This window comes from Aliivibrio wodanis, assembly GCF_052920805.1.
Window position 1 is genome coordinate 173014 of the sequence record NZ_JBREXA010000001.1, and the last position, 115343, is coordinate 288356.

Below are 115343 nucleotides of genomic sequence, written 5' to 3' on the forward strand. Positions count from 1 at the left end.
AATTTCTTTTCTTCAATAATAATCCAGGTACCGTTTCTTTTTATCACTCCACAGTCTGAACAAATCACAGTTTCTTCATTATCTGAAATGAGTAATTCATCTGAAAGGCAACACGGGCACTCTCTTAATTCATACATATTATTTCCTTTAGGCAGCGTTAAAATGGCTATAATATTTGTTTAAACCAATGGCAATGGTATTAGTTTTAGAGTAAGAATTTATATCTATATTTATACTACGATAAATATGGTGTGTTGTTTGTGTGAAAGTTAAGTTTTGTGAACTGACAGCAAAGATTTGCTGCCAGTTATAGTAAGTGACCAACTAAAAGGTATAAATTAGTTTCTAGTGAGGGTGCTTTAAACGGAGTGTTCGTTTTTTCCAACTTCTTACTACAGAATAACGCCAAAGCCCACGGATCCCAAAGTAGCCAATTAAAGCGGAAGTAATGGCACAGATAGCACAACCTAATAGAAAGGGAGGACCAATAGTAGACATTTGGGAGCCAATAAACTCCCACGATAGCTCAAAATGAAAATGTTGTGTGGGTGTAGATAATATCCAAGCTCCAATCTTATAAGCACCATAAAACAGTACCGGCATAGTTATGGGGTTACTAACCCAAACGAGGGCAATGGATAAAGGAAGGTTAACACTACATAAAATCGCCAAACCTGCAGCCATGATCATTTGGCTAGGAAGAGGGACAAATGCCATAAACAAGCCAACAGCAAAAGCGCCAGCTGCAGAGCGGCGATTTAAACACCATAAGTTAGGGTTATATAATACATTACCAAATACTTTTAATGCTTTCTGGCGTTTAATGGTTTCGTGGTTTGGTAAAAAACGTTTAATGAATTTTCTAGGCATGAGTTGATGCTTCTTTTTAATGACATACGTATAAAACTTGTAGTCGTAATTCTTATTCTTTTGTCGTCAGCCTATTGGCCAACAAACCTGCCGTCGCTTGTCGTTATATTATGCGCTTTAAGTTACATAATAGCTTTACAGTTTCCCAAGACAAAATTTATACAAGGTCTCTTTTTGGGATTAATAATTTCATCCTTACACATAACTGACTACCAAAATGCTAATCAAGCACTTTACAGCCAAGGTCATGATATTACCATCAAAGGTGAAATTCAAAGTCTAATTGCATTTAAAGAAAAAACTACCTCAATTTTAGTTCAAGTTCGTGACATTAATAGTGACTTAATGACTTTTGATGATTTAGCTTTATTAAGATTATCTATTCGTGATTATAACAAATCACTTAATGAGAATGCGTCAGAAGTAGTGTTTAAACAAGGTGAATTATGGCAGTTTGATGTGACACTTCGACCTCCTATTGGTCGACATAATGAAGTGGGCTATAAGCTTGAAGATTATGCACTAGCCAAAGGAATTCATGCTTATGGAAAAATAACAAAAGCGACATTAATTAATAAAAATGTCTCATTGCGCAACCAATGGTTCCTTAATGTCTACAGCAATACGTTAGACAAAAACTTTCAATCCCTCTTATTAGCATTAACTTTCGGTTACAAAGGTGAAATTGAATCAACAGAATGGCAGACTTTACGTTATTCAGGCCTAGCGCATTTAATGGCTATCTCCGGCTTACATATAGGTTTTGTATTTGGTATAGGTTGGTGGCTAGGCAAAATTCTAAGAATATTATATCCAAGCCGCAATGCTATTTGGTTACCTGTAATTTTCGGATGTTTGTGTGCGGTGTTTTATGCATGGCTTGCTGATTTTTCATTGCCTACTGTAAGGGCATTGATAGCTTGTTTTTTGACTTCTATTTTACTGATATTTCGATGGCATTGGCCTAGACATCTTTTACTTTTGTGGTGCTTATTTTTTTGTTTAATATTGAATCCATTTTCATCACTATCCATGAGCTTTTGGCTTTCATTTAGTGCTGTTAGTGTTGTGTTTATTTCTCTACATCTATATCAGATCCTTATTAAAGAAAAGTCATCTACTTTTATGACCCAATGGAGTCAGGTTATCTTTATTCAGTGTGGGCTTTTTATTTTCTTGGCACCTATTCAAGTTTATTTTTTCACCGGGGTAAGCTATTTATCTCCGTTCATAAATTTACTTTCGGTTCCATGGGTAAGTCTATTTACGGTCCCATTAAGCTTATTGGCAGTGCTCGCTGAACTTTTTAATTCTAAGCTCGCAGGCGTATTTTGGTCTGTTGGTGATTTATCGTTATTCCCTGTATGGTGGTTGGCTGAGAAAGCAGAGTCTTCATGGTGGCTATTACATAGCGAGATAAATCTCATCTTAGTTGTAATAATTGTACTGCTTCTATTACGTCTTATTGTCCCTTTGTCTTTATTGGTTCATCCTATTCTGTTTCTTATCATTGCGACCTTGTTGGTTAAACCGACTAATAAATGGCAAGTAGACTTTCTCGATGTAGGGCATGGTTTGTCTGTATTATTATCAGACCAAGAAAATATGGTCATTTATGATACAGGAATGAAATGGGATAGTGGCAGTATTGCCGAGAGTGTGATTGAACCTATTTTGAATCATCGAGGAGTTAAATCTATTAGTGGTTTAATTATTAGTCATTCTGACAATGATCATGCTGGTGGTCGTGAATATTTGATGAATAAATATTCAATTGATTGGCTTAGAGAAAGTGAAGAAGGAGCTGGTAGGCGGCCTTGTATAAAAGGACAGCACTGGCAGGAGGGTAATATGCTATTTACTGCTATTTGGCCTCCTAAAATGGTCAAGCGTTCTTATAATCCTCATTCTTGTGTGATCAAAGTTAAAATTGAACAATGGACTTTTTTATTAACTGGCGATATTGACGCAATTTCTGAAATGTTAATTTTAAATCAAAATGAGTTTGATGATATTGATGTATTTCTAGTCCCTCATCATGGTTCCAATACATCCTCAACAGATCGTTGGGTAAAAGAAATGAAAGGGAAAGTAGCGATAGTTTCTACAGGCCTTTTTACACCATGGAATTTACCAAGTAAGAGAATTCAAGAAAAATATAAAGAAAAACAGATAAAATGGTTAGATACTGCTCAGTTAGGGCAAATCACCATAACAAGTGATAACGAGAAATTACGATTTAAAGGTCATTCTCTGCTCAATCACAAGGTATGGTATAGAAAGCTATTTGGCGATAATCTAAATAGAGAGTAGAATAAAGGTAATTGTATATGAAGAATAAGTACTTATGACTATTGAAAAAGACGAATCTACATGGGCAACATTTAAGCGTTTATGGCCACTCATTTCACTGTATAAAGCAGGACTATGGGTTGCTGTCATCGCACTAGTGATTAATGCGTTAAGTGATACTTACATGCTTTCGTTATTAAAACCTCTATTAGATGAGGGGTTTGGTAATGCTGACTCTGATTTTTTAAAGAAAATGCCATTTATTATTTTAGCTATGATGTTTATTCGTGGTTTTAGTGGCTTTATTTCAGGTTATTGCATGAGTTGGGTGGCAAGTAACGTTGTCATGCGTATTCGTCGCCAAATTTTCAATCATTTTATGCACATGCCTGTAAGTTACTTTGATCAAGAATCAACGGGACGTTTACTTTCCCGGATAACTTATGATTCAGAGCAAGTTGCAGCGGCAACCAGTAAAGCTCTAGTAAATATTGTTCGTGAATCAGCAAGTATTCTTGGGTTACTTGGTTTAATGTTCTGGAACAGTTGGCAGCTATCGCTGGTTCTTGTTGTTGTTGCACCTATCGTTGCATTTGCGATCAGTTTTGTTTCTAAGCGCTTTAGAAAGATCAGTAAAAATATGCAAACAGCGATGGGTTCATTAACAGCAACGTCTGAGCAAATGCTGAAAGGCCATAAAGTAGTACTTAGTTACGGGGGGCAAAAAGTGGAGGCTGATCGTTTTGATGACATCAGTAATCACATGCGTCAACAAGGTATGAAAATGGTGGTGGCTCAAGGTTTAGCTAACCCTATTATTCAAATGATTGCATCTTTAGCTTTAGTTACGGTTTTATACCTAGCAAGCGTAGACTCTATTAAAGAAACCTTAACACCGGGTACGTTTACTGTTGTTTTCTCTGCAATGTTTGGTTTATTACGTCCACTAAAAGGCTTAACTAGCGTAACTTCTGATTTTCAACGTGGTATGGCAGCGTGTCAAACCTTGTTTGAATTGATGGATATGGATCAAGAAAAAGACAATGGTACGATTGAGAAAGATGTAGTAAAAGGTGATATTCAAGTTAATGATGTTACTTTTACTTACCCAACAGCTGAAGGTCCAGCATTACGAAATGTGAGTTTTGATTTGCCGGCAGGTAAAACAATAGCTTTAGTCGGTCGTTCTGGTTCAGGTAAGAGTACCATTGCTAATTTATTTACGCGTTTTTATGATGTAGATTCGGGTGGAATCGTTTTAGATGACGATAAAGTAGAAGATTACAAGCTTACAAATTTACGTAAACACTTTGCGCTAGTATCTCAAAATGTACACTTATTTAATGATACGGTCGCAAACAATATTGCTTATGCATCAGAAGGTAAGTTTAGTAGAGAGCAGATCGAAAAAGCAGCTGAGCTTGCTTATGCCTCTGATTTCATTAATAAGATGGAGTTGGGCTTTGATACCATGATTGGTGAAAACGGCGCAAGTTTATCCGGTGGGCAGCGTCAACGTATCGCTATTGCTCGTGCACTATTACAAAATGCGCCAGTACTAATTCTTGATGAAGCAACATCAGCGCTTGATACTGAATCAGAGAAAGCTATTCAATCGGCATTAGATGAGCTACAAAAAGATAAAACAGTACTTGTGATTGCACATCGATTATCAACCATTGAAGATGCAGATCAGATCTTAGTGATTGATGAAGGTGAAGTCGTAGAACGCGGTAACCATCATGAATTATTAGCGCATGATGGTGCTTATGCACAGTTACACCGTATTCAGTTTGGTGATTAATGATTGAGAAAATTTGGTTTGATAACCATTTTTTAGGAAAGCTATTGTGGCCGCTTCTTTGGCCACTTAGCTGCTTATTTAAATGGATAGCATCTAAACGTAAAGCGGATTATCAATCAGGTAAGAAGTCGAGTTATCGCTCATCAGTCCCTGTTGTCGTAGTAGGGAATATTACCGCTGGTGGTAATGGTAAAACACCTGTAGTTGTGTGGTTGGTAGAGCAATTGCAGCAAAAAGGCTACAAAGTCGGCGTCGCTTCTCGTGGCTATGGTGGTAAAGCACCACATTACCCTTATTTATTGACTGAAACGACAACGCCTGATATTTCAGGTGATGAGCCGGTATTGATTAAGCAGCGTACTAAAGCAGATGTTGCGATTGCCCCTGTTCGTAGTGAGGCTGTTAAAATGCTTGAGCAGCAAGGCGTGGATATCATTATTACCGATGATGGTTTACAACATTACGCCTTACAGCGTGATGTCGAATTTATTATTATTGATGGTAAGCGCCGTTTTGGAAACGAACAATACATTCCACTTGGTCCATTAAGGGAAGGTATCGAGCGACTATCAACGGTTGATTTCTTAATTTGTAATGGTGAGCAGCCTCAACAAAATGAAATATCGATGAAGCTGACTCCAAGCCATGCGATTAATTTAGTCACTGGGGAAAAATGTCCGGTTACTTCATTATCAAGCTTGGTGGCATTTGCCGGTATTGGGCATCCTCCTCGTTTCTTTGATACATTGAGTTTGCTTAACGCTGATGTCGTGCACACTCAAGGTTTTGGCGATCATAAAGCCTTCGAACCAACAGAAATTCAAAACTTAATGCAGTATGGTGAGCAATTAATAATGACGGAAAAAGATGCGGTTAAGTGTCAGTCTTTTGCTCAGTCGTCATGGTGGTATTTACCAGTTGATGCCAAATTCCCAGAAGAAAAAGCACAACAAATATTAAATAAAATTATAGAGGTAAAAGAACAATATGGATTATCGTCTTCTTGAAATCGTTGCTTGTCCTGTGTGTAATGGAAAACTTAACTACGATAAAGATAAGCAAGAATTGATCTGTAAAATTGATCGTCTTGCATACCCAATCAAAGAAGGTATTCCAGTAATGATTGAACCTGAAGCTCGTCGTATGACAATGGAAGAGGTAGAGTTATGTCGTTCACAGTTATAATTCCGGCTCGTTATCAATCAACACGTTTACCCGGTAAACCATTGGCAGATATTTGTGGCAAACCGATGATCCAATGGGTTTACGAACAAGCATCAAAAGCGGGAGCTGATCGCGTTATTATTGCAACCGATGACCCTCGTATTGAGGCCGTAGTTAAAAGTTTTGGTGGTGATGTATGCATGACATCACCCGATCACGAGTCAGGCACAGAGCGTCTAGCTGAAGTGATTGAAAAATGTAATATTACAGCTGATGAAATCGTTGTGAATGTTCAAGGCGATGAGCCTCTGATCCCACCAAGTATCATTCAGCAAGTAGCACAAAACTTAGCGGATTCTGTTGCGCCAATGGCAACGTTAGCAGTAGCGATTGATGAAGAAGATGATGTCTTTAACCCAAATGCCGTAAAAGTGGTTACTGATGCGGAAGGGTACGCACTGTACTTTAGTCGAGCTTCGATCCCATGGGATCGTGATGCGTTTGCACAAGGTGAGTCACTAACCGCGAATCCATTACTACGTCATATTGGAATTTATGCTTACCGTGCTGGTTTCATTAATACTTATATCAATTGGCAGCCAAGCGTACTTGAAAAAATTGAGTGTTTAGAACAATTACGAGTGCTTTGGTATGGTGAGAAAATCCATGTAGCAGTGGCAAAAGAATCGCCAGCCGCAGGAGTCGATACCCCTGAAGACCTAGATAAAGTAAGAGCAATATTAGCTTAATTGTCCCTTTTTCTTAAGTGATTTTAACGCATAATAAAAGCCCAAAACTATGTGAGCCATAGTTTTGGGCTTTTTCTTGTTAAATTATTTATCTTTTTTATTTGGTAGTGGGAGTGATTCTTTTATTTCATCTACCTTATCAATAACATCTTCAAATTCTAATTTAGGTGTGTCTTGAGCTTGTTGCTCTTGTGCCATGAGTAGATCCTTTAATTGCATGAACCAACGTCCCATTTGTTCATACCAGTATCGTTCAGACTGTTCTAAATATTTTGCTTTAGGTGCGTATTTTTCCCACGGCTGCTTAATTTCAGAGTGAGCTAAATAATTGGTTGGTGCAGGTGTTGGTTTTAAGCCTAATTGATGGAACTCTTCCATTGCTCTTGGCATATGGCTTGCGGAAGTAACGAGAACTAAGTTGCTTTTATTTACAGCATTAAGCGTTTGAATAGCCTCTTCATGAGTATCTCGAGCATTTTCGAGTAAAAGTATATCTGATTTATTTACCCCTAACGAAAGAGCCACGCGAGCCATCATTCGAGCATGGCTGACCGTTGTACCAACGCTATAACCAGATAAAATTAATTTAGCGCCAGGGTACATTCGATAGATCCTAATGCCTTCAGTTAATCTCATCACCGCAGCTCGTGATAGCTCAGAAATTGGAGAGATATTATCATCAACAACATGGCCATTCCCTAAAACCAATACGTATTCGACTGGCACATCAGGAGCTATGAATGAGGGATATATACGTTCTGTTGATTTTAAAAGTGGGGTAGTGACTGGCTGAAAAGAGAGCACGAAGAGCCCAATAAGAGACAGAGTCAGTAAAAAAGAGGCAAATCCTTTCCTTTTTGAAAACCATAAAATAAATAGGCCGATGAACCCAATAAGGAGTAATCCTGGTAAGGGCATGAGCATTGATGATACAAACTTCTTTAACTCAAACATATTTTTGACTATTACCGATGATATAGAATGAAAAATCACCACTTGAGAGCAAAAAACAGCGTCATGCTGTTACTTCCTTGAGCTCTTATGCGACAATGCTTGTTTCCAATAGATAATATCATAACTTAACCACAGTGAATAAAGACCGTAATTTCGACGACATCGCCCACAAATTTGCAAAGAACATTTATGGTTCAGACAAAGGCGAGATCCGTCAAACTATTGTATGGCAAGATATGGAAACCATCTTAGTTAATAATCAAGCAAATTCTGCGCCACTTACTGTGTTAGACGCAGGAGGAGGGATAGGGCAAGTATCTCAACAAATTGCTAAACTAGGGCATCTCGTTACTTTATGTGATATCTCTTCAGAAATGTTAAAGTTAGCAAAAGAATCAGTGAAAGATAATGGTCTACTATCTCAGTATCAATTTATTCATTCAGCTGTACAAAAAATTGAACAGCATAAAGTTGGTAAGGTTGATATTCTACTCTTCCATGCAGTAATGGAATGGTTAGATGATCCAAAAACAGCCCTAGATATTCTATTGAAGCAAGTAAAGCCTGGTGGTTATGCTTCGATTATGTTTTATAATCACCACGGTTTAGTATTAAAAAATGTGATTTGTGGCAATATTCCTCATGTTTTAGATGGAATGCCACATAGAAAACGGTTTAAGTTACAACCACAAAAAGGCTTAATGCCAAATGAGGTTTACCAGTGGATTGAAGACGCTGGTTATGAAATTCAAGGAAAGTCGGGTATTCGCTCATTTCATGATTACATTGGTAATATGGAATACATGGGGGACTACCAAATCGAAGACGTGCTAAAACTAGAAGAGCAGTTATGCCGTCAAGAACCTTATCTCTCTCTTGGTCGTTATATTCACGTATGGGCGAAGAGAAAATAATAATGATGTACACAAAGGATACACAATGAGTGAGTTTTCTAATGCTGTTACAGACCAAACGGTTGATGAACTGGTTGGCTGGGTAAAGCAGCACGATTTCTCATTGAACTTGCCGACTGAACGTCTGGCATTTTTGTTGGCCATTGCTGTTCTCAGTAATGAAAGATTTGATGATGAGCTGGGTGAAGGTGAACTTCACGATGCGTTTGGTATCATCAGTGGTTTATTTGGTCAATCCAATGACACCATTGCTTTTCGTGCGAACAATGCAATCAATGAATTAGTAAAACAACGTTTAATTAGTCGTTTTAGTGGTGAAAGTACCGATGGAATGAACATCTATCGTCTAACACCATTAGCGATTGGTATTACCGATTATTACGTACGCCACCGTCAATTCTCTAAATTGAAGCTTTCTATTCAGTTGGCGATGGTTGCTGAAGAAATCCAAAAGGCATCGAAAGCGGCTGAAAAAGGTGGCGAAGCGAAGCACTGGCGTAAAAATGTATTCGGTGTTCTGAAATATTCTGTTGGAGAGATCTTTGATCGTATCGATCTAAACCAGCGTGTAATGGATGAACAACAACAATCAGTTAAAGAAGAAATTGCAGAGCTGCTAAACCAAAACTGGCGTGATGCGATTTCTAGCTGTGAAAAGCTGCTTGATGAAACCTCTGGTAACCTACGTGAATTGCAAGATTCATTGCAAGCGGCGGGAGATCAACTCCAAACAGAATTGCTGAATATTCAAGAAATTGTTTATGGCAAAGAAGAATTGGATTTTATTGATGCCTTACTGTATTCATTGCAAATGAAGCTTGACCGCATTGTCAGTTGGGGACAGCAAGCGATTGATCTATGGATTGGCTACGACAGACACGTACATAAATTTATTCGTACTGCGATTGATATGGATAAAAACCGTGCGTTCAGTCAACGTCTACGTGATTCAGTGAAAGGCTACTTTGATGCGCCTTGGCTATTAACGTATGCCGATACCGAACGATTACGAGATATGCGTGATGAAGCCTTAATTCTACGTGACGATGAAGTTACCGGTATTGTTCCAGATGAAATGGAATATGAAGAGTTAAGTGTAATCACAGATATTTTAGCAGAACAAGTGAGTGAAATGCTTCAGTGTCATAAAGAAACGGGTGAAGCAATTGATTTAAGCCGTATACTTAAGAGCTATTTAACGACTTATCCTCATTATCAGCACTTTGATCTTGCCCGATTAGTGGTAGATCAAGCGGTGCGTCTCGGTTATTCAGAAGCCGATTTCCAAGCCGTTCAACCTGATTGGCAATCTATTAACGAATTCGGTGCTAAGGTACAAGCAAATGTCATTGACAAATATTGAAGAATTTATGCCAGAGAAGTTAGCAAAAGCAATTGCTAACCCATTATTTCCAGCATTAGACAGTTTATTACGTTCTGGCCGTCATATTGCTAGCGAAGATTTAGATAACCATGCGTTATTATGTGAATTTGAACATGAACTCGGTATGTTCTATCAGCGCTATCATGCAGAATTAGTAAAAGCACCTGAAGGTTTCTTTTATTTACGTCCACGCTCAAGCTCTTTAATTGCACGTAGTGTGCTGGCTGAGATGGATATGTTGGTTGGTAAAGTCTTGTGTTTCTTATACCTAAGTCCAGAGCGTTTGGCGCACGAAGGTATTTTTACTAACCAAGAGTTGTTTGATGAGCTATTAGTGTTAGCGGATGAACAGAAGCTAATGAAGTTAGTGACTAACCGTGCATCAGGTTCTGACTTAGATAAAGAAAAACTGTTTGATAAAGTTCGTACTTCACTACGTCGTTTAAAGCGTCTAGGTATGATCATTCAAGTTGGTGAGCAAGGTAAATTCCGTATCAGTGAAGCGGTATTCCGTTTTGGTGCTGATGTTCGCTCTAATGATGATATGAAAGAAGCACAATTACGCTTAATCCGTGATGGTGAAGCGGTTGTGGTTCATCAAGAAGAATCGAGCCAATCAAGCTTTGATCTTGATGAAAATACGAAGTTAGATGATACGCCGGCTGAAGAGCAGCATGAATTAGAATTGGAAGGTGATGCATGAGCATGATTGAACGTGGTAAATATCAATCACTCACCATGGTTAACTGGAACGGCTTTTTTGCACGTACCTTTGATATTGATAATCTAGTAACGACACTTTCTGGTGGTAACGGTGCTGGTAAATCGACCACGATGGCCGCGTTTATCACAACACTAATTCCAGACCAATCGCTACTGCATTTCCGCAACACAACTGAAGCGGGTAGCTCACAAGCATCTCGTGATAAAGGTCTACACGGTAAATTAAAGCCGGGTGCATGTTATGCTGCATTAGACGTTGTGAACTCACGCAATCAACGCGTTCTTTTTGCGGTTAAATTACAGCAAGTTGCTGGCCGTGATAAGAAAGTAGACATCAAACCTTTCATCGTTGTTGGTCTTCCAAGTCATGTGAAACCAACGGATTTAATGATTGAATCTGTTTCTGATAACCAAGCTCGTGTTCGTCAAATTAACGAAGTAAAAGACATTGTTGCAGAATACGAAGGTGTTCAGTTCAAAGCGTTTAACTCAGTTACTGATTATCATGCGCAAATGTTTGATTACGGTGTTTTGCCTAAGAAACTTCGTAATACTAGCGATCGTTCTAAATTCTATCGTTTAATTGAGGCCTCTTTATACGGTGGTATCTCAAGTGCAATCACGCGTTCTTTACGTGATTATTTGCTGCCTCAAAATGGTGGTGTGAAAAAAGCCTTCCAAGATATGGAAGCGGCATTGCGTGAAAACCGCATGACGTTAGAAGCCATTAAAACAACACAGACTGATCGTGACTTATTTAAGCACTTAATTACAGAATCAACCAACTATGTTGCGTCTGATTACATGCGCCATGCAAATGATCGTCGTAAAAAACTGGAGCAAACATTAACGCACCGTGTTGAGTTAATGAATGCACAAAGTAGCTTAGTGGGCTTATCTTCTGTATTAAATAATATGCAGAGTGAGCTAGAACTGCTGACTGATTCTGAATCAGGTCTTGAACAAGATTATCAAGCCGCGTCAGATCATCTTCAATTAGTGCAAACAGCCGTTCGCCAACAAGAGAAGATTGAACGTTACTCTGAAGATCTAGAAGAGCTAACAGAGCGTCTAGAAGAGCAAGTGATGGTGGTGGAAGAAGCCGCTGAACAACTTGCGATGTCAGAAGAGCAAGCACAACTAACTGAAGACGAAGTTGATAGCCTTAAAACACAACTTGCAGACTACCAACAAGCGTTGGATATGCAGCAAACTCGTGCGCTTCAATATCAACAAGCCGTTAAAGCGCTTGAAAAAGCACAGCAGCTAACAGCGAATGATGATTTAACACAAAACAATGCAGTAGATCTTCAATCAGAGTTAAAAGCAAAAGAAGAGCGTCAAACCACTGCGCTTCTTGCGATTAAACATAAGCTGGATCTTTCTTCTGCAGCTGTTCAACAATTTGAACGTGGCTTAGCATTAGTGACCTCAATTGCCGGTTATGTTGAGCGTAATGAAGCGTCAGATAAAGCGAAGGCCTTAATTGAACAAGCTCGACAGTTCAGCAATATTGCTGAGCGTGCAGAACAGCTTAAAGCGCAATATAAAGATTTAGAGCGTGCAGTGCGTTTACAGCGTCAAGCTCAAGAATTAGCGACTGAATATACAAAACGTTTTAATATCACGGTTGATTCTGAAATCGTACTTGAAGAAGAACAAGCTCGTCATGAAGAGATGCTTGAAACCGTTCAAGAACAACAAGAAAATATCATTGATAAGCGTTCAGAGCTAAAGCGTCAAGAACAGCAACTTCGTTCTGAAACTCAGCGTTTAGAATCGATCGCACCAAAATGGATTGCAAGTAATGACGCGCTGCATAAACTGAATGATCAATGTGGTATTGAATTAAAAGATAGCCACATGGTTATCAGCCAGATGCAAGAAACGTTAGAAAACGAGCGTGTCCTTTCTACTAACAAAGATCGTCTTGCTGCTCGTAAAGATGAGCTTGATGGTGAGATTGAACGTTTAGCTGCCCCAGGTGGTAGTGGTGATGCTCGTCTTAAAGGCCTTGCTGATACATTAGGTGGCGTACTACTTTCTGAAATTTATGATGATATTACGCTAAGTGATGCTCCGTATTTCAGCTCGCTTTACGGCCCAGCTCGTCATGCTATTGTTGTTTCTGACTTATCTGGTATTAAAGAGAAATTGGTTGATCTTGATGATTGCCCAGATGATCTTTATATCATTGAAGGCGACATTGACGCGTTTGATGACAGTGTATTTGATGCTGACGAAATGGAGAATGCCGTTTGTGTTCATCTAAATGATCGCCAAATGCGTTACTCTCGTTTCCCTGAGTTACCATTGTTTGGTCGTGCCGCTCGTGAACAACGTTTAGATACATTACGTGAAGAGCGTGAAATCGCCGTTGAAGAGCACGCAAAAGCAGCGTTTGATTCACAAAAACTTCAACGTTTATACCAAAGCTTTAATGGTTTCGTATCAACACACCTTGCTGTGGCGTTTGATGCCGATCCAGAAGTTGAATTGAAAAAAGTACGTGAGCAATTATCACAAGCAAGCCGTCAATTAAATGAATTGATAGCGACTGAGCAGCAACATAAATCTCAAATTTTAGCGTCAAAAGAGGCACTGTCTCAATTAGCGAAAATTGCACCACACATTAATGTGCTTGAAGATGAAACCATCACTGAGCGCTTTGAAGAGATCAGTGTTCAAGTTGAGCAAGTATCAGAAGCCCAAAGTTTCCTACGTCAAAATGGCAAAGCGATTGTAGAGTTAGAAAGTCTGCAACGTGCTCTAGAAGTGGATCCTGAGCAATTTGATGCATTAAAAGCTGAACATGAGCAAATTGATGCTCAATTACAAAGTATTAAAACTCAGTTGTTTGCTATTTCTGATTTAGTAGAGCGTCGTCATCACTTCGGTTATGAAGATGCGGTGGCATTGCTTGATAAGAGCAGTGAGCTAAACGAGCAACTTAAAGCAAAATTAGTACAAGCAGAACAAGCGCGTACTAAAGCGAAAGAGCAACAAAAGCAATCACAAGCTCAAGCAAACCAATACAACCAAGTAATGGCGTCGCTGAAGAGTTCACATCAAGCGAAACAAGAAACCGTTCAAGAGTTCAAGCGTGAACTGCAAGAATTTGGTGTTCATGCAGATCAAAGCGCACTAGAACGTGCTGAAGTTCGTAAAGGTGAATTGAACGAGCGTCTACACAGTTCTCGTGGTCGTAAGAGTGAGCTTGAAAAAGGCATCACATCAAACGAACTTGAGATTAAAGGTCTAGCTAAACGCTCTCGTAAAGTTGAAAAACTGTACAAAGAGTTGCGTACTTTTGTAGTTAATGCAAAAGCAGGTTGGTGTTCAGTTCTACGTTTAGCTCGTGAAAATGATGTTGAGCGTCGTCTACACAAACGTGAATTAGCGTATTTAAGTGCGGAAGAGTTACGTTCAATGTCAGATAAATCATTGGGTGCGCTTCGTCTAGCTGTCGCGGATAATGAAGACCTACGTGATTCGTTACGTGCGTCTGAAGATACAAGTAAGCCAGAGCGTAAGGTTCTATTCTACATTGCGGTATACCAACACCTTCGTGAGCGTATTCGTCAGGATATCATCCATACGGATGATCCAGTTGAAGCAATTGAAGAGATGGAAAACCGAGCTTGGTCGTTTGACTGAAGAGCTAACATCTCGTGAGAATCGCTTAGCATTAAGTTCTGAAAGTGTTGCGAACATTATTCGTAAGACAATTCAGCGTGAGCAAAACCGTATTCGTATGTTAAACCAAGGTCTATCTCAAATTGGTTTTGGTCAAGTAACAGGTGTTCGCTTAAATGTGGGTATTCGTGAAACGCATGCGACGTTATTAGCTGGTCTGTCTGAGCATCAAGCACAGCACCAAGATTTGTTTGGTAACCCTCGCTTTACGTTCTCTGAAGCGATTGCGAAACTATTCCAACGTATTAATCCACATATCGATGTTGGTCAACGTTCACCACAAACATTAGGTGAAGAGTTACTTGATTACCGTAACTACCTAGAGCTGAACATTGAAGTAAACCGTGGTGCTGATGGTTGGTTACAAGCAGAGTCGGGTGCATTATCAACAGGTGAAGCTATTGGTACAGGTCAAGCGATCCTACTAATGGTTATCCAAAGTTGGGAAGATGAGTCCCGTCGTCTTCGTAGCAAAGATATTATGCCTTGTCGTCTATTGTTCTTGGATGAAGCGGCACGTCTAGATGGTAAATCTATCGCAACGTTATTTGAATTGTGTGACCGTTTGGATATGCAATTACTTATCGCGGCACCAGAGAATATCAGCCCAGAGAAAGGTACGACTTATAAGCTGGTTCGTAAGATCTTTAAAGATCGTGAGCACGTTCATGTGGTTGGCTTGAAAGGTTTTGGGCAAGATACAGCGGCAAGCCGAACTCAGCAAACGCTAGAAGAAGCAGAGATTTCTGAATAACGGTGAGTTAAGTTTGTTAATTAGATAAATAAAATGGCAGTCAGAAATGGCTGCCATTTTTTATGGATTGATGCTTTAAAGTAAACGAATATTCATCAGGTAAATAGTTGTTTAGTTGTTATCTTCTTGGTATAGAGTGAAAGAGTTATGTTCACTATTTTTAGACATATACATCGCTTTATCTGCAGAGGTAAGTAAATTATCGACGGTAGTGTGCTGTTTTACTTGAATGACGCCACCAAAACTAGCGCTTACAGTTAGGGAGTTGTTCTTGTATTTTAATGGCTTAGTAAATGCGGTCTGAATGCTATTTACCAAGGTAACCATTTCAGAATCACTAGAGATCGTAGAGATAAGTAAAACAAACTCATCCCCTCCAATACGCGCTAATGTGGCTTTATCTTTGATAACTTTTTCAATCAAACTGCTGACATGGCAAAGCATTGCATCACCAGCGGCATGACCATATTGATCATTAATAGGTTTGAATTTATCCAAATCAATAAAGATGAGTCCGACGCGTTCTGTTTCAGAACCCGTCTTTAACGATTCTTCGATTAATGTGATTAGGTAGTTTAAGTTAGCGACTTTAGTTAAACAGTCATGATTTGCCTGATATTTAAGTTTAATGGCTAGTTTTTCGGTTTGGTTTAGTGATTCTTTTAGGTTTTTAACTAGAGGTAGGATCAATAAAACACCACTTAATGCGGCAAATAGTGCCAAAATAAACCCAATAAATAAGATTTGTTCAGATAACTGATCTTTCTTTGGGACAGGTAAAATGATTTCTCGTATGCCTCGGAACTCATTTTCTTCCCATTGTCGGCCTAAATTATATTTATCTGAATTATGACAAGTTAGGCAATTTTTCTTCATATAGATAGGTTTAGCTAATCGAACTAAATCATTTTCTTCTAAGTAGCCTTGCTCATAAGTCAATATGTAAGGTTCTTCCCCTTTTGATAAGGTCTCTAGCGCGTGTTGAGCAAAAGGAGTTAACTGACGTAGCTTTTTATTTTCAAATGGATAGTTACTGTAAATATCAACATAGAGACCAGGAATGTCTTGGCTTAAATGGTTACCGAATGAGTTGCTGAACGTGATCGGGTAGGGAAGTTTATCCAGAGTATCTAGGTAATCGGTTGAGACTTCAACCCCCGCATGTTTGGCATTTGGAAGAATATTTTTAGAGTAAAATTCATGTAATGATGAGAGTGTATCGGAATACACCATTGCAATGTCTTGAGTGATTCTTTTATAAATCATTTCTTTATAAGCGTTACTGCCTAATAGAAATAAAACAGAAATAGCAGTAATGTATAGAAAGACTATACTAATGGTATGCTGGACGATGAAATTTTTAACTCTAATCATGGTATACCTTAACATTGGATAGATTTTAGTATACATTTATCGGTACGCCGTTTCAATTGTGTGTATTTAACATTTCTTACCATTGATAATTTTAAAAATGACGTTACGATAAAACATACGTTGTTAATGGAGATAAAAGATGCTTGGGAATCAAAGTATTGAAGAGATAAGAACTGAATTTGAAAATCCATTAGTCTGGCCGTTGTTTGAGGTATTACAGCAGCAAGGTAACGGATGGAAGGTACATACCTTATCGACTTATTTAATTGAGAAAGGCATTCTTAGCCAGTTAGATGAGATTCCTGAAAAGGATTTATTCAAGCGTAATTTTTTAATCATGAATGCACTATATCAACTTCAAGAAGAGCTCTATCCTGAGCAGTGGCTGCAAGTTGAAGCAATGAATATTGAATTGTTTTCTAAATATGAATCCAATTGCCATAATCATGCGATTGATACTGAGCACCCTTTGCGAGAATATTATTTGGATTGGACAAATTACCAGGTTGAAGAAGGGGAAGTTAAGCGTTTATTGAATGAGTTTTGGAGTAGTTATCGCCGCTACCTTGGTGGCTGTAACTCTGTAAGAATGGATCGTATTCAAGCATTAAAGTTATTTGGTTTATCAGAAAGTGCCACTGCAAAAGATATTCGAAAGCAATGGCGAAAATTGGCCATGAAGCATCACCCAGACCGCGAAACAGGGAATGTTGAAAAATTTAGAGTGATGTGCGAAGCGTGGAACCTATTACGTTAGTTATCAGGTGATTAGTTATTTAATGTTTCATCAAACAATAGACGAGCACGCAAACCTGGGTAATTATTACTTAAACTGATCTGACCGTTATGTATTTTCATAACGGTTTTTACCAAAGCAAGACCTAAGCCAAAGCCGTGTTCAGTGCGGCTAGGATCTAAACGTACTAATTGATCTAATGCTCGCTCTCTATCTTCTGGTTTTATTCCTATTCCATTATCAGCCACAACGACACCAAAACAATCGACAATTACTTCAATTACACCACCATTATGAGTATATTTAATCGCATTATCGATGATATTAAATACGGCACGAAAAAGTAGGCTTGGGTTGGCGTATAAGGGGCAGGGCATCTCTATGGTCAAATATAACTTTTGTTGTTTGTCTAATGCGGTAGGCTCTGCAAATTCGATGGCATCTTGGACTATTTTACTGAGTTCACACTGTTGTTTATTAACAGGGGTTCCGCCATTTTCTAAGTGATATAATTCCATCATGCCATTGAAGGTATCAAGCAAAAGGGAGAAATCAGATTGTATGTTTTCTAATTTATCCTGATGAAAATCACTTACAGTATTATCATATAAAAGATCTTCAATACGTAGTTTAATGCGCCCCATTGGGGTTCTTAAATCATGAGCAATATCTACGGTTAATGATTTAAGTTTAGATTCACTCTGTTCCATTTGCTCTAGCATATTATTCAAATGCAAAGCCAGTAAATCAAATTCATTCATATCTGGCCCAACTTTTAAGCGAACATTACGCTCACCTAACATCACTCTGTTCATGGTTTGATTGACAAGATTTAAGCGTTTAAGAATGTATACGGCAATTAGAATTGCGATTAAGCATAAAGCAATAAAGGGGAAAAAAGTGCCCCAGATAACAGAAGAATCTAATTGTTTTTTAAAACTTAAATATCGCTCTTGATCAATCCCTACCGTTAGTAGAGATCCATCAGGAAGTTCTATTCTTGTTGCTCGCATATTAGGTAAATCATTATTGGCTTGATATTGTTTGATCTGTGCAATAACAGGATAAGAGGTTGCAGAAGTATCGGTTGGCACTGGAAATGCGTGATTTACAATTTGATAAATATAGCGGTTATTATCTTTACTATTATCAATGCTTTGCTGAACCCCTTCAATACCTTCGCTATTTGCTATTGATTGAAGCTGTGAGGTTTCTGCTTGTAACCAATCATCAAGGTTTTGGTTGTATAAGTGTAGAGAGGTGGAATACAGCTGATAAAGCAGCAGAGCCATCATTAAGAATAAGCCAACAGCAAACCAGATTAATAGTTTTAATATAGATGAGCGATACAGTTCATCCCGCTTGTCTAATAACATAACCTGCTCCACGTACCGTTTCGATAAGGTTTATTGCGCCACCGTGTTCTAATTTCTTGCGTAATTTAGCGATGTGCACATCAATAACGTTAGTTTTTGGGTCAAAATGATAATCCCACGCCGCTTCAAATAATCGCATACGCGAGACAACTTCATCAACATGCTCGACAAGAAAGCGAAGTAAAATGAATTCTTTATTTTGTAATGCGATAGGGGCATTATTTATCGTGACTTTTTGAGAGCGAAGATTAATAGTTAGATTGTTTATTTGTATTTCATTCAACGTATTCTCAACTGGACGATTACGACGAAGAATAATATTAATACGTGCTAGCAATTCTGCCAAAGCAAAAGGTTTAGTTAGATAATCATCACTGCCCGCGGTTAAACCTTCAACGCGTTGGTCTACGCTATCTAGTGCGCTCAGAATAAGAACGGGTGTATTGTTATCCGTCGCTCTAATCGCAGACAAAATCTTTAAGCCATCAAGGTTAGGCAACATGCGATCTAACACAATTAACTGATAATCACAGCTAATTGCCATCATTAAGCCTTCTTTACCATCGCCAGAACTATCGACAATAAAGCCTTCTTGTTCTAATGCTTTCGCAATAAAATCACGGGTGGTTTGATCGTCTTCTATAACCAATATTTTCATAAGTATTCTCTATATTTAGTTTAGATATTGTAGCAAGAAAAAGAGAGGGATTAGAGTGTTAGTATTGAAAATACTTGAAATAGGAATACATCATAAAGAGTCTTAAAGGGGGAAGAATTAAGACTCTTGAGTTGTACTCCATAACATCTGGTACGATTATTATAGAGCTTATATCAATTTAGCGAAGTATGGTTCGTACCCAATTAGATTGTTATTAGGCTTTTAAAATTACTTTCATTTCGGCAGCAACTTTATCTACTTTTCCTAGGCCAATGATAACTTGTAAGCCACCTTTACCCATTGGAACTACACCTGCAGCGCCAATTGATTTCAGTTTCTCTTTGTCAGCAAGACTAGAATCTTTAACCGTTAAGCGTAAACGAGTAATACAGTTATCTACTTCTAGAATATTGTCTGCACCACCAATGGCTTCAATGTAGGCATTCGTTACATCAGTAATGTTCTCTTCTACAGAGTCATCTTTATTCATATCTTCACCACGACCTGGAGTTAGGAAGTTAAACTTTTTAATCGCGAATCTAAAGATTGTGTAGTAAAGAACAAAGAATACAAGACCTTGTGGGATCAACATGTACCATTTAACCGCTAATGGATTTTGGCTTGAAAGAACAAAATCGACTAAACCTGCAGAGAAACCAAAACCAGCCATCCATTCCATGCTTGCAGCGATGAATAGAGATAGACCCGTTAAGATTGCATGAATTAGGTATAACCAAGGAGCAAGGAACATGAAGCTGAATTCTAGCGGTTCAGTAATACCCGTAAAGAATGACGCCATTGCTGCTGCAAGCATGATAGAGAATACAGCGGCTTTATTGCGTTTCTCAGCACAGTGGTACATAGCAAGTGCAGCACCAGGAAGACCAAACATCATAATAGGGAAGAAGCCTGCTTGATACATACCTGTTTGACCAGGAATACCAGTACCATTAGCAATAGATTGCGCGCCACCAAGGAAGTTTGGAATGTCATTAATACCAACAACATCAAACCAGAACACAGGGTAAAGCGCATGGTGCATACCAACACTTAACATTAAACGGTTAAAGAAACCGAATAGACCTGCACCAACAGCACCCATTGATTGCAGTTGAGTACCAAAAGAGATTAGCGCATCAAAAATAGCAGGCCATACGTAAAGAAGTACGAATGATAAAGCCATACCTGCGATTGATGTCAAGATCGGTACAAGACGCTTACCACTAAAGAAAGCTAATGCTTTTGGTAGCTCAACCGTAGAGTATTTGTTGTAAATTTCAGCAGAAATAATACCAACAATAATACCGATGAACTGGTTGTTGATTTTAGCGAACGCCGCAGGAACTTGATCTAAAGGGATGTTTTCAAGCTGAGCAACAACCGCAGGAGAAAGAAGGGTAGTCACAACGGTAAAAGAGATGAAACCTGCTAGTGCCGCCGAACCGTTTTTGTCTTTACTCAAACCAAATGCCACACCAATAGCAAATAGCATCGGCATCACATCAATGATTGCTCCACCTGATTTAATTAAAAATGCAGCAAATACACTGTTTGCGCCCCAACCGGTTGGATCCATCCAGTAACCAACGCCCATTAATATTGCAGCAGCAGGAAGCGTAGCGACGGGAACCATTAGCGCCTTACCTACTTTTTGCATGTAACCAAGTACATTCATATTGTATTCCTCAAAGTAAAATTAGAATTTTTAAAACTCGTTATTTTTTAAACTAAGAGAAGGATACAGAGAGAAGGATTAAGGCAAGATGGTGTCAACATTAACTATTGTTAATGTTGACATTAAGTTCTTTAATGTGTGAGTTAGATCTAGTTTATTCGAGCTAAAAATTAACCAGGGTGACCATCAACACGTTTTTTACATAGCATAGGGGCAAAATGCCAAACAAATAGACCAAATGCAAATGCCCATAATACAGCGGCAATATTGATCATATTCATCATGTATTCAGGGAACATGATAACACCGACAGAGCGAACTACTGCAGCAAGAATAATAGCCGAGAAAGCAGGCCACATAACAGGTCCTTTATAGATTTCTCTACCAGTATGGCCCATAGTGACACGAGCAATCATCGCTAAAATTACCCCGCCTAATGCACCAATAGCGAAGAGATGAATTGCCGTATGCGAAATAAAACCGTTATTAGCAAAACCACGAATTAATAGGCTTAAAGGAATACATAAATAACCCGCATGAAGTGACCATACTAATGGCTCACTTAATGTTTTATGACCTTTCCAACGAGCCATACGAATTAATTGTGCTGATCCTGCTATCACCATTAAATACGGACTAATTTCGGCAGAGGTAATAGGAAAAAAGCTAAGAATAAATAGCATTGCTAGCGGAATATTACATAAGGCTTCCAACCACATTATCGGTTGTGCTTTTTCAAACTGAAAACGACGAGCAGTAAAGAATGGGATTACTCGTGCACCCATTACTGAAATTAATAGCGTAAACCACCAAAGCATGGATTCCCAAACCGCAGCAGAAGTGAATGGCGGCATGCCTTTAATCGTAGCGTAACTAGCGAAGTTCGCAGCAATTGCGACTAAAAATAGTGGAATGAAGAAGAAGTTACGAACGCCTTTAGTTTTGATTACACGGAATCCAACTTCATACGCGATAGCGAGCATGAATAATGCTTCGATACTTGAAATTAACCAAAGTGGTGCTGAAGTCCAGAATAACACTCTTGGTAACAGCCATAATAAGACAATGAAACCGAGTCGTTTATCGGAAGTCCCTTTTACGCCAGTCCAGTTTTGAACGGCGCTTAACACAAAACCCGCGACAATCGCCATTGAAAAACCAAATAGCATTTCATGTACGTGCCACCAAAGGGCAGGTACGTTTAGGTAAGTTGGTTGGCCTGTTTGAAATGCCCATACCCATACAGTGACAGCAATAATGGCATAGATACTACCTAATAAAAAAAACGGTCGAAAACCTAAACGTAGAATTGGTGGGATTTTTTCTTCGACAGCTTTATCTGTAATATTAATCATAAGATTTTCTCAATTCGTAAGGACAAAATAAGTATAACTGAAATAAAAACCAATAACATGTATTTTTTATACATGTTATTGTCTGGGAGTATTTTTAGATTACATAATAGAGTTTGTGATCTAATTGTTAAATTTTAAAGTACTCTATCGACAAAGGGGATACTTTAGATAAGATGAACAGATAAAATTATAAATGGACGTACTCATGAGTCAGGAAATTTACTTTGGTACAGAGAATAAATTTAGTTTTAAACGTAGTGCCTTAAATGCGGTAACTCGTTTACATCACTTATTAATCCCAAGTCACGCAAAGAAGATAGGGCGTAAATTACTATTAACTCCAGTAAGAACAAAGCCAAAGAATACCGAACCCAAAGGGTTAATAAAGAGTAAGTTAAACTCATCTGAAGGAGAGCTTAGCCTTTATCAGCTTGGTTCTGGACCGACTTGGGTATTGGCCCATGGCTGGTCGGGGAATTCGAGTCAATTCTATCCATTAATGGAACACATTGCTTCTCAAGGCTTTACCGCCGTTGCTTTTGATCACCCTGCACATGGTGAGAGTGAAGGAAAACATGCCCATTTACCTGCGTTTATTGAAGGCCTAAATGCGGTATTGGATTCTTGTGATGATGTGGTGGGTGTAGTAGCACATAGCATGGGAACCGCTGCTGTACTGGAATGTCATCATGTGAAGTTGGATGATGCACCTTTATTGTTAATTGCACCAGTACTTAACTATACCGAGAATTTATTCCGTAGCATTGAGCGTTCTGGGTATTCAATTAAATTATTTAAAGCGATTGTTGGTGATATAGAAGATCAGTATCAGCGTTCTATTGATAGTTTTAATCCGTATCAAAGATTAACGCAAAGAGAGGCGCTAACCATCATTGTGCATGATAAAGAAGATCGCTTTACTAGTTTTGATCTTTCAAAATCAGCGTCTGAGCATATTAAGCATGTCACACTATACCCAACAACAGGTTTAGGTCATGGTCGAGTAATGGTGAGTGATGAGGCGAAGAAAGCATTTGATGAGTTGAGTTAGTCTTACTAATCTTGATTATAAAGCCGATTCATAAAATCAAATTATGCATCGGCTTATAGGTTATTCTTGGGATCTAAGGTTATCTAAATAAAATACGTTTTAACGGCGTTCTATTCATCGCTAAAACAAACAAAGTAGATGCAGTCGCGGTACCAAACACAATTATAAAATCTCGCATAGCTAAGGTTGTGCCCATCATTGCTGTAATGTTTAAGAACACAACAACAAAGAGTAAATGGCATACATAAATGCCAAGAACATGTTTGCTTAACGTGAAGGTGATAGGGCGGTTACCTAAGTTTGGTTTGGATAATAATAGAAAAAACAGACCGATACCAATTAATGGAGTACCGATTAAGAAATCATGCAAGTTAAATGGCACATCAAACTTTGTTAACCAATAAGCTTCACTAAAGTGAACAATAAAGCCTAAGACTAATAAAATAATCGCTTTTGTTGATGATAGCGTGATTGATCTTCTTCTTAATTCAAAGCCAATGACAAGCATTAAGGTACTAAAGAAAGGGCCATTTCGAGTAAAGAATGGAGTCCAAATTTCAGTTAATGTTTGGTAGCTACCACCAGCAAGGCCGTATAAATACAAGATGACAGCAACAGGAAAAAGCCATGTTGTTTTGTTAAAGTGAACTAATAGTCCAATAATAGAAACGGCGATAATAAGGGCTGGAATAAACCATAAGTGCACCATTCCACCTTCCATGATTGCATTAAGAGGGTTCTGAGTTAACCAGTTCCAATATCCTGTACGCTCTGCTAGATAACCACTTTCAGCAACTTTTTTCCAGTTAAAAGGCATTACTAGGCATAAAGCACTCCATACTAACCAAATTTTAAGTAACGGAGCAGAGTAAGACTGTATTGTTTTTAAAGGAGATGCAGTTAATTTAGGTTGAATAAAATAACCGGATAAAATGAAAAAGAAAGGGACGGCAAAACGAGTGAATTGATTAAAAGCATAACCAAAGACGGGAATATCATCCATCAGCAGATACGTCATAAATACTTGAGAGTGCAAAGCAATAATCGCAAACATAGCAATAAGCCTTCCGAGCTCTAAGCTTGCGATTTTTTGAGAGTTTTCCATAAAATAAAAGACCTTAAATTTTTGGACAATCTAACAAAGCTGAATTTGATAAAATATGCGCTAGGTTAATTCATTGATTTATGAGTTGAGTTTGTTCTCATAATTGCGATTCTATTCACATGTTTTAAGCATATAAAGGTTAGGTTCAGTATTGTGAATAAAATTTCTTATGTCTGACCAATAATTCATGAAATGTTTATAAATATATTGACCTTACCCCTAGTGGAAGCATTAGTATCAGTTTGATTCTGGCTACGGGGATATTTATAGTGTTTTCTTCTTTTTCTAAATGGGTTGTGACAAGCGTTACGCTGATGGCATTAGTGCTATCTAGTGTTGCTTACAGCTATCCAATGAAAATGGAAGGAATGACCATGAATATGGCAATGCCTCAAAGTCAGATGGAAATATCATCTATGAGTGACTGTATGCCAGATTGCCATTCGCAAGATGATCCTCAGATTAATTATCTGCAATGCGATATGTCATCTATATCTATGAATAATAATGATCATTGTTCTGATAAAGGTGATAACTGTTGTAAAACAGTATGTGCGGTATCGGTTTACGCTTTACCAATGGGCTTGAATACTCAGATCAATTCGTTAGCTTTTGCTATCAAATATGGTTTTTATAATGAGCAGCCTCGTTCATTTTCATCTTCTTCTTTATATCGACCTCCGATAGCTTAACTCCAATTTATATCTATTAAATCAATGCGTTAAATAAGTTTCCTTATTTTTAGGTTTAATCATGGCACTGATCTACCTTTACGATCATGCCGTTATTGGAATGCTTCCATGAAAAATACAGCACGTAAACACTTTACTAAAGTGTGGTTAGCTTCTGCGATCTCGTTAATGATTTCAAATCAAGTGATGGCAGAAAGCCAGCTAACACAGCTTATCGAACAAGCACTCTCTTCTGATGCAAGTAGAGAGCAAATATACGCACAATCTCAAGCACTTCGATCTACAGGTATTGCGAGTTCAACGCTTGCCGATCCTACGCTAAAAGTCGGTTTTGGTGGTTTACCGGTGGACAGTTTTAAATTTGATGAAGACCCTATGACCAATATATCGGTCGGGTTAATGCAAAAGTTTGGTCGAGGCTCAAGCTTAGACTTACAGCAAAAGCAAACTGGACAACAAGCCGATGTATTAGCAATGCAGGTTCAAGTTCGTGAGTTAGAGGTAGCAAATGCCATTACTCAACTTTGGATTGAGTTGGGATTTTTACAAAAAGCAGAAGCGATTTTACATAAGAATCGCCAACTACTGTCAGAGATGGAAATCTACATTAATACCAATTATTCGATTGGTAAAAGTGAAAGTCAGGACTTGCTGCAAGCTCAGCTTCAATTGAGTCGATTGGATGAAAAGTTGCAAACGAATCACCAATTACAAGGCCGTATTTATGCACAACTCACAGAATGGTTGCCTAATCTAGCTGAGAATAAATCGCAAAGTATTAAAGCACTAGAATGGTCGACATTGAATGAATTGTTGAATACAAAGGCAAATCAAGATACTGAATTTTATGACTTATTAAAGTCGAACCCAACAATAAAAATGAGTGAGTTAGCGATAACCGCAACGAAAACGAAAGTGGATATTGCCGATGAATCTTATTCTCCTCAATTTGGTGTAGAAGTGATGTATGCCTATCGTCAAGCGAATGGTATGGGTGGACAACCTGCGTCTGATTTAGTGAGTGCTTATGTGACCATGGATATCCCGCTATTTACCGACAAACGTCAAGACCAAAACTATGCAGCTGCGCAATATCAAGTAGGTGCTGCAAAATCACAACGTGACGTATTACTTCGTCAAATGAACGCAAAAGTAAATTCGCTATTGGTTGATAAAAGCAATCTTGAGCAGCGTCTTTCTCGCTATAACCATACCTTACTGCCCCAAGCAAAAGACAGAACTCGTGCCGTTGAGCGTGGTTATGAAAATAATACCGCACAATTTAATGATGTGATTTCAGCTGCCAGTGATGAGCTGAGTATTGAACTAGAAAAACAACGTTTATTCAGTGATTTAGATAAAACATACAGTAACTTAGCTTTTTATTTAAATGGCTTTGATTATCACGTTTCTGCGCCACAATTTTCGTCATCAGAGCAGTAAGGAAGAGAAAATGAAACCAGTTAAAATAGCATTACTTTCAATAGTTATTGGTGGCGTTATTGGCGCTTCGGGTATGAGTTTGTACTCAGGGCATACAATGAACGCAATGGCGATGACAGCTCAAGAAAATAGCGCATCATCAAGCAGTGAACCTTTATATTGGGTTGCTCCTATGGATGCAAATTATCGTCGAGATCAGCCTGGTAAATCCCCAATGGGCATGGATTTAGTGCCTGTTTATGCCAATGGAGGACAAGGAGAGAAAGCACCAGCAGGAACGGTAACAATTGATCCAAGCGTGGTTAATAATCTTGGTGTAAAAAGTGCGTTTGTCGAGAAAACAATTTTGTCGCCAAATATAGATACGGTGGGCTACATCGCATTTGATGAAAGTCAAATATGGCAAGTCAATGTACGGGCGGCGGGTTGGGTTGAGAAATTGAATATCAACGCCATTGGTGAAAAAGTAAATAAAGGCGATGTTTTATTTACGCTCTACTCTCCAGAGCTAGTGAAAGCACAAGAAGAATTATTAAATGCTTATCGAACAGGACGAAAAGGGTTGGTCAAAGGTGCAAGAGAGCGATTGCATTCTTTTGGTGTTGATAAAGCCCAAATTAATTCTATTGTTAGAAATGGTAAAGCGAATAAAAACATAGAGATAAAAGCCATATCTAGTGGTGTTATTGCGAGTTTAAATATTCGAGAAGGTGGTTATTTATCACCATCTCAAGTTGTGATAAGCGCGGGGCCTTTAGAAGAGGTTTGGGTAGATGCTGAAGTTTTTGAGCGTCAAGCACATTGGTTATCTTCTGGTAATAAAGCCGTTATGACGTTGGATGCTGTTCCCGGTAAAAGATGGGAAGGCGAAGTTGATTACGTTTATCCGATTTTGGATCCAAAAACACGAACCATGCGTATGCGCTTAAAGTTTGATAACCAAGATGGTGCATTAAAACCAAACATGTTCGCTAATATTACAATCCACCCTAAAACAAAAGAAGAAGTATTGACTATTCCTCGCCAAGCAGTAATACGTTCAAATAACATGGAGCGTGTTGTATTAGACGAAGGTGAAGGTAAGTATCGTTCAGTTCGCATTATTGCAGGCCGTGAAGCAGCGAATAAAGTTGAAATAGTTAAAGGTCTGAAAGAAAACGATAAAGTAGTTATATCTGCCCAATTCCTATTGGATTCTGAATCAAGTAAAACTGCTGAACTAAGTCGAATTAATGGTCCAGAAAACAGTGTTTGGATCTCTGGAAATATCACCATGCTAATGGCTGATTTTGGTATGGTTACCTTTGATCATAAAGCCGTATCACAATGGGATTGGAAAGCGGGTGAAATGAATTTTTCAGTTGAGAAAGAGATTGATTTGACTTCTTTTCGTGAAGGTGAAGCGGTTCAGTTTCTAGTTCAGAAGATAAATGATGAATATCAACTGCTTGAGATTGAAAAAGAAGGGGCGTTATTATGATCCCTGCCATTATTCGTTGGTCGATAAAAAATCGATTCTTAGTGTTGGTTGCAACGTTCGCCTTAGTCGTAGCAGGGATTTACAGTGTAAAGAATACGCCAGTAGATGCTCTGCCTGATCTTTCTGATGTACAGGTGATCATCAAAACAAGTTACCCAGGACAAGCGCCACAAGTGGTGGAAGATCAGGTGACTTACCCGTTAACGACTGCCATGCTTGCGGTTCCGGGAGCTGAAACCGTTCGCGGCTATTCCTTCTTTGGTGACTCTTATGTTTATATTATTTTTAATGATGATACCGACATGTACTGGGCACGTTCGCGAGTTTTAGAGTACTTAAGTCAAGTTGCACCTAAGTTACCAGCAGAAGCAAAACCGACATTAGGACCTGATGCGACTGGTGTTGGCTGGGTATACAGTTATGTTTTACAAGATAAAACAGGTAAACATGATCTAGCTGAACTACGCAGTTTGCAGGATTGGTTCTTGAAGTATGAATTGCAAACCGTTGATGGCGTATCGGAAGTCGCGACAGTTGGCGGAATGGTCAAGCAATATCAGGTTGAAATTGATCCTGACAAATTACGAGCATATAACCTAACCCTACAACAAATTAATAAAGCGATTAAAGAGGGCAATCAAGAAGCAGGCGCCTCCGTTATTGAAGTGGCAGAGGCTGAGCATATGGTTCGCACTTCAGGTTACTTAAGTAGCATTGAAGATATTCAATCACTGCCATTAAAAGTAACTGATAAAGGAACGCCATTACTGCTTGGCGATATTGCAGACATTAATCTTGGGCCACAAATGCGTCGTGGGATCTCCGAATTTAACGGCGAGGGTGAGGCTGTTGGTGGTGTGATCGTGATGCGATTTGGTGAGAATGCCAGTGAAGTTATTGCTAACGTGAAAGAAAAGCTTGCCCAACTTCAAAAGGGATTACCAGAAGGCGTTGAAATAAAAGCGACTTATGATAGATCAACCTTGATAGATCATGCTGTAACTAATCTATGGGAAAAACTGGCAGAAGAATTTATCGTTGTTGCGATTGTGTGTGCTCTGTTTTTATTCCATATACGATCATCACTGGTTATTGCATTAAGTTTACCGGTTGGAATTTTAGCCGCGTTTATAGTTATGCATTGGCAAGGTATTAATGCCAATATTATGTCGTTAGGTGGTATTGCGATTGCTATAGGCGCCATGGTTGATGGTGCAATTGTAATGATAGAAAACGTACATAAGCACATAGAGAAAACCCCATTAACGGATGAAAATCGTTGGCAAGTTATTGGTAAAGCTGCGGAAGAGGTGGGAACACCATTATTTTTCTCATTACTTATCATTACGTTAAGTTTTGTTCCCGTCTTTGCGTTAGAAGGCCAAGAAGGAAAGATGTTCTCCCCATTAGCCTTTACAAAAACTTTTGCTATGGCAGCATCAGCAGGTTTGGCTATTACTTTAGTTCCAGTATTAATGGGTTATTTTGTTCGAGGAAAGATTTTACCTGAGCATAAAAACCCAATTAATAGAACATTAGTGGCGTTATATCGCCCGCTACTTAATGTGAGTTTGCGTTTTCCTAAAACGGTTTTACTTGTCGCTATAGTACTTATGGCTTCTGCGTATTATCCGATCTCTAAAATGGGCAGTGAGTTTATTCCACCATTGGATGAGGGCGATTTAATGTACATGCCAACAACCTATCCAGGGATCTCAATTGGTAAGGCGCGAGAGTTACTACAGCAAACCAATAAACTGATTAAAACCGTTCCTGAAGTCGATACTGTGTGGGGAAAAATAGGTCGAGCTGAAACCGCGACCGATCCAGCACCATTAACCATGATAGAGACGGTTATTCAGTTCAAACCAAAAGATGAATGGCGTGACGGTGTCACAACTGAATCAATCAAGAATGAGCTAGACCAATTGATTCAATTTCCAGGGATAACGAACGCGTGGGTAATGCCAATCAAAACGCGTATCGATATGTTAGCGACTGGTATTAAAACTCCTATCGGAATAAAGATAGCAGGTCCAGATCTAAAAGTTATAGAGAAGATCGGCGCAGAATTAGAACCTATTTTAAACAACATTCAAGGTACAACATCTGTTTATGCAGAGCGTGTGGCTGGTGGTCGTTATGTAACCATAGATATAAAACGTCGCCAAGCAGCTCGATATGGATTGAATATTAAAGATATTCAGCAAGTTATTTCAACCGCAGTTGGTGGCATGAATGTAGGTGAAACCATTGAAGGATTAGAGCGTTATCCGATCAATGTTCGTTACCCACAGTCGTATCGAGATTCTGTCGTCAAATTGCAAAACTTACCACTCATTACCGCTAATGGAGCTCGAATTGCGCTAGCCGATGTGGCTGACATTCGTTATGAAGATGGCCCACCAATGATTAAAACAGAAAATGCACGACCTAATGGTTGGGTGTTTGTTGATATTGATGGGCGAGATTTGGGCTCTTATGTTAAAGAAGCTCAACAAGTCGTTCATGAGCAATTAGATTTACCTGCCGGTTATTCATTAGGTTGGTCTGGTCAATATGAATATATGGAACGAGCAAAAGAGCGTTTAACGACGGTAGTTCCAATTACGATTGGCATTATTATGCTGCTTCTTTATCTTAGTTTTAAGCGGGTTTCTGAAGTGTTAATTATCATGGGAACATTACCGTTAGCTATGGTTGGCGGTCTATGGCTAATGCATATTTTAAACTTTAATTTCTCTATTGCTGTAGGTGTTGGCTTTATTGCTTTAGCCGGCGTTGCGGTTGAAATAGGCGTGATCATGTTGGTGTATTTAAACCAAGCGTGGAATGAAAAACAGAGTAATGCTGATGAGAAAAATAACTTACCGACTCAACAAGACTTAACACAAGCGATTGGTGAGGGGGCGGGTTTACGTGTTCGCCCTGTCATGATGACTGTGCTTACCGTGATTATTGGCCTAATTCCAATAATGTATGGCTCCGGTACGGGATCAGAAGTAATGCAACGAATTGCAGCCCCAATGATTGGTGGAATGGTATCAGCATTGTTACTGACCTTAGTTGTTATTCCTGCCGTATTTAAACTCTGGAAACAGCGTCAGTGTCAAAGTGATTAAATATAGCGAAAATTAACTTAATATAAAAATATCAATGGCTTATTTCTCTAAGTAATAAGCCAATTAAGAAATATCTAAAAAGGAAAATAAAATGAAAAAGACGGTATTAGCAATTGCACTAACATTAGTTGCAAGTTCAGCAATGGCAGAGATGGACCACAGTAAAATGGATCACGGTTCAATGGATATGAAAGACATGGACATGAGTAAGATGGAAGGAATGTCGATGAAAGATATGAACGCAGTAGGTATGCCAGCAACAGGCATGAAAGCAAATAAAGTCGTTCATGTAATTCTATCTGACGACATGAAAATTACTTTTAAAAAAGAAGTCGATATTGAACCGAATGATATCGTTCAGTTTGTGATCATGAATACAGGTAAAATTGATCATGAATTTGCTATTGGTAATGAAACCGAGCAGTTAGAACATCGTGAAATGATGAAGAAAATGACTTCAGGTCATGCTCATGACAGTGGTAGTACAGTAACCGTTCAACCTGGAAAAGCAAAACAAATAACATGGCATTTCCATGGGGATAATAACGTAGAGTTTGCTTGTAATATTCCAGGACATGCAGAAGCAGGGATGGTAAAAAAAATAACGTTATAACTTTAACATTAAGTAATAAGTATATATGTGTCAGTCATTAATTTGGCTGGCATTTTATTATGTACTTATTATCATTTTTTATAACTTTACTTTAATTGAATGTATATAATTATTGAATATTACTTTTTCGGAATCGGTGTTATTTAATTATAAAATAAATTTATCTTTATTTGGGATGTAAATCACATCAAATAAAATATCTTTATATCTACTGTTTTTTTTATTTCATTCTAATAATTTAGGTCATATTATGACGCATATATTTTTATTAGATGGAAAGTATAATGGAATCATTTTTCCGTGATCTCCAAGTTAATGTTCAGGCTGGAGCGCCAATTATCCAAATTATTAGTCACGACACATTACGTCTTCAAGCTATGGTTATTGAAGCTAGTGAATCTGATGGTATAAATCGAAAAACATATTTTTGGAACCGCACGGAAGGATTAAAGTGCTATCAGAGCGGTTCAATTAATAACGCTATAATCTCACTTGATGAAGTGCTAGATTGGTTTCTATCTATTGATAATAACAATGATGATTTTTCTGATACAGATATGAGTCCAGAAAACAGCATCCTACTTTTAGACGACATTCGACATGAATTAGAAGGAGATAACCCCAGTTTATTCAGTAAACTTCGTTCATATGCAATAAAAAAAGGAAGTGGTGAGAATTTTTCTCGTACGTTAATACTTTCTCAACCAGTGCCTAATTTACCCATTGAGCTAGAGAAAGATGCCCATATTCTACACTTGCCTTTACCTAATAGAGCTACGTTAAAAACACTCTTAAATGCAACCAAAGATCATTATGACATCCTAGATCGAAACTTTGATGAAAGTAGTCGTTTAATTGATGCTGCGCTTGGGCTATCAAGTGCTGAAGCTCAATTAGCATTTGCAAAAGCCGCTGTTGCCAGATCTAAATTGACCGAATTAGAGATTGATATTGTTGTTGCTGAGAAAGAGCAAGTTATTAAAAAATCAGGCTTACTTGAATAACTTTCATCCTAAAGTTGGACTTGATGAACTGGGTGGACTGAAAAATTTAAAGCAATGGCTTGACCGTCGAAAATACGCATATACAGACGATGCTCGTGAGTTTGGATTGGAATATCCTAAAGGGATTATGATGTTAGGTTTACCTGGTACAGGTAAAAGCCTTGCAGCTAAAGCAGTATCAAGTAATTGGCAATTGCCCTTATTACGTTTAGATATGGGTAAGGTCTTTGGTGGCATTGTTGGTCAATCTGAAGAAAATATTCGCAATGCCTTACAGCTGGCTGAAACCATATCACCTTGTATTTTATGGATAGATGAAATTGAAAAAGGTTTATCTGGGCTACAAGGGTCTGGTGGTAGTGATGGCGGAACCACAGCGCGTGTTTTAGGGACTTTTTTAACTTGGATGCAAGAAAAAACGAGTCCTGTATTTGTTTTAGCTACTGCAAATCATATTGAAATGCTACCGCCTGAATTGTTAAGAAAAGGACGTGTAGACGAAATCTTTTTTGTGGATTTACCTGTACTTGAAGAACGGATTGAAATCTTAACTATTCATCTCAAAAAACGCAATGATCGACATGAGATGTTCACCCAAGATGAACTGCTAGAACTAGCTAAATTAAGCCAAGGATTTACAGGAGCTGAATTAGAGGAAGCAGTGAAAGAAGCGCTGTTTATGGCATTCAGTGATTCAAGAGATATTGATGCCAGTTTTATAAAAAAAGCAATTGAATCAACATCTCCATTATCTGTCACTATGCATGAAACGATTAGAGATACTCGAAATTGGATAAAAGGTCGCGCTGTCCCCGCAAGTAATGCAAAACCTGAACCTCTCAATTCAAATACTGACAATAAGCAGCCAAAGCTAAAACAAGAAAGTAAAAATCCATTTATCAAGTCACAAGGGTAAGGTAATGACCAATCCTTATATTACTGCGCTAAACGATCAGGTTTATAACGGCGCACAAGGTGCTAAAGCGATTGATGATTCATTCGAACCTTTTCGCCGTTATTTAGATAATGCTCAAAGAGCATTGGAAAAAAAAGAAGTGAGTTGTGAATGGCAAAAAATCCCATCTCCAAATGTAGTTTTATCATGTAAACAATCTGTATTTGAAATAAAACCACATACGTTAGTTGAATTTGAGCTGATGGATGAAGGCTGGTTTGAGATAATAGAAGATTTAGATGAAGAAGCACCATTGTCTGATGATTTTGATCCAGATCTTAGTGAACCAATCAGTATTGGTCGTGGTAAATCTAGAACAAAAATAACCTTAGACAGTCATGAGTTTAAACAAGAATCACAACGGTATTATATAAAGTTAGGCGATTGTGAAGAATCAAAAATCTCATGGACAGGTTATTCGCTAAAAATTCAGCCCTTATCTACTTCATTACCTTCACAACTTGAATTATTACAACAAGGTCAACCTTACCAAGCAAAGCAAGTAAACGGTGCGCTATACCATTTAAATAACTTGCCGGATGCAAACAAGACTATTTTATTCGGTGATAAAAAACTAACCTTTAAAATCATGTCTGATTTTAGCTACCCAGACAATGCAATTAATATCGATGGTTGCAGCTATATTGTTGCTGACAAAAAACCTAATATTCCCAATGCAGATATCGAGAATATAACCAAGACATGGTTAGAGCAGATATCCCTTGTCAACTTACTAGATGAAAATCAAAATGCATTACCGAGTGATTGGTCATTAAGTCACAATGAAGGGAAATTAACATTAGATACACTCGATCAAACTTGCCCTAAAACCTTGCGGCATAAAAAATTAATCAACTTAGAGATACAATGTAAAAAAAATACCAGTGATGTCAACTGGATCCAGTTAGTCAGCTTAGATCATGGCGATGACACTGGGACGAGTCAAGATCCCTTAGAATACTTTTTTGAAGATCAAATAGATATTCTTGATCAGAATGAGAAAGCGAATGCTAAAGCGGGATATCGTATTTTAAAATCTCGCCCAGAAGAGCGACAAATTTTACTTTGCCGTAGAAATGATGGTAAAAGACAAGCTGTTTTACCGAAGAGCAAGCAGTTAAAAGTAAAAGTTAATACGCAAGCACTTTGGCGTCAGAGAGAAGCCATCACTAGCTTAAAGTTATTCCCGGCAATAGATCAAAAGCCATTGCTAGATTTATTGAAAAATAGAAAACAACAACGCTGGCCTGAATTTATACCAGTGGATACCGATAAACTGGAATGGACGGTCCTTACTAATACCGAGTTTGATGGTTGTGATAAACAAAGGGAGTTTGTAACAAAAACCCTTGCCACGCCAGATTTCGCCATTTTAGATGGTCCTCCAGGTACAGGTAAAACAACGACAATTCTGGAGTTAATTATTCAATTAGTACGTCAGGGCAAACGTGTATTACTTACCGCTTCAACGCATGCTGCTATCAATAATGTATTAGAACGCGTCGATGAAAATCATTTAAACAACGAAATATTCCCACTTCGGATTGGTGATGCGAATAGAGCTGTAGGTGTTGAGCATTATCAATATGATAAATTTGCGGATACATTTTCAAGTTCATTAAACGGTAATGATTATGATCAATTGCTCGTTGATTCGTCAAACCTTGTCTGTGGAACAACAATGGGGATTTTACGTTTATTTAATAACAAAAATTTATCCTTTGATACAGGTGAATCGCCTTTCGATGTGATGATTATTGATGAGTGTAGTAAAACTACATTTGCTGAATTTCTCGTACCTGCACGTTATGCTAAACGCTGGATTTTAGTTGGTGATGTGAAACAGTTATCACCGTTTACAGATCGCGAACAAATCACGGCTAATTTAAAACAGTTAGTTTTAAAGCATAAAAGTCGCGATAGAAAAGAAGAGTTACTCACCGCTGAAACTCAACGCGCCTGTTTTCTCCTAAGTGAATTAAGATCGTTAAGTCAAAATAACAATTGTTCTCGAGAATGGGGTTACCATGACAAAATCATTGTGCCCGTGACACCATTGGAACTTATTGCCTTACAAGCTGAAATTGCAGCGCGATCTAAAAATAAAAATACGCAAGCCTTATTTGACTCAGTGTGCCTTGTTGGTTTGAGTACACAGCTTTTTGGTGTCAATGGCTTAACACAAAAACAATTACAAAATGCACCGTGGTTACTCTATGAGTTCAATTTACTATTTTGTGAAGAAAAGTTATTACTATCAGCTCAAAATTCGATGCCTGCTGATAGCGTCATTTTAGATCCCAAATGGTCTTTATCAAGCCATGGGTTTCGTCACAAAGCAAGGTGGGATGGAACTCATCACTTTACGATAAAAAATGGTAAACCAGAATCCAACGCCACAAATATAAATAGCGAGTGGTTAAGGCATAATAAAGAAACCAATTGGTCTGAAGAAGTTGTTTGGCGTTTAGAGCGTGAATATTGGTTACGCTTTTTAAAGGTAGGTACAGGGAGAAATGGCCAAAATAAAGCGCAAGGTATTCGAAAGCAGTTAGACCAACTATTCCCCCAATCGTTCAATGCAATAGGGCGAATTTACGGTATCAGAAACATGGCATTTCCTTCTGTATTAGAAGCACTTTCTGGATCTGGCACATTAAAACAAAAAAATGATGCCGAAAATACCTTAAATATTGGCTTTAATAATAATGAAAAGCAATGCCGACATACAACGTTAACCTATCAGCATCGCATGCACCCTGATATATCACAATATCCCCGAAAGCAATTCTACTCAGATGATAATAGCCAAATATCTCTATTAGATGGTCGTCAAACAAAAACCGCAAGAGACTGGCAATACAATCGTTACGATAAACATGCGGTGTGGTTGGATGTAAATGGCAATACACATGGCAATGCCAATGAGCAAGAAGCCAAAGCAATTATCAATGAGCTATCTGCATTTTGTGATTGGGCATCTCAGCAAGATAAAAAATACAGCGTCGGCGTTTTAACTTTCTACAAAAAACAAGAAAAATGCTTACGAGATAAATTACAGGCTTTAACCGGCGACAGGCGTTCTTTCGCAAGATTTAATTTTAAGAATGTGGAAATAAAACTGAGTACTGTTGATTTTTTTCAAGGACAAGAAGCCGACCTTACCTTTCTCTCGATGGTGAATACAAGTCGAGATGGATTCTTAGACAGTCCAAACCGATTAAATGTCGCGATTACACGGGCTCGTTTTCAATTAGTTGTTGTCGGTCAACATGCTTATTACCGAAATAACTCTAGATCAAGTGAATTAAACGCATTGGCGCAAGCATTGCCAATACGAAAAATAAAAGGGTAACCATGCAAATCACATTACAACGCCAAGTTAAGGCTGTTTGTCACCAAGTACTCGCAACAGTCAATGTAGAACAAGAAAGACCGGATCTTCAGCGTATCCTTAAGCAAGTTGAAGATGATATAGATTGTTTACCTCCTCGACTCATCGATTACCTTGAAAAAGAAAAGTTAATTAAAAACAATGGTTTAACAATGTTAGGTGGAGAGGTTATAGATAGTGGGAAGCATTCTGCTACAGAGCGAGGTATTTACCAAATCTGGTATTTACAAGATGATGCATATCTCACGCAAGAACCTCTTTTGATGCAGCGGGTCGTAGAGTCAAATACACGTAAAGGGGGTTATCAACAGCGTAATAAGTTTTATGAGTGGGCGGAAACAGAAAAAATAGTGAGAGAAAGTAAGTATAATTGTGATTTTAAAACTGTTTTTTTAAATGACGGTACAAAGGTACAAAAAAATAGTATCAGTAACTTATGTGTTGAAGTATTAAATGCAGGTATTAAAAATAAACAACAATATTTAACACTGACACTTACTTATAGTCTAGATAAAGGTAAATTTCAGGTTGATTTTAAATTAACAGGCAAACTGCCAACTAAAATTAATGAGCGAGAACAGCTTATTGATATAAACAATGAATATTCAGATGAACATAATGACGCGTTTATGTCAAGTATCATCAGCAGTTTAGATATGCAGTGGGAGAAATCTACATCAAGATCATTGTGCAAAACACCTAAAGATTATGAAGCTTTAGCTACATTTATCATGCGTAAACAAAACTTATCTTCAATAAATACGTGCTTTGGTCGTTTTGAACAGGGTGAAGTTCATTTTTTACCTATCGAACCAAAAGATGTGGCGACTGCTAAAGAATGGCAACGAAACTGGTTAAATGAACTATTTAAAATGCGCTATCTATCTGTACCTCAAGCTAATTACAGCCAACAAATATGGCTTGCACACCCCGCTGTTAAACATTATAAATTGCCATTATTACAAGGCCCTGAGTTACTAAATGAATTAGACCGACAACAAGACCCAATAAGTTATTGGCATGCATCCGCAGCAAGCTTTCTTATACCTGCGAACACACAAACGCCTTTACCAAGTATCACGTTCAAAAAAGATGATGAATTAAACATAAGTGATTTTTTCAGAAAGCTCGTATTAAGTGAGTCCGTCAAACACATCGTTTATTCTGATCGCCATTATAAATCAGCACAGCATGCTCGCAATATGCGTGAAATAGTCAGAATAAGTGGAGCAAAATCAGGGGTTATTTATAGTTGCGATCCAAATGCAAAGATCCCTGAAGATTGGACACTTAAAGCAATGAAAAGTAAAAAAGATAACCATGACCGCTATTGGATCATTCAGACCATGAATCGTACGATTATATGGAAAGTCACAACAAGTCTAGATTTCATCGACTTTTCTCATAAAATGCCAAAAATCCAATCACCAACTACATTTGTACAACTTGAAGAAAGTGATCTTCCTGATTATTTACAGCAAGCATTGTCAATAAATATCGCTAAGGAAGCTATCGCATGATCACCTCATATGACGCAGAATTCACAATTAATTACGACGACGAACATTTAAATAATATTTTTATTTATCAAGATAATGAAACTTGGTTAGATGAGTATTTTGATGATGATGGCTTTCATATTCATACTGAATTTACTTGGTGTGATTATCTTGCTGACCTTGAAGTTAACAATAGCTTATTGCTATCTGTCGGGAAAATAACGAGCGATGATGCCATTGAATACTTGCAAAAATTAGCTGATGACAATATTCAAATATTTTTATTATTAGACGACGACGAAGTAAATCGCAAAGCCATTGAAGCCTTATCAGGACGTTGTTGTATTCGAATTGGGGTGGCTCAGCAAGGCTCATTGATAATTGCAGACCATCAACAGGATGAGTTTAAACAAGGGGTTATCTTTTCTAATGATGTAGTCGATAATTCTGATTTTTCTTATTATATAGACTTAGAGTCAAAACAAATTGATGATTACTATCGTTTATTTTGTTATTTATTCTGGAGCAAATCAACAGCCGAATATTTAATTCAAGGAAAAAAACAATCTTGTTCAAATGCAGATTCACCTGTTAATTATATCGATTTACCCCATAAGCACGTATTACCAAAAAGCTTGTTCAATCATCTTGATACAGCAATAGATCAAAAGATTTCAATTATAACCAACGGGTTATTATTAGATGAATTAACACAAAAGAAAACAGCAACAAATGTCTTGATGACATTAGGACAAGCATCAAGCCGCCCATTAATAAATTTAATTAATGCTACTGAACATATTCAATTATTTGAAACAAAGACATTACCTCAGATCCTTTTGGTCGAAGATGAAGCTTGGTTATTGCCAACAACAAGTGATGTCAATAGCGTTAATTGGGCACTCAAGTTAACCAACAATCAACGCTGTTCTGTTGAAAATTATCAAAATGAGTTATTCAGTACTAGTTATTGGGATTTGAATAAACAAGTCAAGCTTAAAGATATTTCATCAAAAGTTCTGTTTGTTGATAAAATGGATCAGAAGATTAATTACGAAAATGAAATGAATATTTCACTCAACAATATCGAATGTAAAAGCTTCACTGATTTTGAAGATAAATCAGCGCATAAAATTGCTGAAGAACTTAATCTTACAAAGTTCAACGACAAAAACTTAGCCAAGAATATCCACTACTCAATAACAATAAGCCCCCCCTACCTAGCAAGTAATGCCAAAGACGATCCTTTACATCAACATTGGCTAGATCTACAGCAGCACTGGGTTGATGAAATAGAGCTTTTAGAGCATAAACAAACTCAAATAGAAAAAAGTAAAGATACAGTCAGCGACAACGTTAAACGTTTTATGAGTAATTTCTTAACAGGTCAATTAAATACGAAACGAACTCAAACTCGAGAGTTAGATAAATTGAAAACGATTACTTTATCTAAACTGTCGTTACAAGAAAGATCTAAAGCTGAAGAAGACATTAACAAGCTGACTTTATCACTCTCATCATCAATGGATAAGGTCGCTGAAGCAACTGATATTGCAGAGCAAGAGTTAAAGTGGGATAAAGAAAGTGTAAGGCTTACTCAAATCTTAGAAGCTGCAATTAAAAATAGTTCTCAAGCAGAAAGCGAACTAGAACAATTTAAATTGAGATCTGTTAATGACACGAAAGAAAACAATACCGCATTATCAAAAAACTGGCAGGATTGGTTAGTTAAATTCTGCAAAACAGACTTTGTAGATAAAGTTGCTGAATATCCTATAAAGATGATTAATAGATGGAAAACTGAAAACACCAATAATCTGAAGGATTTTCTGCGTATACAGATTAATAACACACCGAATGAACAATTAATTACAGGCTGGAATACGTTAATTGATACGTATAAAGAGAATAATCTTCTTCTTGGAAAAGAGTTGCCTCAAACAACCGATGATATTCGTTTATGGCTAAACGAGCATGCCAAGGACGCTACCAGCAAGTTGAAAAAAGCAATTAAAAAACTAATCGATACAGATGTAAAAAATACAAAACAAACTCTTTCCGAAGAAACAAAGTACGTTGAATCTGCAACCGTCGCTTTTAAACAGATGTTCTCCGCATATGAGCAAAAAGAGAATAGTTTAAATAGAGAAAATAAATCACTGACAAACAAGGTTGACTTATTAACAGGCAAAGAAAATAAAGCGTCATCTGACTTAGAATCACATAGCACCAACAACAGGTTTAAAGCTAAAAATAAAGATACAGTCCTTGCAAAGTTATTTGCTAAGAACATAGATAAAGTAAATAAGACCTTTATTTTAAATTGGCCTGAAGAAGAGTTGCCTAGTGTTGGACATCTGTATACATTCCAAAAAAATCGCTACCTTGCGATACGCTACAAAACTGATATTGAATTAGCAAAACAAGAGGCTATGAGATTACACGCCAACCTCGTTGTAGAAAGGAGTAGCAAATAATGGCAGAGCAGAAAATCACTTTAATTATTGATGAAGATGGCGCTATAAGCGCTAAAACTCAAGGGTTTGCTGGTAACACTTGCTTAGATGCGTTAGACGAAATAATGGATACTCAGCCAGTGACTAGCATTCGTAAAACAGACGAGTTTCATCATGCTGTAGTACGTAATGTCGCTAAAAAAGTAACGCAGGGGCGGTCATAAATGAGTGTCGTAATCAAAACTTTAACACCGTTCGCTGAATGTGATGTACTTATTGAAGCGCTAGCGTCGTTAAATGTCACTGCAACAGTCAATGGCAGAAACATTATAACTGATCGACATGATTATCAAGGCCAGCAGCGCTTTATTTGGAATGGCGATACATATTTGTTTCGATATGATTCTGATGAGTTAGGTGGGCGAATTGTAAATAATGCGATACACCGCCAGTATACCCCGACGAGGCAGTTTTTATCTCAGTTGGAGATTACTTATAAGACGGCTTATAAGCTACATTTAACTCGTTTAGCTGAAGCTGAAAAACAGCGTTTAGAACAAGAACGTCTAGCCCGTGTTGAAGCGGCTAGAGTGAACGCAATTGCGAAAGCAAAAGCCCAGGGCTATCGAGTTAAAGAACAGAAGAAAAATGGTAAAATACAGCTCGTTCTAACAAGAACCATTTAGTTATGTTTGGGACTTGTTTTAACTTCGCTAATATTGAACCATCAAGCCACATTTACGGTCCTGGAGACCGGTTTGTGATTTGGCTACAAGGTTGTACGCTTGCATGTAAAGGCTGTTGGAATACAGCTATGTGGCCCCACAAAGAGAATGAATTGATTGAGCGGCAGAAGTTGTTCAATCAAATAATGGACATACCAGGTATAGTTGGTGTGACTTTTCTCGGTGGTGAGCCGCTACAGCAAGCCGAAAACCTTCTTTGGTTAATGAAAAAGCTATCAGAGAAGGGGGTTGATATTATGCTTTATACTGGTTATGAATTTGCTGAAATACAATCATGTAGCAATAAACAAGGTATCTTTGATTTTGTAGACATTTTAATTTCAGGTCGTTATCAACATTCTTTACGTAATACTAATTTAATATGGCGAGGTTCAGAAAATCAAAAGGTTAGTTTTTTAACTGATAAGTATGATCAAAAAATAATCTTAGAATGTAATCAAGTCGAAATTCATATTGGCGAGTTTGGAGAGCTATCCATATATGGCTATCCCGATCAATTAAAGCTGTAACGGTTCAACCTGGAAAAGCAAAACAAATTACATGGCATTTCCATGGGGATAATAACGTAGAGTTTGCTTGTAATATTCCAGGGCATGCAGAAGCAGGGATGGTAAAAAAAGTAACGTTATAATACTTATTGGATAATACGAAAAAGCGGTAAGGTGGGTGGCCTTACCGCTTTTTTTGTATCAAGGCTTTATCTAGAAATTACAACTTAAAGAATGCTAATTGTTCTTTTTGTTGTTCAGCTAATCGAGATAGCTCGTTACTTGCACTTGCACTTTGGCTAATGCCAGTTACGTTTTGATTTACAAGCTCAGACATATTTACCACGTTACGGTTAATATCTTGAGTCACTTGAGATTGCTCTTCAGCTGCGGTAGCAACTTGAGTATTCATATCATTAATTGCAGTGATAGACTCAGTAATGCTAACTAAAGCATCGCCAGCTTTTGTTGTTAACTCTTTATTTAATTCAAGTTTATCAAGACTGGTTTGCATGCTGTCATTTGCTAGACCTGATTGCTCTTGTAGAGATTCAATAATTGCTTGGATCTCTTGAGTTGATGATTGAGTACGAGCAGCAAGTAGACGAACTTCGTCAGCAACAACAGCAAAGCCACGGCCTGATTCACCAGCACGAGCGGCTTCAATGGCTGCATTCAATGCAAGAAGGTTCGTTTGCTCAGAAACGCCACGGATCACTTCAACAACGTTATTGATCTGCTCTGATTGCTCTTTTAAGCGATTCACAACAACAGCTGCATCAGTTAGAGCATTTGCCATATCTTCACTTGCTTGATTACTTTGAGTAAAAATATCTAGGCCAGAACGAGCAAGATCATTGGTATCACGAGCGGTTCTATCTGCAGATAGCGCATTATCACTCACGTTATCAGCTGTGCTTGATAGTTCATTTACTGCAGAGGCAACTTGTTCTATTTCACTGAGTTCTTTTTGTGAGTTTGCTTCAGATTCTGTCATAACCGCAGCCAATTCAGTAGATGCTGCAGCAACGTCTTCACTAATACGAGATAGCGCTTCTACTGTAGTTTGAAGTTGGGTCGCGGTGGTGTTGATATCTTTACCTAGTTCAGCAACTTCATTGTCTCCATCGGCATTAGCACGCACAGTTAAATCACCTTCCGCTAAGCGACGGATAATTAATTGAATTTGTTTAATTGGTGTAACGATTAAGCCAGATAACCACCATGCAGTGACCATAGAAATGATAAATACGGCCAATATAGTTAAGCCAGCATTAATCTTTAGTTGAGTGTTTTTCTTATAACTTTCAGCCATTGCAACATTAGAAAATTGATTCACACGTTGAGAAAGGGTATTGATAGAAGACACCATGCTATTGCCTATATCGCGATACTGAGAAATCAGAGTGTCATAACTTTCGTTTACTGCTATACCGCTTTCTTTTTTATTAAGATAAGTAATTACCTTATTAGAAAATTCTACATAATTATTAATAGTTGTTCGAACTTGGCTGACTTCGCGAGAAAATGTATTTCTTGTTTCTAACTCATCAAGTAATGAATTAATAGTATTTACTTGGCTTCTCAATTCATTTGTAAATCCAGAGCGACGTTCAGGATCGTAGATTGCGTAAACAGCACCTATACGTAATGGATAAATGATATCATCTACTTTCGCTAACTGATCTTTATAAAAAACAAAAGAATCGGTATTACTTGCAATTATACCTTGTTCTTTTTCAAGGCTAGAAGCTGTAAAACCTAAAGAAATAAATAAGGCTAAAGCAGTTAGGATAACAGGTAGCAATATTTGAATACGTATGGACATATCTTTTAAAGAAAATGGCATGAAGACCTCTCAGTGTTAAGAAATTAGCGGTGCAGACTATTTTATAATTTCTCAAATATTAGACCTTCATCACACATTTGTCGATAGTGATTGTAAGTTTTTGTAAAATAAATTAGGAGTTTTTATTTTGGATCAAATAAGTCACCGATTAATTTTTTTGTCTTGATAGCCATTTCATGAGTTTCTTATGTTAGGAAGCGGTTTAATCTTAAAGTAATTATTTGATAGTTTAATAAATAATAAATAATAAATAATAAATATTTAATAGAATTAGCATCATTAACTTTATGTTGATTATTGATTTTCAATCATCTCTATTTCGTATATCTCATCGGCAATATCTTGTGTTTTACGCTCGATAATCGTTTGAGCGTCAGCTAAGCCTTGATTATAAAAAACAGGCCCTGTGTGTTTAATAATAAAGTCCAACAAAAATTCACCATCGAACTGACCTAATTCCATATCGAGTTCTTGCTCAAAATAGCCTTGGAATTTGTTGATTAATTCATCTCGCTTATTTTTTGGTATCGTAATTGTGGTCATTATCGGTCCTTAGCGGTTATGGTTTTTTGAAGATTATGAATGGCTTTATTGTACATTATCCACGCAATAATTCCTGCCATCGTATTGCCAACTAATGCGCCCATGAATACGCCATGTAGACCAAATAAGGTAGATCCTAGCCATATCATCGGTAAGAAACAGGCAAAAAGTCGTAATGTAGAAATGGTTAATGCTCGCATTGAAACGCCGAGTGCATTACAAACAGATACCATTAACATGCAAATACCCAATGAACTAAGGCTGATCGGAACCCATAAAAGATAAGACTCGATTACTTGAACTACATTGACATCCGTGCTTAATAAATTAGCGAGTGGGGTGGCAATAGCAAAGAGAATAATAGCTAATCCAATCTGCCAAGCTAGAACAAATTTTACGGCAATATGGATCAGTTTTTGAATATCATCAAATTGTTTAGCGCCAAGCATTTTCCCGACCATTGGTGGAATCGACATGGTTAACGCTAGAACGACAACAATAGCAAAGAACTCAATACGTGAAGCCATAGCCCAACCCGCAACGGCAGCAGCACCAAAACCGGCAATGATTTTAGTTGCCATCATTGAGGATAGTGGAGGAAGTAACTGACTCATCATTGCAGGCGTCATTACTGAGTTTAGCTCTTTAATGGAGGCGATAATTGGCAGGTTATGCCAAGAAAAAGAGATCCAATGACGTTTGAAAATGGGAGGTAAAATAATACAGAAGCCAATGGTGAAAGATACGATCGTTGCCCAAGCCGCTCCGTTTAATCCTAAATCAAAATGAAAAATAAAAATGGGGTCAAGGATCATATTGAGAATACTGGTTGCCATCATCATTAAGCCGGGAAGTTTGGTATCTCCATTAGCACGACAGACACTGTAAGCAAAATAGATCATTGCACCAGCCCAGCAACTTGCTAACCATACAGGCCAGTAATTATCGATTATGGGAAATACATTGGCTTCTGCGCCCAATAGGTTAAGTAATAAACCTCGAGAGAACCAAATGAGTAAGCACATGATAAATACCATACCAGCGCCTAGAGTGAGAACTAATCCGGCAAGCTGTTTGGCCTTCTTAACTTGTTGAGCGCCTAATACTCGTGCGATTACGGCTGTTGTAGCAATGCCTAAGCCGACTTGTAAACCAATAATGACCATCTGCAATGGCATGGTAAAGCCTTGGGCAGCAAGAGGAAGTATGCCAAGTTGGCCGATAAAGGCACTATCAACTAATTGAAAGCTCATTAGAGAAAGAACACCAAACATCATTGGCCATGTCATTTGAAAAAGCTGTTTTGAGAGAGAAGAACTTGGCATGATTAAAGGGTGCTCTAAAAGTATTGGTCGGCTATTGTACTGATTATAGAGCAAGACTCAAATGTATGAGTGAGAATAGAGGAAGAGTTTATGCCATAACCGTAGCTTCTTAATCATAAATCAAGAAGCTACGGCTATGTTTTTTTGTAGGTTTCTATGTTTTTAGATACTTCTATGTTTCTAAATACTAGGAAGCAAGGACTCAGGCATTAATGCATTGTATTTTGCTTCAAGTAATAAGGTATTAGCTTTGGCTATGTCTGGTGCAAAGTAACGGTCTTTATCATAGAAATCGACACGTTCACGGAGCATGCTTTTGGCTTCTTCAATACGTTCTGAACTCTTATTTGGTGCTCTAAAGTCTAGACCTTGTGCAGATGCCAATAGTTCTACTGCGAGTATGCCACGTGTATTCTCTGCCATGTCACCTAGACGACGACCAGCGAAGGTGGCCATTGACACATGATCTTCTTGGTTAGCTGACGTCGGTAAGCTATCAACAGAGGCTGGATGAGCGAGGCTTTTGTTTTCACTAGCCAATGCAGCAGCGGTAACCTGAGCAATCATAAAACCTGAGTTTACACCGCCATTATCAACTAAGAATGGAGGGAGTTTACTTAAACCGCTGTCGATAAGAAGCGCCATTCGACGTTCAGATAAGCTGCCAATTTCAGCAATTGCTAAAGCAAGGTTATCTGCTGCCATTGCAACAGGTTCTGCATGAAAGTTACCACCAGAGATAATGTCGCCATCCTCTGCGAAGACTAAAGGATTGTCCGATACAGAGTTTGATTCTATCTCTAATGTATCGGCAGAGTTTCTGATCTGTTGTAAACAAGCGCCCATCACTTGAGGCTGACAACGCAGTGAATAGGGATCTTGTACTCGTTCACAGCATTGATGTGATAAACCAATCTCACTATTTTGTGTTAATAAATGACGATAGCCTAATGCGGCGTCCATTTGACTACGATGCCCACGAACACGGTGAATTCTTGGGTCAAATGGTTTACGGCTGCCTAATGCGGCCTCAACTGTCATTGCACCACAGACCGTTGCAGCGGCATATAAATCTTCGGCGGCGAATAAACCTTCTAGAGCAAACGCAGTAGAGGCCTGAGTTCCGTTCAGTAGCGCTAGCCCTTCTTTTGGTGCGAGTGTTATAGGCTCTAACTTTGCGATTTCTAAGGCTTTTTGACCTGAAATCACTTCGCCTTTATAACGAGCTTCCCCTTCGCCTAATAAAACGGTACTCATGTGAGCCAAAGGAGCAAGATCGCCAGAGGCCCCAACAGATCCCTTTTTAGGAATGCAGGGATACACCTCAGAATTAACTAATTGAATTAATGCGTTGACCACTAGCGGGCGAATGCCTGAGTATCCGCGAGAAAGGCTGTTTATTTTCAGGACAATCATTAACCGAACGGTTGCGTCATCCATGAATTGACCAATACCCGCAGCATGCGACAGAACAATACTGCGTTGCAGTGTTTCTAGATCTTCTTCTGCAATACAGGTATTGGCGAGCAACCCAAACCCGGTATTAATGCCATAAACGGTTTTACCGTCTCGGATCACTTGAGCAACCACCTCAGCACTGGTGATCATATCGGGTAAAGCGTCTGGATGAAGTGAAAGTTGAGTAGGGTGACGGCTAACTTCACGTAACTGTTTTAGAGATAACTTGCCTGGAATAATTTCTAATGAATACATAGTTCGTTTCTCGTTATGGTTGTGATACCAACTCGTTTAGCTAGGTTGGTATTCTTTATAATTATTTTTAATATAGGGTTTATTGCTACTTATTTTGGTTCAGATAGCATTGGTAAATCTAAGTTTTGTTCTTTAGCACAATTGATTGCGATGTCATAACCTGCATCCGCATGACGCATAACCCCTGTTGCAGGGTCATTATGGAGTACTCGAGCAACTCGTTCTGCCGCGTCATCGCTACCATCACAAACAATAACCATGCCTGAATGTTGAGAGAATCCCATGCCAACGCCACCACCATGGTGAAGCGATACCCAAGTAGCTCCCGATGCGGTGTTAAGTAGGGCGTTTAGCAGTGGCCAATCGGATACGGCATCAGAGCCATCCATCATGCCTTCGGTTTCACGGTTTGGACTGGCAACCGAGCCTGAATCAAGATGATCTCGACCAATCACAATCGGCGCTTTTAACTCTCCATTTTTTACCATTTCATTAAAGGCTTTACCGAGACGTGCACGATCTTTTAAGCCAACCCAACAAATACGAGCCGGTAACCCTTGGAATTGAATACGTTCACGTGCCATATCAAGCCAGTTGTGCAGATGCGGATTATCAGGAATAAGCTCTTTTACTTTTTGGTCGGTTTTATAGATGTCTTCTGGATCGCCAGAAAGTGCCGCCCAACGAAAAGGCCCGATGCCTTCACAAAATAGCGGACGAATATAAGCAGGTACAAAACCCGGAAAATCAAAGGCATTAGCGATACCTTCTTCTAAGGCCATTTGGCGAATATTATTGCCATAATCAACGGTGGCTGAACCTGCGCTTTGTAAATCCAGCATGGCTTGAACTTGAATTGCCATTGATTTTTTAGCGGCAGATACGACAATGGATTCGTCTTTTAAGCGCATTTCTGCCGCCTGTTCCATTGACCAACCTTGTGGTAAATAGCCATTGAGTGGATCATGAGCGGACGTTTGGTCGGTGGTAATATCCGGCACAATACCGCGTTGAACGATATCAGCATACACATCAGCAGCATTACCTAGTAAACCAACAGACACGGGCGTACCAGACTGTTTTGATTCTTCTATTATTGCCAATGCTTCGTCTAATGTAGTGGCTTTGCGATCCACATAACCTGTGCGTAAGCGATAATCGATACGTGATTCATCACACTCAACAGCAAGCATTGAAAACCCAGCCATGGTTGCTGCGAGAGGTTGCGCGCCACCCATACCACCAAGGCCGCCAGTTAATACCCATCGACCTGCGGCTTTACCATCAAAGTGCTGACGAGCCATAGCAACAAACGTTTCGTAAGTGCCTTGAACAATGCCTTGAGAGCCAATGTAGATCCAACTGCCAGCCGTCATTTGGCCATACATCATCAAGCCTTGTTTATCGAGCTCGTTAAAGTACTCCCAATTGGCCCAGTGAGGAACTAAATTGGAATTTGCAATGAGTACACGGGGCGCATTGGTGTGGGTTTTAAATACACCGACAGGTTTTCCTGATTGCACTAGCAAGGTTTCGTCTTCTTCAAGGCGAGTCAGCACTTCGACAATTTTGTCATAACATTGCCAATTTCGTGCAGCACGACCAATACCACCATATACAACCAGAGCATGAGGGTGCTCTGCTACATCTGGATGTAAGTTATTCATTAACATACGAAGCGGGGCTTCAGTTAACCAAGATTTAGCGGTGAGTTTTGTACCTGTTGGGGCAATAATAGTGCGGGTCTCATCCAATCTAGGGTTAGATGGCGATGCATGTGTCATTGTTGCTCTCCTTGCGAGTTAATAGTATTGGTGACTGTTTTTGAACATTAAAAGTGCTTGTGAATTACTAGCTCTGAAAATAAAAGCATTACGCTTTCATTCCATGAGAAATGGTCCAAGCGAGTCTTGCAGCCAAGCGTGCCGTTTGGTTATCAATATCAAATGTAGGGTTGAATTCAGCCATATCAGCTAATAATAACTTTGAATTACCTTGATGATTTTTAGCCTTCAATATATGGCAGATTAGTGGTTCTATGATCTCAAGAGAGACCCCACGAACAGCTGGAGCACTCACTCCCGGAGCAACTGAAGCTGGAAAAACATCGATATCAATGGTGAGATAAAGGTAATCATTTTGCTCAATAAAATTGGATAAACCACGGTGTATTATTGGAAGATTAGCGTGCGTCATTTCGGTATCATCAAAATAAAGTACACCAAGGGAATCAGCCTTGTGATAAAGAGCTTGAGTATTACTGCCTCGGTTTAATCCTAAACAAGCATAATTAAATGGCCATTCATTCGTTTTACAATATTGAGCGATTTGATAAAAAGGAGTTCCCGAGCTACCAAGAAGTTGCTTTTCTGACTTTTCAAATTCATCTTCTTTTGGTGGAGGATTTCGTAGATCAAAATGTGCATCAAAATTAATAATCCCAATGCGTGGTGGCGTCTTTTGTTGGTTTGATTCATTGATCTTTTTTAAATGACGTGCAATGCCTTGAAAGGAACCCCATGCAATTTCATGACCGCCCCCAAAAACAAGCACTTGGTTATGCTTAGCAAGGGCTTGTTCAACATTATCACCAAGTTGTTGCTGTGCTATTTCAAGATCAGCATCATCACAACAGGTATCCCCACCATCAAAAACAGCTTTATTATGATGCCAAGCTAGATTGGCTAATGCGCGGCGAATGATTTGTGGGGCAGAATAAGCACCAATACGGCCTTTATTGCGATAAACTCCTTCATCACAAGCAAAGCCAAGCAACATTATTCCGTCTGTACTTGAGTTAGTTGCAGCGGTAATTTTTTGATGCCAGCGTAAACCGAGATCGCCATCTTCAAGATCGACTCTGCCTGTCCAACTTGCCATATCGATTAAGCTCTTATTTTTCATAACTTTCCTTATTATAAAAAATGTTTCCATCAACTACACGAGCAATAAGATCGGGAACGCCTAATCGATAGGAGAGTTCAGCAGGAGAGTCTAATTGCCAAAGTGCAAAGTCGGCATCCATACCTACTTCAATCGTTCCGCGAGAGTCTTGTAACCCAAGTGCTTGAGCTGCATGGCAAGTTACACCCCGTAGAGATTCTTCTGGTGTTAATTTAAATAAAGTGCAAGCCATATTCATCATGGTACGAAGCGAAGCAATGGGTGACGTTCCGGGGTTAAAATCGGTGGCAATAGCCATTGGAACGCGATACTTACGCAGCAATTCAATCGGTGGGAGTTTGGTCTCTCGCAAGAAATAAAAGGCACCAGGTAAAAGAGTAGCTACGGTATTATTTTGTGCTAATACTTTGATACCATCTTCATCAAGATATTCAATATGATCAACCGAAGAAGCCCCCATAGATGCGGCTAATGCACTGCCGCCAAGATTTGATAATTGCTCAGTATGACCTTTAATTTTTAAACCGTGTTCTAATGCTATATTGAATACACGCTCACACTGCTTAGTGGAAAATCCAATTCCTTCACAAAATACATCAACGTGATCCGCTAATTTTTGTTCGGCGACAGTAGGAATAATTGAGTCACAAATTAAGGTGATGTAATCGTCAGGCTTGTCTTTGTATTCAGGAGGAAGGGCGTGTGCAGAAAGCAACGTGGTAGAGACTTTTATATCTGGTAATTCTGCAATGCGTTTGGCAACTCGTAGCATTTTGATTTCATCATTAAGCGTTAAGCCATAACCTGATTTAATCTCAACGGTAGTGACGCCGTCACGCTTTAAGCCTTCTAAGCGTTGGATTGCTAAGTGATAAAGCTCATCTTCTGTTGCTTCACGAGTGGCATATACGGTAGATAAAATCCCTCCTCCTTGTTTTGCTATTTCTTCATAAGGTACGCCTTGTAAACGTTGTTCAAATTCATTCGCTCGATTACCAGCAAAAACAAGGTGAGTGTGACAATCAATGAATCCCGGAGTGACTAAGACATTACTACAATCAATAACATCAGGATGACCATGAAATATCTCGGGGCAGGAGTGACCAACGTATTCAATCTTTCCATTTGTTATACCGATCATTGCATTTTTAATAACTTGATAGCCATCATTTGGCTTAGACAGATCTGTCTTCATTGTGATGAGGTTAAGATTGGTAAAAATTCTATCCATGAGTATCTGCCTATGTAAATTAACAAGTAAGTTAATATTTATATACAAAGAGATAATCTTTTTTATTGGTTAAGGCAAGGTAGAGTGTAATGGAGTTGTGATCAAAAGAGCAATTATTGACTATTAAATATCCAGTTTTGAGAAGATACTACGGTTAAAGAGGGATGAGTATCTATCTTGAATAATTTAATAGTATTTATGCTGTGTGATAACGTTAAGGAGATGAAAAGAGCAGCTGCAAAGCGTACACTCTCAGAAAACAAAGACAGAATAGGTAAAACGTGCATTTATTAGATAGACTGACGATTCGTCTCTTTCATGACGAAAGGCAGCAACAATACTTAGGTCATAACGCTAAAAGCTTAGGTTGGAGTTCAACAGAGTCTCAATTTTTGCGTTTCAAAGTTATCGTAGAGTCACTAGATTTTGACAATAAACGCATATTAGATTTAGGTTGCGGTTATGGTGATTTTAAAACCTTTCTTGATATGAGTTGTACTGTTAACTCTTATGTAGGTGTTGATCAACAAGGTAGTTTTATTAAGCAAGCCAAAAAACATTTTCAGCGGCAAGAAAATAGTAATTTTATTAAAGGAGACTTCTCTTCTTTAAAATTACCACCTGCTGATATTATAGTTGCTAGTGGTTCGCTAAATTATAGAACAAGAAATAAAACCTATCATGCAAAAATAATAAAAGCTATGTATGAGAAAGCAGAGGAAGCTGTAATTTTTAATTTATTGAACCGTGATCACTTTGCTTATTCCAAATTATTAGAATCACATGATCCAGAACAAGTTTTAAATTACTGTTTAAGCCTATGCCCAAATAGTAAGTTAATTATAGGTTATGCCGATGAAGATTTTACGATAGTAATGAGGAAATAGAAATAAAATACCTGTATTATATACCTAATTAGGGATGATATTGTTTTAAATGTCAATAAGGTTATTTTTATTTATATGTACAATGCATTAAAACACTCAATATTTATTATTTTAATAATGGCCTTGGTAAATTATTTAAATAAAGAGCCAGTTGAGGGAAGAACAGAGGTAGAATCAAATAAAATACAATTATTTGGTATTGAAAAATCAGCGAAGAGTTTATCCGTTTTAGAAGGTAATAAAATTGTAAACCAGTTAATGCTAGAGCAATCATTTTATGATGCTATTTTATTTATAGATCATATGAAAGAGAACGATGAGAAGACCTATTTAATGCGAGGCTTGATTGAGTATATAGAACTCAATAATCATAAAAAAGCGTTATTGTCATTCTACAAAATACCAGCTAATCCAATTGCTCGATACTTCATTAGTGAGATTTATAACCAATATGGTGATACGGAAAAATCAATGTATTGGATGAAACTTGCTGCTGGAAAAGGTCTTCTAGAAGGGCAATATAAAGCCGCACAATTATATAGAAAAGCAGGGAAGTATAATGAAGCTTATATTTGGGCAAGATGTGCAACACTTAATGGCTACCTTAAGGCTGAGTCATTAGCGCAAAGTTTGTCTACTCAAATATTCTTGAAAGAAAAACAAGCAATGGATAAATACTATACTCGTGGCGTTTGTCCTAAAAATAAAAGTTATTCAACTTTGCTTGATAAGCTTGGTTATCGAATCAATTAGGGTTATAAAATGAAGATATTAACTATATCGACAGAAGAAATAGATAAGATAACCGGAAATAAAAAAACCACGCCAATTCTTGATATGAATACGTTGACGAAACTATTTGTGGTTGTGAATGATGTTGTATTAAATTATGAGTATCGACGATTATATAAAAATGCAAATGAATCAAGCTATATCCATGTCACCTTTACTGAGCGTTCAAAAAAAATACACATTACTTACCAAGCTCTGAGTGATAAAAATGGGATATTAACAATAGTCGATGAAGAGAATAACAAGAGAAAAACTCAGAAAGTGACTCTTGAAAAAGGGAAGTCCTGCTTAAAGGATGCGATAAAAAATTCGCATGCTAATTTTAATCGTGTTTATTTTTCTAAAAGTAAATTAGTACAAAAACTATCTAGTTATAGTAAATATGCTGTTTATGCCTCTTCACTGATTGGCTACTTGTTCTTCTTTCTTGAAGACTTCCGGTTTTATGACGATCATATCAACGAATTAAAAATAGTATATATTTTAAGCTTTGTTTTTGTTTTATTATTTTTAATTTATGTAAATAAACAAGATTATAAGTCGAATTGGAAAGCCTCTTTAAATGTATTGTGTTTAAGTCTAGTATTTTCTTTTGGTTTAGCTCAAGGAGGGTTAACTGCAGTCCATTTTTTTACGGCTAAGCCAAATATGGTAGCAATGACGATTACTGGAAAAAATGCCGCCTATGAACAATCTAAAGTTACCACATGTGAAGGTGGTGTATATCTTAAAGAACTTTTATCACCTGTATGCATGAAGAGCAAGGCCTATTGGATGAGAGTGAACGATACAATGAAAGTGCTAATAACAGGAGAAATATCACCTGTTGGGATAGAAATAAAAACTATAGAATATCAATAACTGTTGTTGAATTGGTATGATAGAGAATATAGAAATGGAAGATATAAAATATGACTCGTAGACGTGTTGTTTCTAAATTTTGGATATTTGTAAGCTTTTTAACATTTATTGGTGTTGAGTTATTGATTGGTGGTTTTGTTGGTAAGTTAATTGTTGGTAGATATATATCTATAAGCCTACAGTTTATGCTACAAGGATTATTACATTTATCTGCATTTTTTATAGGTGGAATAATTATTGGCTTAATTTCACCAGGAAAAAGAATGTTTGAACCAGCATTCGCTGCTTTCCTCTCTGTATTAGTAGTGCTATCACTGTCTCTATTTACACCATATTCTTATATTGGATTTAGTATGGATAAAATGATGATAGGTGGGGTAGTTGCTTTTTTACTTGCCCTACTAGGCTCTTATTTTGGTGAGCGATTTTCTGGGAATTGAAAGATACAAATGGCTAATCATTGTGATTAGCCATTTGTAATGGGTTTATTTTTCGGTAAGAATTTTAAGCAAATAAATTGATTACATTGGCATTATTTGAAGTCTAATAACTCAACTTCAAAGATTAGCACTGAACCTGGTTGAATCGAACCTGCCGCACGGTTTCCATAAGCCAAATTACTTGGAATGAAGAAGCGAACTTTCTGACCTACAACCATTAGCTGAACGCCTTCTGTCCAACCCTTGATTACTTGGCCTAAACCAAATTCAATAGGCTGTCCACGATCAACAGAACTATCAAAAACCTTGCCATCAATCGTAGTGCCGTGATAATGCACCTTCACTTTACTTTTGGCTGTAGGGTGTTCTGTACCTGTACCCTCTTCAAGAACTAGGTACTGTAGGCCCGAATCTGTCGTTTTTACGCCTTCTTTAGTGGCATTTTCAGCTAAGAATGCTTTACCAATTTCAATATTTTCTTGTGCTGCTTTTGGATTATTTACAAAGTGTTGAAACAGCATATAACCAAGAACGATAACAGCAATAGTGATAATGATTTTAGACACAATATTTCCTTATAGTAAGATACCGAACCGAGTAAGTATTTTTTATTACTTACTGGAGGGATATTAGTTAATTACTTTTCTAGTAGGTAGCGGATAGTTTCAGCGATCTTTTTAGGATCATCATGGCCACCAACTAGTACGTTATATTTACCGTTAACTACAAAAGTAGGAACAGAACTAATTCCTGATTGCTCAGAAAGTAGTTTTGCATTATCTACTTTTTTAATTAAAATATCACGCTGCTCTTCATTAAACTCGTAAGGACTTGTTAAACCACGAGAGGTAAATGCTTTAGCGTACATTTCTTCTTGCTCTGTTAGTGTTGCTTCTTTACCTATTTGAGTAGCTGAGAATAGGTCTTCCATAAATGCATGATCTGGAGTGCCATCAACTTGCATTTCAGCAGCATAATAGAACATAGAAGCAATGTGTGCAGATTGGTTAAAGGTAATATGCATTTTTCCAATATCTGCCCCTGCTTCTTGACTGATCACTGGTAAAAAATTTTCCATATTACGGCAATGGCCACAAGAGAGTGCGAATACTTCAGTGACAGGTGCAACTGAATCTTGAGTTAAAGGTGTAGAAAGGACTTCATAGTGAGTTCCTTCTTTTGGGGAGTTTTCGTCATTGCAAGCTGTTAAAAATAGGGCAGAAGAAAGGATAAGCAGTAACGGTTTGATGATAGATTTCATGTGAATTCTCATAGGTTATGATTTCGAATGAAAATAGCATGATTTTAGGAAAGTAGAAACGAAATAGGACAACAAATGTCGTCCTATTTTAGTAAAATTGTGTAAAGAGTTTATATAATTATACTTTACGTACCTGAATGATCATACCCATTAGAGGATGGTCAATATAATGAGTTTCTCCACTACGCATTTTACGCTTTTCTTTTATGCGGTAAGACTTTAGATACTCTTTAACTTCCGTTTCTGGTGTTACGTCTTCTAAATGGCCAAATTGAACATTAGAATTCAGTTCTTGAATTGGCATGATGTCTGTATTGATCTCATTTACCGTCTCAGCTTGATCGTCAAGCATGGTATTGATAATAAATTCATGTTGCCCAGGAATTTTTAAATCCAATTCTGTTTTAACATATAGATAGTGTTGCACATATACTTGAAGTGTTCCATCTAACTCAAGCAGTGAGCCAGTAACAAGCTGATTGTCTTCGCCATTTTGAGCAATAGTAGGTACAGGTGCATCTAAGGGCTGTAAATTGATATCGGCCTTTGCATCTTCGAGTGTTCGACCATCGGCTACAAAACGGTTTGAGAAATTTTGTCCAGCTTGAACATGAAATATTGGTGATCGAGCAGAACCCGAGTCACCTTGACGCCATGCAACATGAACAAGAGGCTTAAACCCTGCGTGGTTTTGTAATTTTTTATATACGTTGCTTAATTTATAGTCTGAAATTAAAAAAGCGTTATTTTTATTTATTACGGCTTTATCACGATATGAAAAAGCACGACCTAAATTAATAGGGTCAAGAAGGTCTGGCCATGATTCTTGGAAAGACGAAGGCTCAACATTGCGTTTAAAAATGATGACTTCAACGTCAAATTGACGAGCAAATGAAGGCCAGCTTGCTAGTAGGATCAGCGCATAAATTATTTTTTTCATTCAAACTCCAGTGAAATGGGTCTTTAAAGTCTCGGTTATCCATAATCGAGACTAAAAGTTAGTATTTTTTATTATTTAAATCTAATAGCTAGATTCTATTTTCGTAAAACAGATTGAGCAAGTCTATTACGTATTTAATTCTCACTTGTCTCTCACTTAAGTCTCTTATAAATTTTATTTTCGTTGGTCCATCTAAGGCAAAGCCTTTTGGATCTTTTTGTAATAACGACACAAGGAACATAGGGTTTATGTCAGCGGTAGGTTCAAATTCAATATAACCACCGTTTCCATGCGCTTCTAATTTCTTCACTTTTAATGAAGCGGCTAACATTTTAACTTCTGAACTGACTAATAATGTTTGAGTTGCTTCTGGTAATGAACCAAATCGGTCAATGATTTCTACTTTTAGTTCATCTAATTCGCCATTGTCTGAAACGCTCGCAATACGTTTGTATAGAGACAAGCGAGTATTAACATCTGGAATGTAATCTTCAGGAATTAATGCAGGTAAACGAAGCTCGACTTCCGTTTGTTCACGCAATAAATCATCTAATGAAGGCTCTTTTCCTTCTTTTAAGGCTTCAACTGCTTGCTCAAGCATTTCCATATATAGAGTAAAACCAACAGATTGAATTTGACCACTTTGGCCATCACCCAGTAATTCACCTGCACCACGGATCTCTAAATCGTGAGTAGCAAGAGTAAAACCTGCACCTAGGTCTTCCAGTGAAGCAATTGCATCCAAACGTTTTCTTGCATCTTTACTTAAGGCTTTCGGATGTGGCGTCAGTAAATATGCATAAGCTTGGTGGTGTGAGCGACCCACACGACCACGTAATTGGTGTAATTGAGCTAAACCGAGTTTATCGGCACGATCCATGATGATGGTGTTCGCTGTTGGAACATCAATACCGGTTTCAATAATCGTTGTACAAACTAGAACATTGAAACGCTGATGATAAAAATCACCCATGATGCGTTCTAATTCACGTTCACGCATTTGGCCATGAGCTAAGGTGACACGTGCTTCTGGGATCAGTTTTTCAATATCTTCAGCGGCATTTTGAATGGTTTCTACATTGTTGTGCAGAACATAAACTTGACCACCACGTTTGATCTCACGAAGAATTGCTTCTTTAATCACATCATCGGCTTTTTCACGAACAAAGGTTTTAATCGCTAATCGGCGAGCAGGTGGTGTTGCGATGATTGATAAATCACGCATGCCACTCATTGCCATATTCAAGGTTCTTGGAATGGGTGTTGCGGTTAACGTTAGAATATCTACGTCTGAGCGCATGGCTTTTACTTTTTCTTTCTGACGGACACCAAAGCGGTGCTCTTCATCTACGATCAGTAAACCAAGATCTTCAAACTTGATGCTGTCTTGCAGTAACTTGTGAGTACCGATTAAGATATCCACTTTACCTTCAGCGGTAGCGGCTAAAATTTCTTTTTGTTCTTTGGCTGATTTAAAGCGAGACAGAACTTCAACTCGAATTGGGAAGTTAGCAAAACGGTCACGGAAATTCTCAAAATGCTGCTGAGCAAGTAGGGTAGTTGGAACCAATACGGCGACTTGTTTCTCATTGTGTGTTGCTAAGAAGGCTGCGCGCATAGCAACTTCTGTTTTACCAAAGCCTACATCACCACAAACGAGGCGATCCATCGCTTTGGCTTGGCACATATCGGATAACACGTCGTTAATCGCTATTTCTTGATCGTGTGTTTCTTCAAATGGGAAACTTGATCTGAAATCAGCGTAAGCATCACGATCTTGTTTAAAAGCAAATCCTGGTTTAATTGCACGTTTTGCGTATACATCCAGTAGTTCAGCTGCAACATCACGCACTTTTTCAGCGGCTTTACGACGGGCTTTACTCCATGTTTCGCTGCCTAGTTTACTGATTGGTGCGGTTTCATCGGCTCCTGCTGAATAGCGGCTAATGAGATTTAAAGAAGAAACAGGAACATACAGCTTGGTTTCATTTAGGTACTCTAACATCATGTATTCAGCTGGCATATCGCCCACTTCTAATGTTTCAAGACCCATGTAACGACCAATACCGTGATCAATATGAACCACTGGTTGGCCTACTTTTAGCTCAGCAAGGTTACGGATCAGGGTATTACTGTTGATTGACTTGTTATCACCACGGCGGCGACGTTGAATCACTCGCTCACCCAGTAAGTCACTTTCACAAATAAAAGCAACGCATGGATTTTGAAGAATAAAGCCGTGTTCAGCCGAGCCAATCACTAAAGTGGCTTTATTTTTATGCGCGACGGCATCTTTCATTGAATTACAAATCGCGGGTTTGAGTTTAATGCGAGCAAGTAATTCAAGTAGAGCTTCACGACGACCTTCAGATTCAACAGAGAAGATCACCTGACCGCTGAATTTCTCATAGAATTGACGAAATTGTGCAAACGGTTCTTTGTTTTGGTGCTGAATTGCTATCTCTGGTAACTCAAGTAAATCTGGATTAAAACGGCCAGCTTTTTCTATTTCTGGTTCTCTTGCTAGCTTTACACGAGGGTATTGCTTAAAGAGGCCAAACATATCCGTCGTTTGAAGCCACAGCTCATTTACAGGTAGAAGAGGACGCAGTGGATCCACTCGACGTTGGTCATAGCGGTACTCGGCATCAGCTAAGAAATCATTGGCTGCTTTTTCTATATCACCAATTGTTACTAATAACGTATTATCTGGTAGATAGTCGAACAGAGTTTCCGTTTCATCAAAGAACAGCGGTTGCCAATATTCGATACCGGCAGGCCAAGCACCTTTGCTAATTTGTTGATAAACCGATTCTGGTTCACGTCGAGCATCAAAACGTTGACGCCAGCGAATACGGAAATCTTCAATCGCCACATCATCAGTAGGGAACTCATGGGCAGGCAGTAAGTTGATTGATTTTACTTCTTCAATGGTACGTTGGTTTTCAGGATCAAACTGACGAATGGTATCTATTTCATCATCAAAGAAATCAATTCGATAAGGGTGTGCATTACCCATTGGGAATAAATCAAGAATAGACCCACGACTTGCGTACTCACCGTGACTCATGACTTGGTCTACGTGTAAATAACCAGACTTTTCTAGCTGTAACTTCAGCTTATCAAACGATAGACGATCACCTACGTTTACTACTAACGCATGTTTGTGCAAGAAAGATTGCGGTGATTGACGTTGTAATAAGGTACTAACAGGAACAATTAGCGTGCCATCTTTCTGCTGAGGCAAATGATATAGGCGTGATAAACGGTCAGAAATAATGTCCTGATGCGGTGAAAAGCTGTCATAAGGAAGTGTTTCCCAATCAGGAAAAACCTCTACCGAACGTTGGCTAAATTGACTGATTTCATTTTGTAAACGAAATGCCAATTGTGGCTCAGTCACAGCAACGACGACAGGTCCAGTGTGTTGTTGTTCAATTTCCGCAATAGCAAGTGCGAGAGATGAACCCGTTAAATTACCAACCGAGCGAGTATCATTGGCTTTAGTCGGTAATGTTAGTGACAGTAAGTTTTTTATAGGCATCAGGATATTCAGTTCGTTAAGTTAAATTGCGTTCTTGAGCGCGAAGTTTAAGAAGCTTTTGTTGTTGGTACAGTGCTGCTTTAATCAGTAAATCTTGGTCAATATCACGAAGAAGTTCATAAGCCATCTCAACCATAAATCCAGAGTCTGTTGGTGTACACTGTGTCACTGCTGCATAGCAATAGATTGCAGCGGGAGGGTGCTCTAAAAACAGTTTAACGCGAGCTTTTTGGTGTAAATCAAATGATGTTTTACTTTCAAAAGTGAATTTACTTGCGCCAAAGCTAGACGTTTTATGTCTGAATATTTCGTTATCTTGTTGAATTAGCAGATAAGACAACAGTAAATTTATTTTTTGATTTTGATTCGTAAGGTAATGAGCCAAACGTTTACCATCATCTTGTTTTAGGAAGGATAGTTCGTTTTCAGAGACATCATCAAGGGTACTACACTCTTGAGCGACTCTGAATGGTGCTGGGATCTCACGTTCAAAGGCAGCCATGCTTGGAAGTGAATTATCAGCAGCAAGAGGTTCTACGTTGATAGTTAAATCATAGTGAACCGAGAAATATTCGTCATGTGACATAAGCGTTCCTCTATTTATTATTTAATGATTATGGCGAAGTCCCTAAGTATCAGCAAGTGTTTAATATCATTCAATCAATGTTAGACGAGCAAAAAAGGAATAAATACCAGTATTTTACGTGATAGACTGTAGCTATTATTATAGCTTTGATAGGCGTGATTGAGAGAATTTATGTTTCATCCAGTATCAGTATTTATAGGTTTACGATATTTAAGAGGGCGCTCTGGCGATAGATTTAGCCGTTTTATCTCTTATATGTCTACGGCGGGGATCACCATCGGAGTGCTCTCTTTGGTTACGGTATTATCTGTAATGAATGGCTTTGAAGGTCAACTTAAAGACCGTATTTTGGGAGTATTACCTCAAGCGGTTATTTCAAGTGAGAGTGAGCAAATTACGCCATCAGAAGATGAAAGAGATTACGCAGCAAGTTTACCTCATGTCACCCAAGTAACCCCAGTGGTTCGTGGAGAGGCGATTATTCAAAGCGCCAAAGGCTTGAGTGCAGGTATGCTTGTTGGTATTGACCCAAATGAATATGACCCTATTGCTTATGAGTTAATTTCTGGCAATGTACAGCAATTAGCAACGGGTGAATATGGTATTTTTCTTGGCTCAAAACTTGCTCGTGATCTGAGTGTCCGTTATGGTGATACCGTCCGAATTATGGTGACTAATGCTAGCCAATACACGCCTCTGGGACGTATCCCAAGCCAACGTAATTTTAAGGTGGTTGGCGTGTTTAATACAGGCTCTGATGTCGATGGCCAATTAATGGTTGCGAATATTCAAGATACTGCCCGTTTAATGAAATTGAAAAAAGGCAACATCACAGGTTGGCGTTTATTCTTTAGTGACCCATTCCAAGTGACAGAATTAGCTAAATTGCCTTTAGAAAATAACATGACATGGAGTGATTGGCGTGATCAACGCGGGGAATTATTCCAAGCGGTAAAAATGGAAAAAAACATGATGGGTCTAATGCTAGGGCTTATTGTAGCTATCGCGGCGTTCAATATTATTTCTGCCTTAATTATGGTGGTAATGGAAAAACAAGCAGAAGTGGCGATATTAAAAACACAAGGCATGACGAGTAATCAGGTACTTTCTATTTTTATGGTACAAGGGGCAAGCAGCGGCGTAATAGGCGCAATTGTCGGTGGTACATTGGGAGCTCTATTTGCCAGTAACATCAATGTTATCCTTTCTACACTTGGGTTGTCGCTATTTACTGTTGGCGGCTCTTTACCAACACAGGTTGAACCATTACAAGTGTGTATTGTCATTATTCTAGCAATTTTATTAAGTTTATTAGCGACCGTATTCCCATCTTATCGAGCGGCAGTCGTACAACCAGCAGAGGCATTAAGATATGAGTAATCCATTATTAGTTTGTCAGGGTATTCGTAAGGTTTACCAAGAAGGCACAATGGAAACTGAGGTGCTTAAAGGCGTTGATTTTCAAATTAATGAAAGTGAATTAGTGGCGATAGTGGGTTCATCAGGCTCTGGTAAAAGTACATTACTGCACATTCTTGGCGCACTTGATGAACCAACAGCAGGAACTGTGCATTTTCAACAAAATGAACTAACAAAATTGAGTGCTAATAAGCAAGCAAAAATTCGCAACCAACATATTGGATTTGTGTATCAGTTCCATCACCTTCTTTCTGACTTTAGCGCTTTAGAAAATGTGGCCATGCCGCTGTTAATTGGTGGTATCCATAAGAAAGAAGCGACAAAGCGTGCCACAGAATTACTAGAGAAAGTTGGACTAGCACATCGTATTGAACACCGTCCTTCAGAACTGTCTGGTGGTGAACGCCAGCGTGTTGCAATTGCTCGTGCGTTAGTTAATAAGCCTGCTTTAGTTCTTGCTGATGAACCGACGGGTAACTTAGATTATAAAACAGCATTAGACATCTATAATTTAATGCGCGAATTGAATCAAGAGTCAGGTACTGCATTCTTAGTGGTAACACACGATAATGAATTAGCAGCAAAACTAGATAAGCAATTAAGTATGCAAGATGGTCGCTTTATTACTGAAACCGTTCGTTCGGCGTTAAGCCAAGAGCAGGAGGCGTAATGTTTTCACCGCTTTCTCTTTTTATTGGTGGTCGTTTTGCTCGTGCAAAGCAGCGTAATAAAATGGTGTCATTTATTTCGCTCTCATCCACTCTCGGTATTGCTATTGGTGTAGCTGTGATCATCATTGGTCTTTCTGCGATGAATGGTTTTGAGCGTGAATTACAAAATCGTGTGCTTTCTGTTATTCCACACGCTGAGCTTGAAGGGGTAAAAACCCCAGTATCTGATTGGCAAACCATGATGAATCAAGCAAAGAAACATCCAAAAGTAACAGGAGCTGCGCCTTATGTTCGATTTACCGCCTTACTTGAAAGAGGCAGTAAATTAAAAGCGGTTGAAGTTCGAGGCGTTGAACCTTTATTAGAAGCGGCGGTTTCTAAGTTACCTGAGTATATTGATAACGAGGCATGGAAGGCGTTCGAAGCGAATAAACAAAGCGTTATTTTAGGTAAAGGCGTTGCGGATACATTAAATGTAAAAGTCGGAGATTGGATCACAGCGATGATCCCAGATGAAAATGCAAGTAAGCAACTTCGTTCTCCAAAGCGTCAACGTTTGCAAGTGGTTGGATTATTGTCCTTAGGTGGGCAGGTTGATCATGGTTTAGCTATTGTTCCTCTAAAAGATGCACAACAGTATATAAATCTAGGTGACAGTGTCACAGGTGTTTCTTTGCAAGTGAATGATGTGCTTAACGCCCAAGAAATTGTCCGTGAAGTAGGGGGAACATTAACTGAATATGTCTACTTACGCAGTTGGGTTCAGAAATATGGTTACTTGTATCGAGATATTCAATTAGTTCGCTCAATTATGTATCTTGTGATGGTTTTAGTCATTGGAGTTGCTTGCTTTAACATTGTGTCTACGCTAATGATGGCAGTGAAAGATCGAGCTGGAGATATTGCGATATTAAGAACTATGGGGGCAAATGATGGTTTAATTAAACGCATCTTTGTGTGCCAAGGGATCTTCTCTGGTGTAACGGGTAGTTTAGCGGGCTCTGCTCTTGGCTCCTTTGTGGCATTAAATTTAACACCAATGATTAAAGGGTTAGAATCACTAATAGGACACCAGTTTTTATCCGGTGATATCTATTTTGTGGATTTCTTACCATCTGAATTGGTGTGGAGTGATGTTGCTGTTGTGACGGCTACAGCGATCTGTTTAAGTGCAATTGCAACTTGGTATCCTGCCAGAAAGGCAAGTCAGTTACATCCAGCTACGGTGCTGAGCTCTAAATAATGAATATAACTGATAAGAAGACTTCTAAATTATATAGGGGTCTTCTTTTTAGTTTAAGCCGAGATGGTGGTAAATTTAAGTGTACAACAATATATTTAAATTAAGAATAAAAAACTCTTGATTATATAAATTACAGTGCTTATTTCCGCTTTATTTGTAAGGGTATTATATTGTTCGGTTTTACCTATTGATATAATAATTAAAATTGATTAGAAATTAGAAAAGATTTTCTCTATTATACGCGCATACTTTACTGTGTATCGGATAGAGAAATAATGACAATTTCGGACAACAATACCATCGTAATTTTTGGAGCTTCGGGAGATCTTACTTTCCGCAAGCTTATTCCTGCTTTGTATCATCTGTACGCGAGTAATCAACTTTCAGAATCTTTTTCAATCCTAGGCGTTAGCCGCTCTCCATATGACGATGAGTCGTATCGTGAAAAGATGAAAAAATCACTGCTAGAGATGGAAAAAACAGATCCAGAAACGCTTATTGCATTTTGTGAGCATTTACATTACCAAGCGGTAAATACGTCAGATGTTGATGATTATAGTAAACTGGCTGTTAAGTTAGATCTATTGGCTGACAAGTATCAACTTGAGCAACAGAATACGCTTTTCTATCTAGCAACTCCGCCAAGTCTTTACGGTGTAATTCCAGCTTGCCTAGCAGCTCATGGCCTTAACGATGAATCTAATGGCTGGAAACGTCTAATTATTGAAAAACCATTCGGGTATGATCTTGAATCAGCACAAAGCCTTGATAAAGAAATTCATAACCACTTTCAAGAACACCAAATTTACCGCATTGACCATTATCTTGGTAAAGAAACGGTACAAAACCTTCTAGTGCTTCGTTTCTCAAACGCGATGTTTGAACCGTTATGGAACCGTAATTTTATTGATTATGTTGAAATCACTGGTGCAGAATTTCTTGGTGTTGAAGAACGTGGTGGCTATTATGATGGCTCTGGGGCCGTTCGTGATATGTTCCAGAACCATTTGCTACAAGTATTAGCAATGGTAGGCATGGAACCACCGGCTCAAATTAATGCGGATTCGATTCGTGATGAAGTTGTTAAAGTTCTTCAATGTCTTAAACCGCTTGAAGAAGATGATTTGCGTAAAAACCTTGTGTTAGGTCAGTACACGGCATCTGATGTACGTGGCCAACAGTTATCGGGTTACCGTGAAGAACATGGTGTTGCCGATGATTCTCGAACAGAAACTTACATCGGTTTAAAAGCTTATATCAATAACTGGCGTTGGAATGGTGTTCCTTTCTATGTTCGTACTGGTAAGCGTTTACCGACTCGAGTAACAGAGATTGTTATTCACTTTAAACAAACACCACACCCAGTCTTTGGTCAGAATGCTCCTGAAAATAAGTTGATTATCCGTATTCAACCGGATGAAGGCATTCAGATGAGCTTTGGCTTAAAAGAGCCAGGTGCTGGATTTAAGGCAAAAGAAGTTAAGATGAACTTCTCATACGCTGATTTGCAAGAAACTCAAATGCTTACTGCGTATGAACGTCTATTGTTAGATGCATTAAATGGCGACGCAACGTTATTTGCTCGTACTGATGCAGTGGAAGCATGTTGGAAATATGTTCAACCAATTTTAGACTTTAAGCAAGATCCTCAATCTTTGTTTGGGTATGCCTGTGGTACTTGGGGACCACAAGAAGCGGATGAGCTTTTACAAAGAGATGATCGTGCATGGCGTTTTCCATGCAAAAATTTAACAGACACGGATTACTGCGAATTATGATCAATCACAAAATTTTTGCTACACCAGAGCTAGTTGTTGAAAACTTAGCAAATGAAATGAAAGCGTATAGTGAGCAGGGTAAAGCTGTACATATTTCTCTTTCTGGCGGAAGTACGCCTAAAATGCTTTTCAAATTGTTAGCTCAAGCACCATATGCAGAAGGCATTCAATGGAATAACCTACACTTTTGGTGGGGTGATGAGCGTTGTGTTGCCCCTGATGACGCGGAGAGTAATTTTGGTGAAGCTAATACATTACTTTTCACTAAAGTAAATTTACCAGCAGAAAATATTCACCGTATTCGTGGTGAAGACGAGCCAAAAGCTGAAGCTGAACGTTTTGCACAAGAAATGGCTGATGTGATCCCAACAGAGAACGGTATTCCTGTTTTTGATTGGATTTTATTAGGTGTTGGTGCTGATGGCCACACGGCTTCATTGTTTCCTGGTGTGACTAATTACCAAGATGAGAACTTGTCTGTACTTGCTTCTCATCCTGAGTCTGGTCAAATCCGTGTTTCTAAAACAGCGAAAGTTTTAGAAGCCGCAAAGCGAATCAGCTACCTAGTATTAGGTTCAGGCAAAGTTGAGATCGTTAAAGAAATTCATACGACACCTGCTTCAGAGTTGCCTTATCCGGCAGCAAAAATCCAGTCTACAACTGGTGAAACAGAGTGGTTCCTCGATTCAAATGCAGCAAGCGCTATCGCATAATCGCGAATAGCCGCAAGGAGAGAAAATAATGAAAGGTGATATCGGTGTAATCGGCCTAGCAGTAATGGGTCAAAACCTTATCTTAAACATGAACGACCACGGCTTCAAAGTTGTCGCTCATAACCGTACTGCTGCAAAAGTAGACGAGTTTCTAGAAGGCCCAGCTAAAGGAACTAACATTGTTGGTGCTTACTCTTTAGAAGAGCTAGTTGAGAAACTAGAAGCACCACGTAAAGTAATGCTTATGGTACGTGCTGGTGATGTTGTTGATACGTTCATCGACAAGCTTGTACCGCTTCTAGATAAAGGTGACATCATCATTGATGGTGGTAACACTAACTTCCCAGATACTAACCGTCGTGTAGCTGCTCTTCGCGAGAAAGGCATTCACTTTATCGGTACGGGTGTTTCTGGTGGTGAAGAGGGCGCTCGTTTCGGTCCTTCTATCATGCCAGGTGGTTCTCCTGAAGCTTGGGAAGCGGTTAAGCCTATCTTCCAAGGTATCTCAGCGAAAACTGACGCGGGTGAGCCTTGTTGTGATTGGGTTGGTAACGACGGTGCTGGTCACTTCGTTAAGATGGTTCACAATGGCATCGAATACGGTGACATGCAGCTTATCACTGAAGCATACCAGTTCATGAAAGATGGTCTTGGTATGAACCACGACGAAATGCAGGCTGTATTTGCAGAGTGGAATAAAACTGAGCTAGACAGCTACCTAGTAGAAATTACTGCTGACATCCTTGGTTACAAAGATGAAGATGGTGAAGCGCTAGTTGAGAAGATCCTAGATACAGCAGGCCAAAAAGGTACTGGTAAGTGGACTGGTATCAACGCACTAGATATGGGTATCCCACTAACGCTAATCACTGAATCTGTATTTTCTCGTTGTCTATCAGCACTTAAAGACCAACGTGTTGAAGCTGAGAAATTGTTCGGTAAGACTGTTGCTCCAATTGAAGGCGACAAGCAAGAGTGGGTTGATGCAATCCGTCAGGCTCTACTAGCATCTAAGATCATCTCTTACGCTCAAGGTTTCATGCTAATGCGTGAAGCGTCGAACGAAAACGGTTGGGATCTTAACTACGGTAACGTTGCTCTAATGTGGCGTGGTGGTTGTATCATCCGTTCTGCATTCCTAGGTAACATTCGTGATGCTTATGAAGCAAACCCAGAGATTGCATTCTTAGGTTCAGATGCTTACTTTAAAGGTATCCTAGACAACTGTATGGGCGCATGGCGTAAAGTAGCAGCTAAGTCTATGGAATCTGGCATCCCAATGCCATGTATGACTTCTGCTCTTACGTTCCTAGATGGCTACACTACAGCGCGTCTTCCTGCAAACCTTCTTCAGGCTCAACGTGATTACTTCGGTGCTCACACTTACGAGCGAACTGACCGTCCACGTGGTGAATTCTTCCACACAAACTGGACAGGTACAGGCGGTAACACAGCATCAACAACTTACGACGTATAATCGTAAAAAAGTAGATACTAATACCTAACAAAAAGCCCTTAACTTATTATAAGCTAAGGGCTTTTTTGTAGATTATGGAATCTAATAAATTAAATAATGCGTTTGTTTCTATATCTTTTTACGCAGTAGCCACTAATGAAACTGCCTACAGCTATGGTTAGGGTGATCACTGGTGCTGCCATTAATACCATTGTTATGTATTTTGAGATCTTTTCTGGTAAGAAAGACAGTGAGTAACCAAAGCCTGTCAGTAATAAAATCCAAATAATCGCACTCATCCATGCAAAATAATGAAAACGCGATGTTTTCTGCATTCTTAATCCCATCATTAGGGGTAAAAGAGGACGAACTATAGGGATGAAGCGGGCAACGAATAAAGCAATTAAGCCATGTCTCGTCAATAAAGAATCAACGGTTTGTAAACGATGTGCAGGAACGGCATTGATCCATTTTTGAATCATTGGAAATTTATGTAACCAGCGGCCTTGAATAAATGCGAGCTGGCTGCCTATTGCTGCTGCCATAATTAGACCAGTAACAATAACGGGGTAACTGATCACATTTGCAGCAGCCAGTGAACCAGAAAGAATAACCACACTGTCGCAGGGAAGGGGAGCAGCAGGAATAAAAGCACTCTCTAACCAAATAAACAGAATAAGACAGAAGTAAATCATAGTGACACTATTTGGATTTTGTAATAGGGTAAAATCTTGTTGCCAAAGAGCTGTTAGAATCGAAAGAAATGAATCAAACATCGCCATTCTCCAGACGAAAAATAAGCAGTTAGCTTATTGGGATAAGTGTATCGAGAGTAAGACAAGTCTTTTATAAAGTCACTATAAATTTACACTGTCATAAAAAGTTCATAATAGATTTTTTCATAGAGATTGAATGGCTAGCCTTCCAATCTCTATGGTGTTTACTTATTGATTTGTAATGATATTTAACCAATGAAGCTAATATAAGCCTGAAGTATGATTAAATTGGTAATATCAATAAAGAACGCACCAACAATAGGTACAACCATAAAAGCTTGTGGAGAAGGACCAAAGCGAGAAACCAGAGAGCCCATATTCATAACAGCTGTTGGTGTTGCCCCTAATCCAAATCCACAATGACCACCTACCATTACTGCTGCATCATAATTTGCTCCCATAATACGGAAGGTAATAAAATAAGAGAAAAGGGCTAAGACAACTGTTTGAATAGTTAAAATAATTAAAAATGGAATCGCAAGATCAAAGATATTCCATAACTTTAAACTCATAAGCGCCATAGCTAAGAACAACGATAAAGAAACGGTGCCGAGAATATCAACAGTTTCGGTATCGATCTTACGAACCTTGCTGATTTCAAAGATATTGGTAATAAATACCCCAATAAATAGGGCATAGACGAAATCTGGAATATTAAGCCAAGTAATACCAAAACTACTTACAAATTTACTCAGATGCTGAGAACCTGCGACACAAACCAATAAAATAAACAGCATTTCAATGACTTTTTTTGCTGTAATCTTATCTTCTTCTCGGTCATTGTAAGTTACTAACTCAGGGAAGCGAGTATGAGTGTCGACATCAGTGCCATATTCTGATTCTAGCTTGTGCTTTTGGATTAACTTTTGAGCGATAGGGCTACCTATCAGCCCGCCCATAATTAAACCAAAGGTAGCTGAAGCCATAGCAAGCTCCATTGTATTTAAATTGTAGTTTTCGGCAAAAGTCTGTGACCAGGCAGCACCTGTCCCATGTCCACCAGATAAGGTAATTGAGCCTGCAATTAAGCCTAATAATGGGTCTAGTCCCATTGCACTGGCTAGGCCTACACCTACTGCATTTTGAATTAGGATATAAAAAGAAGCGACCGCTAAGAATAAGAAAACCTTAGCACCGCCTTTGACTAATTGAGTGTAGTTAGCAGCAAGGCCGACAGTACTAAAAAACATTAGCATAAATGTATTCTGTAGTGGCAGTGAAAACTCAATACTGACACCTTGAAAATGCAAAAGGGTAATAGAAAACGCAACAATTAGGCCGCCAACAATAGGTTCTGGGATATTGTATTTTTTAAATACCCCAATTTTAGAGTTGATAAAGTGGCCAAGGGAAAGCACTGAAATGGCGATTAGAAAAGATTCTAATGCGCCGATAGAGAGTGTATTTGTCATAGGTAGCTCGAAGTGTAATATCAAACCAATGGGTGTGACGAAGAAAGATCGAGATTATGACAACTCTTTTATAAAGTCACTATAAATATTCACTATATTAAAAATTATATTTATGGTTTATAAGCCTTTTGTAAGCAAAGAGACATTATGATACCAAAACAGATACCTTGAGTGATCATCGCCGTTCCTCCGTAACTAAAGAAAGGCAGAGGGCTTCCCATTACTGGTAAAAGCCCCGTGACCATTCCAATATTAATAAAGGCGTATAGGAAGAAACTAAGAGCAAAAGTACCACAGACTAAGCGGTTAAATGGTGATTCACAATGGTAAGCTAACCAAATTACACGCCCAGTGATAAACAGATAAAGACCTAATAATAATGCACAACCAAAGAATCCCCACTCTTCAGCGTAGGTCGAGAAAATAAAGTCGGTATGACTTTCAGGAATGAAACCAAGTTGTCCTTGAGTCGCATTTTCCCAACCTTTACCACGCATGCCACCAGAGCCCACTGCAATTAAAGATTGAATAATTTGATAACCTGCACCAAGGGGATCGGATTCTGGATCAAGAAATTGTGTTACGCGTTTTTTCTGATAAGCCTCCATAACGAAGATCCATAACATAGGTATTGTTACAGCAATTACCCCCAGAAAAGAACTAATAATTTTCCAGCTCATTCCTGCAAAATAGAGAACAAATAGAGCATAAATAACCGTAAATATTGCACCATCAAGGTCGGGTTGAACAAAAATCAACCCTGCAGGTACGGCTGTAATAAGTAAACAAATCAGTATCTTCTTGAGGTTAGGCCGGCCAGTATCAGATACAAGTATCCATGCTACCATAAGTGGAATAGCAACTTTAACAAGCTCAGATGGTTGGAATCGGATTGGCCCAATAATAAGCCACCTCTGCGACCCGTTGGTACTGTCTCCGACAAGGATAACCCCCAATAGCAAGATAACTGCTAAGCCATATAAATAAGGAGTAGCTCGCTCGTATGTTCGAGGGGGTATCGTCGACATGCCAACAATACAAGTGATGGCAATTGCAGCTCGAATTAAGTGTCGTTCAAGCATTGAGTCATTAAATCCGCTGGCACTCCACACGGTGAGAGAGCCTAATAAAATTAGTAATACAATGGCGATAAGTAGAGGGAAATCAATTCGTGGTTTATATGTAAGCATGGTCAATCATTCATTATAAAAAGGAAGCAAGCAAGCTCAAAATAGAGAGCAATAAATTGGTTCGAGAAAAGGGGAGGCTTGATTTAAATTGATATAATTAGATGGTGCTGCCGATGTAATTTATAAGAAGATGGAAAGTAACTCTTTTATGAAAAAAAGCAATCTTTACTTGTAAAGATGAACAGAAAACTGACATAGCTAAGTGCCAGTCTTCTGTTTTTAATATGTATTCTAGAAATCTGAGTCGACCTCAAACTCCATTTCAATATTTGTGACAGGGTGACGTAATTTTAAATAACCAGCATGTAAGTGTAATCGAGTCTCTTTAAATCCATATAAGTCGTCACCTACAATCGGAGTATTTAACCCTGCTTGATGAGCGCAATGAACTCGCAGTTGGTGAGTGCGGCCAGTTTTAGGGTATAGGTAGACTTTGGTCCGATTATTTTTACGCTCAATAACTTGGTAAGATGTTTCTGCACTTCTGCCTTCAGTATGACAAACCATTTGACGTGGTCTATCTTCCAGATCACCGCGCAATGGTAGCGTAATGAAACCACTGTCATTGCTGATATTGCCTTCCAGTAGAGCGGTATAGCGTTTTTCTACTGTGCGCTCAATAAACTGTTTTTGTACTTGTTTATTGGTTTCAGGTGTTAGTGTTAATACGAGTAAACCAGAGGTCGACATATCTAAGCGATGAACAATTAGAGGCCCAGTAGCGGTAGGGTAGCGTGCTTGAATTCGAGTATATACAGAATCAGTAATAAACTTACCGGGAACCGATAAAAACTCAACAGGCTTATTAACAACGACCATGACATCATCTTCATAAACGATCTCTAACTCTTTTCCGTAAGAGGGCGTTTGTTCTAATGGGCTATCATCAACATCAATGCCATCAAGCATATGTTCGATAATTTCAAAACATTTGCTTTGACATACTGGATAGCGGTTTTTGTGTTGGCGAACTTGCTCATATGGTGCGGAACCCCACCAAAATTCACCTAATGTTATTGGCGTATACCCTAATGTGAAAGCCGCTTGCAGTAGCTTAGGTAAGTTTTGTTCGCTTGAATAAGGGATAGGATCTTGAGCATGTTTAGTTGAACTATTTTGTTTAAATAGCTCAAACAGGCTCTTTGATACACCAGATTGGTTAAGAAATAGAGTCGCTTTTAATGCATCATCTTTTAATTTTTGAAGTAATTTCTCATGTTGGTGTTTAACTAATTTAAGCGCTTCAAGGAATTCATTGTGCTGCGTGGTTAATTCAGTAATAGTCTGCTGCCATTGCTGTTTTAACTGCTTTAAATCTCGTTTTTCACGACTGCTTTGATTACCAAGATCAGTAATTAAGGCACTTAATTCATCTTGAGATAATGGCGATTCAGAGTCTGATTCAGCATTAGAGCGACGTAGCTTTCGTTCTTTTTTTGCTGCCGCCATTGCTTGCTGAAACGCTGAGATTTCTTGTTCTGATTGAGCCGTACTTGCGGCTAGGTTCTCTTTTAATGCGATAAAATCAGGTGCGTTTTCTAATCGGACAATCTCTGCTTCAAGTACTTTGATTTCGTTTTCTTGGGTGGAAAGTAGACGGCAGTATGCTTGGTTATCAAAGATGGCATTAACAAAAAAATCAGGCGCTTGACTGAGGCTTTCTTCACTATCTGAAAGCGTGCCAGCAAAAGAGGAGAGATAACCAAGTTCACCTTGTTGATTTTTAACGACGAGAACGGCAAACATTTTACCTTGAGTGGTAAAGTCATGGGACCATGTTTTTTGATTATCCAAATAGTGCTGCAGCTCTTCCATTGCCAGTGACGCTAATGGATGTGGAACGTAGAAATAAGGAAAGGTAAAACGCTCAGGCAGAGCAATAGTATCGATCTGACCAGAAAATCGTGTAAATTTTGAAGATGCTATGTTGTGTGGTTGCATATTAAAACTCCGCCTCAATATCAAATTCCATTGGCTCTTTAGTCATGGGATGAGTCAGAGATAAATAGCCTGCGTGTAGGTGTAATCGATTTGCTTTTTTACCATATAAATCATCGCCAACTATCGGCATATTTAAACCTAAATTATGAGCGCAGTGAACTCGTAATTGATGGGTACGTCCTGTTTTTGGGTACAGGTAAACTTTAGTTTTATCTTTTATGCGCTCAATAACTTGATACGTTGTTTCTGCCAGTTTCCCATGTTCAAAGCAGACTAACTGACGAGGGCGATCATATAAATCTCCGCGCAGTGGCAATGTGATCATTCCTTCATCTTGCGCTAAGACACCATCAATTAATGCAGTGTAACGCTTCTCGATGGTGCGATTGATAAACTGCTTTTGTAATCGTTTATGTGCTTTTTTGGTTAACCCTAATACCATTAATCCAGAGGTTGCCATGTCTAAACGGTGAACAATTAACCCACCTGTCGCATTAGGGTAGCGCTGTTGAATACGTGTATAGACAGAGTCTTGAATATTCTTACCGGGTACCGATAAAAAATCTGCGGGTTTATTGATGATAAGCATAAACTCATCTTCATAAACGATCTCGATGTCTTTGCCTTCTGCTGGGTTTATCAGTAATGGGTTTTCATCCATTTCAATGCCATCAAGCATATGGCCTAAAATTGGCTGACATTTACTTTGGCAAGAAGCATAGAACTTTTTATGTTGGCGTATTTCAGATTTTGGAGCAATACCCCACCAAAACTCTGCTAATGCTAACGGCTTTAAATTATGAGCAAAGGCGTATTGTAATAGTTTAGGTGCAGCGCATTCACCTGATCCTGCGGGCGGGATATGGTTTGGCATGTCTTTGAAAATATCATTGAGATCTTTTTCTACACCATGGGTATTTAAGAATTTATATTGCTGAAATAGCTTTTTTTGTAGGGCATTAGATAGATTTTTGCGCGCTGTTTTTAATTTTGATAACTCTGTATTGAGTTGTTCTAATTGATACTGAATGTGACTTATTCTTTCATCCCAAAAGATCTTAAGATCTCTTAATGTATTTTTCTCTTGGATACTTTCTTTGCCTAATTTTATCTTTAATTGTTCTAGAATATCGATTGTTTCTTGAGACCCATCTTTAGCGCTGATTTCTGCTTCTGTACGTTGTTCTTTACGTGATTTTCGCCCGTCAATCATTACTTGACGCTGCGCTTCTAATTGCTCTTGTGAAGCGAGAGTCTCAGCTTTTATTTCTGCGGTTAAATCAGCAAGTAATGGATTCATCTGCTGTTGTTTGATGGTTGCATTTATCTCAGTGATTTCAGCTAATTCTGCTTTAAAGAATCCGTCTTCTTCTAGCATATCAAATACAGGAGGAACAAAATGGGGAAGGTGATTACTGTCAGCGACTTTACCTGAAAACGCAGATAAGAATCCGATCTCACCTGATAAATGCTGAACGAGTAATACGCCAAACATTTTACCAATGGCTTTTTCAAGACTATTTGGAGTGTTATCTTGCTCTATACCAAAGTTATGTCGCCATTCAGTTTGAGTCTCTAGGTGACGTTGTAACTGAGTCGCCGCTAATTCACACAAAGGGTGTGGTTCATAATAAAATGGGAAAGTGAAGCGTTTAGGTAAAGAGTAATCAGTAATAGATTGTGCGAAAGAGGTAAAGCAAGGATCAGGAATTGGCATAAGTAAGGTCTAATTAGCTGAATGGAACAATACCAATCGTATTCTAATTTATTTTATAGGTACGATTGGTATATGTGATTAAAAAATAACTTGAGAGTGTTAACTGTTTAATCACTGAATGCGCTTTATTTACAAAGTAAGGTGATTACTCTGCTGCTTTAACACGGATTTTTTCTTTGCCAAACTTCTTACCATTTTCAGCTTCGATAGCTGCTAATGCTTCTTCTTCGTTTGACATTTCAACAAAGGCAAAACCTTTCGATTCGCCAGTCATTTCATCTAAAACCAGTGTGCAGTAATCAAGTGAACCGTGAGCTTTAAACATCTCTCTTAATTCATATTCAGTCATTGTACGAGGTAGGTTGCGAACTAGTAATTTCATGATTAACCGTTAAGTAGTGATTTGAGGATACGTTATAACAGATCTTAGGATAATGTGCCAAAGTGAAAAATCCGAAACAACAAAATAACTGTTCCGGATTGAGTTTTATACTAAATTAAACGTGTATTTGAGCATTCTTATGTCTTTATTACAGCGCTAAAGAGAAGGAATACGTTTAATATTTTTTTTATGGCGATCTTCTTCACTTAGAAGTTGGCAAGTAGCGCAGTTCTTTTTGCCATCGATTTTGTATTTCATGCAACAGGTTTCGCGTTGAACATATAAAATGGCTTGCTGATTATTTTCTGCGACTCGAACATGTGCAAGATTTTTTCCTATCTCTGGCATAATGTTTTCTAACCAGTGTTCTGCGTTTAGTGCTAATTGGCTTGCGACCTCTTTTGAAAGTCCTTTTTCTGTTAAACGCATAAAGAACACGCTGACCGCCAAGGAAATACTTCCCCAGAATGGACGATGCTTAAGACGCTCTTTTTCAAAAAAAATGCTTAAACCACCCCCGATTTGTTGCAATAAATAAGTGAAGGCTTCATCTAGTTTTTCTTGGCTCTCTACGACGGTTGCTTGTGATTCAGATGCTAAAGGATCAGTTGCTAGACAAACAAAAGGGCAGTTATTGTTGATTTGCAGTGACTTTATCTTTTCGCCATTGGGAGTCGAGATAAAAATATCATTAAATTGAACGATAGGTACACGGTTGAACTTTAAACGCAGTGCCGTTAAGCTAGTAAAAAATTGATTATTGAAAGATTTAAGCCACATTGATGCTGCAACATTTTGATTTACTTCATTTTTTTTACCAAATAATTCAATGGCATTAGACAAATTAGCTGGTAACCATTTATTTAGTAAGGAGTGTTTATCATCAAGGCTGGTTTTTATCAATAGCTTTAAGCTTAAAGTTATCATCATCATTGTGTAACCATGCTAATTGTTCTCTTAAAGAATAGCATGAATTTGATGTTTTTTTACTGAGCCACAGAGGCTGTAATTGAGCTGAAATATGCATAATAAAATACTTCTTAATTATTCTTATTTGTATTTAAGATACTGGATAGATTACACCTAAACTTGCATAACGAGAAGCGCCCGTCACATCCGGTTCGTTACTTGGTAAATCATGAATACGTTGATGTGCTAACCATGCAAACGCCATTGCTTCCATATTGTCACTATCTACATTGTAGTCGTTAGTGGTAACAACTGCCCAATTTGGTAAATGGAATTGCAGTCTTTCCATTAGATATTGATTATGAGCACCACCACCACAAACGAGCAGTTTTGCACTCTCTCCAACATGGAATTTGATTACTTGATCGACAATCGTAGAAACGGTGAACTCCAATAACGTTGCTTGCACATCTTGTGGTTGATAAGGGGTATTTTCAATATATTGAGAAAACCAATCTAAGTTGAATAATTCACGCCCAGTACTTTTTGGGTAAGATCGAGCAAAATAGCTATGCTGCTTTAGGTTTACCAGTAGTTCACCAACCACTGTACCACTGCGAGCCCAATCACCATTCTTATCGAAACTGACTTGCTGGTGCTCGGAGATCCATGCATCCATTAACATGTTACCAGGGCCAGTGTCATATCCAATAACGGGCGAATTCTTCTGTAAAATGGAGATATTAGAGATGCCACCAATGTTTAAAATAACGTGCGTGCTTTCTGGTTTACCAAATAAAGTGTGGTGGAAAGCGGGAACTAATGGTGCGCCTTGTCCGCCTAGTGCCATGTCTTTACGACGAAAGTCAGCAACGGTATCAATTCCTGTTTTAGCTGCGATGATATTGCTATCACCAAGTTGCATCGTAAAAGGGTATTGTGCGTCAGGCGAATGAAAGACCGTTTGTCCATGGCTGCCAATGGCGGTGATATCTTCTGGTTTAAGGTTGAGTGTATGAAGAAGATGAAGTGTTGCATCCGCGAATAAATGACCTAAACGATGATCAATCTCTCCAATCACTTTTAGGTTGGTTTGCTGCCCTGTACAAACAGCCAGTAAATCTACTTTTAGTTGAGGATCCATTGGGAAATCAGCATGACCAAGTAGGTTGATTTTTGTGCCATTAGTCTCAACAACAACGGTATCGACACCGTCCAAACTGGTTCCTGACATTAAGCCAATGTATTTTTCCATGTGGATACTCCATAACTACGGATTAATTAACGTTTTTATTGTGCCATAAAGTGTTGAGATAATATCTATGTTACTCACACAATTGACACAAAATTTCCATAGATAAGATTTTAAAATGAGAAAGGGCGTGATACTTTAAGCCTATAAAAATTAAGATGATTTGGAGAAAGATATGGGTCCGTTATGGCTAGATGTTGAAGGGTACGAAATCGATGCAGAAGAGCGTGAGTTGCTTCAACATCCAACAGTGGGCGGATTAATTCTTTTCGCTCGAAATTATCATGATCCAAAACAGTTAGCTGCACTGACTGCATCTATTCGCAAAGCCGCAGGACGTCCAATTCTAATTGGTGTTGACCAAGAAGGTGGCCGAGTTCAGCGTTTTAGAGATGAATTTACTCTTATTCCACCAGCTCAAGCGTATGCTGAAATGGATAATGGTCTTGAGTTAGCGAAAACAGCAGGCTGGTTATTATGTTCTGAACTTGTTGCTCACGACATCGATCTTACGTTTGCCCCAGTGCTTGATAATGGTTTTGATTGTAAAGCGATTGGTAACCGTGCATTTGGTGATGATATTAATACTATCGTTAAATACAGCACGGCTTTTATGAAAGGCATGAAATCTGCGGGTACTTCAACAACAGGGAAGCATTTCCCTGGGCATGGTGGTGTGATAGCTGACTCTCATTTAGAAACCCCTTATGATCACCGTGACAATATTTTCGAATTGGACATGGCTATTTTTAAAGCACAAATCGAAGCGGGTATTTTAGATGCGATGATGCCTGCCCACGTTATTTATCCTGAATACGATTCGTCGCCAGCAAGTGGCTCTTCATATTGGTTGAAAGACGTATTGCGTAAACAACTTAATTTTAATGGTTTGGTGTTCTCTGACGATTTAAGTATGGAAGGGGCAACAATTATGGGCGGACCAGCGGAGCGCTCTCAGCAAGCCCTTGATGCAGGTTGTGACATGGTATTAATGTGCAATAATCGAAAATCAGCTGTAGAAGTTTTAGATAATCTTACAATTCAAACGGTTGAAAAAGCCGATTTATTGCTTAAAACTCAACACTTCGATAGAAAAACGCTGTTGAGCAGTCGCGAATGGAAAGAGGCGAATCATAGAATTACTAAAGCTTACGATAACTGGAAGTCGTAAGTTAAAAGTTATAATTTGACTAAGAAATGCACGGTTTTTTACTGTGCATTTTTTTTATCTTTATTATTAATGACTTACAGCGTACCTATTTTGAGGTATTTGTTTGATATAGATCATCTTTTCTTGGGATCTACTTTTATTTCACAATAAGAACGCTATACTGGTACGATATGCGTTATCAATGAGAGCTTGGAGTTATTGTGAAATTTATTATCGTACTATTTACTGCCCTTATGTTAATCGGTTGTGAGAAGGGTTCTAAACCAGAAAATGAACAAAAAGCAGAAGTTATTCGAAATGTAAAATATATTACGACTTCTCGTACCTCCTATCTTATTGAAAGAGAATTATCAGGTGTAGTTCAAAGTACTCGAACCTCGCCGCTGAGCTTTAAAATTGGTGGCACTACAAGTGAAATACTGATTTCTAAAGGTAATCGAGTTAAAAAAGATCAAGTCCTTGCTCGATTAGAAACCGATGAATTAGAACTGACGATCAGTAAAGTATCAGCTTCTTTAGGGGCATCTAGGGCAGCCTTGCTTCAAGCGGAAGATAAATACGTACGTGCAGAGAAATTGCAAAAAAAAGGCTTTGTGAGTGATTCTGAATTACTTAATATTAAAGCGGATTTTGATGCTAAAAATCAGCAAATGTTAGCCGCTCAAGCCGATTTACGTAACGCAAAACTCAATCTTTCTCGTACTGAATTAAAAGCGCCTTATGCAGGATTAATCAGTCATGTTTTAGTTGACGATTTTACTAAAGTGAATTCAGGACAAAAAATTCTAGAGTTGGTTAATAATAACTCTCTAGAAGTAGCCATATTAGTGCCTGAAAGTTTAATCCAATACTTCAGTTTTGGTATGTCAGTAAATATTGAGATCCCGGCTATTGGTGCAGAAGTGGCTGGTGAGTTGACAGAAATTGGTGCTGTAGTTGAAAAAGGAAATGCATACTCTGTCACAGTGAGAATTTTAGACAGTAACAATAAAATTCGTAATGGAATGTCAGCAAATGTAGTGGTTTCGTTAGGTAACAAAGATGCAATGGCTATTGTTTTACCACTAAGCGCAGTAAACTTTGATGATCTCAGTGCTGCACGTGAAGAGAAGAAAGCCGCAATTTATGTCGTAAATCCAGCGACAATGACATTGGAAAGACGGTTTGTTGCGACTGAACGTACTTTAGATAATAAGTTTAAAGTCTATGATGGGTTAGTAGAAGGAGAGCACGTAGTTATTGCAGGGGTACCTTTTTTATTTGAAGGCCAAAAAGTACAACTTTGGCAGGAAAAATAAGGAATTATCATTATGGATAAATTAACTCGCTTTGCTCTAAGTAATACTCGCTTTACTCAAGTATTCATTATCATGCTTTTTATTGTTGGTGTTTCAACGTTTTTAAAGTCACCAAGTAAAGAAGATCCTGAAATTCTCATTCGTAATGCGGTGGTCGTAGCTCAGTTTCCAGGGATGTCACCAGATCGTATTGAAAAATTGATAACTAAACCATTAGAGAGAGAAATAAAACAGATCCCAGAAGTGTCTGAAATTAAGTCATGGGTGAGAACTGGTGTTACGCAAATTAATGTCTCTGTCCATGATAAGTACTTCAATTTACAACCTATTTGGGATACCTTGCGTAACCGAATGGAAGAGATTGAAAGTAAGTTACCAGAAGGAACATATGGTCCTTATGTCAACGATGAGTTTGGCCGTGTATATTCTGCGACGATAGCGCTAACTGGGGATGATTTTTCTCCTCGTGAAAAGCGTCGCATGGCTGAGTTTTTACAAGATAAATTGAGCACCTATTCAACCATTTCACAAGTTGCTTTATATGGTGTTCAAGAAGAACGAATCTGGATGACACCAAAAGAAGAAACGATTGCAGAGAACAAGTTTTCAGTAAAACAAATAAAAACTAGTGTTCAATCACGTAACGTGGTGTTACCAGGCGGAACAATAAATGCTAATACATTAGAAGTTGTTATTGAACCATCAGGAAATTTTGAATCGGTAGAAGAAATTCAAAATATGGTGTTGTTTGAGCGTGACAGTGGACAAAGTGTTTATCTACGAGATCTCATAGATTTAGAACGCAGCTATGAAGACCCATTTAAAACGCCAGTTTTCTTTAATAATGAACCTGCGATAATCATTGCAGCATCAATGGCTGATGAAATCAAAAGTGACGATTTCGGTTCTGATATTGAGTCATTCTTAGAAGAGTACAGATCCCAGTTACCAGCTGGAATGACATTAGATCTAGCTACATTCCAACCTGAAAAAGTAACAGCGTCAGTCTCCTCTGCAACCTCGAACTTAATGCAAACCGTCTTGGTTGTACTTGCGGTTGTCATGCTATTCTTAGGCGTAAGAATGGGATTGATAGTAGGTAGTATCGTACCATTAACTATTTTATTCACTATTATTGGTATGTCAGTATGGGGCGTTGAATTACAACGAATGTCCATAGCTGCAATCATCATAGCCCTTGGTTTATTGGTAGATAATGGCATTGTTATTGCTGAGTTTATCAAAACTAAAATATCAGAAGGCATGGATAAAGTAGAGGCAGCAGTACTTGCATCTAAAACCATGGCATTGCCTTTATTAACATCATCACTGACCAGTATTTTGGCATTTATGCCTTTGTTACTTGCACAGGATGTTACGGGTGAGTATTTACGCTCTTTATCTCAGGTGATTACGTTAGCGTTATTAGCTTCATGGTTTTTATGTTTATTTGCAACACCAGCACTATGTGTATGGTTCTTAAAGCCAGTGAGTTTATCTGAAGTAAAAGAAAAAAATAAAGAGACATTATTTACCCGAGGGTACAAAAAAGTCATTAATGCCGCATTAAGCTATCGATTGACGTTTGTTTCTGCTTGTATTGCACTATTTCTCTTAGCTATTTTTGGATTGAAATTTGTAACGATTCAATTTATGCCAGGCTCTGAACGTAATCAATATTTAGTGTTTTTGAACCTTCCTGCGGGAACAACGGTGACTGAAACAACGAAAGTAACCCGTCGTTTAAATACTTGGTTAATGAATAAAGAACAGAACCCTGATGTGACAAGTTCCGTTGCATATATTGGTGATGGTGGTCCGCGTTTCTTCTTAGCGCTCTCTCCAGTTGATCGTGCGACGAACCGTGCTTTTATGGTAGTTAATACTACTGATACCGTTTCTGCGTTAGAAATGGTAGCAAAAACTAATGATTTTATAATTCAAGAGTTACCTGAGGCATCTGGTCAGGCAAAAAGAATGTGGCTAGGTGGTACTGAACTAGGCTTGATTGAATATAAAGTTGTCGGAGATGATGAGAAAATTTTACGTATAATTGCTCGTCAAATAGAAAGTGCATTACATAATATTCCAGGCACTGTTGGTATTGATAATAATTGGGAAAACAGTGTACCAAAAATCAATATTGATATTGACCAAACAGCCGCGCAAAGAGCAGGTATAACAAGTCGAGATATTGCGATAAGTTTAAATAGCTTCCTTGAGGGCTATCAAGTAACAAGTTATCGTGAAGATGATGATGTTATTCCTGTTATGATCCGTGGTAATGAGGAGCGCAACGAAATAGGTAAATTGTTTAGTATGCGTATTATTTCATCAAGTTCTGGTGAACCTTTACCGCTACTTCAATTCGCTGATTTTTCGACGGAACGTGAATCTGCAGTGATCCGCCGTGAAGACTTACAGCGAGTAATGACAGTGAGTGTGAAGCACTCAACTCTACAAGCAAGTGAGCTTAACAAATTAGTTCAACCTCACTTAAAAGGGTTGAAATTACCTGATGGTTATTCTATTGAGCTAGGTGGAGAGCTAAAAGGTGCAAGCAAGGCAAATGGTGCATTATTTGGGTATCTACCTCACTGTTTTGCTGTTATGGTCTTGCTGTTATTACTACAATTTAATTCTGTGCGTCGACCTGCGATCATCTTACTTACCATTCCATTATCATTGATTGGTGCGGTTAGTGGATTATTGATTATGGATGCGTATTTTACCTTCCCAGCGATGTTAGGTATTTTTAGTTTAGCGGGGATAATCATTAATAATGGTATTGTATTAATTGACTGCATTGAGAGTAATCGTGCTGAAGGAATGTTAATTAAAGACTCAATTATTGATGCTTGTTTAACGCGCTTACGACCAATAGTCATGACAACCCTAACGACGATATTAGGTTTAGTTCCACTGGCAATCTCTGGCGGAGAGTTTTGGTATTCAATGTCGATTGTGATGATCTTTGGCATGGCCGTTGGTACGCTATTAACATTAGGTGTTGTCCCTGTATTATATAGCTTGTTCTTTAGAGCAAATAAGTACGATAGAGACAGGGTAAGAGCGTGAGTTGAAATTTTGTTGAGAATGTAATTCTTTGTCAATTTTTAACGTTATTATTAAGTAAAATTTAATTGTATCTCAATTCTATTGAGCTCGTTACTTATGCAAAACGTCAGGTTAATATTTTAATGAACAAAAATTAGCCATTCACGCTCTCGCCCTGACGATAGAGAAGCTAAAGCGTAGATTGTTTTAAAGCGAAAACAAGTAATTTTCAAAGCCTGATCATGTTTATGGTCAGGCTTTTTCTTTTTGGTTTAGAATAGAAAGAGTTAACGCTATAATCGAGACTTACACTTTACTTATTGGATACTGTAGATATGACGAAAAAATTGACGATTCTTGATATAGCTAAAATGGCTGGTGTTGGAAAATCGACCGTTTCTCGTGTGTTAACCAATGATCCAAAAGTGAAGCCAGAAACACGCCTTAAAGTAGAGCAGATTATTAAAGAGTCTGGTTTTACTCCTTCTAAATCCGCTCAGAGTATGCGTGGTGGTAGTCAAAAAGTAATAGGGATTATCACATCTCGTCTTGATTCACCTTCAGAAAATAAAGCCATTAGCGGTATTTTAGAGATTATCTATCAGCAGGGCTATGATGCCGTGATCATGGAGAGCCAGTTTGATACTCAAAAAACCAATGAGCACTTAGAGGTATTAAGAAAACGCAGTGTGGATGGTGTTATTTTATTTGGGTTTACTGATTGCGATATGGCTGAAATAGAACGTTGGAGCGAGCGCATGGTGGTGATTGCCATGGATACCGATAAAGTAAGTTCAATTAATTATGATAATTATGGTGTTATCAGACAAGCTCTGTATTATCTTTCTGAATTGGATCTGAAAAACATTGCGTATATTGGCGTAGATCCAAGTGATAAAACAACGGGAAAATTACGCTTAGATGCTTACCTACAATGGTGTGAAGAACACAGCATCATCGCTAACTTTGCTACAGGACAGCTTGATCACCAAAGCGCTTATATCTTAGTAGATTCAGTGCTAGATAATGACGTTGAAGCTATCGTTTGTGCTAGTGATACATTAGCACTAGGGGTCGCTAAACGCCTTCAAGAACTACAACGTGAAGACATTCAAATCACAGGAGTCGGCGGCAATGAACTCCTTTCTTTTCTATTTCCTAATATCATTAGTATTAACCCTGGCTACCAATTGGCTGGAGAGAGTGCTGCAAAACTACTTCTACAACAATTAGAAGGTAATGTTGAAATTACCCATCTAACACAATCATTATCTGTTTAGGTTTGTATATAAAACACGCTTTATTGTGATCTGATTCACCTTGTGGGATTGTTCCCATTTATTTTTGGATTTATCTTTGTAATTATACTGGAACGAATTTGGGAACATTCCCATCAATATAAAACAATAATCAACGTGGATAAAGGTATGAGTAAAATAGAGAGAAAGGACGTACAACGTTTGATAGAGCTGATCGGTGGATCAGAAAATATTGCTAGTGTAAGCCATTGTTTAACTCGCTTACGTTTTGTATTAAATAACACCAAAGATGCCGATGTAAAAGCGATTGAAAAAATCCCAATGGTAAAAGGGTGTTTTACCAATGCAGGTCAGTTTCAAGTAGTTATTGGCACTGAAGTCGATGAAGTTTTTGCTATTTTAAATGAACTTTCAGGTGACAAGGGGGCTTCTAAAGAAGACGCTAAACTTGCGGCTCGACAAAATATGAATATCTTAGAGCGTGGTATTTCGCATCTTGCTGAAATATTTGTTCCATTATTGCCTGCCATTATTACAGGTGGTTTGATTTTAGGCTTTAGAAACGTCATTGGCGATCTAAAAATGTTCGATGGTCAAACCTTGGTTGAAATTAGCCAGTTTTGGGCAACCGTCCATTCATTTTTATGGTTGATTGGCGAGGCGATATTCTTCTTCTTACCTGTTGGCGTGTGTTGGTCGACGGTGAAAAAGTTAGGTGGTACGCCAATTTTAGGTATTACATTAGGGGTAACCTTAGTATCGCCACAACTGATGAATGCATACCTTATTGGTAAAGAAGTACCCGAGGTATGGGATTTTGGTTTGTTTGTTATCGAAAAAGTCGGTTATCAGGCACAAGTTATTCCTGCCATGCTTGCAGGGGTTGCATTGGCCTTTATTGAAACAAACTTAAAGCGCATCGTTCCTTCTTATTTATATCTTGTTGTTGTGCCTTTTGTGTCAATTATCGTTTCAGTGATTTTAGCTCACGCATTTATTGGTCCATTTGGTCGAGTACTCGGTGACGGTGTTGCGATGGCTGCTAAAGCGGCAATGACTGGAGATTTCGCGATTGTTGGATCTGTGATTTTTGGTTTCTTCTATGCACCATTGGTTATTACGGGTATTCATCACACAACCAATGCGGTTGACTTGCAGTTAATGCAAGAGTTAGGCGGTACACCTATTTGGCCATTAATTGCATTATCAAATATTGCTCAAGCGTCTGCTGTTGTTGGGATTATCATTATCAGTAAGAAAAGTGGCGAGCGTGACATCTCAGTACCTGCCGCGATTTCTGCTTATCTTGGTGTGACTGAGCCTGCGATGTACGGGATTAACTTAAAATATAAATTTCCAATGCTAAGCGCCATGATTGGCTCTGCAATTGCTGCTGCTATTTGTGGTGGGGCGGGTGTGATGGCAAATGGAATCGGAGTAGGTGGTTTACCAGGTATCTTGTCTATTCAACCACAGTATTGGAGCATTTATGGTATTGCCATGTTAGTCGCTATTTTTGTTCCAGCGATTTTAACATTAGGTATGTATAAGCGCGCACAAGCGAAAGAACAATTAGACGTTTCTGAAGTGTAATTTATAGCACTGTATACAAAGTCAATATTTTCATTAATGGGTTAAACACCTCTACGTAATATTAAAGTGAGTAGAGGTGTTCTCTTTTTCAGTAGTTTAGAGAACATAATATGACAAATTCAGAGTGGTGGCGTACAGCGACTGTTTATCAAATTTATCCAAAAAGCTTTTGTGATAGTGGTAATAAAGGAACTGGTGATCTTCAAGGCATTATTTCTAAGTTAGATTACTTACAGAAATTAGGAGTAGATGCCTTATGGTTAACACCAGTGTATAAATCTCCGATGATTGATAATGGTTATGACATTGCTGATTATTATTCAATTAACCCTGATTTTGGCACCATGACTGATTTTGATGAATTGCTTGCACAAGCAAAATCTCGTGGTATACGCATTATTATGGATATTGTGGTTAATCATACCTCAACAGAGCATCATTGGTTTCAATCTGCCTTGGGAAATAAAGAGAGTGAATATCGTGATTACTACATTTGGAAAGATCCGGTTGATGGAAAAGAACCTACCAATTGGCAATCTAAATTTGGTGGTAATGCATGGGCATTAGATGAAGTAACAAATCAATACTATTTGCATCTGTTTGCTAAAGAACAAGCTGATTTAAATTGGGAAAATCCTAAAGTTCGTCAAGAAGTAAAAGAGATAATTAGTTTTTGGGCAGAGAAAGGCATTGATGGTTTCCGTTTAGATGTAATTAACCTAATTTCAAAACAGCAAGAGTACCTAAATGACGATATTGGAGATGGACGTCGTTTTTATACCGATGGCCCAAAAGTACACCAATATTTACAAGAGATCAGCCAAGCTGTTTTCCAAAAATACGGTTCTGTTACGGTAGGTGAAATGTCTTCAACCACATTAGAACACTGTCAGCAATATTCAGCTCAAGATGGTAAAGAGTTATCGATGGTCTTTAATTTTCATCATCTTAAAGCAGATTATAAAGATGGTGATAAATGGACAAAGGCCCCGTTTGATTTTTTATCTCTAAAATCGATTTTTAATCATTGGCAAACAGGTTTAAATGGTAATGGTTGGGGAGCGCTGTTTTGGTGTAATCACGATCAGCCAAGGGTTGTAAGCCGTTTAGGAAACGATCAAGAGTACCGTGAATTATCGGCTAAAATGCTCGCATCTTCTGTTCATATGATGCAAGGAACACCGTATATTTATCAAGGTGAAGAGATTGGAATGACTAACCCTCATTACACTTCAATTGAACAATATCGTGATCTTGAAAGTACCAATATGTTCGATATTATGGTCAATCAAGATCAATCAGTTTCTGAATCTGAAATGCTAGAGATTTTAGACCAAAAATCTCGTGATAATTCTCGAACACCAATGCAATGGAATAGATCCGCAAATGCGGGTTTCTCGAAAGGATTGCCTTGGATTTCAGTTGCTGACAATTACAAAGAGATCAATGCGCAACAAGCGGTCGAAGATAAAAGTTCAGCCTTTTATTTTTATCAAAAACTAATTCAACTGCGTAAAAATATTGATGTGATCACTACTGGTAATTACAAAGATCTATTGCCAGAACATAATGAGTTGTTTTGTTATCAACGCGAAAACAAAACTCATCGTTTGATTGCTATTCATAATTACTATAAAAATGAAGTAGGGCTAAACCTTGATGTTGAGGGAAGAGACGCAGAATATATCTTGAGTAATTATGAAGATATGGAAGAAGAAAAGCCACAGTCTAATTTGGTTCTTAGACCTTATGAATGTCGAGTAATTCTTATTAAGAAATAATACCAATCTGAGTAAATATAAGAAGTAAAGCATATAAAAAAGCCTCGTAAATCAAATTGATTAATGAAGTGACCCCGTTAAGTTGGACATTTTAGTTAAGCGGCTTGTAAGGCCTGGTTTCGATATTCTATCGGAGTCAGGCCTTTTAGTTTTACCTTAATCCGCTTCGTATTGTAATACTCGATATATTCTTCGATCTTTTCTATTAACTCATCTGCATCCTTGAAGATGTATCCATGATACATTTCAGTTTTAAGTAAACCAAAGAAATTTTCAGCTACTGCATTATCTAAGCAGTTTCCTTTTCTAGACATACTTTGTTGAAGCCTATGCTTTACAAGTTCCTGTTGATAAGTCTTATGTCGATATTGCCAACCTTGATCACTGTGTAAAATTGGCTTCGAGCCCTTACTTAGTTTGCCTATTGCTTCTTTAAGCATATCCGTGACTAGCGGTAAACGTGCATTCTTTGTCACTTTATAAGCGATAACTTCTTGATTGAATAAATCAACCACTGGCGATAGGTAAACTTTTTGTCCGTTAACTTTAAATTCTGTTACATCGGTTACCCATTTCTCATCTGGTTTCGTAGCACTAAAATCCCTTTCAAGTACATTTGGGACTGATTTACCCACCTCTCCTCGATAAGAACGATATTTTTTGGGTCTTACTATAGATTTTAGGTTTAGTTGCGCCATCAGCCTTTGTACTGTTTTATGATTCAGCTCTACACCTTTTCTTCGCATAGCTAAATGGATCCGTCGATAGCCATAACGTCCTTTATGTTCATGGTAGATAGACTCAATCATCTCTAACTCATGCTCATAAGTATCAGGCCTTCTACTTATTTGAGCCTGATAATAGAAGACACTTTTTGCCAAACTGGTGATACGAAGTAAATATTTTAAAGGGTAATTAGCTTTGAGAGCTAAAACAATTAACGCTTTTTCTTTGTTTGTTGGCGTTTTTTCTGTTTCAGCTCTTCGAACTTTTTTAGAACAGCATTCTCTGTTCGTAAATAACTTAACTCTTCTCTTAGCTCTTCAATGGTCATTTCGTCATCTGATTTTTGTGTAGTATTGGATAATAATTTCATTGAAGGCCTTCCTATATTACTATTCTTGAGTCCCTTAAACCCCGCTTCATTATATGTTTTAAGCCAGACTGATAGCGTGCCAGGGGAGGATAAGTTTAATACTGCACTAGTGTGAGTGAGAGACCAACTGTTAGTCCACATTAATTTCAATGCTTGTAATTTTGTTTTGGCATTATCGGCATGTGTAGTTGGTAAAAATGAGTTTTTACCATGGATAGAAAATACTTGAGTCCAATATCGTATCTGACGAGCAGATATCGAATATTCTTTAGATAATTGAATTGATGTACGACTAACTAAGCACTGCTTAGCAATAATTAGTTTTAGCTCACGACTATATTTGGACATAAAAAAGACCCTCAGTAATTGGTTGTCCAATTATTGGGGGTCAGTTCATTAACGAGGCTTTTAGGTTTTAATGTTGATTAATTATTCAACAGTAATGATACGCATACAGTTTGTTGAACCAACGATATCCATTACATCACCTTGAGTGATAATTACTTGATCACCCGTAGATAATAAGCCTTTTTCTTTTAATGCATTGATAGCTGCATATGTTGATGGTAAGCCAGAATCAGCATTTTCATCAAAGAAAACAGGTGTTACACCACGGAAAAGAGCAGCACGGTTAAGTGTGCTTTCGTTACGTGATAAAGCAAAGATTGGTAAACCAGAGCTTAGACGTGACATCATTAGTGGAGTACGACCAGACTCTGTAAGAGTGATCATTGCTGTGATGCCTTCCATGTGGTTTGCTGCGTACATAGTAGACATTGCAATCGTTTCTTCAGGTGTTGTAAAACGACGGTCTAAACGGTGGTTAGATACGTTTACTGTTGGTACTTTTTCAGCACCAATACATACACTTGCCATTGATGTTACGGTTTCAACAGGGAAGTCACCAGCAGCCGTTTCAGCAGAAAGCATTACCGCATCCGAACCATCAAGTACGGCGTTAGCAACGTCCATAACTTCAGCACGAGTTGGCATTGGGCTTGTGATCATTGACTCCATCATTTGTGTTGCTGTAATAACCGTACGGTTAAGACTACGAGCACGACGGATAAGTTGCTTTTGAACACCAACTAGCTCAGGATCGCCAATTTCAACACCTAGGTCACCACGAGCAACCATAACCACATCAGAAGCTAGGATAATGTCATCCATTGCCTCTTCTGTTGCTACTGTTTCAGCACGTTCAACTTTAGCGACTAATTTAGCTTCAAGGCCAGCTTCACGAGCTAGACGACGAGCATAGTTCATGTCTTCGCCGTTACGTGGGAAAGAAACAGCTAGGTAATCTACTTTCATTGCAGCAGCAGTGATGATATCTGCTTTGTCTTTGTCAGTAAGTGCATCAGCAGAAAGACCGCCGCCTTGCTTGTTAATCCCTTTATTGTTTGATAACGGACCCGCAACCGTTACTTCAGTGTGAACTTTATTACCTTCAACAGAAGTTACTTTAAGTTGAACACGTCCATCATCAAGAAGTAAAACGTCACCAGTAACAACATCTTGTGGAAGTTCTTTATAATCTAGACCTACAGAGTCTTGATTGCCTTCGCCTTTAGGTAAATCGCTATCTAGTGTGAATTTATCCCCAATAGCTAATTGGATTTTACCGTCTTTGAAAGTAGAAACACGAATTTTTGGACCTTGAAGGTCACCAAGAATAGCAACGTGAGTTCCTAGCTTTGCCGCGATTTCACGTACTTGTTTAGTACGTTTAATGTGGTCTTCTGGGCTACCGTGTGAAAAGTTCATACGAACAACGTTTGCGCCAGCGGCAATAATTTTTTCTAGGTTATTATCACGATCAGTTGCAGGGCCAAGAGTGGTAACAATTTTTGTTCTACGTAGTCTGTTAGACATATTATCTCCGAAAAGGATGTAGTTGTGTTTATTTTGTGATCACGTAAACATATATCGAGAATGATGACAATTCCATGATTCAAACAAGGAAATTGTAAAAAACCATTACGCAATCGCTAAATACTTGTGCGTTTGTATAGAAAGTCGCCAATTATTTTTAATGCAGGTTTCAATACAAAGCTCAGTAGCACGTGGTTTTTGGCTAATTGGTTGTAATGCAATAGTGACATCATCTAAAAGTTTTACCCCATCAATCAATGATTCAAGTTGCTCTATATCTTTGGTTGTTCCTACTGGATGTTTGATTTCGTTTGCGCGCATTAAGGCTTCTTCTAAGACAGGAAGTTTGCCTTTCATATTGATTTTTGGGGAGACTGTCACCCATGTATTTTCTGAGGTTAAAATAGGGTAAGTACCACTGGTTTCTATTTGGCAGCGATAACCGTGTTCTTCTAATTCTTCAGTTAGCGCGGTGAGATCGTATATGCATGGCTCGCCACCAGTAATCACCATATGTTTAGCTGTATATCCTTGCTGTTTAAGCATTTCAATAATTTGGGCTGATGTAAGCTCTGTCCAACTTGGTGCATCTTCTGTTTTTGATAAAATAGTCGCTAAATCGGTTTGATCCGTTAATTCAACCTCCCAAGTTTGCTTTGTATCGCACCAAGAACAACCAACAGGGCAGCCTTGTAAGCGTAAAAATATAGAAGGAACACCCGTAAAAGTACCTTCACCTTGAATGGTTTCAAATAACTCATTAATCTTAAATGATGACGCTGACATAATTATTTTACTCAAATAAAAAACTACAAAGTTTTGTTGACGGAATTCGTGTTAAAGTCGCATTTTCAGTAAATATTTCATAATCTTCGTGATGGATATCACGTAGGTTAATACTCAAGCTTCACAATTTGTTCGCAAAGTAAAAAAATGAATTTTAACGTAATTTATATACTGGAGAGACACATGTACGTGGCACAACCCGGACACATTGATCATGTAAAACAAGTTAATGCTGGACGGGTTTATCAATTAATTGATCAACTTGGCCCTATCTCTCGAATCGACCTTTCTAAAAAAAGTAATTTGGCTCCCGCTAGTATAACTAAAATTACACGTGAGCTGCTTGATGCACACCTTATCAAAGAAATGCAAGTACAAGAAGTAAATAGTCGTGGTCGACCTGCAATTGGCTTAAAAGTTGATAATGAAGGTTGGCAGTTTTTATCTTTGCGCCTTGGGCGAGGTTATCTCACTATAGCTTTACATAGTTTAAGTGGTAAACAGCTTATTGAAGAAAGGCAAACCGTTTTAGAAATCGAGCAAGACGAATTATTAGTTAAATTATTGGCTGAGATCGAACTCTTTTTTCAAAAACATTCTCGGGTCTTGGGACGAATAACAAGTATCGCAATTTCATTACCAGGTTTAGTGATTTCATCAGAAGGTCTTGTTATTCAAATGCCGCATTATAATGTTGATAACTTACCACTTGGTTCTAAAATTTATGAAGCAACTGGGTTGCCTGTATTTGTAGGTAATGACACACGTAGTTGGGCATTAGCTGAGAAATTATTTGGTAATTCACAAGATTATGATAATTCAATCCTTGTCTCAATCCATCATGGCGTTGGGGCTGGTATAATTATGAATGGCGAAGTTCTTCAAGGGCGAACAGGCAATATTGGAGAAATGGGGCACATCAGAATTAATAAGTTGGGGGCTCGATGTCATTGTGGCAATTCTGGTTGCCTTGAAACGGTAGCTAGTGCTAAGTCCCTTAGAGAACAAGTTAAAAAACTCATAGATGATGGGCATCAAACTCTATTGAAAGATAAAGAAATCACCGTAGAAAATATTTGTATTGCCGCAAATGAGGGAGATGTGTTAGCAAAACAAGTTATTACTGAACTTGGGCACAATCTTGGAGAGGCGATTGCGATTATGGTGAATTTGTTTAATCCTGAGATTATTTTAATTGGTGGTGAAATCAACCTTTCAAAGGCAATTTTGTACCCAGTGATCATGGATGCGATTCAAAGTCAGGTATTGCCTTTGTATGCAAAAGATACTCAATTAGCTGAAAGTCGTTTCTATACACAAGCAACAATGCCAGGTGCCGCTTTAGTTAAGCAAGCTATGTACGATGGTTCTCTATTGATGAAGGTCATTGAAGGGTAAGACTAATTTGTTGCTTTGGTATAATTTAATATTTTAGTTTTATGATAAAAGAGCAGATTATTGAACTGCTCTTTTTTTCATCAGAATATTACATTGCAGGGCAGGGCTTTAATAAGCTGATAATTGCTTTAAAAAACCAATCAAAGTATCAATATCTTGTTTTGAAATGTCTTTGTGAGTAACAAAACGAATAGGGTTTCCAGCAGAAAGTAGAATATTTTTCTGTATTGCTTTCTGCTCAATATCCTTAATATTAATCTCAGAATCTAGTTTTGCAAAGACGATATTAGTTTGAATATGTTCAACATTGACAGAAAAACCATTCACTGTGTTAAGTTGCTCTGCTAGGTACTTTGCATTGTCATGATCAACTGCAAGTTGAGATACCTGTTCTGTTAAAGCAAGCTTACCAGCAGCAGCCAAAATACCCGCTTGACGCATACCACCACCGAGCATTTTTCTAATACGTCGTGCTTTTTTTATGAACTCTTTGCTTCCTAATAATAACGAACCAACTGGCGCGGACAATCCTTTAGATAAACAAATAGTCATGCTATCAAAATGCTGTGCAATCTCTTTAATGTCAACGTTTAAGGCAACTGAAGCGTTATATACTCGAGCCCCATCAAGATGAAGTTGTAGATTATGTTTATTAACAAATTCACGAGCTTCAGCTAAATAGCTAAGAGGGAGGACTTTACCATTAATAGTATTCTCTAAACTAAGTAGCTTTGTTCGTGCAAAATGGAAATCATCTGGTTTAATAGCAGCTTCAAGCTTCTTAAAACACAAGCTACCATCAGGCTTATTTTCAACGGGTTGAGGTTGAATTGACCCTAGAACGGCAGCACCACCTGCTTCGTATTTGTAATTATGCGCTTGCTGACCACATAAATATTCATCGCCGCGTTCACAATGTGCCATCAGCCCTAATAGATTTGCTTGAGTACCTGATGAGGTAAAAAGTGCAGCTTCAAAGTCGTGTCGTTCGGCAGCCCAGGCTTCTAATTCATTTACGGTTGGGTCGTCACCATAAACATCATCCCCAACCAGCGCTTGACTCATTGCATCTCGCATGGCTTGAGTGGGTCTGGTTACTGTATCTGAGCGAAAATCAATCATACTAATTCCTTGTTATTTTTGTTTGATATAGACAATAACATGACATCAACATATGTGAAAATAATGTCGACAACATCTTTTACACATAACTGACAGTATTATTACTAGGTCCTTGTTAAAAGAGCTTAACGATTATGCCAGCACTAACTTTAATAACAGAATCAAGTATTTCAGGTTCATCTCCAACCAAAGAGTCTTTTTCTGGAGAAGCTACATTGTCAATTATTATTCCTGTTTATAACGAGAGTGAATCAATTGCCGAGTGTCACTCAAGAGTATGCTCTGTACTAACAGCTCTGAATGAAACCTCCGAAATTATATATATTAATGACGGCAGTAATGATGATTCTTGGCAACAATTATTTACATTGCGTTCCCCTTCGTCAAATATCAGCATTGTTACGATTAATTTATCAAGAAACTTTGGCAAAGAAGCAGCAATGAGTGCAGGGTTAGTCGAAGCTAAAGGAGATGCCGTTATCTTGTTAGATGCAGATCTACAAGACCCACCTGAATTAATTCCAGAAATGTTAGTTGAGTGGCGTAAAGGCTATGATGTTGTTGATATGAAACGTAAAAGTCGTGATGGTGAAAGTTGGTTTAAAATCTTTACTGCCTCTTTGTTTTATAAAGTAATTAATCACTTATCTGATTTGCAAATCCCTGAAAATGTAGGTGATTTTCGATTGTTAGATCGTAAAGTGGTTGAACAGATTAACTTGCTACCAGAAAAAACACGCTTCATGAAAGGGCTATTTGCGTGGCCGGGTTTTCGTCGTACAACATTAGAGTTCAATAGAGACCCAAGAATTGCAGGAGAAACTAAATGGAACTATACCAAATTAGTTCATTTGGCTTTTGAAGGGATAACCTCATTCAGTACTAAACCATTACGTATAGCGACAGTTGCAGGATTAGCGACGTCTGCAGCAGCGATTGCCATGATGATATTTGTGTTATTTAAAACCATTTTATTCGGTGAGGCAGTCGCTGGCTATCCGACATTAATCACTGTGATTTTATTGTTAGGTGGTGTTCAACTGCTTTCAATTGGTTTAATGGGAGAATATGTAGGTCGGTTATTTATTGAAGCAAAAGGACGTCCATTGTATTTAATAATGGATAAAAACAACGCCAGTTCATGTGATGGCGTTACTGAATCAGAGCAAAGGTTAGGATAATGAAAGATAATACTGAGAATAAAGGTCGGTTACCTTGGGTTAATATGGCACTACTCCTTGCTGGGTGTGTGGTATTAGTAAGATTAATTTCTCTGTTTTCATTTCCATTGATGGACACAACTGAGGCAAGATATGGGGAAATGGCACGTATTATGGCTGAAACGGGAGATTGGATCACTCCTATGTTTGATTACAATGTTCCGTTTTGGGGAAAACCACCCATTTTTACTTGGATTAGTGCCGTTGGAATCGAGATTTTTGGTGTTAATGAATTTGCAGTACGGCTGCCACACCTCTTGCTTACAGTCGTTATATTGCTATTGAGTTTCTGGTTTACTAAAACAGTATTAAAAAATACAGCACTTGCAGCACTTACTGTCGGAATTACAGCAACGAGTGTTGTTTTTATTGTTGTTGGTGGTTCTGTGATGACAGACACTGCACTAACATTAGCAATTACTCTTGGAATGATGTCATTTTGGAATTTTTCTCAAAGTGAAATAAAAAGTAAAGAGGCCTATAGATGGGCTCTTCTCTTTGCTTTTGCGATGTCTATTGGAATGTTATCTAAAGGGCCATTAACTTTAGTGCTTATTGGGATATCTTTATTTGGTTGGCTTGTATTTAATAATCAATGGCGCTTGTTATTGAGCTTTCCATGGGTAAGTTCATTAGGGCTGTTTTTTGCTTTATCTGCACCTTGGTACATAGCGGCCGAACTGAAAACACCAGGATTTTTAGATTACTTTATTATTGGAGAGCATTTTAAGCGGTTTGTGGTTAGCGGTTGGGAAGGGGACTTATACGGTTCGGCCCATAAAGAAGTACGGGGTATGATTTGGATTTTTTGGTTGGGAGCAGCTCTGCCTTGGTCACCATTATTAATTTGGCAGACTATTAAAGGGTTACGTAAAGGTGAGGTACTAACAGCAGCACCATTATCGTTTAAAAGCTTTTTGTGGTGCTGGATGTTCGCTCCACTTATTCTATTTACAATGTCAGGCAACATTTTAGCGAGTTACACCATGCCGACAATACCGGCAATGGCTATGTTAATCGCATTAAATATTAATATTGATAGCGAAAAGCAGTTTAAGTTAATCAAAATATGTGGATTAAGTATTTCTGTAATCTTAGTTATTGTTTCTATTTTATTAGCTAATAACTTAACCAGTAAACAAGCAGAAAAAGATCTTCTTGAAACATGGAAGGGCAGATTGAATCATCAAGAATTACCATTATATTACTTAGGGAAACGTCCATTTTCAGGTCAGTTTTATTCTGCTGGTTTGGCTAAGCAGATTAAAACAGAAAAAGAGATAACGTCACCAAGTTATGTGGTTATCAAAACGAATAACACAATAGCGATTGATGGTTGCAAAGCAATAGCTCAGTCGAAAAAAAGAAGGTTATTATTATGTGAATAATAGACAGTTTAATTTAAGCACATAAAAACCCCGATTTAGTCATACTAAGTCGGGGTTTTTAAATGTTTAAAATACAATGAAATAATTATGAAATTGTGCGTTTAAAAACCCATTTATCAGCCAAGGTAAAATTGATCGCCATACCAAATAAAATGCCAGGGATCATAAGTAGGTAAGGGAGGCTAGATACAAAGAAGGTGTGAGTTAATCCAATATTTTCAATTAGAGAAATAAAAAGATTTAATTTTGGAATAAGTAGAGCGTAACAACCCCAGTTAGGGATAAACCCAAAACATGAAGATAGTAAGAACTTTAGCCACTCATTTACTTTGCTTTGATTTTGTTGTTTTTTAAATGTGAGTTGTCGATTGAGCCACCAATTAGAGGAGGCGGCTACCCAGAAAGCTCCAGCACGCGCAGATGGCATTGGTAACCATTGTGACAATACGGCCATTGCTGTGACATCAACGACGAATCCTGCACCACCGACTAAACCAAATAAAATCGATTTTTTTCTGTTCATACACTCAAATATTATAAAAATGATAGAGAGTAACTATAAGTCTTAGCACGTAGAAAAAGCGTGAAAATAGCAAATTACGACTAATGGAGTAGATGGAGTGGTTATTTATCAACCAATTATATGCATATCTAATTATGTCCTTATTTAAAATTACATTATACTCAAAAGAAATGTGATATCTGAAGTGTAAGGAAATGTAATGCAAGGTAACTTAATTCGAACCAGTGCAGAGCGAGCATTGTTATCAGAACGTATACAAAAGCTCACCACAGCGTTATCAGACGGAGTTTATGAAAGAGAAGACACTATGCGACTGTGTTTGCTTGCGGCACTCTCTGGAGAAAGTGTTTTTTTACTTGGACCTCCAGGTATCGCAAAAAGCTTAATCGCTAAACGATTGATTAAAGCATTCGATCACAGTAGTTACTTTGAATACTTAATGACACGATTCTCTACACCAGAAGAGGTGTTTGGGCCACTTTCAATTCAAGAACTAAAAGATAATGGAAAATATGTACGATTAACAGATGGTTATTTACCTGATGCCCAAGTTGTATTTTTAGATGAGATTTGGAAAGCGGGTCCTGCCATTTTGAACACACTCTTAACGGTTGTTAATGAAAAAACCTTTAAGAACGGTAATGAAATCCTCCCTGTACCAATGCGATTATTGATTTCAGCATCAAACGAGTTACCAGATGAAGATAGCGGATTAGACGCACTTTATGACCGTATGTTAGTACGTATATTTGTAAACCGAATTCAAGATAAAAATAATTTTAAGTCAATGTTGATGACAGGGACAATTCAAGAAACGGAAGTCGACCCTTCATTAGTTGTTACAGATAAAGAGTATCATCAATGGCAAAAAGAATTAGATGGACTCCCATTATCAGAAGAGGTCTTTGAGAAGCTATTTGAGTTAAAAAGTATGCTTGAAAAAGACAATGTCTCTTATGATGATAGCTTGTATGTTTCAGATCGCCGTTGGAAAAAATCTGTGAAATTGCTAAAAGCATCAGCATTCTTTAGTGGCCGCGATGAAATAAGCCCAATGGATCTGCTCTTATTGCAAGATTGTTTATGGACGACTCCTGAGAACCGAGAGCATGTTAGATCAAGTATTCGTACTTTTGCATCAGATAAAACCTTTGATCAAGAAAAAGGTGTCATTAAATATTGAAATGATCCAAAGTGATATTGCCGAGATGGAAGCTTCAGTATTGGTAGATCAAAGTATAGAGTTTCATATTGAAGCAAGTGGAAATCGATTACTTAAAAAAGAAAGCTATGAGTTTAATTTTAATAAAGGCAAAAGATACAGTGTTGGTTCAGCACATCAATTGATTAAGCTGGTTATGCTGCAATCTAATATGTCAGTCTCAGAAGCAGAGAAGGGTGATAGCCGTTGGGTTTATATCAACCCAGATGATATTGCAAAACAGATGAAGGAAGGCAAAGCTGAGGTGTATGGATACGTTAATCAGAACTCAAGCCTTTGTATGTTGACCTTTGAATTAGATGCTGACTCCAGATTAGTAATCAAAGATATCGCAAATCGCTCTGTTCTTGTAGGCATGGTCGGTCATAATAACCCAACAACTATTCAGTTTGATAAATGGTCAGAAAAAATTGAACAGAACAAGAAAAAGTTGGATGAGGCAGAACATCAATTGAGAAAAAGCAGAACTCAATTTCACGCAGCGTTACCACATAACTTTATTGAAGAAAACTTACCATCAGTGATTGAGAATAGTTTACAGCTATTAGCTCAGCGTATTGATGGATGTAAAGCACAGTTTGAAAATTCAAGCCGTAGAATGTTGAAGTTTAGTGATTATTACTCTTAATTTCCGCAAGTATTTAATACCAATTCAAGTAAATCGGTGGTCACACATTTATTTGAATTGGTGTTCTCTAATAACATATTTAAATCGGTGGGAGATTTATGTTAGGTGCTGATGCATTAAATTTAGTTTTGATGGTTGCCGAGTCAGGAATGATAGACTCTTCAATTACTGAGATTTTGTCACGACCTCAATTTTTAACCGCAGCAAAATCGAACCCAAATATAAAGCCAACCATTAAAAATCATATTTTAAAATGGCGAGGCAAGGTTAAGCACAAGATGACAAAGGTGTGTGAAACTGAGCGAATACAAGAAGAACTGGCCCTATATCAAGATGTCATACACTGGACTGAAAGTGAGTTTTATCATCAATTAGACGATATATTGGTTAAATTGCAATGGCACTCTTCTTTTTATATTGAAGCGAAAGAGTTGGTTCATAATAATAAAGGTGTTATGAACCCTATGTTTCCTCGCTTTTTTTGTGAGCGCTGGTATCAAAGCTTGTCAGATGCGATTAGGCAAGCACAATTAACTGAATTAAAAGAAGATAAAGAAAAATTACTTGCTGATTTATATCAACGAATTGAAACTTTGAAAACAATGGAATCGGTGACTGCTGAGGGTGATTATGCTCAGGTTGGCAAGTTATGGGACATGGCTTCAGCAAAGCTGACTAAGTCAAATGTCGATATAATGAAACTTCATGCTCGATTTTTGAAAAAAAATAAAGGGCTACAAGAAATCGCTTCAAAGCTGGGGCGAATGGCTAATGAATCAAACGATCATAATAATTCACGAGCTATGGCAGAAGAAGTGAAAGTGGTGGAAGAGAAGAGCGACTTTGTCACTGATGATATTGTTGGTGTGCATGAAAGTAATGATCTTAGCCGTTTACTGCCCAATGAAACACTTTTTTTATCTCACCCTGAGTTAGAAGTTATCTTTTATCAGCACTTAGTCGATAAACGTTTAATGAACTACCGAATGCAAGGGGCAGATAGAAAGCTTAGAAAGGTGACGACACAGTCAAGAGTTGCAAATGACGCATTGATAGAAAAAGGGCCATTTGTGGTCTGTGTTGATGCATCAGGCTCAATGAGTGGCTTTCCAGAGCAATGTGCTAAAGCTTTAGCTTATGGTTTAATGCAAATAGCATTGGCTGAAGAGCGAGATTGTTACGTTATATTATTTTCAACTCAACAAATTACTTATGAGCTAACCAAACAAGATGGCCTTAAAGAAGTTGCTGATTTTTTATCGTATAAATTTCATGGTGGGACAGATTTAGAGCCAGTTTTAGAGCAGTCAATTCAGCTAATGCATAGCGATACATATAAAAATGCAGATTTGGTTGTATTATCTGATTTTATTGCACCAACGCAATCTACGCACATTGATGTAATGATAGAAGAATTAAAGCAACAGCAGAATCGATTTCATGCGGTATGTTTATCTAAATATGGAAATCCAGCATTAATGGCGATGTTTGATCATACATGGTCTTATCATCCATCAATGCTAGGTAGATTAACGCAAATTAGATAATGTAGTTATTCATCATCTTTAACAAAACGAACTTTAGAAAAACCTAATTTAGCAAAGTAGCTGTGGCGAAAGTCTTTTACTGCACCAGGATTACTTGATGCCATTTCTACTTGCTTTAGCATTGTATCAAATTTAGAGATATCAATGCCTTCAGCAGCAGCAGCAGCCTCAAATGGGCCGTGAAATTCACGAAATGAGAAAGCGATCTCTTTCGTTTCTGATTTGTAAGTATAACGAACAGTACGAGCCATAATTGCTCCTCGAAAAAAGAGGTAACTAAATTGATTAAACAATTAGTTACCTACTTTCTAATCAATTATTTTTTAAAGATTTCAGCAAGCTCACGCTTCATGATTGGATCACGACGTGCTTTTTTAATTTGCTTAGTTAGATCTTTAACACAGTTATGAAGAACTTGATCAAGCAGCTGAGAACGGTACTCTGCTTTTGCATCATCATCCATATTTTCAGGAAGTTCGATAGTTTCGAACTCAGCCATGAAATCATAACCCGCATAGCTTTGGCTTAACGAAACCAATGCGTGGAATTGCTCAAAGTTATCTAATACTTTTTGAGCACTTGCTGGCATTTCATCCCAAGACTCACGTACAGCGATTTCAGCTACTTCATGAACAGAAACAAGCATGTGCCACATTTCTTCAGGAACGCTTTCAAACTCAATTACTTTTTTAAGCTCAGGAGAGATAGTTGCTAGGTCGATAGCTTCTTTTGGTGTATTTTCAACTTCAGACATGGGAATTTCTCGTCATATAAAAGGGAAATGGTAACCAGACCACATGAAATGTCAAATCTATTCATAACAGTAAGAGAAAATAGCACTGAATTAGTTTAATTTTGGCTAAAAAGTAGGAATTAGCGTCACAAACTCACCGTTTTTTTAAAGGAATAGGGAAGAATGCCGCTAAAATGAAATAGGAATAACATTAATTGGATTAATACATGCTTAGAATTTTATTATTTTGTGTTTCATTATTATTGGTAGGTTGCGCATCACAAGGTACCAACTTATTAGACACAGCACCAAAAACTAAAAATGACGCTCCACATCCCACATTTGAGGATGAGTATAAAGAATCACCAGAACAGGTAACAAATGGTGAAGTTACTCACGATTTAACTGGGCCTAATGGTGAGCTGAAAGATGATGATATGAGAAAGGTTGCTACTGAGTTATCTAAAATGGGAATCACTTATCATCAAACAAACAATGAGCAATTGATCATTACAATTCAAGAAAAAGTGTATTTTTCAACAGCAAAATCAAATTTAACACCGTCAGCAAAATCACTGCTGAATAAAATTATTTCAATCGTAGCTAGTAAACCAGAGCTAGCACTCGTATTGGATGGACATACTGATGCAACGGGAAATTCAGTCAAAAACCAAAATCTTTCAGAGTTACGCTCTAATGAGGTTCGTCGCTATTTATTAGCTAATAAAGTTCACCCGAGCCAGTTGTATTCTCGTGGATTTGGAGAGTATTTACCGCTTTGTGATAATAGAACGCTTCTTGGTCGTAAATGTAATAGACGGGTTGAAATTACGATTCTGAAAATGCATTGGGACAAATAGAAGAATATAGAATAACTGGATAACAAAGAAGTCTGTTATCCAGTATTTTTAATATATTAGCTAGATTATTTAGTGCTCATTTCAGGCTCTACATAAGCCTTAGTTCCCCACAGTGGCACGGTAGATAAACTATGCTTGAAACTGCCTTCTTGTAGTGGTCAAGTAAAACTGGCCACCGTTTTATATTCTAACCAATATTGTTGCTCTGCAAGGTTAGGTGGTAATCCATCATTGTGCTGATGAGGCCTGATATTACTGAAGTAACCAATTATATATTTGGTTATTGAATGTTTTGCTTCAGCAAAACTTTTATATCCATTCTTAGGAACCCATTCACTTTTTAAACTTCTAAAGAATCTTTCCATTGGACTATTATCCCAGCAATTACCACGACGACTCATGCTTTGAGTTATTTGATATTGCCATAATTTTTGCCTGAACTTTAAACTTGTATAGTGGCAACCTTGATCGCTATGGAACATGACATTTGATGGTTTTCCTCGTAATTCATACGCTATTGAAAGTGCTTTCGCTGTAAGGTTACTATCAGGTGAAAGTGACAATGACCAACCAATCGGTTTTCGTGAAAATAGGTCAATAACAACAGCTAAATAAGCCCACCTTGTACCAATCCAAATGTAAGTGACATCACCACACCAAATTTGATTTGGTTGCTTAACGTCAAATTGTCGTTTCAATAAATTAGGGGCAATAATACTCTCATGATCCGCTTTCTTATAATTATGCTTCGGTATTTGCGTGCTTACTAAATTAAGCAATTTCATTAACTTAGTCGCACGATAGCGGCTAAGTGGTATCCCTCTTTGGGATACCATTTTTGCTATACTTCTCGCCCCAGCAGAGCCATTACTAATGCGATGTACTTCTTTAACTTCTGAGTATAGCTCTAATAATTCACCGTCAATATTTCTTGGTTTTGCCTTCCAATACTTATAACTACTCCGATGAATACCAAAGGTTTCACAAAGAATGCTTATACTGTGGCTCTGCCTGAGTTTATCTATTAATGCGAATTGTTCAGTGAGTCTGACATCAACAGAGCCGTAGCCTTTTTTAGTATTTCATTATGCTCCTCGAGACGAGCAAGTTTCTTTTTTAACTCGCGAATTTCTATTTGTTCGGGAGTGATGGGAGATGCCGCTGGCATCACTCCACTTAACTCATCTTTTAGCTGCTGAACCCACTTAGTCATCGCGGATTTACTTACGTTCATAACCTGGGAAGCTTCAGTAATTGAGTATCCTTGCTCAATGACTAACTGAGCGGCTTCTAACTTGTATGTTGCGCTATAGTTCTTTCTTGGACGTTTTGTCATTATGTACACCTATTTAATTCTGAAATGATTATATCATTTCTAATTAGGTGGCCAAATTCACTATGCCACTACATCTGTCTCTTTAGTCGTGTAAGACAAGTAGAGTAGGGTTTGGTTATCTTTATCGTAGATACGTCTTACTTTCATTGATTTGAAGAAAATACTTTTCGATTGCTTAAATACAATCTCACCAGATTTACTTTTGTCGATACTTGCAATCATCTCAGGAGTTATGTCACCAGTTTGACGACAAGAAATAGAACTATCACTTGGGTCAGCAAGACTGAAATCTGCTTCAACAGAGGCGATATGGCAGGTTATCCCTGGAATTTTGTCATCATCTAAGTTTGAGATCTTGATGTCTTTAGATATGCACCATATTACGAAACCATTTTTATGATACATAGAAATGGTTGTGTTAAGCTGTGTTTATCGTGGTCAAAGCAAGGTAGAACAAGGGATTATTGATGTTTTCATTCGACAAGAATTTATACAAAGGGATCTGTATCCCTTATGCTCGATTCTCGACAAAGAGCCAATCAAAGGTCGGTAAAAAATCCCTTGAACGTCAATTAGGCGAAGCAAGAAGATACGCAGATCAGAATAATCTATTTATCAATGAAGACCTGATTTTCGCTGACAAAGGCGTATCGGGTCGATCTCTAAGTGGCAATCTTGCAAAGGCTTTTAAGAAAGGTCAAATGCAAGTTATGCTTGCTATGCTCGATGATGTTCCTGCCGAAGAAAGGCAGTTTGTTTTTATCACTTTTCACAACTTCGACCGTTTTAGTCGTATGTCACCTGACGATGCACAAGCCTATTTCAATCTGATTTTACAGAAGGGCTTTAACATTATCACTACTATCGATAATCAGCTCTATACTCGCAATAACAAAAGCCTAAGCAGTATGATTATCAGTATCATTAAAATGACTACGGCTTGGCAAGAAAGCGAAGTAAAAAGTATCTATGTCAAAGATGCGTTAGCACGTAAGAAAGAGATTGTTGATTACCTCTACAACCACCCATCACAAAAAGGTAAGCACAAACACATTGGCGTTGTGCAACCGTCCATCCCTCGTTGGATTAAACAAGAGAACATTACTTACGAATATGTTGATCAGAATGGGTTGAAAAAGGTTGATACCTTCAAGCGTTTCTCTCTTCATGAACAGAAAGCAAAGATAGTCCAGTATATCTTCGAACTGAGATTAAGCGGTTTGGGTCATACACGAATCAGTCAAAGGTTGAACGAAGAAGGGATACCCGTATTCGATCAGGGCAAGTTCAAAGAAGCTAAACACTGGCATGGTTATGCAATACAAAACATTCTTGTGAATGAGAAAGTGTTAGGTCATCTCGTTCTCAAATCTTACAAAGAAGAAGAGTTTCTTTGTGAAGAATCTAAGACTTTTAAAAAGCGAAAAGTCCCTGTTGATTCGACTGGAAAGCTTCACAACTACTATCCTGCTGCTGTTACAGAAGATATGTTTATCAGAGCGAATAACGTTCAGTTGAAGAAAAAATCAAAACCCAAACCGATTGGTAGAATTGGAGAGCGAACCAATATTTTTGCTCGAATCATGGTTTGTTCTTGTGGCGGTTCATTGCAATACCATAGAACTGTTAAGAAGTTCAAAAATCACGAACGTATCAAAGAGTATTTACGCTGTTTGAATGCCCAGTATAAAAACAAGTGTAATTGTTCTGGTATCAATTATACAGAGCTTGAAGAGTCGTTTTTCAGGTTTGTTAATCATTTAGATTTTCGTTCGATCTGTGCGATTGGTGCAGGTTCAGTTGATAATAAAATTCAATCAATTGAAATGCAGATTTCAGAAAGTGAAACAGTATTTAACAAGCTTAAATTGACTAAACAAGGTCTTGAAAAAACTTTTAACTCTGCGATTGAAAAAGGTATGGATGCTACGTTTGTATTAAATTCAATCTCTCAAAATGATATACAACAAAAAGAAGTTAAGTCAAAAATTGAAGATCTTGGACTACACATTAAAAAGTTAGAACTATCAAAACAGAATACAGTCGATGAGATTATCGATATGCAAGCCTATTCGAAAGATTTGAAAAAGGCTGACATGGATACGAAAATTAAAATGAGAAAGAAGATAAACGACTTTCTTTCTTCTCATATCGAACATATGGAAGTTTGTTCAAATGACTATCAAAGATTCGTCATTGTGTGTTTCGGAGATAACATAATTAGAACGTATGCATATTCTGATAATTTCGCTTCTGATCTAATGTTTAATTCAATAAAAGTGAATTTTGAAGGTTTGAATGCAACGCAATCAAAGTTTTTGTTCGTCAATTATTTAAAAATAATCCGTGAATCATTGAAAGGTGAGCGTGGTGCGGTTTCTCGATTAGATATGTTAAATGATTTAAAGCAAGCAAAAGAGCTTTACTATAATAACTTGGGGATCGAATTATGATTGATATTAGCTTTGACAAAACGTTATACAAAGGGATCTGTATTCCTTACGCTCGTTTTTCGTCTGAGCAACAAGCTGAAATTGGTCGTAAATCCTTAGAACGTCAGATTGGTGAAGCAAAGCGATATGCAATTCAAAATGATTTGTTTCTTAATGATGATCTAATCTTCGCTGACAAAGGTGTTTCTGGTTATGCGCTTCAAGGTGGTGTCGCTAAAACATTTGAGAAAGGTCAGATGTTTACAATGCTTTCGCTACTTCAAAAAATTTCTGCGCAAGAGCGTCAAAATGTCTATATCACTTTCCACAACTTCGACCGATTCAGTCGTATGTCGCCCGACGAGGCACAGAAGCATTTTAAAGAGATCTTGAATCAGGGTTTCAATATCGTAACCACGATTGACGATTGTGTTTATACAAGAAAAGACACTGATATGGATAAGATGATTCTGTCAATTATTCATATGTGTTCTGCATACTACGAAAGTGAAGTTAAGAGTAAATATGTTTTAGACGCTTATCAGCGTAAAAGAGACGTTATCGAGTATCTTTACAACTCGCCAAGTCAAAAGGGTAAACACAAGCACATAGGAATCAAAGCTTACTGTCCAACGTGGATTAAAAGTGAAGAGGTTATTTATAAATATGTAGCTGCTGACGGTAGCGAAAAGCTTGAAGCTTTGTATCAATTCTCTGTCGATGAAGATAAAGCTAAGGTAATCAACAAAATCTTTGATATGAAAATTGCTGGCTTAGGTCATATCAAGATCTGTAAGCAGTTAAATGATAGTGGTGTTGACACTTTTCAGAAGGGCAATTATCGAAAAGCAAAAAAATGGCATACCTTCTCAATTCATAACCTTTTCAAAAATGAACATGTTATTGGTCACACGTTCCTAAATCAGCGTAGAAGCGTTGATTCTTTTGATGAAGGGGAAAACCAGTTCAAAACAGAACAGGTTAAGCAGATCGCCACTGCAAAGCTTCACGACTATTATCCTTCTGTTGTGAGTGAAGATAAATTTCGTTTGGCTATGAAAACTCTTGAAGATAACAAAAGCAGTGAAACAAGATCAGAGGGTAAGGATAAGACACATTTGTTTTCGCAACTAATGAAATGTAGTTGTGGTGGTCAAATGGTCTTTAAGTCAACGAAAAAGAAGAACGTCAAAAAGGTTGACGATTATTTTGAGTATATGCGTTGTGAACGTTCAATTTTGAATGATGGTTGCGAAGCAGGGAATATCAATTACAAGGCGTTTGAACTGCAATTTGTTAAGTATGCTAGACACATAGACATAGAATTAATTGTGAGTGATTTGAACGAAACGTTGAATGATGAGTATTCATTGTTGTCTGGAAAGTTAAGCAATGCCTTAAAAGAACAAGATAAAGCGAAGTTGAAAGCAAAGGGATTATCTAAAACGTTTAACTCTGCTATAAACCAAGGTTTAGACGGATCATTTGTCTTAGACCAGATAGGGGAGAATGATAAACGTTTGGGGCAATTAGCAATTGAAATTGCAGATCTCGAAAGAGGGTTACGAAGTGCAAAACCAACAGAAACAAATGTTGAGATTCCAACATTAAATAAACTACTTAAATCGTCCAATTTTGAAGATGTGTTGAAAGCACGAAAAAAAATCAACTCTTACTTAAAAACTAAAATCCGTTGGTTAGAAGTTTGTTCAACCAAATACCATAAGTTTGTTATTGTTTGTATGGTTGACAATAAAATCAGAACATTTGCTTATCAAGATGAGTTCGCATCAGATTTAATGTTCAACTCAATTAAAATAAATACAAATAGTTTATCAAAAAACTTGGCTGACGGTTTAATAATTCAACTCATCCAGACTGTTCGATTATCTTTACAGGGTAAAACAGAAGTTGTTTCAAATAATGATTTAATTAAATATATCGCAGAAGTAAAAGAAAATTATATTTTGCACTATGTTGATTAATATACTCAGATAGTTAATTTATTGATTTTTAAAAGAAACAAAAAATAAATAAAAGTCAAGTATTTCAATGAAAATATATTGACTTTTTGAAATTAAAACATTATAGTTATTTGCGTTAACTCGCTCTTATATCTATTAATTTGAACTATGAAAGGAAAAGCTATGAAAGAATAAATAAAAGAGCACCGATAAAAAGGTGATAAATGACATTAAAAGAAATCCGTGAGGATCACGTAAACAAAAACTGGAAGGAGAACAATTTAAGCTTTCAAGAAATGATAATCAAATCTATTGAGGTTATCGAAATACATAAGTTTAAAAGAAAAGGGAAAATTGATTATGCTTTCTCAAATGAGACTGTCGAAATCTAAATAAAAAGATCAACATTTTTAATGTTGGTCTTTTTTTATGCTGATACATAAGTCCTTTTATGTTAAAATTAATGTATGTTAGAAGGGGATTAAATATGGCTGTTACACATTATAGTATTTATAGGTCTGGACATTACAAAGCTGTAAAAAACTCGATTGATATAGCTTCTGAACTCAATTCAGAAAATGTTTCAAAGCGATATTATTCGAACAATGTTGAAGAAAGCGATTCTAAAACATTTGTTGATTATCTTTTAGAACAGCTTATCTCTAATTTTGGATCTGATTATTTTTATAGAACAGAAGTTGTCGAAGTGTTCAACCCTGTAAAATCACAAGTAAATACAGCATTGCAAGCCGATCAGGATTTGTTAGAAGGTGTTAATATTAGAGGATTCGAACACCTTTTAGAGATTAATATTGATTTTATAGCCAATCTTTATCCTGAAAGGTTCAAGTCGTTTGAAGACACAGAATCACTATTTGAATATTTGTGCAGCTATCCTACTATCAAGTATATTTTCGATTATAAACATATCGAAATAGTTAAAGGTTATGAAGTTTTGGAACATTACAAGTCATCGAAGCAAGATATTTGAATTAAGGGATTATTTGCTATGAAGTATGGAATCGAAGATATTAGAGACGAGTCTAAAAAGTTTTAGAACAATATTCTAGTAAAGAATTTGAACGACTTAATCTTAATGATTTAGTGATATTAGAAACAGAGTATCAGCATCAAAAAAAGGTTTTTGATAATCAATTGATTATCAATTTACCAGATTTTTCAAAAGCTATGATGGCTAAAAGCTTTTTCGAATTTGACGGAAGAAAACTATCAATTAGGGTATTAGATAAATTTTTTGATAGAATTATCGAAGATTCAAATGAGGAATTTCAATTGAGTTTTTGTATTGAACCTCACTATCAAAAAATTGTTGATTTTCTTGAAATATAAAAACAAAAAAAGAGAAACACAATATCTCTATTGTGTTTTTTCTTAGTAACCTTTGCATTCTTTTGACGTTGTGCTTTTGTTACAAGCTATTGTTTGTTTGCAAAGTGCAATATCTGAATTACTTAGTCCGTGATAATTCCTTTTTTGAAAACTATAATAATTTTGTGTTTTGTTTTCAAAAGGGTTATTCGGATATCCAGTAAAACATTTTGTATAAATGTTTCCTTCATAAACTTCTGAAAAATACCAGATACCTTCTTTTACTTGTAAATTTGTTGAAGAAAAAGCATTCATACTGAAAATACTCAATCCAATCAATAATAATTTTTTCATAATTAAAACCTCCGTTGATTACATATAAGCATATTATTATAATAAATCAACAGTTGTGAATGAGTGGCTTTTTTAAGCTTTAAGCTTACGTTGAGATTTCTTAGTTTTTTTAACTTCCAATTTTTTATCTTCAAGATCTAAACTAACAGGTTCTAATTCCAAAAGGTCTTTCTGTTCTTGTTTTTGGGTCTTGATACTATACTCACTCAATTTATCTTTAAGAATCAAAGATAGTTCTTTCTCTAACTCGACATTGCCTTTCTCAACTACAAAAACAGTGCCGTGTTCGTTATTTTTGTAACCTACTATTGGAGTGTCAACAAATTGTTTAAACTCTTCAAAATCGTCAGAAATGGTTTTGATATCGGTATTGAAGCTCAACAAACATTGTTCATCGAGATCATTAACATAATCGAACTTCTTTTTGTAATTAGAAACATTATCGAGAAAGTCTTTTACGCCTTTCGAAGAAGCTGACACGCATTTCATTACTTCTTGTGGATTATCTTTCGCCCATCCAGAAATGTATGACTCACTTTGTAAGCTTTCACCTTTGATATTGTAATTTGCCAAGATAGCCATAGTTGCAAGCTCAGTTGTAACTTCTTCTTTTGAGAAAGCTACTGAACCACTCATGCCGCTAAGATCACGACCTGTCTTAAAGCCAATACTATGCTGTAATTCGTGCGTTTCAGTAGACAGTGCGTGATAGTCAGATTTGTATTTAATATTCTTAGGCACGTTAATAGAGTAATCGCTAGGAGCGAAGAACGCAGGGGCTTTCTCAACCTGATTTACGCTAATCCCTTGTTCTAAAATCATTGCTTGTCTATGTGTAGCTTTGATTAACTTGTATTTGAGATTGATACCTTCTTCGGGCATTACATCACCTTTTCGTGCTTTTTCATAATTCATTATATCTCTATGCTTTCTAGACAGAGTTTTAATCGTATCATTAGTCATTAAATGATGAATCTGAGAAATATTAAAAACTTGATAATTTTGTTTTCCTGCAAAACGTTTCTCAAATCCTTTTGCTTTTAAAGCAAGATCGTCTAATTTTTGTAACTCTTTTATTTTTTCTTTATTAAAGATCTCGTTTGAATCTTTATCGTAGAATTTGAACTTACTGAAACTCGCTACGTCAAATTTAGAACCTTTTGGAATCCAGAAATCTGGATTGAATTTTGGATAATCTAATTTAATCTTTTCTATTTTATCTTGGTCTAGTTTGAGAGGTTCAATGATTTCTTCTTGTATCTGATTTTTGGTCATGTAGACATTATATGCATATTGATTATTCAGTTGAGCTAAAGTTAAGTTTAAAGCGTTGTTACCGTTATATTTCCTTCCTGATGCGTTTTGAGCTATTCCAAAAATTTGAGTGTCAACCGTATACTTCTCAAACTTTACTTTATTCCCACTTTCAATATATGCAGCAACAGCGTTTGCACTATCTTGTGTTAACTTGTCAAAATAATCTTGTTGTTTTTTCGAAATGTTTTTGTTTTTTTGCTTAGTCATAGATACTCCTTTATTTATGCACTTACATAAATAAATTACCATTTCTAAAATAACAATCAAAAAACACAACTGAACATTAATGGTGGCGTTTATATTATTTACATTACTTAGTGAACATTTATTATGTGAAAGTAACGATTGGAGAGTGAATTGTTTTTGTGACTGTTTTGTTTTTTTACTTCGTAAATCTAACAAATAAAATAAATTACAAAAATAAGTAATTTATTTTACAATTTACATTGACACATTATATGTATATGGTTAAATGTAATAAAAAAGGAGATTTAAATGGATATAGAAAAAGTGTTTCTTGATTTTGGAACTATGAAAAAAGAAAAGGATTTTCATACAGAATGGTTTGACGAGATTGTATGTGATAATAGTGAATATGTTGAAACATACGGCTTTGACTCAGATCTTGAAGACGAAGAAAAATATAGTTTGTTTTTACATTCTAATCACGAAGAAGTAGATAATTGTATTAAAGATAGTTTAGTGGCTAAAATTGGTTTTGATCACAGGGGAGAACCAGTTCAAGACCAAAGTCTATCTTCTATCCCTGTATCACTTGAAGGGTCTAAAAATTGGCACAAATTAGAAGATTTATATAATAAAGACAAAGTAAAAGTTCTTGAATCATTGGATTTTGCACCGTTTCTTCAAAAAGACATGTCTATTGAAGTTGGAGGAAATGAATATAATTTCACTTTAAATGCGATTTATGAAGATCATTGTTTTAAATATTTTTTCACTGAAAGCGATGATTTCGATAATGATGATTTTATGAATATCAAAGAGCTGAAATGTTTTATAGTTAATGGGGTAAATAACTCAGAAGGTTTTGAAGCTATTTCTTCAAAAGACATTAAAATAAAAGAAGTTAATGTCAACGAAAATTATTCTGATTATGAGTTATTCCAGTTAGAAGAAATGGATCGTAATTTACCTGAAAATCATTATTTAATAATAGACAATAGAGATTATTATACGTCTGAATGGGTCTACACAACTGAGCTTTTAGACTTATATCATTCCAATATCGAAGACCATAAGCAGCTTAAAAGCCTTGTAATCAATGAATCAACAGAGATTGATAAAGAGAAGGTTGTAAAGAATGAACCAGACAAACAAAAAGTAATGAAAAGAAGAATCTAAATTGTGAACAAAAGGGAAGCTTAAAAGCTTCTTTTTGTTTTACTAATCCCTCCAAACTTATATCCATTAAAAAATAGAAAAAATCTCTAATATTTTAATCTGTAATTCCTATTAAAAAACACGTTAGTAAACCTGTTATTTTTAAAAATAATCACGCTTTCTTGAATTGTTGTTTTTGTATGCTATATAAATAATTATATAACAAGGAATTCAAATGAATATTTTAAAATACATTCCATTATTTTTGTCGGTTTTTGTAATGGGTTGCCAGATTGAAGAACCAAAAGACAACAATTGCTTAAAAAGTTTGGAAGATTACACGATTTACAATCCTGTTAACTGCAAATCTCTTGACCGAATGAGTGATTACATTCAAGTCTACGATAATAAGAATCTGAGATATGATACTTATGTAGAGAATGAATTTATCGATCAAAGCAAAGCTAATAATAAAAATCTAATTATTAAAAAACAATTGGTCAAAAGTGATAAACTTTCAGAATTAAAAGTGTTCTTTAAAGACAGTGTTTTGATTAATGGACTGATATTGATTATTTTTCTTTATGCAATAATGAAAACAGCTCAACGTAAGATCTCAAATGACAGCGTTCAACGTATCTAGAAGTGTTGGATTTTTCGCATTGTCTATCTTGTTACTGAAAATGTTAACCACAACAAATATCTATGAAATTGAGAGAAATAAAGCATTACAGAGAATGAATAACTTGTTTGCAAACGTGGTTTACTCAGCATTTTTAAAAGAGCATAAACAAGATAGTGTTACTTATGAAGATTATGCTTCAAAAGAAGCTTTATTTGACGTTGAAGCAATAAACAAGATAAATGTATGTTTAACGAATTCTGTGAAAAGTAGTGTAGCAGATTTAAGATTTAATAAATCTAGAATGGTTGAATCTGATGCTCTTGATTTTTATAGTAAGAAAAATTCTACATATTTTAAAGGCATTGAAAGTAGAGATAATAGACAGATTGCGATCTCAATGAAAAATATCGATGGATACTCAACAATATCAAAAGTTGATTTTGGTAGTTGTGGATCTATCGATTTCAATGAAAAAACAGTGAATAAGAAAATGATAGGAGTTATGAAAGATACAGGTTTCAAGAAAGCTCTTCATGACGCTATCATAAACAAGAATTTTGAACAAAACTGGAAAAAGATTGAATCTTCTTTCGAAGACCAATATCTGATCACAACTAATTCTAAAAAGGAGTTGTTAAGCCTATTTATCCTTTACGCAAATGAATATAAAAAAGGGATGATCGTTGGAAGTGTTTTAACGGATTATAGTAATGAAATAAACATTAAAGAATCGAACTTTAACAATTTGACAAGAATAATGAATGATTCTGATGTTTGGTATAAGAGTGTATCAAGCTCAAAATGCTATCAGACATACGATTTAAATCACCGCACAATCAAAGCTCAGGACATCTTTGTAACAATGAATAACTTTGACTGTGCTGATTTTAAAGTCGATAAAATTACTCCCATAAATAAAGACTCTCTAAATCCAAACACTGAAAAAGTAACAATAGATCGTAGAATTGATTCAAATATTGAAGAAGCAAAGCTACAATCTCAGAAAATGATAGATAGTTTAAATGTGGATTATGCAGTTGTTTATCATTCTTTTTACGCAATGATTGATAGAATCTACGATTATGATAATAAATTGGTCGAAATTATTAATAAAGGTGGTTTCGCAGCACCAGAATTTTTCAGATACGTTACAAGCACAAACAATGAATATAAATATCTGAATGGTGAAATTGCTAACGTTTCTAATGTCAATTATTATAATGCTTTACCTTACTTCAATAGCAATGCAAATGTAGATACAAACGTAAGTTCGAGTTTGTATGACTTAGCTTTTGTTAATCGATTTGTGACTCACACAGATGGTTTAGAAGACGATATAGCTAACACAAATGTAGCATCAGCAATTTTGGAAGAACAATTTAATCTAACAGACATAAGAATAAACACAGACGATGACTTAACTAGCAATGTAAAAAATTATGCTGATACATTGTCAAATAGCTTTAATGTTCTTAAAACGTCAATTAGTAAAATGACTTGTGTAGATGTAAAGAATTGCTATGAAGAAAACGAAGCATTTGATGGTGTTCGTGAATGGACAAACGTTCAGACACAATTAGCTTTTCAAAGCATAAATGTTATGGGAATGGGAATAACTGTTCAAATCACTGGATCTATCTACGAAATGCTGTTTGATTTGAAAGGAGAGCAGGGGAATAACAGTAAAGGTTTTACTGTTGGTAACAACAAGCCAAGTATGATGAATTCTTTGGGTTCTAGCGTGTCTAAGGTTGGTTCTATGGCAGGAACGGCAGGTATGGCTGCTTTTGTCTTCTCGCAGATAATGAGCTTATTGCACGAGATACC

91 protein-coding genes and 6 pseudogenes (2 of these 97 only partly in view) are annotated in these 115343 nt (G+C 37.5%); 55 read left to right on the plus strand and 42 right to left on the minus strand.

The genetic code is table 11. The annotated features are described in order from the left end of the window. Both ACU5DF_RS00805 and ACU5DF_RS00810 read right to left on the minus strand, forming a co-directional pair. Window positions 1-137 carry the 5' portion of a nonsense-mediated mRNA decay protein NMD3 family protein gene (locus ACU5DF_RS00805; RefSeq protein ID WP_446711420.1) on the minus strand. The gene continues 16 nt to the left of window position 1, outside the view, so only the first 137 of its 153 coding nucleotides appear in the window; its start codon is at window positions 135-137; its stop codon lies beyond the left edge, outside the window. Window positions 138-345: 208 nt separating this feature from the next. Further along, complete coding sequence (locus ACU5DF_RS00810; protein WP_045104029.1) at window positions 346-870, minus strand: DUF2062 domain-containing protein; 525 nt, start codon at window positions 868-870, stop codon at window positions 346-348. Between the two features lie 6 nt (window positions 871-876). On the opposite strand from ACU5DF_RS00810, the gene ACU5DF_RS00815 reads away from it, so the two are divergent. Genes ACU5DF_RS00815 through kdsB form a run of 5 tightly spaced genes read left to right on the plus strand, consistent with a single transcriptional unit; the run spans window position 877 to window position 6879 of the window. After that, window positions 877-3183 carry a DNA internalization-related competence protein ComEC/Rec2 gene (locus ACU5DF_RS00815; protein WP_446711421.1) on the plus strand — a complete coding sequence of 769 codons (2307 nt, stop codon included), beginning with the start codon at window positions 877-879 and terminating at the stop codon, window positions 3181-3183. Between the two features lie 34 nt (window positions 3184-3217). Then, the gene (gene msbA, locus ACU5DF_RS00820) at window positions 3218-4966 is read left to right on the plus strand and encodes a lipid A ABC transporter ATP-binding protein/permease MsbA (protein ID WP_446711422.1); all 1749 of its coding nucleotides are present in this window, start codon (window positions 3218-3220) and stop codon (window positions 4964-4966) included. After that, window positions 4966-5973 (plus strand): tetraacyldisaccharide 4'-kinase, encoded by a 1008-nt coding sequence (gene lpxK / locus ACU5DF_RS00825; protein ID WP_446711423.1) that lies wholly within the window; start codon window positions 4966-4968, stop codon window positions 5971-5973. The genes msbA and lpxK overlap by 1 nt, the downstream gene beginning before the upstream one ends. Further along, window positions 5954-6151: a Trm112 family protein gene (locus ACU5DF_RS00830; protein WP_045104025.1), complete on the plus strand. Its 198-nt coding sequence runs from the start codon at window positions 5954-5956 to the stop codon at window positions 6149-6151. The genes lpxK and ACU5DF_RS00830 overlap by 20 nt, the downstream gene beginning before the upstream one ends. Beyond that, window positions 6133-6879 (plus strand): 3-deoxy-manno-octulosonate cytidylyltransferase, encoded by a 747-nt coding sequence (gene kdsB, locus ACU5DF_RS00835; RefSeq protein ID WP_446711424.1) that lies wholly within the window; start codon window positions 6133-6135, stop codon window positions 6877-6879. The genes ACU5DF_RS00830 and kdsB overlap by 19 nt, the downstream gene beginning before the upstream one ends. 84 nt (window positions 6880-6963) lie before the next feature. Here kdsB and elyC read toward each other — a convergent pair whose 3' ends face one another. Continuing rightward, the gene (gene elyC / locus ACU5DF_RS00840; protein ID WP_446711425.1) at window positions 6964-7833 is read right to left on the minus strand and encodes an envelope biogenesis factor ElyC; all 870 of its coding nucleotides are present in this window, start codon (window positions 7831-7833) and stop codon (window positions 6964-6966) included. 134 nt (window positions 7834-7967) lie between these two features. Between elyC and cmoM the strand changes: the two genes are divergently transcribed. The 4 genes and pseudogenes from cmoM to mukB all read left to right on the plus strand — a co-directional run bounded on the left by cmoM (window position 7968) and on the right by mukB (window position 15304). After that, a complete protein-coding gene (gene cmoM, locus ACU5DF_RS00845; RefSeq protein WP_446711426.1) occupies window positions 7968-8747 on the plus strand; it encodes a tRNA uridine 5-oxyacetic acid(34) methyltransferase CmoM in 780 nt (259 codons plus the stop codon). 25 nt (window positions 8748-8772) lie between these two features. Beyond that, window positions 8773-10110 (plus strand): chromosome partition protein MukF, encoded by a 1338-nt coding sequence (mukF, locus tag ACU5DF_RS00850; RefSeq protein ID WP_446711427.1) that lies wholly within the window; start codon window positions 8773-8775, stop codon window positions 10108-10110. Then, window positions 10091-10834, plus strand: a complete 744-nt coding sequence (gene mukE, locus ACU5DF_RS00855; RefSeq protein WP_446711428.1) for a chromosome partition protein MukE — start codon at window positions 10091-10093, stop codon at window positions 10832-10834. The genes mukF and mukE overlap by 20 nt, the downstream gene beginning before the upstream one ends. Before the next feature lie 2 nt (window positions 10835-10836). Beyond that, a pseudogene (gene mukB / locus ACU5DF_RS00860) lies at window positions 10837-15304 on the plus strand (chromosome partition protein MukB). A 111-nt stretch (window positions 15305-15415) separates the two neighbouring features. On the opposite strand, the gene ACU5DF_RS00865 reads toward mukB, so the two are convergent. After that, window positions 15416-16678, minus strand: a complete 1263-nt coding sequence (locus ACU5DF_RS00865) for a diguanylate cyclase domain-containing protein (RefSeq protein WP_446711429.1) — start codon at window positions 16676-16678, stop codon at window positions 15416-15418. Between the two features lie 139 nt (window positions 16679-16817). Between ACU5DF_RS00865 and ACU5DF_RS00870 the strand changes: the two genes are divergently transcribed. Continuing rightward, the gene (locus ACU5DF_RS00870; RefSeq protein ID WP_446711430.1) at window positions 16818-17435 is read left to right on the plus strand and encodes a DNA-J related domain-containing protein; all 618 of its coding nucleotides are present in this window, start codon (window positions 16818-16820) and stop codon (window positions 17433-17435) included. An 11-nt stretch (window positions 17436-17446) separates the two neighbouring features. Here the strand turns inward: ACU5DF_RS00870 and ACU5DF_RS00875 are convergent, their stop codons facing one another. The 4 genes from ACU5DF_RS00875 to ACU5DF_RS00890 form a co-directional block, all read right to left on the minus strand. Further along, window positions 17447-18790 (minus strand): sensor histidine kinase, encoded by a 1344-nt coding sequence (locus ACU5DF_RS00875; RefSeq protein WP_446711431.1) that lies wholly within the window; start codon window positions 18788-18790, stop codon window positions 17447-17449. Further along, entirely contained in the window at window positions 18768-19448 is a 681-nt protein-coding gene (locus ACU5DF_RS00880) for a response regulator transcription factor (protein ID WP_446711432.1), read from the minus strand. Before ACU5DF_RS00880 ends, ACU5DF_RS00875 begins: the two co-directional genes overlap by 23 nt. Before the next feature lie 214 nt (window positions 19449-19662). After that, a complete protein-coding gene (gene nagE, locus ACU5DF_RS00885; RefSeq protein WP_446711433.1) occupies window positions 19663-21123 on the minus strand; it encodes an N-acetylglucosamine-specific PTS transporter subunit IIBC in 1461 nt (486 codons plus the stop codon). Window positions 21124-21293: 170 nt separating this feature from the next. Beyond that, window positions 21294-22478 (minus strand): NnrS family protein, encoded by a 1185-nt coding sequence (locus ACU5DF_RS00890; RefSeq protein WP_446711434.1) that lies wholly within the window; start codon window positions 22476-22478, stop codon window positions 21294-21296. Window positions 22479-22683: 205 nt separating this feature from the next. On the opposite strand from ACU5DF_RS00890, the gene ACU5DF_RS00895 reads away from it, so the two are divergent. Then, complete coding sequence (locus ACU5DF_RS00895; RefSeq protein ID WP_446711435.1) at window positions 22684-23529, plus strand: alpha/beta fold hydrolase; 846 nt, start codon at window positions 22684-22686, stop codon at window positions 23527-23529. A gap of 79 nt (window positions 23530-23608) precedes the next feature. Here ACU5DF_RS00895 and ACU5DF_RS00900 read toward each other — a convergent pair whose 3' ends face one another. Further along, window positions 23609-24634, minus strand: a complete 1026-nt coding sequence (locus tag ACU5DF_RS00900; protein ID WP_446711436.1) for an acyltransferase — start codon at window positions 24632-24634, stop codon at window positions 23609-23611. A gap of 269 nt (window positions 24635-24903) precedes the next feature. On the opposite strand from ACU5DF_RS00900, the gene ACU5DF_RS00905 reads away from it, so the two are divergent. The 14 genes and pseudogenes from ACU5DF_RS00905 to ACU5DF_RS00970 all read left to right on the plus strand — a co-directional run. Continuing rightward, a complete protein-coding gene (locus ACU5DF_RS00905; protein ID WP_446711437.1) occupies window positions 24904-25326 on the plus strand; it encodes a hypothetical protein in 423 nt (140 codons plus the stop codon). Window positions 25327-25494: 168 nt separating this feature from the next. Beyond that, entirely contained in the window at window positions 25495-26769 is a 1275-nt protein-coding gene (locus ACU5DF_RS00910) for a TolC family protein (RefSeq protein WP_446712459.1), read from the plus strand. 10 nt (window positions 26770-26779) lie between these two features. After that, window positions 26780-28249: an efflux RND transporter periplasmic adaptor subunit gene (locus ACU5DF_RS00915; RefSeq protein ID WP_446711438.1), complete on the plus strand. Its 1470-nt coding sequence runs from the start codon at window positions 26780-26782 to the stop codon at window positions 28247-28249. Next, complete coding sequence (locus ACU5DF_RS00920; protein ID WP_446711439.1) at window positions 28246-31371, plus strand: efflux RND transporter permease subunit; 3126 nt, start codon at window positions 28246-28248, stop codon at window positions 31369-31371. Before ACU5DF_RS00915 ends, ACU5DF_RS00920 begins: the two co-directional genes overlap by 4 nt. A gap of 91 nt (window positions 31372-31462) precedes the next feature. Further along, window positions 31463-31984, plus strand: coding sequence for a copper-resistant cuproprotein CopI (gene copI, locus ACU5DF_RS00925; RefSeq protein WP_446711440.1), 522 nt, complete (start codon window positions 31463-31465; stop codon window positions 31982-31984). Between the two features lie 284 nt (window positions 31985-32268). Next, on the plus strand, window positions 32269-32988 hold the full coding sequence (locus tag ACU5DF_RS00930) for a Ycf46 family AAA ATPase (protein ID WP_446711441.1): 720 nt from the start codon (window positions 32269-32271) through the stop codon (window positions 32986-32988). Next, the gene (locus tag ACU5DF_RS00935; RefSeq protein WP_446711442.1) at window positions 32981-33904 is read left to right on the plus strand and encodes an AAA family ATPase; all 924 of its coding nucleotides are present in this window, start codon (window positions 32981-32983) and stop codon (window positions 33902-33904) included. Before ACU5DF_RS00930 ends, ACU5DF_RS00935 begins: the two co-directional genes overlap by 8 nt. 4 nt (window positions 33905-33908) lie before the next feature. Further along, complete coding sequence (locus ACU5DF_RS00940) at window positions 33909-37298, plus strand: AAA domain-containing protein (RefSeq protein ID WP_446711443.1); 3390 nt, start codon at window positions 33909-33911, stop codon at window positions 37296-37298. A 2-nt stretch (window positions 37299-37300) separates the two neighbouring features. After that, window positions 37301-38857: a hypothetical protein gene (locus tag ACU5DF_RS00945; protein WP_446711444.1), complete on the plus strand. Its 1557-nt coding sequence runs from the start codon at window positions 37301-37303 to the stop codon at window positions 38855-38857. Further along, window positions 38854-41313 (plus strand): hypothetical protein, encoded by a 2460-nt coding sequence (locus tag ACU5DF_RS00950; protein ID WP_446711445.1) that lies wholly within the window; start codon window positions 38854-38856, stop codon window positions 41311-41313. The genes ACU5DF_RS00945 and ACU5DF_RS00950 overlap by 4 nt, the downstream gene beginning before the upstream one ends. Further along, window positions 41313-41516: a DUF2997 domain-containing protein gene (locus ACU5DF_RS00955; RefSeq protein ID WP_446711446.1), complete on the plus strand. Its 204-nt coding sequence runs from the start codon at window positions 41313-41315 to the stop codon at window positions 41514-41516. Before ACU5DF_RS00950 ends, ACU5DF_RS00955 begins: the two co-directional genes overlap by 1 nt. Further along, window positions 41517-41978, plus strand: coding sequence for a hypothetical protein (locus ACU5DF_RS00960; protein WP_446711447.1), 462 nt, complete (start codon window positions 41517-41519; stop codon window positions 41976-41978). Window positions 41979-41980: 2 nt separating this feature from the next. Further along, window positions 41981-42547: a 4Fe-4S single cluster domain-containing protein gene (locus tag ACU5DF_RS00965; RefSeq protein WP_446711448.1), complete on the plus strand. Its 567-nt coding sequence runs from the start codon at window positions 41981-41983 to the stop codon at window positions 42545-42547. Continuing rightward, window positions 42541-42669: pseudogene (locus tag ACU5DF_RS00970) on the plus strand (cupredoxin domain-containing protein); the annotation flags it as partial. The gene ACU5DF_RS00965 and the pseudogene ACU5DF_RS00970, both read left to right, overlap by 7 nt. A 77-nt stretch (window positions 42670-42746) precedes the next feature. Here the strand turns inward: ACU5DF_RS00970 and ACU5DF_RS00975 are convergent. The 7 genes from ACU5DF_RS00975 to hutI form a co-directional block, all read right to left on the minus strand. Then, a complete protein-coding gene (locus ACU5DF_RS00975) occupies window positions 42747-44375 on the minus strand; it encodes a methyl-accepting chemotaxis protein (RefSeq protein ID WP_446711449.1) in 1629 nt (542 codons plus the stop codon). A 294-nt stretch (window positions 44376-44669) separates the two neighbouring features. Beyond that, a complete protein-coding gene (locus ACU5DF_RS00980) occupies window positions 44670-44918 on the minus strand; it encodes a DUF2164 domain-containing protein (protein WP_446711450.1) in 249 nt (82 codons plus the stop codon). Next, the gene (locus tag ACU5DF_RS00985) at window positions 44918-46243 is read right to left on the minus strand and encodes an MATE family efflux transporter (RefSeq protein WP_446711451.1); all 1326 of its coding nucleotides are present in this window, start codon (window positions 46241-46243) and stop codon (window positions 44918-44920) included. Before ACU5DF_RS00985 ends, ACU5DF_RS00980 begins: the two co-directional genes overlap by 1 nt. A gap of 180 nt (window positions 46244-46423) precedes the next feature. Then, on the minus strand, window positions 46424-47956 hold the full coding sequence (gene hutH, locus ACU5DF_RS00990; protein ID WP_446711452.1) for a histidine ammonia-lyase: 1533 nt from the start codon (window positions 47954-47956) through the stop codon (window positions 46424-46426). An 89-nt stretch (window positions 47957-48045) separates the two neighbouring features. Beyond that, window positions 48046-49740, minus strand: coding sequence for a urocanate hydratase (gene hutU / locus ACU5DF_RS00995; RefSeq protein ID WP_446711453.1), 1695 nt, complete (start codon window positions 49738-49740; stop codon window positions 48046-48048). 88 nt (window positions 49741-49828) lie between these two features. After that, window positions 49829-50860 carry a formimidoylglutamase gene (gene hutG, locus ACU5DF_RS01000; RefSeq protein ID WP_446711454.1) on the minus strand — a complete coding sequence of 344 codons (1032 nt, stop codon included), beginning with the start codon at window positions 50858-50860 and terminating at the stop codon, window positions 49829-49831. Beyond that, on the minus strand, window positions 50850-52091 hold the full coding sequence (gene hutI, locus ACU5DF_RS01005; RefSeq protein ID WP_446711455.1) for an imidazolonepropionase: 1242 nt from the start codon (window positions 52089-52091) through the stop codon (window positions 50850-50852). The genes hutG and hutI overlap by 11 nt, the downstream gene beginning before the upstream one ends. A 281-nt stretch (window positions 52092-52372) precedes the next feature. Between hutI and ACU5DF_RS01010 the strand changes: the two genes are divergently transcribed. The 4 genes from ACU5DF_RS01010 to ACU5DF_RS01025 all read left to right on the plus strand — a co-directional run bounded on the left by ACU5DF_RS01010 (window position 52373) and on the right by ACU5DF_RS01025 (window position 55071). Beyond that, window positions 52373-52978, plus strand: coding sequence for a class I SAM-dependent methyltransferase (locus tag ACU5DF_RS01010; protein WP_446711456.1), 606 nt, complete (start codon window positions 52373-52375; stop codon window positions 52976-52978). Window positions 52979-53053: 75 nt separating this feature from the next. Beyond that, window positions 53054-53731 (plus strand): SEL1-like repeat protein, encoded by a 678-nt coding sequence (locus ACU5DF_RS01015; RefSeq protein WP_446711457.1) that lies wholly within the window; start codon window positions 53054-53056, stop codon window positions 53729-53731. Window positions 53732-53740: 9 nt separating this feature from the next. Beyond that, complete coding sequence (locus tag ACU5DF_RS01020) at window positions 53741-54631, plus strand: hypothetical protein (RefSeq protein WP_446711458.1); 891 nt, start codon at window positions 53741-53743, stop codon at window positions 54629-54631. A 50-nt stretch (window positions 54632-54681) separates the two neighbouring features. Beyond that, window positions 54682-55071 (plus strand): hypothetical protein, encoded by a 390-nt coding sequence (locus ACU5DF_RS01025; RefSeq protein ID WP_045103834.1) that lies wholly within the window; start codon window positions 54682-54684, stop codon window positions 55069-55071. A 92-nt stretch (window positions 55072-55163) separates the two neighbouring features. Here ACU5DF_RS01025 and bamJ read toward each other — a convergent pair whose 3' ends face one another. From bamJ to ACU5DF_RS01050, 5 genes are all read right to left on the minus strand, one after another. Beyond that, a complete protein-coding gene (bamJ, locus tag ACU5DF_RS01030) occupies window positions 55164-55637 on the minus strand; it encodes a BamJ family beta-barrel-assembly machinery protein (protein ID WP_045103835.1) in 474 nt (157 codons plus the stop codon). 71 nt (window positions 55638-55708) lie between these two features. Continuing rightward, window positions 55709-56332: a thiol:disulfide interchange protein DsbA/DsbL gene (locus ACU5DF_RS01035; RefSeq protein ID WP_045103836.1), complete on the minus strand. Its 624-nt coding sequence runs from the start codon at window positions 56330-56332 to the stop codon at window positions 55709-55711. Between the two features lie 118 nt (window positions 56333-56450). Then, the gene (locus tag ACU5DF_RS01040; RefSeq protein ID WP_446711459.1) at window positions 56451-57272 is read right to left on the minus strand and encodes a peptidoglycan binding protein CsiV; all 822 of its coding nucleotides are present in this window, start codon (window positions 57270-57272) and stop codon (window positions 56451-56453) included. An 88-nt stretch (window positions 57273-57360) separates the two neighbouring features. Next, entirely contained in the window at window positions 57361-60816 is a 3456-nt protein-coding gene (gene mfd, locus ACU5DF_RS01045; RefSeq protein ID WP_446711460.1) for a transcription-repair coupling factor, read from the minus strand. 16 nt (window positions 60817-60832) lie between these two features. Next, complete coding sequence (locus ACU5DF_RS01050; RefSeq protein WP_045103839.1) at window positions 60833-61402, minus strand: hypothetical protein; 570 nt, start codon at window positions 61400-61402, stop codon at window positions 60833-60835. A 171-nt stretch (window positions 61403-61573) separates the two neighbouring features. Here ACU5DF_RS01050 and lolC point away from each other — a divergent pair, with 171 nt between their 5' ends. From lolC to gnd, 6 genes are all read left to right on the plus strand, one after another. Continuing rightward, window positions 61574-62782, plus strand: a complete 1209-nt coding sequence (gene lolC, locus ACU5DF_RS01055) for a lipoprotein-releasing ABC transporter permease subunit LolC (RefSeq protein ID WP_446711461.1) — start codon at window positions 61574-61576, stop codon at window positions 62780-62782. After that, on the plus strand, window positions 62775-63491 hold the full coding sequence (gene lolD, locus ACU5DF_RS01060; RefSeq protein ID WP_446711462.1) for a lipoprotein-releasing ABC transporter ATP-binding protein LolD: 717 nt from the start codon (window positions 62775-62777) through the stop codon (window positions 63489-63491). Before lolC ends, lolD begins: the two co-directional genes overlap by 8 nt. After that, a complete protein-coding gene (lolE, locus tag ACU5DF_RS01065; RefSeq protein WP_446711463.1) occupies window positions 63491-64735 on the plus strand; it encodes a lipoprotein-releasing ABC transporter permease subunit LolE in 1245 nt (414 codons plus the stop codon). The genes lolD and lolE overlap by 1 nt, the downstream gene beginning before the upstream one ends. Before the next feature lie 275 nt (window positions 64736-65010). Then, complete coding sequence (zwf, locus tag ACU5DF_RS01070) at window positions 65011-66513, plus strand: glucose-6-phosphate dehydrogenase (RefSeq protein ID WP_446711464.1); 1503 nt, start codon at window positions 65011-65013, stop codon at window positions 66511-66513. Then, on the plus strand, window positions 66510-67226 hold the full coding sequence (pgl, locus tag ACU5DF_RS01075) for a 6-phosphogluconolactonase (protein WP_446711465.1): 717 nt from the start codon (window positions 66510-66512) through the stop codon (window positions 67224-67226). The genes zwf and pgl overlap by 4 nt, the downstream gene beginning before the upstream one ends. Window positions 67227-67254: 28 nt before the next feature. Next, a complete protein-coding gene (gnd, locus tag ACU5DF_RS01080) occupies window positions 67255-68703 on the plus strand; it encodes a decarboxylating NADP(+)-dependent phosphogluconate dehydrogenase (RefSeq protein ID WP_446711466.1) in 1449 nt (482 codons plus the stop codon). Between the two features lie 89 nt (window positions 68704-68792). Here the strand turns inward: gnd and ACU5DF_RS01085 are convergent, their stop codons facing one another. The 8 genes from ACU5DF_RS01085 to ACU5DF_RS01120 form a co-directional block, all read right to left on the minus strand. Continuing rightward, window positions 68793-69458 carry a DedA family protein gene (locus ACU5DF_RS01085; RefSeq protein ID WP_446711467.1) on the minus strand — a complete coding sequence of 222 codons (666 nt, stop codon included), beginning with the start codon at window positions 69456-69458 and terminating at the stop codon, window positions 68793-68795. 188 nt (window positions 69459-69646) lie between these two features. After that, window positions 69647-70870 (minus strand): sodium/glutamate symporter, encoded by a 1224-nt coding sequence (gene gltS, locus ACU5DF_RS01090; protein WP_446711468.1) that lies wholly within the window; start codon window positions 70868-70870, stop codon window positions 69647-69649. 110 nt (window positions 70871-70980) lie between these two features. Next, window positions 70981-72060: a rod shape-determining protein RodA gene (rodA, locus tag ACU5DF_RS01095; RefSeq protein ID WP_446711469.1), complete on the minus strand. Its 1080-nt coding sequence runs from the start codon at window positions 72058-72060 to the stop codon at window positions 70981-70983. A 231-nt stretch (window positions 72061-72291) separates the two neighbouring features. Beyond that, entirely contained in the window at window positions 72292-74001 is a 1710-nt protein-coding gene (locus ACU5DF_RS01100; protein ID WP_446711470.1) for an RluA family pseudouridine synthase, read from the minus strand. A gap of 1 nt (window position 74002) precedes the next feature. Then, entirely contained in the window at window positions 74003-75718 is a 1716-nt protein-coding gene (locus ACU5DF_RS01105; protein WP_446711471.1) for an RluA family pseudouridine synthase, read from the minus strand. 145 nt (window positions 75719-75863) lie between these two features. After that, the gene (locus ACU5DF_RS01110) at window positions 75864-76100 is read right to left on the minus strand and encodes an RNA recognition motif domain-containing protein (protein ID WP_045103850.1); all 237 of its coding nucleotides are present in this window, start codon (window positions 76098-76100) and stop codon (window positions 75864-75866) included. Between the two features lie 156 nt (window positions 76101-76256). Beyond that, window positions 76257-77033, minus strand: a complete 777-nt coding sequence (locus tag ACU5DF_RS01115; protein WP_446711472.1) for a (2Fe-2S)-binding protein — start codon at window positions 77031-77033, stop codon at window positions 76257-76259. Between the two features lie 127 nt (window positions 77034-77160). Beyond that, window positions 77161-78264: an anhydro-N-acetylmuramic acid kinase gene (locus ACU5DF_RS01120; RefSeq protein WP_446711473.1), complete on the minus strand. Its 1104-nt coding sequence runs from the start codon at window positions 78262-78264 to the stop codon at window positions 77161-77163. A gap of 172 nt (window positions 78265-78436) precedes the next feature. Here ACU5DF_RS01120 and nagZ point away from each other — a divergent pair, with 172 nt between their 5' ends. From nagZ to treC, 6 genes are all read left to right on the plus strand, one after another. Beyond that, window positions 78437-79432, plus strand: coding sequence for a beta-N-acetylhexosaminidase (nagZ, locus tag ACU5DF_RS01125; RefSeq protein WP_446711474.1), 996 nt, complete (start codon window positions 78437-78439; stop codon window positions 79430-79432). A gap of 200 nt (window positions 79433-79632) precedes the next feature. Continuing rightward, window positions 79633-80730, plus strand: a complete 1098-nt coding sequence (locus ACU5DF_RS01130; RefSeq protein ID WP_045103853.1) for an efflux RND transporter periplasmic adaptor subunit — start codon at window positions 79633-79635, stop codon at window positions 80728-80730. A gap of 12 nt (window positions 80731-80742) precedes the next feature. Continuing rightward, the gene (locus ACU5DF_RS01135; RefSeq protein WP_446711475.1) at window positions 80743-83808 is read left to right on the plus strand and encodes an efflux RND transporter permease subunit; all 3066 of its coding nucleotides are present in this window, start codon (window positions 80743-80745) and stop codon (window positions 83806-83808) included. A 314-nt stretch (window positions 83809-84122) separates the two neighbouring features. After that, the gene (gene treR, locus ACU5DF_RS01140; RefSeq protein WP_446711476.1) at window positions 84123-85067 is read left to right on the plus strand and encodes a trehalose operon repressor TreR; all 945 of its coding nucleotides are present in this window, start codon (window positions 84123-84125) and stop codon (window positions 85065-85067) included. Between the two features lie 147 nt (window positions 85068-85214). Further along, window positions 85215-86639, plus strand: coding sequence for a PTS trehalose transporter subunit IIBC (gene treB / locus ACU5DF_RS01145; protein ID WP_446711477.1), 1425 nt, complete (start codon window positions 85215-85217; stop codon window positions 86637-86639). A 110-nt stretch (window positions 86640-86749) separates the two neighbouring features. Continuing rightward, on the plus strand, window positions 86750-88420 hold the full coding sequence (gene treC, locus ACU5DF_RS01150; RefSeq protein ID WP_446711478.1) for an alpha,alpha-phosphotrehalase: 1671 nt from the start codon (window positions 86750-86752) through the stop codon (window positions 88418-88420). Between the two features lie 95 nt (window positions 88421-88515). Here the strand turns inward: treC and ACU5DF_RS01155 are convergent. From ACU5DF_RS01155 to queE, 4 genes and pseudogenes are all read right to left on the minus strand, one after another. After that, a pseudogene (locus ACU5DF_RS01155) lies at window positions 88516-89394 on the minus strand (IS3 family transposase); the annotation flags it as partial. Further along, window positions 89358-89864: a helix-turn-helix domain-containing protein gene (locus tag ACU5DF_RS01160; RefSeq protein ID WP_446711479.1), complete on the minus strand. Its 507-nt coding sequence runs from the start codon at window positions 89862-89864 to the stop codon at window positions 89358-89360. The pseudogene ACU5DF_RS01155 and the gene ACU5DF_RS01160, both read right to left, overlap by 37 nt. Window positions 89865-89945: 81 nt before the next feature. Further along, window positions 89946-91391, minus strand: coding sequence for a pyruvate kinase (pyk, locus tag ACU5DF_RS01165; protein ID WP_446711480.1), 1446 nt, complete (start codon window positions 91389-91391; stop codon window positions 89946-89948). Between the two features lie 105 nt (window positions 91392-91496). Beyond that, window positions 91497-92177, minus strand: a complete 681-nt coding sequence (gene queE / locus ACU5DF_RS01170; RefSeq protein WP_045103859.1) for a 7-carboxy-7-deazaguanine synthase QueE — start codon at window positions 92175-92177, stop codon at window positions 91497-91499. A 183-nt stretch (window positions 92178-92360) separates the two neighbouring features. On the opposite strand from queE, the gene mlc reads away from it, so the two are divergent. After that, on the plus strand, window positions 92361-93575 hold the full coding sequence (gene mlc / locus ACU5DF_RS01175; protein ID WP_446711481.1) for a sugar metabolism global transcriptional regulator Mlc: 1215 nt from the start codon (window positions 92361-92363) through the stop codon (window positions 93573-93575). 108 nt (window positions 93576-93683) lie between these two features. Here mlc and ltaE read toward each other — a convergent pair whose 3' ends face one another. Beyond that, window positions 93684-94694: a low-specificity L-threonine aldolase gene (gene ltaE / locus ACU5DF_RS01180; RefSeq protein ID WP_446712460.1), complete on the minus strand. Its 1011-nt coding sequence runs from the start codon at window positions 94692-94694 to the stop codon at window positions 93684-93686. Between the two features lie 155 nt (window positions 94695-94849). Here ltaE and ACU5DF_RS01185 point away from each other — a divergent pair, with 155 nt between their 5' ends. Beyond that, on the plus strand, window positions 94850-95878 hold the full coding sequence (locus tag ACU5DF_RS01185) for a glycosyltransferase family 2 protein (RefSeq protein WP_446712461.1): 1029 nt from the start codon (window positions 94850-94852) through the stop codon (window positions 95876-95878). Next, complete coding sequence (locus ACU5DF_RS01190) at window positions 95878-97305, plus strand: ArnT family glycosyltransferase (protein ID WP_446711482.1); 1428 nt, start codon at window positions 95878-95880, stop codon at window positions 97303-97305. Before ACU5DF_RS01185 ends, ACU5DF_RS01190 begins: the two co-directional genes overlap by 1 nt. Window positions 97306-97390: 85 nt before the next feature. Here the strand turns inward: ACU5DF_RS01190 and ACU5DF_RS01195 are convergent, their stop codons facing one another. Further along, window positions 97391-97828, minus strand: coding sequence for a GtrA family protein (locus ACU5DF_RS01195; protein WP_446711483.1), 438 nt, complete (start codon window positions 97826-97828; stop codon window positions 97391-97393). 199 nt (window positions 97829-98027) lie between these two features. On the opposite strand from ACU5DF_RS01195, the pseudogene ACU5DF_RS01200 reads away from it, so the two are divergent. Continuing rightward, window positions 98028-99678 (plus strand): annotated as a pseudogene (locus ACU5DF_RS01200) (ATPase RavA domain-containing protein). A gap of 98 nt (window positions 99679-99776) precedes the next feature. Further along, complete coding sequence (gene viaA / locus ACU5DF_RS01205) at window positions 99777-101225, plus strand: ATPase RavA stimulator ViaA (protein WP_446711484.1); 1449 nt, start codon at window positions 99777-99779, stop codon at window positions 101223-101225. A 5-nt stretch (window positions 101226-101230) separates the two neighbouring features. On the opposite strand, the gene ACU5DF_RS01210 is transcribed toward viaA, so the two are convergent. Both ACU5DF_RS01210 and ACU5DF_RS01215 read right to left on the minus strand, forming a co-directional pair. Then, the gene (locus ACU5DF_RS01210) at window positions 101231-101476 is read right to left on the minus strand and encodes a DUF2960 domain-containing protein (RefSeq protein WP_045103864.1); all 246 of its coding nucleotides are present in this window, start codon (window positions 101474-101476) and stop codon (window positions 101231-101233) included. A 65-nt stretch (window positions 101477-101541) separates the two neighbouring features. Beyond that, window positions 101542-101979: a DUF3069 domain-containing protein gene (locus ACU5DF_RS01215; RefSeq protein ID WP_045103865.1), complete on the minus strand. Its 438-nt coding sequence runs from the start codon at window positions 101977-101979 to the stop codon at window positions 101542-101544. Between the two features lie 206 nt (window positions 101980-102185). Between ACU5DF_RS01215 and ACU5DF_RS01220 the strand changes: the two genes are divergently transcribed. Then, window positions 102186-102818 (plus strand): OmpA family protein, encoded by a 633-nt coding sequence (locus ACU5DF_RS01220; protein WP_045103866.1) that lies wholly within the window; start codon window positions 102186-102188, stop codon window positions 102816-102818. A 65-nt stretch (window positions 102819-102883) separates the two neighbouring features. Here ACU5DF_RS01220 and ACU5DF_RS01225 read toward each other — a convergent pair. The 3 genes and pseudogenes from ACU5DF_RS01225 to ACU5DF_RS01235 form a co-directional block, all read right to left on the minus strand. Continuing rightward, window positions 102884-102967, minus strand: a pseudogene (locus tag ACU5DF_RS01225) (CreA family protein); the annotation flags it as partial. Window positions 102968-102976: 9 nt separating this feature from the next. After that, a protein-coding gene (locus ACU5DF_RS01230) for an IS3 family transposase (RefSeq protein WP_446711485.1) occupies window positions 102977-104154 on the minus strand; the annotation gives its coding sequence in 2 pieces (ribosomal slippage) (window positions 102977-103887 and window positions 103887-104154; 1179 coding nt in all). 72 nt (window positions 104155-104226) lie between these two features. Beyond that, window positions 104227-104559 (minus strand): annotated as a pseudogene (locus ACU5DF_RS01235) (CreA family protein); the annotation flags it as partial. Window positions 104560-104621: 62 nt separating this feature from the next. On the opposite strand from ACU5DF_RS01235, the gene ACU5DF_RS01240 reads away from it, so the two are divergent. From ACU5DF_RS01240 to ACU5DF_RS01260, 5 genes are all read left to right on the plus strand, one after another. Continuing rightward, complete coding sequence (locus ACU5DF_RS01240) at window positions 104622-106607, plus strand: recombinase family protein (protein WP_446711486.1); 1986 nt, start codon at window positions 104622-104624, stop codon at window positions 106605-106607. Further along, a complete protein-coding gene (locus tag ACU5DF_RS01245; protein ID WP_446711487.1) occupies window positions 106604-108571 on the plus strand; it encodes a recombinase family protein in 1968 nt (655 codons plus the stop codon). Before ACU5DF_RS01240 ends, ACU5DF_RS01245 begins: the two co-directional genes overlap by 4 nt. Before the next feature lie 203 nt (window positions 108572-108774). Continuing rightward, window positions 108775-108942, plus strand: a complete 168-nt coding sequence (locus tag ACU5DF_RS01250; RefSeq protein ID WP_446711488.1) for a hypothetical protein — start codon at window positions 108775-108777, stop codon at window positions 108940-108942. A 95-nt stretch (window positions 108943-109037) separates the two neighbouring features. Next, window positions 109038-109541 (plus strand): hypothetical protein, encoded by a 504-nt coding sequence (locus ACU5DF_RS01255; RefSeq protein ID WP_446711489.1) that lies wholly within the window; start codon window positions 109038-109040, stop codon window positions 109539-109541. A 113-nt stretch (window positions 109542-109654) separates the two neighbouring features. Continuing rightward, window positions 109655-109900: a hypothetical protein gene (locus tag ACU5DF_RS01260; protein WP_446711490.1), complete on the plus strand. Its 246-nt coding sequence runs from the start codon at window positions 109655-109657 to the stop codon at window positions 109898-109900. A gap of 42 nt (window positions 109901-109942) precedes the next feature. Here the strand turns inward: ACU5DF_RS01260 and ACU5DF_RS01265 are convergent, their stop codons facing one another. Together ACU5DF_RS01265 and ACU5DF_RS01270 are read right to left on the minus strand one after the other, a co-directional pair. After that, a complete protein-coding gene (locus ACU5DF_RS01265) occupies window positions 109943-110233 on the minus strand; it encodes a hypothetical protein (RefSeq protein WP_446711491.1) in 291 nt (96 codons plus the stop codon). Window positions 110234-110305: 72 nt separating this feature from the next. Continuing rightward, entirely contained in the window at window positions 110306-111757 is a 1452-nt protein-coding gene (locus ACU5DF_RS01270) for a zincin-like metallopeptidase domain-containing protein (protein ID WP_446711492.1), read from the minus strand. 288 nt (window positions 111758-112045) lie between these two features. Here ACU5DF_RS01270 and ACU5DF_RS01275 point away from each other — a divergent pair, with 288 nt between their 5' ends. The 3 genes from ACU5DF_RS01275 to ACU5DF_RS01285 all read left to right on the plus strand — a co-directional run. After that, on the plus strand, window positions 112046-112912 hold the full coding sequence (locus ACU5DF_RS01275) for a hypothetical protein (RefSeq protein WP_446711493.1): 867 nt from the start codon (window positions 112046-112048) through the stop codon (window positions 112910-112912). Between the two features lie 214 nt (window positions 112913-113126). Then, complete coding sequence (locus ACU5DF_RS01280) at window positions 113127-113534, plus strand: hypothetical protein (RefSeq protein WP_446711494.1); 408 nt, start codon at window positions 113127-113129, stop codon at window positions 113532-113534. Beyond that, window positions 113512-115343 carry the 5' portion of a hypothetical protein gene (locus ACU5DF_RS01285; protein ID WP_446711495.1) on the plus strand. It continues 580 nt past the right edge of the window, so only the first 1832 of its 2412 coding nucleotides appear in the window; its start codon is at window positions 113512-113514; its stop codon lies off the right edge, out of view. Before ACU5DF_RS01280 ends, ACU5DF_RS01285 begins: the two co-directional genes overlap by 23 nt.

Excerpts from the sequence above, each read along its gene's own strand:
- ACU5DF_RS00810 (WP_045104029.1), bottom strand. The coding sequence starts at position 870 with ATGCCTAGAAAATTCATTAAACGTTTTTTACCAAACCACGAAACCATT.
- ACU5DF_RS00815 (WP_446711421.1), top strand. The coding sequence starts at position 877 with ATGCTTCTTTTTAATGACATACGTATAAAACTTGTAGTCGTAATTCTT.
- msbA (WP_446711422.1), top strand. The coding sequence starts at position 3,218 with ATGACTATTGAAAAAGACGAATCTACATGGGCAACATTTAAGCGTTTA.
- lpxK (WP_446711423.1), top strand. The coding sequence starts at position 4,966 with ATGATTGAGAAAATTTGGTTTGATAACCATTTTTTAGGAAAGCTATTG.
- ACU5DF_RS00830 (WP_045104025.1), top strand. The coding sequence starts at position 5,954 with ATGGATTATCGTCTTCTTGAAATCGTTGCTTGTCCTGTGTGTAATGGA.
- kdsB (WP_446711424.1), top strand. The coding sequence starts at position 6,133 with ATGTCGTTCACAGTTATAATTCCGGCTCGTTATCAATCAACACGTTTA.
- elyC (WP_446711425.1), bottom strand. The coding sequence starts at position 7,833 with ATGTTTGAGTTAAAGAAGTTTGTATCATCAATGCTCATGCCCTTACCA.
- mukF (WP_446711427.1), top strand. The coding sequence starts at position 8,773 with ATGAGTGAGTTTTCTAATGCTGTTACAGACCAAACGGTTGATGAACTG.
- mukE (WP_446711428.1), top strand. The coding sequence starts at position 10,091 with ATGTCATTGACAAATATTGAAGAATTTATGCCAGAGAAGTTAGCAAAA.
- ACU5DF_RS00865 (WP_446711429.1), bottom strand. The coding sequence starts at position 16,678 with ATGATTAGAGTTAAAAATTTCATCGTCCAGCATACCATTAGTATAGTC.
- ACU5DF_RS00870 (WP_446711430.1), top strand. The coding sequence starts at position 16,818 with ATGCTTGGGAATCAAAGTATTGAAGAGATAAGAACTGAATTTGAAAAT.
- ACU5DF_RS00875 (WP_446711431.1), bottom strand. The coding sequence starts at position 18,790 with ATGTTATTAGACAAGCGGGATGAACTGTATCGCTCATCTATATTAAAA.
- ACU5DF_RS00880 (WP_446711432.1), bottom strand. The coding sequence starts at position 19,448 with ATGAAAATATTGGTTATAGAAGACGATCAAACCACCCGTGATTTTATT.
- nagE (WP_446711433.1), bottom strand. The coding sequence starts at position 21,123 with ATGAATGTACTTGGTTACATGCAAAAAGTAGGTAAGGCGCTAATGGTT.
- ACU5DF_RS00890 (WP_446711434.1), bottom strand. The coding sequence starts at position 22,478 with ATGATTAATATTACAGATAAAGCTGTCGAAGAAAAAATCCCACCAATT.
- ACU5DF_RS00895 (WP_446711435.1), top strand. The coding sequence starts at position 22,684 with ATGAGTCAGGAAATTTACTTTGGTACAGAGAATAAATTTAGTTTTAAA.
- ACU5DF_RS00900 (WP_446711436.1), bottom strand. The coding sequence starts at position 24,634 with ATGGAAAACTCTCAAAAAATCGCAAGCTTAGAGCTCGGAAGGCTTATT.
- ACU5DF_RS00910 (WP_446712459.1), top strand. The coding sequence starts at position 25,495 with ATGATTTCAAATCAAGTGATGGCAGAAAGCCAGCTAACACAGCTTATC.
- ACU5DF_RS00915 (WP_446711438.1), top strand. The coding sequence starts at position 26,780 with ATGAAACCAGTTAAAATAGCATTACTTTCAATAGTTATTGGTGGCGTT.
- ACU5DF_RS00920 (WP_446711439.1), top strand. The coding sequence starts at position 28,246 with ATGATCCCTGCCATTATTCGTTGGTCGATAAAAAATCGATTCTTAGTG.
- copI (WP_446711440.1), top strand. The coding sequence starts at position 31,463 with ATGAAAAAGACGGTATTAGCAATTGCACTAACATTAGTTGCAAGTTCA.
- ACU5DF_RS00930 (WP_446711441.1), top strand. The coding sequence starts at position 32,269 with ATGGAATCATTTTTCCGTGATCTCCAAGTTAATGTTCAGGCTGGAGCG.
- ACU5DF_RS00940 (WP_446711443.1), top strand. The coding sequence starts at position 33,909 with ATGACCAATCCTTATATTACTGCGCTAAACGATCAGGTTTATAACGGC.
- ACU5DF_RS00945 (WP_446711444.1), top strand. The coding sequence starts at position 37,301 with ATGCAAATCACATTACAACGCCAAGTTAAGGCTGTTTGTCACCAAGTA.
- ACU5DF_RS00950 (WP_446711445.1), top strand. The coding sequence starts at position 38,854 with ATGATCACCTCATATGACGCAGAATTCACAATTAATTACGACGACGAA.
- ACU5DF_RS00955 (WP_446711446.1), top strand. The coding sequence starts at position 41,313 with ATGGCAGAGCAGAAAATCACTTTAATTATTGATGAAGATGGCGCTATA.
- ACU5DF_RS00960 (WP_446711447.1), top strand. The coding sequence starts at position 41,517 with ATGAGTGTCGTAATCAAAACTTTAACACCGTTCGCTGAATGTGATGTA.
- ACU5DF_RS00965 (WP_446711448.1), top strand. The coding sequence starts at position 41,981 with ATGTTTGGGACTTGTTTTAACTTCGCTAATATTGAACCATCAAGCCAC.
- ACU5DF_RS00975 (WP_446711449.1), bottom strand. The coding sequence starts at position 44,375 with ATGCCATTTTCTTTAAAAGATATGTCCATACGTATTCAAATATTGCTA.
- ACU5DF_RS00980 (WP_446711450.1), bottom strand. The coding sequence starts at position 44,918 with ATGACCACAATTACGATACCAAAAAATAAGCGAGATGAATTAATCAAC.
- ACU5DF_RS00985 (WP_446711451.1), bottom strand. The coding sequence starts at position 46,243 with ATGCCAAGTTCTTCTCTCTCAAAACAGCTTTTTCAAATGACATGGCCA.
- hutH (WP_446711452.1), bottom strand. The coding sequence starts at position 47,956 with ATGTATTCATTAGAAATTATTCCAGGCAAGTTATCTCTAAAACAGTTA.
- hutU (WP_446711453.1), bottom strand. The coding sequence starts at position 49,740 with ATGACACATGCATCGCCATCTAACCCTAGATTGGATGAGACCCGCACT.
- hutG (WP_446711454.1), bottom strand. The coding sequence starts at position 50,860 with ATGAAAAATAAGAGCTTAATCGATATGGCAAGTTGGACAGGCAGAGTC.
- hutI (WP_446711455.1), bottom strand. The coding sequence starts at position 52,091 with ATGGATAGAATTTTTACCAATCTTAACCTCATCACAATGAAGACAGAT.
- ACU5DF_RS01015 (WP_446711457.1), top strand. The coding sequence starts at position 53,054 with ATGTACAATGCATTAAAACACTCAATATTTATTATTTTAATAATGGCC.
- ACU5DF_RS01020 (WP_446711458.1), top strand. The coding sequence starts at position 53,741 with ATGAAGATATTAACTATATCGACAGAAGAAATAGATAAGATAACCGGA.
- ACU5DF_RS01025 (WP_045103834.1), top strand. The coding sequence starts at position 54,682 with ATGACTCGTAGACGTGTTGTTTCTAAATTTTGGATATTTGTAAGCTTT.
- ACU5DF_RS01035 (WP_045103836.1), bottom strand. The coding sequence starts at position 56,332 with ATGAAATCTATCATCAAACCGTTACTGCTTATCCTTTCTTCTGCCCTA.
- ACU5DF_RS01040 (WP_446711459.1), bottom strand. The coding sequence starts at position 57,272 with ATGAAAAAAATAATTTATGCGCTGATCCTACTAGCAAGCTGGCCTTCA.
- mfd (WP_446711460.1), bottom strand. The coding sequence starts at position 60,816 with ATGCCTATAAAAAACTTACTGTCACTAACATTACCGACTAAAGCCAAT.
- ACU5DF_RS01050 (WP_045103839.1), bottom strand. The coding sequence starts at position 61,402 with ATGTCACATGACGAATATTTCTCGGTTCACTATGATTTAACTATCAAC.
- lolC (WP_446711461.1), top strand. The coding sequence starts at position 61,574 with ATGTTTCATCCAGTATCAGTATTTATAGGTTTACGATATTTAAGAGGG.
- lolD (WP_446711462.1), top strand. The coding sequence starts at position 62,775 with ATGAGTAATCCATTATTAGTTTGTCAGGGTATTCGTAAGGTTTACCAA.
- lolE (WP_446711463.1), top strand. The coding sequence starts at position 63,491 with ATGTTTTCACCGCTTTCTCTTTTTATTGGTGGTCGTTTTGCTCGTGCA.
- zwf (WP_446711464.1), top strand. The coding sequence starts at position 65,011 with ATGACAATTTCGGACAACAATACCATCGTAATTTTTGGAGCTTCGGGA.
- pgl (WP_446711465.1), top strand. The coding sequence starts at position 66,510 with ATGATCAATCACAAAATTTTTGCTACACCAGAGCTAGTTGTTGAAAAC.
- gnd (WP_446711466.1), top strand. The coding sequence starts at position 67,255 with ATGAAAGGTGATATCGGTGTAATCGGCCTAGCAGTAATGGGTCAAAAC.
- ACU5DF_RS01085 (WP_446711467.1), bottom strand. The coding sequence starts at position 69,458 with ATGTTTGATTCATTTCTTTCGATTCTAACAGCTCTTTGGCAACAAGAT.
- gltS (WP_446711468.1), bottom strand. The coding sequence starts at position 70,870 with ATGACAAATACACTCTCTATCGGCGCATTAGAATCTTTTCTAATCGCC.
- rodA (WP_446711469.1), bottom strand. The coding sequence starts at position 72,060 with ATGCTTACATATAAACCACGAATTGATTTCCCTCTACTTATCGCCATT.
- ACU5DF_RS01100 (WP_446711470.1), bottom strand. The coding sequence starts at position 74,001 with ATGCAACCACACAACATAGCATCTTCAAAATTTACACGATTTTCTGGT.
- ACU5DF_RS01105 (WP_446711471.1), bottom strand. The coding sequence starts at position 75,718 with ATGCCAATTCCTGATCCTTGCTTTACCTCTTTCGCACAATCTATTACT.
- ACU5DF_RS01110 (WP_045103850.1), bottom strand. The coding sequence starts at position 76,100 with ATGAAATTACTAGTTCGCAACCTACCTCGTACAATGACTGAATATGAA.
- ACU5DF_RS01115 (WP_446711472.1), bottom strand. The coding sequence starts at position 77,033 with ATGATGATGATAACTTTAAGCTTAAAGCTATTGATAAAAACCAGCCTT.
- ACU5DF_RS01120 (WP_446711473.1), bottom strand. The coding sequence starts at position 78,264 with ATGGAAAAATACATTGGCTTAATGTCAGGAACCAGTTTGGACGGTGTC.
- nagZ (WP_446711474.1), top strand. The coding sequence starts at position 78,437 with ATGGGTCCGTTATGGCTAGATGTTGAAGGGTACGAAATCGATGCAGAA.
- ACU5DF_RS01135 (WP_446711475.1), top strand. The coding sequence starts at position 80,743 with ATGGATAAATTAACTCGCTTTGCTCTAAGTAATACTCGCTTTACTCAA.
- treR (WP_446711476.1), top strand. The coding sequence starts at position 84,123 with ATGACGAAAAAATTGACGATTCTTGATATAGCTAAAATGGCTGGTGTT.
- treB (WP_446711477.1), top strand. The coding sequence starts at position 85,215 with ATGAGTAAAATAGAGAGAAAGGACGTACAACGTTTGATAGAGCTGATC.
- treC (WP_446711478.1), top strand. The coding sequence starts at position 86,750 with ATGACAAATTCAGAGTGGTGGCGTACAGCGACTGTTTATCAAATTTAT.
- ACU5DF_RS01160 (WP_446711479.1), bottom strand. The coding sequence starts at position 89,864 with ATGTCCAAATATAGTCGTGAGCTAAAACTAATTATTGCTAAGCAGTGC.
- pyk (WP_446711480.1), bottom strand. The coding sequence starts at position 91,391 with ATGTCTAACAGACTACGTAGAACAAAAATTGTTACCACTCTTGGCCCT.
- queE (WP_045103859.1), bottom strand. The coding sequence starts at position 92,177 with ATGTCAGCGTCATCATTTAAGATTAATGAGTTATTTGAAACCATTCAA.
- mlc (WP_446711481.1), top strand. The coding sequence starts at position 92,361 with ATGTACGTGGCACAACCCGGACACATTGATCATGTAAAACAAGTTAAT.
- ACU5DF_RS01190 (WP_446711482.1), top strand. The coding sequence starts at position 95,878 with ATGAAAGATAATACTGAGAATAAAGGTCGGTTACCTTGGGTTAATATG.
- ACU5DF_RS01195 (WP_446711483.1), bottom strand. The coding sequence starts at position 97,828 with ATGAACAGAAAAAAATCGATTTTATTTGGTTTAGTCGGTGGTGCAGGA.
- viaA (WP_446711484.1), top strand. The coding sequence starts at position 99,777 with ATGTTAGGTGCTGATGCATTAAATTTAGTTTTGATGGTTGCCGAGTCA.
- ACU5DF_RS01210 (WP_045103864.1), bottom strand. The coding sequence starts at position 101,476 with ATGGCTCGTACTGTTCGTTATACTTACAAATCAGAAACGAAAGAGATC.
- ACU5DF_RS01215 (WP_045103865.1), bottom strand. The coding sequence starts at position 101,979 with ATGTCTGAAGTTGAAAATACACCAAAAGAAGCTATCGACCTAGCAACT.
- ACU5DF_RS01220 (WP_045103866.1), top strand. The coding sequence starts at position 102,186 with ATGCTTAGAATTTTATTATTTTGTGTTTCATTATTATTGGTAGGTTGC.
- ACU5DF_RS01240 (WP_446711486.1), top strand. The coding sequence starts at position 104,622 with ATGTTTTCATTCGACAAGAATTTATACAAAGGGATCTGTATCCCTTAT.
- ACU5DF_RS01245 (WP_446711487.1), top strand. The coding sequence starts at position 106,604 with ATGATTGATATTAGCTTTGACAAAACGTTATACAAAGGGATCTGTATT.
- ACU5DF_RS01250 (WP_446711488.1), top strand. The coding sequence starts at position 108,775 with ATGACATTAAAAGAAATCCGTGAGGATCACGTAAACAAAAACTGGAAG.
- ACU5DF_RS01255 (WP_446711489.1), top strand. The coding sequence starts at position 109,038 with ATGGCTGTTACACATTATAGTATTTATAGGTCTGGACATTACAAAGCT.
- ACU5DF_RS01265 (WP_446711491.1), bottom strand. The coding sequence starts at position 110,233 with ATGAAAAAATTATTATTGATTGGATTGAGTATTTTCAGTATGAATGCT.
- ACU5DF_RS01270 (WP_446711492.1), bottom strand. The coding sequence starts at position 111,757 with ATGACTAAGCAAAAAAACAAAAACATTTCGAAAAAACAACAAGATTAT.
- ACU5DF_RS01275 (WP_446711493.1), top strand. The coding sequence starts at position 112,046 with ATGGATATAGAAAAAGTGTTTCTTGATTTTGGAACTATGAAAAAAGAA.
- ACU5DF_RS01280 (WP_446711494.1), top strand. The coding sequence starts at position 113,127 with ATGAATATTTTAAAATACATTCCATTATTTTTGTCGGTTTTTGTAATG.